The sequence below is a fragment of the Gracilibacillus pellucidus genome, from assembly GCF_033949965.1.
Taxonomy (GTDB): Bacteria; Bacillota; Bacilli; order Bacillales; family Amphibacillaceae; genus Gracilibacillus; species Gracilibacillus pellucidus.
This window is the reverse complement of the sequence record NZ_JAWZSR010000005.1, coordinates 115,343-230,685: the sequence shown is the minus strand read 5'-3', so window position 1 is coordinate 230,685 and position 115,343 is coordinate 115,343. Positions and strand designations below refer to the sequence as shown.

Annotated in this window: 110 protein-coding genes and 1 pseudogene (2 of these 111 running past the window's edge); 84 read left to right on the top strand and 27 right to left on the bottom strand. The window is 36.2% G+C overall.

What is annotated here, in order from left to right; genetic code table 11:
• Nucleotides 1-686: the beginning of an OmpA family protein gene (locus SH601_RS11070; protein WP_319958363.1), read on the bottom strand. 1,210 nt of this gene lie to the left of the window's left edge; 686 of the gene's 1,896 nt are visible here — the first part of the coding sequence; its start codon is at nucleotides 684-686; its stop codon lies off the left edge, out of view.
• Nucleotides 687-1,083: 397 nt separating this feature from the next.
• On the opposite strand from SH601_RS11070, the gene SH601_RS11065 reads away from it, so the two are divergent.
• The 17 genes from SH601_RS11065 (at nucleotide 1,084) to SH601_RS10985 (ending at nucleotide 13,950) form a co-directional block, all read left to right on the top strand.
• Nucleotides 1,084-1,944, top strand: a complete 861-nt coding sequence (locus SH601_RS11065; RefSeq protein ID WP_319958362.1) for a DMT family transporter — start codon at nucleotides 1,084-1,086, stop codon at nucleotides 1,942-1,944.
• A gap of 230 nt (nucleotides 1,945-2,174) precedes the next feature.
• On the top strand, nucleotides 2,175-2,480 hold the full coding sequence (locus tag SH601_RS11060) for a YfzA family protein (RefSeq protein ID WP_319958361.1): 306 nt from the start codon (nucleotides 2,175-2,177) through the stop codon (nucleotides 2,478-2,480).
• 16 nt (nucleotides 2,481-2,496) lie between these two features.
• Entirely contained in the window at nucleotides 2,497-2,868 is a 372-nt protein-coding gene (locus tag SH601_RS11055; RefSeq protein WP_319958360.1) for a GntR family transcriptional regulator, read from the top strand.
• Nucleotides 2,869-2,872: 4 nt separating this feature from the next.
• Complete coding sequence (locus tag SH601_RS11050; RefSeq protein ID WP_319958359.1) at nucleotides 2,873-3,739, top strand: ABC transporter ATP-binding protein; 867 nt, start codon at nucleotides 2,873-2,875, stop codon at nucleotides 3,737-3,739.
• Nucleotides 3,732-4,337 carry an ABC-2 transporter permease gene (locus SH601_RS11045; protein ID WP_319958358.1) on the top strand — a complete coding sequence of 202 codons (606 nt, stop codon included), beginning with the start codon at nucleotides 3,732-3,734 and terminating at the stop codon, nucleotides 4,335-4,337. Before SH601_RS11050 ends, SH601_RS11045 begins: the two co-directional genes overlap by 8 nt.
• A gap of 246 nt (nucleotides 4,338-4,583) precedes the next feature.
• Nucleotides 4,584-5,108: a GNAT family N-acetyltransferase gene (locus SH601_RS11040; protein WP_319958357.1), complete on the top strand. Its 525-nt coding sequence runs from the start codon at nucleotides 4,584-4,586 to the stop codon at nucleotides 5,106-5,108.
• A gap of 438 nt (nucleotides 5,109-5,546) precedes the next feature.
• A complete protein-coding gene (locus SH601_RS11035; protein ID WP_319958356.1) occupies nucleotides 5,547-5,816 on the top strand; it encodes a YfzA family protein in 270 nt (89 codons plus the stop codon).
• Between the two features lie 413 nt (nucleotides 5,817-6,229).
• Entirely contained in the window at nucleotides 6,230-6,817 is a 588-nt protein-coding gene (locus SH601_RS11030) for a tetratricopeptide repeat protein (RefSeq protein WP_319958355.1), read from the top strand.
• Nucleotides 6,818-6,920: 103 nt separating this feature from the next.
• Nucleotides 6,921-7,106 carry a hypothetical protein gene (locus tag SH601_RS11025; protein WP_319958354.1) on the top strand — a complete coding sequence of 62 codons (186 nt, stop codon included), beginning with the start codon at nucleotides 6,921-6,923 and terminating at the stop codon, nucleotides 7,104-7,106.
• A 32-nt stretch (nucleotides 7,107-7,138) separates the two neighbouring features.
• Entirely contained in the window at nucleotides 7,139-7,459 is a 321-nt protein-coding gene (locus SH601_RS11020) for a hypothetical protein (protein WP_319958353.1), read from the top strand.
• Nucleotides 7,405-7,809: a LytTR family DNA-binding domain-containing protein gene (locus SH601_RS11015; protein WP_319958352.1), complete on the top strand. Its 405-nt coding sequence runs from the start codon at nucleotides 7,405-7,407 to the stop codon at nucleotides 7,807-7,809. Before SH601_RS11020 ends, SH601_RS11015 begins: the two co-directional genes overlap by 55 nt.
• A 111-nt stretch (nucleotides 7,810-7,920) precedes the next feature.
• The gene (locus SH601_RS11010) at nucleotides 7,921-8,769 is read left to right on the top strand and encodes an ABC transporter ATP-binding protein (protein ID WP_319958351.1); all 849 of its coding nucleotides are present in this window, start codon (nucleotides 7,921-7,923) and stop codon (nucleotides 8,767-8,769) included.
• Nucleotides 8,766-9,473 (top strand): ABC transporter permease, encoded by a 708-nt coding sequence (locus SH601_RS11005; RefSeq protein ID WP_319958350.1) that lies wholly within the window; start codon nucleotides 8,766-8,768, stop codon nucleotides 9,471-9,473. Before SH601_RS11010 ends, SH601_RS11005 begins: the two co-directional genes overlap by 4 nt.
• Before the next feature lie 200 nt (nucleotides 9,474-9,673).
• Nucleotides 9,674-10,666: a ZinT family metal-binding protein gene (locus SH601_RS11000; protein ID WP_319958349.1), complete on the top strand. Its 993-nt coding sequence runs from the start codon at nucleotides 9,674-9,676 to the stop codon at nucleotides 10,664-10,666.
• Between the two features lie 137 nt (nucleotides 10,667-10,803).
• Nucleotides 10,804-12,387, top strand: a complete 1,584-nt coding sequence (locus SH601_RS10995; RefSeq protein ID WP_319958348.1) for a metal ABC transporter solute-binding protein, Zn/Mn family — start codon at nucleotides 10,804-10,806, stop codon at nucleotides 12,385-12,387.
• Nucleotides 12,388-12,454: 67 nt separating this feature from the next.
• The gene (locus SH601_RS10990; RefSeq protein ID WP_319958347.1) at nucleotides 12,455-13,171 is read left to right on the top strand and encodes a metal ABC transporter ATP-binding protein; all 717 of its coding nucleotides are present in this window, start codon (nucleotides 12,455-12,457) and stop codon (nucleotides 13,169-13,171) included.
• A complete protein-coding gene (locus tag SH601_RS10985; protein WP_319958346.1) occupies nucleotides 13,108-13,950 on the top strand; it encodes a metal ABC transporter permease in 843 nt (280 codons plus the stop codon). The genes SH601_RS10990 and SH601_RS10985 overlap by 64 nt, the downstream gene beginning before the upstream one ends.
• A 73-nt stretch (nucleotides 13,951-14,023) precedes the next feature.
• Here the strand turns inward: SH601_RS10985 and SH601_RS10980 are convergent, their stop codons facing one another.
• A complete protein-coding gene (locus SH601_RS10980; RefSeq protein ID WP_319958345.1) occupies nucleotides 14,024-14,911 on the bottom strand; it encodes a LysR family transcriptional regulator in 888 nt (295 codons plus the stop codon).
• A 176-nt stretch (nucleotides 14,912-15,087) separates the two neighbouring features.
• On the opposite strand from SH601_RS10980, the gene SH601_RS10975 reads away from it, so the two are divergent.
• The 5 genes from SH601_RS10975 to SH601_RS10955 all read left to right on the top strand — a co-directional run bounded on the left by SH601_RS10975 (nucleotide 15,088) and on the right by SH601_RS10955 (nucleotide 20,135).
• Nucleotides 15,088-16,167 (top strand): ABC transporter substrate-binding protein, encoded by a 1,080-nt coding sequence (locus SH601_RS10975; RefSeq protein WP_319958344.1) that lies wholly within the window; start codon nucleotides 15,088-15,090, stop codon nucleotides 16,165-16,167.
• Nucleotides 16,168-16,192: 25 nt separating this feature from the next.
• On the top strand, nucleotides 16,193-17,914 hold the full coding sequence (locus tag SH601_RS10970; protein ID WP_319958343.1) for an ABC transporter permease: 1,722 nt from the start codon (nucleotides 16,193-16,195) through the stop codon (nucleotides 17,912-17,914).
• A complete protein-coding gene (locus tag SH601_RS10965) occupies nucleotides 17,907-19,016 on the top strand; it encodes an ABC transporter ATP-binding protein (RefSeq protein WP_319958342.1) in 1,110 nt (369 codons plus the stop codon). The genes SH601_RS10970 and SH601_RS10965 overlap by 8 nt, the downstream gene beginning before the upstream one ends.
• Nucleotides 19,009-19,635, top strand: coding sequence for a metallophosphoesterase family protein (locus SH601_RS10960; protein WP_319958341.1), 627 nt, complete (start codon nucleotides 19,009-19,011; stop codon nucleotides 19,633-19,635). Before SH601_RS10965 ends, SH601_RS10960 begins: the two co-directional genes overlap by 8 nt.
• 128 nt (nucleotides 19,636-19,763) lie before the next feature.
• Entirely contained in the window at nucleotides 19,764-20,135 is a 372-nt protein-coding gene (locus SH601_RS10955) for an iron chaperone (RefSeq protein WP_319958340.1), read from the top strand.
• 27 nt (nucleotides 20,136-20,162) lie between these two features.
• Here the strand turns inward: SH601_RS10955 and SH601_RS10950 are convergent, their stop codons facing one another.
• The 8 genes from SH601_RS10950 to SH601_RS10915 form a co-directional block, all read right to left on the bottom strand.
• On the bottom strand, nucleotides 20,163-20,909 hold the full coding sequence (locus SH601_RS10950; protein ID WP_319958339.1) for a glycerophosphodiester phosphodiesterase: 747 nt from the start codon (nucleotides 20,907-20,909) through the stop codon (nucleotides 20,163-20,165).
• A gap of 71 nt (nucleotides 20,910-20,980) precedes the next feature.
• Nucleotides 20,981-22,375, bottom strand: coding sequence for an ABC transporter substrate-binding protein (locus SH601_RS10945; protein WP_319958338.1), 1,395 nt, complete (start codon nucleotides 22,373-22,375; stop codon nucleotides 20,981-20,983).
• Between the two features lie 22 nt (nucleotides 22,376-22,397).
• Entirely contained in the window at nucleotides 22,398-23,216 is an 819-nt protein-coding gene (locus SH601_RS10940; protein WP_319958337.1) for a carbohydrate ABC transporter permease, read from the bottom strand.
• On the bottom strand, nucleotides 23,213-24,151 hold the full coding sequence (locus SH601_RS10935; RefSeq protein WP_319958336.1) for a carbohydrate ABC transporter permease: 939 nt from the start codon (nucleotides 24,149-24,151) through the stop codon (nucleotides 23,213-23,215). The genes SH601_RS10940 and SH601_RS10935 overlap by 4 nt, the downstream gene beginning before the upstream one ends.
• Nucleotides 24,148-25,263, bottom strand: a complete 1,116-nt coding sequence (locus SH601_RS10930; RefSeq protein ID WP_319958335.1) for an ABC transporter ATP-binding protein — start codon at nucleotides 25,261-25,263, stop codon at nucleotides 24,148-24,150. The genes SH601_RS10935 and SH601_RS10930 overlap by 4 nt, the downstream gene beginning before the upstream one ends.
• 145 nt (nucleotides 25,264-25,408) lie before the next feature.
• Nucleotides 25,409-25,570, bottom strand: a complete 162-nt coding sequence (locus SH601_RS10925; protein ID WP_483401982.1) for an LrgB family protein — start codon at nucleotides 25,568-25,570, stop codon at nucleotides 25,409-25,411.
• Nucleotides 25,528-25,632: a hypothetical protein gene (locus SH601_RS10920; RefSeq protein ID WP_319958334.1), complete on the bottom strand. Its 105-nt coding sequence runs from the start codon at nucleotides 25,630-25,632 to the stop codon at nucleotides 25,528-25,530. Before SH601_RS10920 ends, SH601_RS10925 begins: the two co-directional genes overlap by 43 nt.
• 308 nt (nucleotides 25,633-25,940) lie before the next feature.
• Nucleotides 25,941-26,759: a TrmB family transcriptional regulator gene (locus SH601_RS10915; protein WP_319958377.1), complete on the bottom strand. Its 819-nt coding sequence runs from the start codon at nucleotides 26,757-26,759 to the stop codon at nucleotides 25,941-25,943.
• Between the two features lie 516 nt (nucleotides 26,760-27,275).
• Between SH601_RS10915 and SH601_RS10910 the strand changes: the two genes are divergently transcribed.
• The gene (locus SH601_RS10910; RefSeq protein WP_319958333.1) at nucleotides 27,276-28,322 is read left to right on the top strand and encodes a Glu/Leu/Phe/Val dehydrogenase dimerization domain-containing protein; all 1,047 of its coding nucleotides are present in this window, start codon (nucleotides 27,276-27,278) and stop codon (nucleotides 28,320-28,322) included.
• A 158-nt stretch (nucleotides 28,323-28,480) separates the two neighbouring features.
• Nucleotides 28,481-29,771 (top strand): annotated as a pseudogene (locus SH601_RS10905) (DUF1565 domain-containing protein); the annotation flags it as partial.
• A 68-nt stretch (nucleotides 29,772-29,839) separates the two neighbouring features.
• Here the strand turns inward: SH601_RS10905 and SH601_RS10900 are convergent.
• Together SH601_RS10900 and SH601_RS10895 are read right to left on the bottom strand one after the other, a co-directional pair.
• Nucleotides 29,840-30,400, bottom strand: a complete 561-nt coding sequence (locus SH601_RS10900; RefSeq protein WP_319958332.1) for a TetR/AcrR family transcriptional regulator — start codon at nucleotides 30,398-30,400, stop codon at nucleotides 29,840-29,842.
• Nucleotides 30,400-31,575, bottom strand: a complete 1,176-nt coding sequence (locus tag SH601_RS10895) for an MFS transporter (RefSeq protein ID WP_319958331.1) — start codon at nucleotides 31,573-31,575, stop codon at nucleotides 30,400-30,402. The genes SH601_RS10900 and SH601_RS10895 overlap by 1 nt, the downstream gene beginning before the upstream one ends.
• A gap of 197 nt (nucleotides 31,576-31,772) precedes the next feature.
• On the opposite strand from SH601_RS10895, the gene SH601_RS10890 reads away from it, so the two are divergent.
• The 9 genes from SH601_RS10890 to SH601_RS10850 all read left to right on the top strand — a co-directional run bounded on the left by SH601_RS10890 (nucleotide 31,773) and on the right by SH601_RS10850 (nucleotide 40,452).
• On the top strand, nucleotides 31,773-32,249 hold the full coding sequence (locus tag SH601_RS10890; protein WP_319958330.1) for a GNAT family N-acetyltransferase: 477 nt from the start codon (nucleotides 31,773-31,775) through the stop codon (nucleotides 32,247-32,249).
• A 258-nt stretch (nucleotides 32,250-32,507) separates the two neighbouring features.
• Nucleotides 32,508-33,176 (top strand): response regulator transcription factor, encoded by a 669-nt coding sequence (locus tag SH601_RS10885; RefSeq protein WP_319958329.1) that lies wholly within the window; start codon nucleotides 32,508-32,510, stop codon nucleotides 33,174-33,176.
• Nucleotides 33,173-34,534, top strand: a complete 1,362-nt coding sequence (locus SH601_RS10880) for a sensor histidine kinase (protein WP_319958328.1) — start codon at nucleotides 33,173-33,175, stop codon at nucleotides 34,532-34,534. The genes SH601_RS10885 and SH601_RS10880 overlap by 4 nt, the downstream gene beginning before the upstream one ends.
• Nucleotides 34,535-34,668: 134 nt before the next feature.
• Nucleotides 34,669-35,580: an ABC transporter ATP-binding protein gene (locus tag SH601_RS10875; RefSeq protein WP_319958327.1), complete on the top strand. Its 912-nt coding sequence runs from the start codon at nucleotides 34,669-34,671 to the stop codon at nucleotides 35,578-35,580.
• Complete coding sequence (locus SH601_RS10870) at nucleotides 35,577-36,287, top strand: ABC transporter permease (RefSeq protein ID WP_319958326.1); 711 nt, start codon at nucleotides 35,577-35,579, stop codon at nucleotides 36,285-36,287. The genes SH601_RS10875 and SH601_RS10870 overlap by 4 nt, the downstream gene beginning before the upstream one ends.
• Nucleotides 36,288-37,019 carry an ABC transporter permease gene (locus SH601_RS10865; protein ID WP_319958325.1) on the top strand — a complete coding sequence of 244 codons (732 nt, stop codon included), beginning with the start codon at nucleotides 36,288-36,290 and terminating at the stop codon, nucleotides 37,017-37,019.
• 26 nt (nucleotides 37,020-37,045) lie between these two features.
• On the top strand, nucleotides 37,046-38,305 hold the full coding sequence (locus SH601_RS10860) for an erythromycin esterase family protein (RefSeq protein WP_319958324.1): 1,260 nt from the start codon (nucleotides 37,046-37,048) through the stop codon (nucleotides 38,303-38,305).
• 88 nt (nucleotides 38,306-38,393) lie between these two features.
• A complete protein-coding gene (locus SH601_RS10855) occupies nucleotides 38,394-38,912 on the top strand; it encodes a GNAT family N-acetyltransferase (protein WP_319958323.1) in 519 nt (172 codons plus the stop codon).
• A 256-nt stretch (nucleotides 38,913-39,168) separates the two neighbouring features.
• On the top strand, nucleotides 39,169-40,452 hold the full coding sequence (locus SH601_RS10850) for an MFS transporter (protein ID WP_319958322.1): 1,284 nt from the start codon (nucleotides 39,169-39,171) through the stop codon (nucleotides 40,450-40,452).
• 193 nt (nucleotides 40,453-40,645) lie between these two features.
• Here the strand turns inward: SH601_RS10850 and SH601_RS10845 are convergent, their stop codons facing one another.
• Together SH601_RS10845 and bla are read right to left on the bottom strand one after the other, a co-directional pair.
• The gene (locus tag SH601_RS10845; RefSeq protein ID WP_319958321.1) at nucleotides 40,646-41,377 is read right to left on the bottom strand and encodes a GTP pyrophosphokinase; all 732 of its coding nucleotides are present in this window, start codon (nucleotides 41,375-41,377) and stop codon (nucleotides 40,646-40,648) included.
• A gap of 465 nt (nucleotides 41,378-41,842) precedes the next feature.
• Nucleotides 41,843-42,766 carry a class A beta-lactamase gene (gene bla, locus SH601_RS10840; RefSeq protein ID WP_413775110.1) on the bottom strand — a complete coding sequence of 308 codons (924 nt, stop codon included), beginning with the start codon at nucleotides 42,764-42,766 and terminating at the stop codon, nucleotides 41,843-41,845.
• A gap of 266 nt (nucleotides 42,767-43,032) precedes the next feature.
• Between bla and SH601_RS10835 the strand changes: the two genes are divergently transcribed.
• The 19 genes from SH601_RS10835 to SH601_RS10745 all read left to right on the top strand — a co-directional run bounded on the left by SH601_RS10835 (nucleotide 43,033) and on the right by SH601_RS10745 (nucleotide 63,091).
• On the top strand, nucleotides 43,033-43,245 hold the full coding sequence (locus SH601_RS10835) for a M56 family metallopeptidase (protein WP_319958320.1): 213 nt from the start codon (nucleotides 43,033-43,035) through the stop codon (nucleotides 43,243-43,245).
• Nucleotides 43,242-44,810 carry a BlaR1 family beta-lactam sensor/signal transducer gene (locus SH601_RS10830; protein ID WP_319958319.1) on the top strand — a complete coding sequence of 523 codons (1,569 nt, stop codon included), beginning with the start codon at nucleotides 43,242-43,244 and terminating at the stop codon, nucleotides 44,808-44,810. Before SH601_RS10835 ends, SH601_RS10830 begins: the two co-directional genes overlap by 4 nt.
• A gap of 3 nt (nucleotides 44,811-44,813) precedes the next feature.
• The gene (gene blaI / locus SH601_RS10825) at nucleotides 44,814-45,194 is read left to right on the top strand and encodes a penicillinase repressor BlaI (protein WP_319958318.1); all 381 of its coding nucleotides are present in this window, start codon (nucleotides 44,814-44,816) and stop codon (nucleotides 45,192-45,194) included.
• A 390-nt stretch (nucleotides 45,195-45,584) separates the two neighbouring features.
• Nucleotides 45,585-46,670, top strand: coding sequence for an N-acetylmuramoyl-L-alanine amidase family protein (locus SH601_RS10820; RefSeq protein ID WP_319958317.1), 1,086 nt, complete (start codon nucleotides 45,585-45,587; stop codon nucleotides 46,668-46,670).
• Between the two features lie 212 nt (nucleotides 46,671-46,882).
• On the top strand, nucleotides 46,883-47,692 hold the full coding sequence (locus SH601_RS10815; RefSeq protein WP_319958316.1) for an ABC transporter ATP-binding protein: 810 nt from the start codon (nucleotides 46,883-46,885) through the stop codon (nucleotides 47,690-47,692).
• 68 nt (nucleotides 47,693-47,760) lie between these two features.
• Complete coding sequence (locus tag SH601_RS10810) at nucleotides 47,761-48,738, top strand: FecCD family ABC transporter permease (protein ID WP_413775116.1); 978 nt, start codon at nucleotides 47,761-47,763, stop codon at nucleotides 48,736-48,738.
• On the top strand, nucleotides 48,735-49,772 hold the full coding sequence (locus SH601_RS10805) for a FecCD family ABC transporter permease (RefSeq protein WP_319958315.1): 1,038 nt from the start codon (nucleotides 48,735-48,737) through the stop codon (nucleotides 49,770-49,772). Before SH601_RS10810 ends, SH601_RS10805 begins: the two co-directional genes overlap by 4 nt.
• A 15-nt stretch (nucleotides 49,773-49,787) precedes the next feature.
• On the top strand, nucleotides 49,788-50,816 hold the full coding sequence (locus SH601_RS10800; RefSeq protein ID WP_319958314.1) for an NAD(P)/FAD-dependent oxidoreductase: 1,029 nt from the start codon (nucleotides 49,788-49,790) through the stop codon (nucleotides 50,814-50,816).
• A gap of 28 nt (nucleotides 50,817-50,844) precedes the next feature.
• On the top strand, nucleotides 50,845-51,780 hold the full coding sequence (locus tag SH601_RS10795) for an iron-hydroxamate ABC transporter substrate-binding protein (RefSeq protein ID WP_319958313.1): 936 nt from the start codon (nucleotides 50,845-50,847) through the stop codon (nucleotides 51,778-51,780).
• Nucleotides 51,781-51,924: 144 nt separating this feature from the next.
• A complete protein-coding gene (gene licT / locus SH601_RS10790) occupies nucleotides 51,925-52,776 on the top strand; it encodes a BglG family transcription antiterminator LicT (RefSeq protein WP_319958312.1) in 852 nt (283 codons plus the stop codon).
• Nucleotides 52,777-53,053: 277 nt separating this feature from the next.
• Nucleotides 53,054-54,952, top strand: a complete 1,899-nt coding sequence (locus SH601_RS10785; RefSeq protein ID WP_319958311.1) for a beta-glucoside-specific PTS transporter subunit IIABC — start codon at nucleotides 53,054-53,056, stop codon at nucleotides 54,950-54,952.
• Nucleotides 54,953-55,234: 282 nt separating this feature from the next.
• Entirely contained in the window at nucleotides 55,235-56,668 is a 1,434-nt protein-coding gene (locus SH601_RS10780) for a 6-phospho-beta-glucosidase (protein ID WP_319958310.1), read from the top strand.
• Nucleotides 56,669-57,562: 894 nt separating this feature from the next.
• Complete coding sequence (gene rpsN / locus SH601_RS10775) at nucleotides 57,563-57,832, top strand: 30S ribosomal protein S14 (protein ID WP_319958309.1); 270 nt, start codon at nucleotides 57,563-57,565, stop codon at nucleotides 57,830-57,832.
• 120 nt (nucleotides 57,833-57,952) lie between these two features.
• A complete protein-coding gene (locus tag SH601_RS10770; protein WP_319958308.1) occupies nucleotides 57,953-58,918 on the top strand; it encodes a CobW family GTP-binding protein in 966 nt (321 codons plus the stop codon).
• A gap of 136 nt (nucleotides 58,919-59,054) precedes the next feature.
• The gene (locus SH601_RS10765) at nucleotides 59,055-60,245 is read left to right on the top strand and encodes a GTP-binding protein (RefSeq protein WP_319958307.1); all 1,191 of its coding nucleotides are present in this window, start codon (nucleotides 59,055-59,057) and stop codon (nucleotides 60,243-60,245) included.
• Between the two features lie 16 nt (nucleotides 60,246-60,261).
• Nucleotides 60,262-60,699 carry a dCTP deaminase gene (dcd, locus tag SH601_RS10760; RefSeq protein WP_319958306.1) on the top strand — a complete coding sequence of 146 codons (438 nt, stop codon included), beginning with the start codon at nucleotides 60,262-60,264 and terminating at the stop codon, nucleotides 60,697-60,699.
• A gap of 107 nt (nucleotides 60,700-60,806) precedes the next feature.
• Nucleotides 60,807-61,982: a GTP-binding protein gene (locus SH601_RS10755; protein ID WP_319958305.1), complete on the top strand. Its 1,176-nt coding sequence runs from the start codon at nucleotides 60,807-60,809 to the stop codon at nucleotides 61,980-61,982.
• A 57-nt stretch (nucleotides 61,983-62,039) separates the two neighbouring features.
• Nucleotides 62,040-62,354: a CHY zinc finger protein gene (locus tag SH601_RS10750; protein WP_319958304.1), complete on the top strand. Its 315-nt coding sequence runs from the start codon at nucleotides 62,040-62,042 to the stop codon at nucleotides 62,352-62,354.
• 98 nt (nucleotides 62,355-62,452) lie between these two features.
• Complete coding sequence (locus SH601_RS10745; RefSeq protein ID WP_319958303.1) at nucleotides 62,453-63,091, top strand: pyridoxamine 5'-phosphate oxidase family protein; 639 nt, start codon at nucleotides 62,453-62,455, stop codon at nucleotides 63,089-63,091.
• A 15-nt stretch (nucleotides 63,092-63,106) separates the two neighbouring features.
• Here SH601_RS10745 and SH601_RS10740 read toward each other — a convergent pair whose 3' ends face one another.
• The gene (locus SH601_RS10740; protein WP_319958302.1) at nucleotides 63,107-63,727 is read right to left on the bottom strand and encodes an NUDIX hydrolase; all 621 of its coding nucleotides are present in this window, start codon (nucleotides 63,725-63,727) and stop codon (nucleotides 63,107-63,109) included.
• Between the two features lie 121 nt (nucleotides 63,728-63,848).
• Between SH601_RS10740 and SH601_RS10735 the strand changes: the two genes are divergently transcribed.
• Together SH601_RS10735 and SH601_RS10730 are read left to right on the top strand one after the other, a co-directional pair.
• Nucleotides 63,849-64,475, top strand: a complete 627-nt coding sequence (locus tag SH601_RS10735) for a transglutaminase-like domain-containing protein (RefSeq protein ID WP_319958301.1) — start codon at nucleotides 63,849-63,851, stop codon at nucleotides 64,473-64,475.
• Nucleotides 64,476-64,870: 395 nt separating this feature from the next.
• Nucleotides 64,871-66,034: a C40 family peptidase gene (locus SH601_RS10730; RefSeq protein WP_319958300.1), complete on the top strand. Its 1,164-nt coding sequence runs from the start codon at nucleotides 64,871-64,873 to the stop codon at nucleotides 66,032-66,034.
• A 50-nt stretch (nucleotides 66,035-66,084) separates the two neighbouring features.
• On the opposite strand, the gene SH601_RS10725 is transcribed toward SH601_RS10730, so the two are convergent.
• A complete protein-coding gene (locus SH601_RS10725) occupies nucleotides 66,085-66,645 on the bottom strand; it encodes a maltose acetyltransferase domain-containing protein (protein WP_319958299.1) in 561 nt (186 codons plus the stop codon).
• A 388-nt stretch (nucleotides 66,646-67,033) separates the two neighbouring features.
• Here SH601_RS10725 and SH601_RS10720 point away from each other — a divergent pair, with 388 nt between their 5' ends.
• The 4 genes from SH601_RS10720 to SH601_RS10705 are packed head-to-tail and all read left to right on the top strand — an operon-like array spanning nucleotide 67,034 to nucleotide 69,645.
• Nucleotides 67,034-67,492, top strand: a complete 459-nt coding sequence (locus SH601_RS10720; RefSeq protein WP_319958298.1) for a hypothetical protein — start codon at nucleotides 67,034-67,036, stop codon at nucleotides 67,490-67,492.
• Nucleotides 67,493-67,521: 29 nt separating this feature from the next.
• Nucleotides 67,522-68,109: an LOG family protein gene (locus SH601_RS10715; RefSeq protein ID WP_319958297.1), complete on the top strand. Its 588-nt coding sequence runs from the start codon at nucleotides 67,522-67,524 to the stop codon at nucleotides 68,107-68,109.
• A 28-nt stretch (nucleotides 68,110-68,137) separates the two neighbouring features.
• On the top strand, nucleotides 68,138-68,998 hold the full coding sequence (locus SH601_RS10710) for a glycerophosphodiester phosphodiesterase family protein (protein ID WP_319958296.1): 861 nt from the start codon (nucleotides 68,138-68,140) through the stop codon (nucleotides 68,996-68,998).
• 32 nt (nucleotides 68,999-69,030) lie between these two features.
• On the top strand, nucleotides 69,031-69,645 hold the full coding sequence (locus SH601_RS10705) for a hypothetical protein (RefSeq protein ID WP_319958295.1): 615 nt from the start codon (nucleotides 69,031-69,033) through the stop codon (nucleotides 69,643-69,645).
• Between the two features lie 119 nt (nucleotides 69,646-69,764).
• On the opposite strand, the gene SH601_RS10700 is transcribed toward SH601_RS10705, so the two are convergent.
• From SH601_RS10700 to SH601_RS10685, 4 genes are all read right to left on the bottom strand, one after another.
• Nucleotides 69,765-70,838, bottom strand: coding sequence for a GerAB/ArcD/ProY family transporter (locus tag SH601_RS10700; RefSeq protein ID WP_319958294.1), 1,074 nt, complete (start codon nucleotides 70,836-70,838; stop codon nucleotides 69,765-69,767).
• 12 nt (nucleotides 70,839-70,850) lie between these two features.
• Nucleotides 70,851-71,039, bottom strand: coding sequence for a hypothetical protein (locus SH601_RS10695; protein WP_319958293.1), 189 nt, complete (start codon nucleotides 71,037-71,039; stop codon nucleotides 70,851-70,853).
• Between the two features lie 63 nt (nucleotides 71,040-71,102).
• Nucleotides 71,103-72,305, bottom strand: a complete 1,203-nt coding sequence (locus SH601_RS10690) for a Ger(x)C family spore germination protein (RefSeq protein WP_319958292.1) — start codon at nucleotides 72,303-72,305, stop codon at nucleotides 71,103-71,105.
• A 5-nt stretch (nucleotides 72,306-72,310) separates the two neighbouring features.
• Nucleotides 72,311-73,873 carry a spore germination protein gene (locus SH601_RS10685; protein ID WP_319958291.1) on the bottom strand — a complete coding sequence of 521 codons (1,563 nt, stop codon included), beginning with the start codon at nucleotides 73,871-73,873 and terminating at the stop codon, nucleotides 72,311-72,313.
• A gap of 424 nt (nucleotides 73,874-74,297) precedes the next feature.
• Between SH601_RS10685 and chrA the strand changes: the two genes are divergently transcribed.
• From chrA to SH601_RS10630, 11 genes are all read left to right on the top strand, one after another.
• Entirely contained in the window at nucleotides 74,298-75,470 is a 1,173-nt protein-coding gene (gene chrA, locus SH601_RS10680) for a chromate efflux transporter (RefSeq protein ID WP_319958290.1), read from the top strand.
• Between the two features lie 298 nt (nucleotides 75,471-75,768).
• Nucleotides 75,769-78,261 carry a transglycosylase domain-containing protein gene (locus tag SH601_RS10675; RefSeq protein ID WP_319958289.1) on the top strand — a complete coding sequence of 831 codons (2,493 nt, stop codon included), beginning with the start codon at nucleotides 75,769-75,771 and terminating at the stop codon, nucleotides 78,259-78,261.
• Between the two features lie 360 nt (nucleotides 78,262-78,621).
• Nucleotides 78,622-79,146 (top strand): NfeD family protein, encoded by a 525-nt coding sequence (locus SH601_RS10670; RefSeq protein WP_483401981.1) that lies wholly within the window; start codon nucleotides 78,622-78,624, stop codon nucleotides 79,144-79,146.
• Between the two features lie 159 nt (nucleotides 79,147-79,305).
• The gene (locus SH601_RS10665) at nucleotides 79,306-80,748 is read left to right on the top strand and encodes a flotillin lipid rafts scaffold protein FloT (RefSeq protein ID WP_319958374.1); all 1,443 of its coding nucleotides are present in this window, start codon (nucleotides 79,306-79,308) and stop codon (nucleotides 80,746-80,748) included.
• Nucleotides 80,749-81,058: 310 nt separating this feature from the next.
• A complete protein-coding gene (wecB, locus tag SH601_RS10660) occupies nucleotides 81,059-82,153 on the top strand; it encodes a non-hydrolyzing UDP-N-acetylglucosamine 2-epimerase (RefSeq protein ID WP_319958287.1) in 1,095 nt (364 codons plus the stop codon).
• A 168-nt stretch (nucleotides 82,154-82,321) separates the two neighbouring features.
• Nucleotides 82,322-83,410, top strand: coding sequence for a lipoprotein YdaJ (locus SH601_RS10655; RefSeq protein WP_319958286.1), 1,089 nt, complete (start codon nucleotides 82,322-82,324; stop codon nucleotides 83,408-83,410).
• Nucleotides 83,394-84,260 (top strand): GGDEF domain-containing protein, encoded by an 867-nt coding sequence (locus SH601_RS10650; protein WP_319958285.1) that lies wholly within the window; start codon nucleotides 83,394-83,396, stop codon nucleotides 84,258-84,260. The genes SH601_RS10655 and SH601_RS10650 overlap by 17 nt, the downstream gene beginning before the upstream one ends.
• Nucleotides 84,250-85,971: a DUF2334 domain-containing protein gene (locus SH601_RS10645; protein WP_319958284.1), complete on the top strand. Its 1,722-nt coding sequence runs from the start codon at nucleotides 84,250-84,252 to the stop codon at nucleotides 85,969-85,971. The genes SH601_RS10650 and SH601_RS10645 overlap by 11 nt, the downstream gene beginning before the upstream one ends.
• Entirely contained in the window at nucleotides 85,971-87,221 is a 1,251-nt protein-coding gene (locus SH601_RS10640) for a glycosyltransferase family 2 protein (protein ID WP_319958283.1), read from the top strand. The genes SH601_RS10645 and SH601_RS10640 overlap by 1 nt, the downstream gene beginning before the upstream one ends.
• Before the next feature lie 20 nt (nucleotides 87,222-87,241).
• Nucleotides 87,242-89,353, top strand: coding sequence for a cellulose biosynthesis cyclic di-GMP-binding regulatory protein BcsB (locus tag SH601_RS10635; RefSeq protein WP_319958282.1), 2,112 nt, complete (start codon nucleotides 87,242-87,244; stop codon nucleotides 89,351-89,353).
• Between the two features lie 96 nt (nucleotides 89,354-89,449).
• Complete coding sequence (locus tag SH601_RS10630; protein ID WP_319958281.1) at nucleotides 89,450-89,593, top strand: hypothetical protein; 144 nt, start codon at nucleotides 89,450-89,452, stop codon at nucleotides 89,591-89,593.
• Here the strand turns inward: SH601_RS10630 and SH601_RS10625 are convergent.
• Nucleotides 89,590-90,540, bottom strand: coding sequence for a sodium:calcium antiporter (locus tag SH601_RS10625; protein ID WP_319958280.1), 951 nt, complete (start codon nucleotides 90,538-90,540; stop codon nucleotides 89,590-89,592). The genes SH601_RS10630 and SH601_RS10625 overlap by 4 nt on opposite strands.
• Nucleotides 90,541-90,668: 128 nt before the next feature.
• Between SH601_RS10625 and SH601_RS10620 the strand changes: the two genes are divergently transcribed.
• On the top strand, nucleotides 90,669-91,145 hold the full coding sequence (locus SH601_RS10620; RefSeq protein WP_319958279.1) for a metal-dependent hydrolase: 477 nt from the start codon (nucleotides 90,669-90,671) through the stop codon (nucleotides 91,143-91,145).
• 138 nt (nucleotides 91,146-91,283) lie between these two features.
• Here the strand turns inward: SH601_RS10620 and SH601_RS10615 are convergent, their stop codons facing one another.
• Nucleotides 91,284-91,997: a MurR/RpiR family transcriptional regulator gene (locus tag SH601_RS10615; RefSeq protein ID WP_319958278.1), complete on the bottom strand. Its 714-nt coding sequence runs from the start codon at nucleotides 91,995-91,997 to the stop codon at nucleotides 91,284-91,286.
• Between the two features lie 194 nt (nucleotides 91,998-92,191).
• Between SH601_RS10615 and SH601_RS10610 the strand changes: the two genes are divergently transcribed.
• The 5 genes from SH601_RS10610 (at nucleotide 92,192) to SH601_RS10590 (ending at nucleotide 99,281) form a co-directional block, all read left to right on the top strand.
• Nucleotides 92,192-93,634 carry a glycoside hydrolase family 1 protein gene (locus SH601_RS10610; protein ID WP_319958277.1) on the top strand — a complete coding sequence of 481 codons (1,443 nt, stop codon included), beginning with the start codon at nucleotides 92,192-92,194 and terminating at the stop codon, nucleotides 93,632-93,634.
• Nucleotides 93,635-93,787: 153 nt separating this feature from the next.
• Nucleotides 93,788-94,759, top strand: a complete 972-nt coding sequence (locus tag SH601_RS10605; protein ID WP_319958276.1) for a sugar-binding protein — start codon at nucleotides 93,788-93,790, stop codon at nucleotides 94,757-94,759.
• Nucleotides 94,752-96,170, top strand: coding sequence for a sensor histidine kinase (locus SH601_RS10600; protein ID WP_319958275.1), 1,419 nt, complete (start codon nucleotides 94,752-94,754; stop codon nucleotides 96,168-96,170). The genes SH601_RS10605 and SH601_RS10600 overlap by 8 nt, the downstream gene beginning before the upstream one ends.
• Nucleotides 96,167-97,693, top strand: a complete 1,527-nt coding sequence (locus SH601_RS10595; RefSeq protein WP_319958274.1) for a response regulator transcription factor — start codon at nucleotides 96,167-96,169, stop codon at nucleotides 97,691-97,693. Before SH601_RS10600 ends, SH601_RS10595 begins: the two co-directional genes overlap by 4 nt.
• A gap of 184 nt (nucleotides 97,694-97,877) precedes the next feature.
• Nucleotides 97,878-99,281 carry a sugar porter family MFS transporter gene (locus tag SH601_RS10590; protein ID WP_319958273.1) on the top strand — a complete coding sequence of 468 codons (1,404 nt, stop codon included), beginning with the start codon at nucleotides 97,878-97,880 and terminating at the stop codon, nucleotides 99,279-99,281.
• An 815-nt stretch (nucleotides 99,282-100,096) separates the two neighbouring features.
• Here SH601_RS10590 and SH601_RS10585 read toward each other — a convergent pair.
• From SH601_RS10585 to SH601_RS10575, 3 genes are all read right to left on the bottom strand, one after another.
• Nucleotides 100,097-101,059, bottom strand: a complete 963-nt coding sequence (locus SH601_RS10585; RefSeq protein ID WP_319958272.1) for a CAP domain-containing protein — start codon at nucleotides 101,057-101,059, stop codon at nucleotides 100,097-100,099.
• Nucleotides 101,060-101,456: 397 nt separating this feature from the next.
• Nucleotides 101,457-101,597, bottom strand: coding sequence for a hypothetical protein (locus tag SH601_RS10580; protein WP_319958271.1), 141 nt, complete (start codon nucleotides 101,595-101,597; stop codon nucleotides 101,457-101,459).
• Nucleotides 101,598-101,714: 117 nt separating this feature from the next.
• A complete protein-coding gene (locus SH601_RS10575; protein ID WP_319958270.1) occupies nucleotides 101,715-102,887 on the bottom strand; it encodes a TraB/GumN family protein in 1,173 nt (390 codons plus the stop codon).
• A 303-nt stretch (nucleotides 102,888-103,190) separates the two neighbouring features.
• Here SH601_RS10575 and SH601_RS10570 point away from each other — a divergent pair, with 303 nt between their 5' ends.
• The 8 genes from SH601_RS10570 (at nucleotide 103,191) to mmsB (ending at nucleotide 112,110) form a co-directional block, all read left to right on the top strand.
• Nucleotides 103,191-104,651 carry a nicotinate phosphoribosyltransferase gene (locus SH601_RS10570; protein ID WP_319958269.1) on the top strand — a complete coding sequence of 487 codons (1,461 nt, stop codon included), beginning with the start codon at nucleotides 103,191-103,193 and terminating at the stop codon, nucleotides 104,649-104,651.
• A gap of 14 nt (nucleotides 104,652-104,665) precedes the next feature.
• Complete coding sequence (nadE, locus tag SH601_RS10565; protein ID WP_319958268.1) at nucleotides 104,666-105,496, top strand: ammonia-dependent NAD(+) synthetase; 831 nt, start codon at nucleotides 104,666-104,668, stop codon at nucleotides 105,494-105,496.
• 256 nt (nucleotides 105,497-105,752) lie between these two features.
• Entirely contained in the window at nucleotides 105,753-106,736 is a 984-nt protein-coding gene (locus SH601_RS10560) for a ring-cleaving dioxygenase (protein WP_319958267.1), read from the top strand.
• A gap of 121 nt (nucleotides 106,737-106,857) precedes the next feature.
• Complete coding sequence (locus tag SH601_RS10555) at nucleotides 106,858-107,703, top strand: SPFH domain-containing protein (protein WP_319958266.1); 846 nt, start codon at nucleotides 106,858-106,860, stop codon at nucleotides 107,701-107,703.
• A 12-nt stretch (nucleotides 107,704-107,715) separates the two neighbouring features.
• Nucleotides 107,716-107,895 (top strand): type II toxin-antitoxin system antitoxin, encoded by a 180-nt coding sequence (locus SH601_RS10550; RefSeq protein WP_319958265.1) that lies wholly within the window; start codon nucleotides 107,716-107,718, stop codon nucleotides 107,893-107,895.
• A 335-nt stretch (nucleotides 107,896-108,230) separates the two neighbouring features.
• A complete protein-coding gene (chvE, locus tag SH601_RS10545) occupies nucleotides 108,231-109,325 on the top strand; it encodes a multiple monosaccharide ABC transporter substrate-binding protein (RefSeq protein ID WP_319958264.1) in 1,095 nt (364 codons plus the stop codon).
• A gap of 86 nt (nucleotides 109,326-109,411) precedes the next feature.
• Nucleotides 109,412-110,950 carry a multiple monosaccharide ABC transporter ATP-binding protein gene (gene mmsA, locus SH601_RS10540; RefSeq protein WP_319958263.1) on the top strand — a complete coding sequence of 513 codons (1,539 nt, stop codon included), beginning with the start codon at nucleotides 109,412-109,414 and terminating at the stop codon, nucleotides 110,948-110,950.
• Between the two features lie 2 nt (nucleotides 110,951-110,952).
• Complete coding sequence (mmsB, locus tag SH601_RS10535; protein WP_319958262.1) at nucleotides 110,953-112,110, top strand: multiple monosaccharide ABC transporter permease; 1,158 nt, start codon at nucleotides 110,953-110,955, stop codon at nucleotides 112,108-112,110.
• A 22-nt stretch (nucleotides 112,111-112,132) separates the two neighbouring features.
• Here the strand turns inward: mmsB and SH601_RS10530 are convergent, their stop codons facing one another.
• Nucleotides 112,133-113,710, bottom strand: coding sequence for a Vga family ABC-F type ribosomal protection protein (locus SH601_RS10530; protein WP_319958261.1), 1,578 nt, complete (start codon nucleotides 113,708-113,710; stop codon nucleotides 112,133-112,135).
• 670 nt (nucleotides 113,711-114,380) lie between these two features.
• Nucleotides 114,381-115,001, bottom strand: coding sequence for a helix-turn-helix transcriptional regulator (locus SH601_RS10525; protein WP_319958260.1), 621 nt, complete (start codon nucleotides 114,999-115,001; stop codon nucleotides 114,381-114,383).
• A 153-nt stretch (nucleotides 115,002-115,154) separates the two neighbouring features.
• On the opposite strand from SH601_RS10525, the gene SH601_RS10520 reads away from it, so the two are divergent.
• On the top strand, nucleotides 115,155-115,343 hold the 5' portion of the coding sequence (locus SH601_RS10520) for a superoxide dismutase (protein WP_319958259.1). 432 nt of this gene lie beyond the right edge of the window; 189 of the gene's 621 nt are visible here — the first part of the coding sequence; its start codon is at nucleotides 115,155-115,157; its stop codon lies off the right edge, out of view.

The window sequence follows — 115,343 nt, the reverse complement described above, 5'->3', positions numbered from 1 at the left end:
ACATCTTCCCGGTCAACAACCGGCACATCTTCAGCGAGTCCTAGGCTTTGAAGCAAAACATGCACACTGTCTGATTCTGTTTTTTGAAATATCGCAAAGTAACGAACGGGTTCATGATCCGGTCCCATCCTCATACGATTATTCAGACTTCCTTCCCTTAAAAACGTTTCCAAAGGTTTGCGGGATTGACCGTCACCCCAGTCCTTGTCATAGGAGAGAACTCCCATATGGGAAACAGTCATCTGTTCGGCATCGATTAGACGTATATCGAAGCCAGAACTCGGATCCTCCGACACAAATCCATTGTTAAAAATATTCTTTCTGAACTGCACCTCAATGTCACTCGTCGTATCTAAGACCATTGGTAGGATCGCATACTCTCCATCTTGGATAATGGGACCGACTTCTGCCTGCACATCATAAGCTTCTCCTTCATCAAAATGCCAAAGTGTCTCTTCAATGATGACAGGGGCAATCTCGACCGATTCTGCATCATTGGTCTCATTACTATCTGAGATATCTTCGGGATTGTCGGTTTCTGCCTGCCTACTTTCTTCTGCTTCGTTAGTTTCCACAGCTTCTTCTTGATGCTTTGTTTCGTCCAATTTCTCCGCATTTTCATTGGTCTCTTCATCACACGCCGCCAACCCAAAAATCCCAATAAGTACTATGAGAAGTCTCTTCATGAAATGTCTCCCTTATGTGAGGTTGTTTATACATGTTAAATGATACTATTTATATACAAAATAGAGAAAGGTATTTCTTCCATTAGAAATTTTTCTCGTTCCAGAACATTTATAGGTGGTAATTTTGAAGGGGCACGGTTGGACTGCACTTAGTATTATGTATTGGTGTACAAAAGGATACTGCTTCCGGTTAGATGATGTCTAACTGTTTAAGAGGTGAAATATATTTTTATCAGTCTATTAATACGAAAATCATATTACTGTTGATAGTAGTAGGATCACAGGCCGAGGTTATATGTTGGCGGAAAGAAAAACGCAAGCAGATAAACATACGTATTCTTTTATTTTTGATACACTTTGCTTAGGCCAATAAACAATTTAGAAAAGAGGACTAGCATTGAATAAAGTGTTATTTACATTATTAATTATTATCACAACGAGTTTAATGGGCTCCTCGTTTGCGATTGGTAAAATCGGTTTACAATACGTTTCTCCATTATTGTTAGTTGGGATCCGTTTTACGTTAGCTGGTATAGTAATGGGAATAATGGTTCGCGTATTCAAACGGACTCATCCCAGTACTTTTCAGGAGTGGGGTCAAATTATGCTGATTGGTTTATTCCAAACAGCTGGAGTAATGGGATTAATCTTTATAAGCATGAGAACGATAACGGCAGGTGAATCATCTATTTTAACTTTCACGAATCCACTACTTGTCGTTATTTTTGGATCATTGTTTTTAGGGATGAGATATCGTTGGGGGCAGTGGTTAGGTGTGATAGCTGGTTTTTTAGGTGTATTTATCACACTAGGAGCTACTCTGCATGTTCAGCAAATCGGTACAGTTCTAAGCTTTTTAAGTGCGGTTTCTTGGGCTATTGCAACGTTATTGATGAATAGGTGGGGACAGAAACTGGACGTATGGGTAGTGACTGCCTACCAAATGCTATCAGGCGGCCTGTTATTATTGTTAATGAGTGTCCTGTTTGAAGATATGCACATAGTTATTACGACAAGTTCTGTATTTATTATACTATGGTTAGCAATTATGGCATCGATTGTCCAGTTCGCTGTTTGGTTTTTCTTATTGCAGAAGGAGAACCCGGGTAAAGTTAGTTCATTTTTATTCCTTGCACCATTATTTGGTGTTCTTTTTGGTTGGCTGTTGTTAGACGAACAATTGCATCTTTACACATTAATAGGTGGAGCGATTATACTAGTTGGTATCTATCTTGTGAATAGGCCTCAACGGCTGTGAGTAATATGTGTAAAACAACCATTTATACAACGTAGGATAATGCTAAAATATGTAGCCTAGCAACAGAAAAGCTACTAGTAGTTTGTATTGTAGATAAATAGTTAGAAGCCTCTTCGGATAAAAAGTCCGTAAGAGGCTTTTTTATGGTTGCAAGATTCTTCAAACATGTATATAATGTATATGTAGTGTATATACATTATATATAGAAGCGTGAGAGGAGCGGTATTTGAATGGTGAGAACAGAGAAAGTAGAGAAAGCAAACCTGCCTATGCGTTGGTTGATCATTTTGGGAATATTCGTCGTGGTGCAATTAATATTTATGGTTGTAGATGGTACTTCGTTAGAACCGAATATCAATGACAGTGGTAATTTAGGAGCTCGGATAGCAAGATGGGTGCTGGAATCGAAGCTGTTCACGGAATGGATTACGCCATATTCTTTTCCGTTTTTTAACTTATGTATAACCATTCATGTTATCGCTATACTGATTCAAGTAATAGAGGATATTTTCTCACGTACATTTTCAAAAAAATAAAAGAAGAGGGTTTGGCATGCAAATAATTATTTCGAACAGTTCAAAGGAGCCGATTTATGAACAAATTATTAATCAAATTAAATCGTCTATACTAACAGGTGAATTACAAGAAGGAGCACCATTACCTTCCATGCGTAAACTTGCAAAGGATTTACAAATTAGTGTGATAACGACGAAGCGTGCCTATGAAGAATTGGAGAAAGCAGGTTTTATTTATTCCATTGTCGGTAAAGGTTCGTTTGTCGCAGAGCAAAACTTAGAGATCATAAGAGAGAAGAAGCTTAAAGTCATTGAGGAACAGCTAACCGCAGTGATCACTAACAGCAGAGAAATTGGTTTGTCCTTAGATGAGCTACAAGAATTATTGAAACTTTTATATGAGGAGTGAAATAATGGAACATGTAGTAGAACTTAAAAATGTGACAAAAAATTTTAAAGGTTTTTCTGTTGAAAATATGGATTTGCAAGTAAAGAAAGGCTTTGTTACAGGTTTTATCGGGGCAAATGGTGCTGGAAAATCGACAACGATTAAAATGATAATGAATTTGTTAAAGCCAGATGCTGGAGAGGTGAAGGTATTTGGATTGGACTTTAAGACACATGAAAAAGAGATTAAAGAACGGATCGGTTTTGTATACGACAGTAATGTTTTTTATGAGGGGATGAATCTAAAAGATATTAAGCGTGTTGTTGGACCAGCTTATAAACAATGGGATGATCATCTTTTTTATCAATATGTTGAACAATTCGAGCTACCACTTAATAAATCGCTGAAAAAATTTTCGAAAGGGATGCAAATGAAGGCTTCATTGGCTGTTGCTTTGTCACATCGTGCCGAACTTATTATTATGGATGAGCCAACCGCAGGGTTAGACCCTATTTTTAGGCGAGAATTACTCGATTTATTGCAAGAAATAATGATAGATAGAAATCGTACTATTTTCTTTTCTACGCATATTACGACAGATTTAGAACGAGTTGCTGATTATATCGCCTTTATTAATAAAGGGGAATTATTATTTAACCAATCTATGTTGGATGTAGCAGACAACTATGCCCTTGTGAAGGGGAGCGTGGAGCTGTTGGATCGGGATACAGAAAAATCCTTACTCCATGTTCATCGTGCATCAACAGGGTTTGAAGCTTTAACAGATAATATTCAAGCGGTGAAAAGTATGTTTGGAGATTCTGTTGTTATTGAACGAGCGTCAATGGAGGACATTATGTATTACATGAAGGGAGGCATGCAACATGTTTAATTTGATTAGACGAGATGTTATTTTGCAGAAGTGGCAACTAATTATCTTTATTCCTTGTGTTGCGTTTTTTATTATGATGGGAAGTCATCCAGCTTTAACGTTTCTTGTAGCCGCTATTTTTATTCCGTTCAATGCGTTTTTTTATGATGAAAAGGCAGAGACAAATATACTATTAAATTCTTTACCATATACTCGGAAGACGATTATCGCATCACGGTATATCGGTGCTATTGTTTATATGGGGTTGGGGATAGGAGTAACATGTTTAGCGTTGTTAATCGCGAATACCTCTTACACCTTAACGGACATTGCTATTGCTAGTGGTTTATTCTTTGTTTTTGCTTCATTTACTTTTCCGTTATTTTATATTTTGAAACCTGGCTATATTTCTACTGTTGTAATGCTTAGTTTTTTAGTATTAGCAGGTATTGGACCAAGAACTGTGCTTTATTTGATAGACAAATTACCCGTAATTACGGATTTTATTAACAGTTTGTCCATGTCAGTTATATATACAGGGTCGACTTTGATTGTTATGTTTTTATATGTTATATCTTGGGTGTTTACTACTATTGTTTATCAGCGAAAAGCGTTTTAAGCTATTATGGATTAATATGTGTTTTCTTTCATATAGTTCGAAGTGCTGCTGCTTACTACTGACGATTTTGAAATCAGTGAAGGAAAAAATTCTAACCTTTGATTATGTTGTTATAGATACTTATGAAATAGATTTAATAAAGTATGAAGACCATTTTAATAAGCTTTATGTAGAAGAATTATTGTATTACTTTAATGATATCGATAAATTCATATCTATTCTTTTACATTTAAAGGAGGAGTTTTTTTGGAATTTAACACAGAAAGATTAACAATTAGACCGTTTAAAAGTAGCGACTTAAAAGATGTATTTAACATTTACAATAACGATGATACATGTAAATATCTATTACACGATAGGTGGAACTATGAAAATATGGAGGAAGAATTTAATAAAAAGCTAGAAAATAGTGCGCTCACAAAAGAAACAATGCTAAATTTGGCGGTAGTAAATGATACTAAAGTAATTGGGGATTTATCTATATGGTATACAAATATGAAAGATACTGTCGAAATCGGTTACACTTTTTCCGATGAAGCTTCAGGAAAGGGATATGCAACAGAAGCTGTGAGTCGTTTAGTCAAGAAGTTATTTGAGGAATATAAGGTACATCGTATACAAGCCAACCTCGATGCAAGAAATAAAGCATCTCAAAAGTTATGCGAGCGAATAGGTATGAGAAAGGAAGCGCACTTCATTCAGGATTATTGGAATAAAGATGAGTGGACCGACAGCATTGTATATGGAATGTTATTGTCAGATTTAGATTAACAGAAGGTCTGGGAGCTTTAAAAACGGGTATCAAACACTATAGTTAACATTGAAGGGATTAGTTATTGTTATTCATAAGCATAGTTACAGTATTTCTTATATACAGTTACTATGGATGGATAAACGGAAACGTAGATAAGGTATACCTAAATAAAGTCGAAGAACATGTGCAGCTTTGCTTAAACTATGCACTTGAACATCAAGATGTCGTAAAAGAAATTATAACCTTAATAAGGAGCGGTGAAGTACATAATATATTAACATAGACAAGCACTTATCCTTTTTGAGGAAGCTCTTTGTCCCTTTGCGAGAAGAACGATGTAGATTTTGTCTCGCAGCATATAGGGAAATGTTATATGGAGATGAACCATTTAGAATATGCTGAAAAATATCTGCGACAGGCATTAGCATTACGCGAGCAAAAAGGATGGTATGTAAATGAAAAAATGGTTACTTCATATCGGTTTTTTTTTAATTCTTAATTTATTAATGCTGGTTGTTGATGGTACAGCTCTTGTTAATGATTTTGAGTTTGGTAATTTTGGAAATGAAATTTTACAAACAGAAATCTTTACTGAATGGTTTAATACTTATGATACCCCTTTCTTTAATGTGATACTATTGTTTGGCTTAATTCATATAATATTATTTCCTTTTTATAGTATTCTATTTAAAAAGTCAAGTAGTAATCACTATCATACCAACTGATTAATTTTCGGTTGGTTTTTCTTTAAGTACTCTACTTGAATTTTCGCATTTAGCTCAATATGAACGACGGGTAGCAGGCTTATGAAGCAGTCCAATAGTGGCTACAAGTAGGAAGGAATCTCCGAAAAAATTCCTATCCCTATGATTGCCCCAATGAAGAAACAACCTATACAATTAGGATAGTCAACTGTTTCACCATTCACGGATGAAGCAAAAGTACAAATGATGTGAATGAGGCAACAATGACTTTCTCATTATCATATATTTATCTATGCATTTCGCGAAATGCGAAGAGGGCATTCAAGGGGAACCAGATCCAATTGGAAATTCCTCTAAAATGGAGTTTTATGCCGATCAACTAGATGAAGTATGAAATTGAGTAAGCAACTTTTTAAATAATGGAGGTGATGCGTATGACAAATAGGGAATATACGCACATATTAAATAAAGTAACACCAACCATTTATTTTGATCAAACGAATTATTTACGTGAAACAGCTTCAGATTTAGGTTTGCTTGAAGAGAGTATTAAAGCATTAGAGTATTCTCTTATTAAGGAGGAAAGCGAGGGCGCGTATTATCTATCAGGCGCTCTAGGTAATTTGTATCGAATATATGGAAACGCAGATAAGGTACACCTACATAAAGCCAAAGAATATTTGCAGCTGTGCTTAAACTATGCACTTGAACATCAAGATATCGTAAAAGAAATTATAACTTTAATAAGGATCGGTGAAGTATATAAGTATGACGACCAACATAGACAAGCACTTGTCCTTTTTGAGAAAGCTTTGTCCCTGTGCGAGAAGAACGGTGTAGACCACTATGTAGATTTTGTTTTACAGCATATAGGGAAATGTTATATGGAGATGAACCAATTAGAATATGCTGAAAAATATCTGCGACAGGCATTAGCATTACGCCAGCAAAAAGGAGATAAAGCCTTGATTGCATCTACGTTAGAAGCAATGGAATTGTTAGTACAATTAAAGAAAAGTTAGTATATGAAAACACTCCTTTATGATGAAGAATTTGTAAGGGAGTTTTTTTGTCACCTTTTTTCTAATTAGTCGTCTAAAGGGTATAACGAAAGGAGGTTACTAATTGAATAAGCAGGATAAAACGTTCATTAATGAAAGTGTCCTTCGAGATGCAATGGCCCAGCATGGAACATCATTATTAAAGCTAGTGTATTCCTATGTACAAGATTGGTCTACAGCGGAAGCTATTGTTCTCGATTACTACTATCTCGTTTTTAATCGCTACTTTGCTATAATTATAGTTAATTAAGACAAATATAGATGGGAGAGGGGGAAATCGTTGTGTTCACGATGAATAGAATTGAGTTTCGTCAAGGTAATCACTTATTGTTTCCATTGGTGGATATCGAGATAAATTGCGGAGAAGTAAAAGCGATTCAATCGGCAGTAAATATTAGAGAGATTTTGCTTCAGATGATTACAGGCAAAGAAACAGTGCGAAAAGGATCCATTCAAATAAATCATCATACGATTCATTCTGATAAAGAAAGCTATCTCTCTTCATTAAGTATTTGCTGGTATGATGAGATGAGCAAGGCTTGCATCAGGTGGAAACGAAGAAGGAGACAGAATCTTATGAGACGGATGCTTCGCTTGAAATAGAGCAAACCTTTCAGCTTAATAAAATTTCAGCGAAAGTGGAAGATAAAATAATTTTATTTGATCCACAAGAGATTGATTACATAGAAAGTAAAAATGGTCAGTCTATTTTATTCACTCGTGGTGAAGGGTTTTCGACAGGGCTAACATTGAAGGAATTAGAACTGCAGTTGCAGAGCCAAGGATTTTTCCGTTGTCATCGTTCTTATATTGTTAACTTGCAAAAAATTCGTGAGGTCATTACGTGGACGAGAAATAGTTATAGTCTATCGCTTATAGATAAAAAAAGTTCAGAAGTACCATTATCAAAATCGAAATTAGCTAAGCTAAAGGAATTATTAGGAGTAGAATAAGCTCCATTCATCTAACGATATACTCCATTTACCTGAGATATAATGCGTAACCCTAAATTAATCGCTATTCTAGAATTATAAGCAAAACAAATGCGCTAGGAGGTTTTTGGGGTGGAGAATATAGTAGAAGTAAATGATTTAGCAAAAGCTTTTGGCAATAAACAAGCACTGAATGGTGTTTCGTTTCAAGTGAAAAAAGGTGAAACATTTGGTTTTTTAGGTCCAAGCGGATCGGGGAAAACAACAACCATTAAGATTTTAACAGGACAGGTGAGGCAAACGGCAGGTACAGCGAATGTGTTTGGTATACCAGCAATGAAATTAGCTAAACCAGCATTTAGACAACGTTTCGGTGTGGTAACAGATAATAGTGGTTTATATGAACGTTTGACGATCTATGATAACTTAAAATTATATGCTGATTTATATCATATTGCTCAGAAGCGGATCAACGAAGTGTTAGAAATGGTTAATCTGCAGTCGGAGTATAAAACACAAGTGCAGAAGCTATCAAAAGGTATGACACAACGTGTTTTGTTAGCTAGAGCATTGCTGCATAAGCCGGAAATATTATTTTTAGATGAGCCTACTTCAGCATTAGACCCAGCCAATTCAAAACACATTCATAAAGGTTTAAAGGAGTTAAACCGTCAAGGAACAACGATTTTCCTTACGACACATGATATGGAGGAAGCAGACCATCTTTGTGATCAAGTTGCTTTTTTGCATAAAGGTACTGTTCAATTATTGGATGAGCCAAAAAATTTAAAGAGACAGTATCGAGAAGATATTATTTGTGTAGAATTAAAGAGTGGTCGTGAACTAGAACTGCCATTAGATGCATCAAGTGCAGCGGATATCGAACGATTTATTTCCGAGGAAATAATCGAGCGAATTTCGACAAAAGAACCGACATTAGGTGATATTTTTGTTGAAGTGACAGGGAGGGAGTTAGTATGACATTTTCTATCAAACGATGCATGGCAATTTTTCAAAAAGATTTAAAAAATTTATATCGCAATTTGTATGTACTAACAACAGCTTTTATGCCATTAATACTAGCCTTTGTTTATAGTCGCATGGGAGAAGCCCCTTTAGAACTGCATATGATGATTTTGACTTTGTCACTTTCATTAGTAGGAACATTTTTGCAGTGTGCAATGATAGCAGAAGAAAAAGAGAAGAATACGTTACGAGGATTGATGCTCTCTCCAGCAACTGTACCAGAAATCCTTGCCGGTAAAAGCGCTGTTACGACCCTGATTACACTTATTACTACTTATTTAGGCTTGCTTATGATGGATTTCCCTTTTGCTAATAATGGGTTGTTATTGGTTGGATCATTGATGGCACTTGTGATTTTTATTGCGCTTGGGACATGGATGGGATTGGTGACAAGAACGGTAATGGAAGCCTCTATCTATATTCTTCCTGTCATGTTTATTTTCGGTATGGCGAATATGTTTATTGGTTTTGTCCACCAGTATGCTTTCTTACAAGTTTTAGAATATACACCAGGAGTTCAACTTCAAGAGATAGCTGAACTGACTGGAGTAACTGCAGATTGGGCGCAATTATGGCAACCATTTGCGATAATTAGTGGATGGCTTATCGTAATAGTAGCATTAACGGTAATAACGTTTAATAAACGAATGATGGATTGATGACTATAAGCTGAAAGATGAAGAGGTATCCATAACTTAAGTGAGTTGTGGTTATAGATAATAAAATGGAGAAAAGGTGCCTATTTTCATGAAATAGGCACCTTTTTGTATAATAAAGCTATTGACATTGATACAGGGTGATGCTATCCTTTAAATCGTAATGATTTCGTTTTGTGTATAATTATAGGAGGCGAGTACATATGAAAAAATGGATGATTAATTTAACAAGTTTCCTGTTGCTAAGTTTTCTATTAGTTGCTTGTTCAGGAAATGAAGACGAACAGGTAGATGGAGCAGAAAATCATGCAGATGAGGAGCATGAACATGACCATGATGACGATGGACATAGCGAAGAAGCACCAGAGGGGATTACCATTGAAGGAGTTGCTGACCACTATCATACTGGTGACAAGATTGAGTGGACAGCGGTTTTAGATGAAGATTCAAATTTTGATCACTGGCATTGGTATAGTAGAGAAAGCGCGGATGATGAATGGGAGGCCATTTCTGGGCAAACTACCAATACATTTACTGGTGAAGCAGAAATGAATGGTCTAGAAATTAAAGCGGTATTATATAATGATAGTCATGAGGCTAGTGTGCAATCAGCTCCAACTGTAGTAGTAATTGATGATCATCACGGACATGACGAAGAAAGTCAACAAATTTACAATGGTTATTTCGAAGATGAGCAAGTTGCTGATCGTGACCTATCTGATTTTGAAGGGGATTGGCAGTCTGTTTATCCATATCTTCTTTCTGGAGATTTAGAAGAAGTGTTTGAACATAAAGCAGAAGATGGAGACAAAACTGCAGAGGAATATAAAGAATATTACACAATTGGATACGAAACAGATGTTGATCATATTACCATTGAAGATAATGTTGTCACTTTCTATGAAGATGAAAAAGAGTACGGTGGTGAATATCAATCAGATGGATATGAAATCCTAAACTATGAAGCTGGTAATAGGGGTGTAAGATTTGTCTATGAATTAGTAGATGGATCAGACGAGGCACCAAAATACATCCAATTCAGTGATCATAATATTTTCCCTGTTGAATCACATCACTTCCATTTATATTGGGGCGATGATCGAGTGGAATTGTTAGAAGAGGTTACTAATTGGCCAACTTATTACCCTTCAAGTTTAGATACAGATGGAATAGTACGTGATATGCTAGCACATTAAATGTAGAAAATAATAATAAATGAAAATATTGCTTTTTTCGATTTTTTTACTTTACTAAGTAAACAACTATAGTGTAGAATATTCCATGAGTTTAAATCGTAATCATTACGCCTTGTGTGATGAGAGGAGAAAAATAAATGAAGAAGAATTGGTTAAGTGCCATTTTACTTAGTTTAATAGTAGGTGCTGTCCTTGTTGGTTGTAATCAAAACGAGGATGAAAGCACAGAAGCAGACAGTAGCAATGATAAATTATCTATCATAACATCATTTTATCCGATGTATGAATTTGCTCAACAGGTAGCAGGAGATCGTGCTGATGTATCCTTAATGATCTCTGCTGGTGAAGATGCACACCACTATGAACCAAGTGCACAAGATGTAGCTGGAGTTAATGAAGCAGATGTATTTGTATATAGTAGTGAAGAAATGGAACACTGGGTTGAAAGTTTACTAAATACAGTGGAGAATGACGACCTCGTGGTTGCTCGTACAGCAGATGGAGTAGAAGAACACCATGATCACGATCACAGACATGACCATGATCATGATGGAAATGATGAAGATGGAGACCTAGTAATCCATGGTGTTGCTGATCATTATCACACTGGTGACATAATTGAGTTAACTGCAGAATTAGCAGAAGAAGTTGATTATGATCACTGGCATTGGTATACAAGAGCAAGTGAAGACGACGAATGGGAAACTGTCTCCGGTCAGGGAGGACCTGAATTCGAATATGAAGCCCCAAGTGAAAGCTTTGAAGTTCGCGCAGTACTGTTCGATAATGATCACAATGAATATGCTGTAGCAGAACCAGTAGCAATTACTGTTGATAATCATGGACATGGAGAAGACGAAGAGCATGATCACGACGGACACGGAGAAGCCGGAGATCACAATCATGGCTCAGATAGTGATAATGAACTTGAAATCGTTGGTTTAGCTGATCATTATCATACTGGTGATGTAGTTACTTTAGAAGCGGAACTTCATGAAGATGTAGAGTATGACCAGTGGCATTGGTACACTCGTGCGAATGCAGATGATGAATGGGAAGTTGTGTCTGATCAAACAACAAATCACTTTGAGTATGAAACAACAGGAGAAAGCTTTGATGTAAAAGCGGTGCTATTAGATGATGATCATAATGAATATGCAGAATCAGATGAAGTAACAGTATTTATTAATGATCATGGAGCAAGTGATCCACATATCTGGTTAGATCCAGTATTAGCACAAGATCAAGTAAACGTAATTCGTGATGCACTTATTGAGGCGGACCCAGATGGTCAAGAAACATATGAAGCAAATGCTGAAGCCTTTAATCAAGAGCTGCAAAAATTAGACCAAGCGTATCAAGAAGCGCTTAATGATACTGAAGACCGTGTGTTTGTTGTACAACACCAAGCATTTGGCCATCTTGCCAATCGTTATAACTTAGAACAAGTCGCTGTCGGAGGTCTTTCTACAGAAGTAGAGCCAAGCCCATCACGTATTGCGGAGATTGGGGATCTGGTCGGAGAGTATGATGTTCCGGTTATTTACTTCCAAAAAGGCTCTAATTCAGCAATTGCTGAAACCATTGCGAATGAAACAGGAACAGAAACGGCTGTTTTATATGATTTGGAATCTGTATCTCAAGAATTGGCAGACGAAGGTTTAGACTACCTTGGAGCAATGCGCAAAAATTTGGAAGCATTACAGTTGAGCGTAAAATAATTGATTTTGTGGTATAATGTCGAGTAGCATGTAATTAATAATATAACAATAGAAAGGTCGCATAATTGTGCATTATATTGAAGTTAAAAACTTAGCCTTTCGGTACGAAGATGAACCAGTGTTAGAGAACATCTCCTTTGAAGTAGATGCGGGCGATTTTGTGATGCTTACAGGAGAGAATGGTGCTGCAAAGACGACTCTACTACGTAATATTTTGGGATTGCTCAAACCTTCTAAAGGTAGTGTGCGAATTTCACCGACAAATCGTAATGGAGAGAAGCTAGCAGTCGGTTATGTTTCTCAACAAATTTCAGCCTTTAATGCTGGCTTTCCTAGTACGGTGATGGAGCTTGTGCAATCAGGTCGCTATCAAAGAGGTAAATGGTTTAAAAGATTAGATAAAGAAGATAAAGAGCATGTGCGTCGTTCACTTGAGTCAGTTGGAATGTGGAATATGCGCCATAAAAAAATAGGGGAATTATCTGGTGGACAGAAGCAACGAATTTCCCTTGCGCGCGTATTTGCAACAGACCCTGATTTGTTTGTGCTAGATGAACCAACTACAGGAATGGACGTACATTCTCGTGACGAATTTTATAAGCTGTTGAAGCACAATAGTAGTGAGCATGGTAAAGGTATTTTAATGGTTACCCATGACCATGAAGAAATCCGCAATCACGCTGACAAACATATTGAGCTAGTGAGAAAGGAGGATTCCCCGTGGAGATGTTTTTCCATGGATTCATGCAAAGAGCTTTCGAAGCCTCAATCCTCATTTCACTAATTGCGCCGATATTAGGCTTGTTCTTAATATTGCGTAGACAGTCATTAATGGCAGATACTTTATCACATGTGTCTTTAGCTGGTGTTGCGTTAGGGTTATTAGTAGGAATTAATCCAACATGGACAAATATATTAGTCGTAGTGGTAATTGCTGTTGTACTAGAATATTTGCGTGTCGTGTATCGCACCTATTCGGAGATTTCAATCGCTATTTTAATGTCGGTTGGTATGGCCTTGGCCTTAGTCTTAATGGGATTAAACGAAGGTGGAGCGACATTAAGTATGAATCAGTTCTTATTTGGCTCGATTGTTACGATTAGTAAAGAGCAAGTATGGATGTTATTAGTCCTCACTATCATTATCGGCGGGTTATATTTCATTTTCCGAAAGCCGATGTATATACTGACATTCGATGAAGAAACAGCTTTTACGGCAGGTTTACCGATTAAAACCATGTCTATTTTGTTTAATGTATTAACAGGGATTACAATCGCGGTAATAATGCCGATAGTAGGAGCACTTTTAGTCTCTGCTATTATCGTTTTACCAGCTGCTATCTCGATGCGTTTAAGCAAAAGCTTTAATGGTGTTATTTTAATTGGTATCGTGATTGCTTTAATTGGTATGCTAAGTGGTCTAGTAGCTTCCTATGATTTAGGTACGCCACCAGGAGCCACTATTACCCTAATTTTAATCACGATATTTGCGATTACAACAATCGGCAAAATCCTATTTCGTGTCTTGAACTTAGGGCGATTGTTTAAAAAGAAAAGTGCATGAACTAAGCGAAAAACCCTTGTGACTATAGTTATGAGGGTTTTTAGTTTGTATACAAAATATTAATTTACCTGTCTTAAAGATTGTTTTTTAGCATGTGTAAGAAACTTTCCATAATTGGAGTGATTATTTGTTTTTTATGATAGGTAATGTATATATGCCTATTTAGTTGAAATGCAGGAAGTGCTCGGCTAACAAGCTCTCCTTTTCTTTTTTCCTCCTTAAAACAGCTCTCCGATACAATAGCCATTCCTAGTTCATTTTTGACAGCCTCTTTCATCGTTTCCGTTGATGACAATTCCATCAATTCCTTTAAGCAAATATTATTTTCACTTATCCATTCATCTATTAATTTTCGGGAAATAGACCCTTTTTCATGAAGGATAAAAGGTTGATTGCTAAAGTCTTTGACGGTTAGATTTCGTTTTTTTGTTAATGGATCGTTCGGATGAAGGATTAATTGAAGATCATCCTTCAAGAGTTTTTCTGCAACAATATCTTTATCCATTAAATCGCTATGGGAGACAATCGCCATATCGATTTCAAAATTTTTAATTTTTTCCAGTAGAATGGGTGCTGGTTTTACTTCGACAGAAAGATAAGCATCAGAGTGATTTTGTTTGAAGTCCCTTAAGGTTGGAAGAATCATGTATGTAGCGGGCGTATATGTGGAACCTAACAAAAGACTTCCAGATCGTTTCTCCGAATATTCCCCCATTAAGCGATTTGTTTTATCAACCAACATTAATATTTGCTTTGCCTGTTGATAGAGAATAGTACCTTCATTCGTCAGGGCTAGTGTTTTACTATAATTGGATTTAAATAAAGGAAAAGGATACTGCTGTTCTAGCTTTTTTATATGGAAATGAACGGTGGGCTGCTGGATATTTAAGTGTTCTGCAACCTTACGCAATGTTTTTAATTCCACGATAGAGACAAAAATAGTTAGTTGCTGTATATTCATTGATTTCTCATCCCCTAACATACTAAGTTACTAATTTAATATTAGATTTTATCTAATTTTTATTCAATAAATTTGATGATATTTAATGCTTTCTTTACATTCAGTTAAAAGTATGTTGATAACCGTTTGTTACGATGATCTAGAGATAACAGAGAAAAACTCTAGGAGGGAACAAAATGTACGTGAGAATGATGAAACTATGCATAGTATTTGTTGCAATAAGTAGTGTCTTATTGATAGCGGCATGTGGTAATTCGGAGTCAAAATCAGCGAAAGGAGAGACGAGTGATAAAGTAGAACAAGGTGAAATAGAAGATAACAGTTCTAATGATCCATTAGTTTTGTATGCCAATGATTTAACAGATTATATTGCAGATATGTTTGAAGAAAATACCGGCTACAAGATGGAAGTAGTTCATGGTGGTGGTGGTGAAATTTTGTCTCGTATGGAAGCGGAACAAGGTAATCCACAATGGGATGTAGTATGGACTGGGGCAATGAGTTCTTTTAATGGATTTGCGGAAAGAGGCTTCTTTTATGAAGGATTTGAACCAGAAAACCTGCAATACATGACTGATGAAAGATTGGCACTATTGCCTGAGAATAATGCGTATTTTCCTATGAGCATCCATGCAGCAGCACTTATCGCCTATAATACGGAACTAATAGATAAAGAAAAAGTTCCGAAAAGTTGGGAAGAGTTTTTGAGCTATGAAGGTAATATTGCAATGGCAGACCCTGCAGTTGCAGCACCTGCCTATCCTGTTGTTTCATACATTTTTTATAAAAATGGGTTAGAGGAAACCAAAGATAAATTTCAAAAACTATTTGGGGAAGGTCGTCTAAAAGTATTCCCTAAAAATGGCCCACTTGGACAAGCTCTTGTTAACGGTGATGCAGAGGTTGCAGCATTACAAGAACATAATGCATATGAGCTTAAAAACAGTGGAGAGTCTATAGATTTCATTTGGCCAGAAGATGGAGCAGCAGGTTCTGTCAGAGCAGTTGGGATCAGTAAAGATACAGATAAATTGGAAGCAGCTGAAGCATTTGTAGAATTTATGCTAGATCCTGAAACACAAACAGCACTTGCGGCGATTGATGATAGAGATAGTTTATTTTCTCCTTTTGCCAAGGGAGCTATTCCAGATCCAATTCGTGATCCAGATCCTTACATCGAACTTCCGGATATCGAATGGGCAAGTGAGCATGAAGCAGAGATAAAAGAGTGGTTTGCTGATCAGGCTATTCAATAAGTAGATAAACGGAGTGAAGTACGTTATGTACAAAATGATAAGATCCATCAAATCAATTAATCCTTTAGGAGCAGGTATCACCCTGCTTCTGTTCCTTTTAATTTTACTGCCGTTATTAGCGGTTATCCTACAAATAATATATCCTGGTTTTTTCTTCGGTGAAAGAGTTTATGAGGGGTTTGGCTTACTATTAGAGCTGTTTGAACGACCACTATGGAAAGCGTCTCTTATCAACTCACTAATACTAGCAACAGGTACGGCTTTTCTTGGAACATTTATCGGCGGAACTCTTGCAATAGTGAGAGCGAGCTGGAAGTTTACGTTAGCTAGATTAATAGACATTACTGCGTGGGTGCTGCTTATCATGCCTTCCTTTATTATTGCTCAAGGCTGGGTACTATTTGCCAACAGTAACGGATTGATTAATCAATGGCTTGGAATCTCATGGATATCTGATCTGATCTTTCAACCTGCTGGGCTTATCCTAGTTATGTCCTTAAGTAAATTTTCTTTAGCTTATTTAGCGGTTCAATCTGCTTTAGAATGGAATGTTTTACATTATGTAGAGGCAGCTCGTCTAAATGGGGCAAATGCCTTTGGTGCATTACATACGGTTCGGCTCCCGTTATTATTACCTGCTTTTGTAGCAGGTTGGTCGCTTGTATTCATGGAAACTATTGGTGATTTTGGTTTGCCTGCTGCGCTATCGACAGTATATCGTTTTCCAACTCTACCATACACCATATATTCAGCCATTAATATGTCTCCTACTCGCTTTGATCTAGCAGGGGTACTTTCTTTTTATCTTGTTGTCATTATTATACTAGCATTACTAGTATTGTTTTTGGCTATGAAAAAATCACGTTACGATTTTTTAAACAATCGTGCAATTAAGCTTCAACCAAAAAGAGTAAAGTGGCACCCCTTTCTTTCATTAATAAGCATTGTTTTTGTAGTAATTGTTCTTGGGATTCCAATCGGATCGAGTGTTTTAGTATCTTTTATGTCAACGATGTATGGTGGTTTAGCATGGGATAATTTCACTTTGCAATATTACATAGAAGCATTAACAAATGAAACTTTTTTAGCCAGTTTACAAAATTCATTAAAAATATCTGGTACCGCTGCTTTGTGCAGTGTAATTATTGGTTTCATTGTATCTTTTGTTATCTATTTTACTAGGTTTCACTTAAAAGGGCTTATTAATATGATTTCACTGATATCACTAGCTGTTCCAGGAATTGTACTCAGTGTCGGATATATATTTATTTGGAATCAAAGTTGGTTGGAGAAGATTAACATGAACTTATACGGCACACCATCTATTGTTGTACTTGCAGCAGTTGCTGGAGCTATTCCTTTTGCTGTCAGACTTCAAATTGGAGCATTTTCTAGTATATCGGAATCAGTACTACAAGCAGCAGCGTTACAAGGAGCTAGCCTTAAAGAACAAATGTACACGATTGTATTACCTTTCGTTCGTAGCGCATTAGTTATCTCATTTATCGCAAGCTTCGGAACAGGTGTATTTGACTTGGCTGTCGCTACAATGCTTCATCCGCCAAACTATCATTTACTACCTGTAACAATTAGTGAAGCTTTTGAACAATCAAACTATGGGTTTTCTACATCTACAACGGTAATTAGCGGTTTAATTGTAGTTGCTATCATGCTTATGATTGATAAAACAAGCAGTTTGATATTTTATTTGAAAGACAGAAAAAAGGAGTCGTTTATAAATGAGTAGTATTTTATCAGTAGAACATGTAAGTAAAGCATATGGTAATGTACTTGCTTTAGATAATGTATCTTTTTCCTTGAATGAAGGGGAGGTTGTCAGTATATTAGGCCCATCTGGCTGTGGTAAATCCACATTGCTCCAAGCAATCGCAGGCTTACTTAAACCGACGGATGGGCAAATTATTATCGATAATCAAAAAGTTTCCGATCGCCATACGATGCTATCACCAGATAAAAGACCAGTTAATATGGTTTTTCAAGATTATGCACTTTGGCCACATATGAACGTATATGAAAACATTGCATATGGTTTAAAAAGACGAAAAAACTATACGAAAAAAAGGAAGGAGAAGGTAGAGTATTTATTAAATAAATTGCAATTGAATGGGCTTGCCCAAAGAATGGTTTCCCACCTTTCAGGTGGACAGCAACAAAGAGTTGGTATAGCCAGAGCATTAGCAACGGAACCAAAGATACTATTAATGGATGAACCATTATCAAATTTAGATATAAAACTACGACTGCAAATGAGAAATGAGCTAGCTATCCTTTTAAAAGAACTACATACAACAGTTGTACATGTCACCCATGATCCCATGGAGGCGTTCGCTTTGGCTGATAAACTGTTAGTTATTCGTGCAGGTAAATTAGAGCAATATGGCCCTAAAGAAAATGTATTCAATATGCCAGAAACGGAATGGGTAGCACAATTGCTTGGCTATACTAATCGGTTAGCTATAGAAAAACAACAGTTGGAAATAGATGGGGATCATAGAGGATCAATCCAATGGAAAGGGCAAATCATTCAGGGGAAATATACAAGCAGTGAAAAGGAAGATGCAGGTCAATGGAAGGTTATTGTTCATCCAGATGATGTGAAACTAGTTAATCCAAACGACACATCGGTTGACCGTGAAGGAGTAAATAGTATTCGAGCAAGAGTCAAACATATTGTTTTTCAAGGGCTATCATGGCAAGTAATTTTAGATACTGAGGATAATGAGGATTTCTCATTTGTTGTGGATCAACCTTTACACGTAAGGGATGAAGTATCCATTTGCTTTCCAGTTAATCGTACATTTATATTTAAGGAAGAAAACATTGGCTAGAAAACTGGTGATATCTGATATTCATGGTCATGGCCAACAATTGCTTTCTTTGCTGGATAAAGCAAAGTATTATCCTTCGAGTGATCAGTTAATTCTTTTAGGGGATTATATACATAAGGGCCCTGACTCTAAAAAAACAGTAAAAATTGTACGTCAACTATATGAAAATGGAGCAATTGCTCTAAGAGGTAACCATGAACAACGAGAAATAGATCAATATATGAGTAAGAGTATGTGTGCCTTTTCCAAAAAAGATATTCACTTCTTTCATCAACTGCGACTATATTATGAGGATGAAGAGTATATATATGTTCATGCAGGGATTCGACCAAACATTCCATTGAATAGACAAAAGCCTGAAGATATACTTTCCATTAGAAATGTGTTTGCGAGTCAACGTCTTCATACAAATAAAAAAGTAATATTTGGCCACACACCAACGTTCCGATTAGGAAGTGCCCATGATATTTGGATTTGTAGTGATAAAATAGGTATTGATACAGGTGCAGCACATGGTGGTAAGTTATCTTTAGTAGATTTAACGAATAAATTAGTTTACAGTCATTCGCTATCTCCATTATCGACTATTGATGTGAAGAATTTTTCTTTGGAAGTATAATAATCGTAATCATTTGTCTTGTGCGATGATTCTAGCAGCTCCCCTTAGGAAATTATTATGTTAAAATGAAAATAGATTATTGTATTAACATAAACGTCAAATGATAGATTGGTTTAGGAGGTGTCTACATGGAAGTTTTTGCAGATTTTTTGTCAAAGATCGAAAATTCACAGCATAGGAAACGAATGGAAGAACTATTCGACTGGATTCAGGAGCAATTCCCTACTTTAGAACCGGTCATAAAGTGGAATCAACCAATGTACACGGATCATGGCACATTTATTATCGGTTTCAGTGTAGCGAAACATCATATGTCTGTTGCACCAGAGCAACCAGGAATAACACGTTTTACAGATCAAATAGAAGAGGCGGGTTATGATTATACGAAAGAGTTAATTCGTATTAAATGGAATAGCTCCGTTGACTACGATTTGTTAGAGGAAATAATTGCATTCAATATCATGGATAAGGCAGATTGCTCTACTTTTTGGCGTAAATAACAATCGTGCATAAACCTCTGACTGTTGTCAGAGGTTTTGTTTTTTCAATTTAACAGCTTTTTCGGGATAATCTGTAATAATCGTATTAACACCCATCTTTAATAATTGTAGGATCTCTTCCTCATCATTGACAGTCCACACTCGTGTTTTGGTATATAAGTCTTGGAAAAGTTTGTGTGTATCTTGTAATAGTAAATCTTTTGCAACATGCAAGCTCTCGAAATCAAATGTTTGTATATAATCTTGTGGATTAGATATTGGGCTAAATAATAGTAAGGCGATGTCTGCGTCAGGATCGATTCCTTTCATGCGTATTAAACTAGGTAAATGAAAGGAAGAATATACAATCTTTCGGTTTTCTCCATATTCATTGACAACGGAGAATAGTTTTTCCTCAATACCTGGATATGTATAAATATAGGTTTTTAATTCGATATTTAGCGCTATATCTGTTCCGCTTAGTAATTGTAATACTTCCGCTAAGGTTGGCACACGTTCTTTATCCCATGTTGTATCGTACTTATTAAAATGGGGAAAACGCTTACCAGCGCTATACTGTTTTATTTCTTCCAATGTTAAATCTTTTATTTGTCCATGTCCATCTGTCGTTCTGTCTAATGCTTCATCATGAATAACGATCACTTCGCCATCCTTTGTTAAATGTACATCAAGCTCTAATCCATCTGCACCTTCCTCCAGTGCTGCTTGAAAGCTTCGTAAGGTATTCTCAGGATATTTTCCTTTACTTCCGCGATGTCCAAAAATTTTTGTCACTGCTAGCACATCCTTTCAAATCATAAGAAAAGTAACCAGCGGAGAGAGCCCCGCTGGTAGGTAACTTGTCATTATTCACCACGAGCTGTATTGGCGTTTTCGATTGCTTGGTTAAATTGCTCTACTGCAGTTTGATAGGCATCATCTACATTACCACCATTATAAACCGTTTCTAAAGCTGTTTCCATAATTCGTCGTCCTTCTGGAATCATATCCATAATCGCCCCTTGTGTTGCGTAAGAAGACTCAGTAGACTGTAACTGGTCTACTGTTACTTTGAATTGTGGCAAGTCTTCATATGTTTCTTGCACGATTGGTTCGTCATATGCATCAGGATTAATAGCAAAGTATCCTGTCCCTACATGCCATTCAGCTTGAATTTCTGGTGTTTGAAGATACTTCATGAATTCCCAAGCAGCATCTTTTTCCGCTTGGTCATTATCATCAACCATCCATAAACTAGCTCCACCGATGACTACGCCTTCTCGTTCAACATTTTCTGGGTGTGGCAGGAATGCAACACCTACTTCGAAGTCCGCTTGATCAACTACTCCTCGAGCACTTGCAGAAGACTGTAGGAACATAGCAACATCTTCAGCAAGAAAGCCTGCGACCATATCATCCCCATTTGTGCCATAGTTGGCAAATGTATCATCATTAATCATGTTTTCAACCCATTGGAAAATAGATTTACCTTGTTCATCTGAAAAGCCGATTTCTGTCGGTGTATCACTACGCCCATTATCATTATTCATCAATAGTGCACCTTGGTTAGCTAATAGTTGTTCAAATAACCATCCATATGCTTGTAATGCAAAGCCATTCATATCCGGATTGTTTTCTTTAATTTGTTTACTAGCGGCCTCCACTTCTTCATAAGTTGCTGGCGGGTTTTCCGGATCTAAACCAGCAGCTTCAAAGGCATCCTTGTTATAATACATAACTGGTGTGGAAGAGTTAAATGGCATAGAATAGAATTGATCATCAATTTTGTAATAGTTAATAATATTTTCCTCTAAGTCTGACATATTATATCCATCATTATCTACATAGTTTTGGATTGGTTCAATTTGTCCACTGTTTACCATAGACATTGTTCCAATCTCAAATACTTGTATCATTGTTGGTGCTTCGTCTGTACCTGCGATAGTATGGAATTTTGTCAAGGCTTCATCATATGTACCTTGATATTCCGCATTAACTTGAATTTCATCTTGAGAATGGTTAAAGTTATCCACGATTTCTTCCAATGCTTCTTCTAAAGCACCACCCATTGCATGCCAAAATGTCACTACCTGCTTTTCATCAGAAGCGGCTTCATCATTCGTATTTGCCTCATCGCTTGTAGAGTCAGTCTCTTCTTCGTTATTATTTCCATCTTCATTAGCATCTGCATCATCGGAGCTACAAGCTACAGTCACCATTGCGAATAACATAAATAGTAAGCCAATTAACCATTTTTTCATTGAAAACACTCCTCCAGAATTTTTATTTTAGCGCGCCTTCTGCAAGACCTTTTTGCAATTTCTTCTGACCTAAAAATAGTAGGATTAATGTAGGGAGGACAACAATGATTGCTCCTGCCATAATCACCCCCCATTCATTTAACTGTTCTTGTGTTTGCAACTGACGTAACCCTATTTGTACCGTTCGTGTTGTTTCGGTAGTTGTAGCAAGTAAGGGCCATAAGTACATATTCCAGGACGTTAAAAAACCGTAAACCCCCAAAGTTACTAAACTAGTACGGGCCATTGGTAGAACTACTGTTAAGAAGAATTTGAAATCACCCATCCCTGCTACTTCACTTGCTTCTTTTAATTCTTTTGGAATTTGTTTAAATGCTTGACGTAATAAAAATGTACCAAAAGCTAAAGCGAAAAATGGTAGTGTTAAACCGATATAGGAATTAATCCAACCTAAATCTCGGATCGTTTGAAAGTTAGGAATGATGGATGCTTCAAAAGGTACCATCATCGTCGCAATAAAGATGAAGAACAGTACATCTCGTCCTTTAAATTTAAGGAAGACAAATGCATAAGCAGCTAAACTGGATAAGACTAATTGTCCAATCATAATAACGATGGAGATAATAAAACTATTTAATAGAAATCGAAGTAGCGGAACACGCTCAAATACAGTTACATAATTATCTAGTGTGAAAGAAGGCGGAAGAATTTTTCCGGACATCACATCTTGACCAAGCATAAAACTCATCGAAAAGGCGATAAGTGCCGGGGCAAAGATGACAAAGGCAGATACAATTAATAGTAGGTAAAAGATAACCTTTTGATGTGTAGGTATTGTCATTGATAATGCACCTTCTTTTCACCGAGCTTAAATTGAATGAGTGTTAGAATCAAAATAATAACGAAAAGGACAACAGCTTGGGCACTGGCCACACCATGCTGGTAATTCATAAAGGCGTCTTGGTAAATGGAATAAACGATGACATTGGTTTCATTTTGTGGTCCACCACGAGTGAGCATATCCACTTGTCCAAAGGTTTGAAATGCACTGATAAAGGAAACAGTAATAACAAAAAATAATGTAGGTGATAGCATTGGAATCGTGATTCTTCTTAGTTTATAGAAGTAACTTGCCCCGTCGATATCGGCACTTTCATATAAATAAGAATCAATTGATTGTAGACCACCTAATAAGATTAGAAAGGTAAAGCCCGTGTTCATCCAAATAGTAGATATCGCAACAGAGATTAAAGCCGAGTTAGGGTCTGTTAGCCAACCAATTGCATCAATACCAAATACAGCTAGAATTTGATTTAACCAACCGATCGACGGATGAAATAAAAACATCCAAAAAACAGATGCAGCTGCAACAGAAATTCCCATTGTGGAGGAAAATATGGTTCGAAAAATCCCGATCCCTTTTAATTTTTCATTAGCAAGTATCGCTAGAAATAAACTAACAAGGATAGTACCAGGGACCGTATAGAGCACGAATAAAAAGGTAACCTGAAAGCTTTTCACAAATAATGGAGAGGTGAAAATGTTGATATAATTATTAAGTCCAACATAGACAGTGGTAGCACCACTACTATCAGTCAGAAAAAAACTTAAATAAATGGTTTTAAATAAAGGATAGAAAAGAAAAACACTAAATAAAATGATAGAAGGTAGTAAAAAAAGCAAACCTTTTAACAAAGATTTTGTTCTATGTGCTTTTTTTGCTTTGGCAAATTTTTGTGCATATTGTTCTTCTAATTGCAAGGCAGCTTGATTCATACAATCACTTCCTCTTGCTCTGTTGTTGTGATTGTTGCAGGTTTAATTAGTTCTGTCGTTTTTGTGCTAAAAAAGCTAATGTGGTCAATTGAAATATTGATAGGAACCATATCACCTACGGACACTTTCCATTGTCCTAACCATTTTGCTGTCCAAATCTGGCTACCAACTTCAAAGGTTAGCAATGTTTCATTACCTAACTGTTCAACATTGATGACTTCTAGTGAATGTGCGTTACGATTTTCTTTTCCATTGAGGAGGTGTTCAGCACGAATGCCTACTGTTAAGTCTTGATGTTCTGTCAATCTACTAAGCAAAGAAGAGGAGATTGGTATATGTATAGAATCTTCGATGAGGAGTTGTTGTCCTTGGACTACAGCTTTCCCTAAATTGATCTTTGGCGATCCAATAAAAGAAGCGACAAATAAATTAGCAGGTTGATTATATAGTGTAATAGGATCGCCGACTTGTTGAATCTTACCGTCATTTAGTACCATAATACGATCACCCATTGTCATGGCTTCTACTTGATCGTGTGTAACGTAAATCATAGTAAGACCGAGCTTCTTTTGTAACCGTCTTATCTCTATTCGCATATGTGCACGTAATTTTGCGTCCAGGTTGGATAGAGGTTCATCCATTAAACAAAGCGGTGCATGACTAACGACAGATCTTGCTAAAGCTACACGTTGTCGTTGACCACCAGATAACTGTTTAGGTTTTCTTTTTAACAGTTCAGACAGCCCCATCATTTCAGCTGTCTCTGTTAGACGTTGCTGCTGCTCTTGTTTGCTGACTTTCTTTGCCTGTAAACCAAATAAAATATTTTGCTCAACTGTTAAATGTGGATATAATGCGTAGTTTTGGAAGACCATCGATAGGTTGCGATCCTTTGGCTGTAGATGGTTGACAACTTTATCATTAATTTTTAGAATACCACCACTAATATCCTCCAGACCAGCAATCATACGTAATAACGTACTTTTCCCTGATCCAGATGGTCCTACAAGTACAAAAAACTCCCCTTGCTCAATTTCTAGGTTAATTCCATCTAATACATTGTATTGGTTATCATAGGATTTTGCCAATTCCTGCATTTTCACAAGGTTCACAGTGATTACCTCCTATTTCAGACTACAAACATTAAACCATATTTCGTGAATGAATAAAGGATATTTTACAAAAATCAACATAATTATCACGCTAGCTTAATAAATCTAACATTAGATTAATAACGTCGAAATTTTGGGAAATCGCTTAGTTAAATAATAGAGGGATAAAAGGAGCTATAAAGGAGCCGATGATTGCTGTTAAGACCATAGTTACCGTACCAATTGAACTACTCATTTTACTATGTTCCAATGCTTTAGCACCACCTATTGCTTGTGAGGAAGTTCCAAGTCCGATTCCAATCCCAATGTCACTTTTTCTGGAATGATTTTGCATGTTAATGCGATAAACAGTAAAATAATGCCAATCATACTTCCGGAAATAGGAAGGTGTAAAAGTTCCTGTAGCCATTCACCAATCAATAAAAAAGGAATAATAATCCAATTTTAACAGTGGTTTTGACATATTTCATTAATCCATTTTCACCACCATATGTTTATTTAATAATAGTAATAGTAATTATAATAATAACTACGTAAAAAATCCCGAATAATGACGGTTCGCAAAATGCTGAACCGTTTGTTGGATCGTATAAAGTTGCCTTTAGTAGTTAGTCTAATACTTGCATTTTTCTCCGGTAATAGGTATGTAAGTAAATCTGACAAACAGAAAAAACGACTCATTTATATTTGAGTCGTTTTCCTGTTACGATATGTGTTAAATCAAGGTTGCTTTGCCATAAGCTATTTACTTTTTCAGAACCGAATGATTTCGTTATCTCTCCGTACATAATATCATGTCGCATATATTCCATTGCTACTAAGACAAGGGCGGGGTCTTTTGTTTTGATAGCCCAGGCATCCGAGCCGTTAGGAGAGAAATTAGCGATCATTACTTCGCTATTATCAATTGCTAAAATCGTAAGATGTCCATTCGTTCGTTCCTCTGCAATATCAATTGCCATATAATCATGGTGGAGTGTAACACCCATTTCAATATCTATTTTCCCGAATAACACAGAGAAGACATGGACGCCATCTGCAATCCGTTTATCTACTGTTTCTTTCAACTGTGAAACTTGTGGCTCCCAAGCGGATATCCATAATTCACTCTCAGCAGTATGGAGCATTTCTATCATTTCAGCAATGATACGGTCTTGTGCGTGTATTCGCCAAATGACATCTGCTTCTTGGTCACTATCAAGTGATGTTAAATTTTCCTCTAAATAGTCGAACGAGTCCTCAAATTCCTTTCGCAACCGTTCAATTAAATTTTTAGCAGGGAGAGGCGTATATTTTACCGGTTCAGATGGTGTTGTAAAAACAGCACCCTTAGCCATCAATTTCCCAAGCACTTCATAAATCATCGATCTTGGAACACCTGTCCGCTTGCTGAGCTCATATCCAGTAACAGGTGCGTTCTTTAATAAGCCCACATATGCTTGACACTCGTATTTTGAAAATCCGAATCGTTGTAGTTCGTGATAAAGTTTATCCATAACACCATTCTTTCTTTTTATGATAATATATTTATCACGGTGCATGAGTCCGTAACATCCCCACTTCAAGATTCGAGTTAAAACAAAGAAGCTAAGTGTGCGATAAACGGACGCTAACGCCCTGATAAGTTTCGCTAACAATTAGTGGGAGTCAAAAACTCCCACTGATTGAAGTCTTACTTTATACTAACTATACCAAAAAGTGATTCATTTGCCATAACTAATTCTACCAGTTTTAATAGATAAAATAAGGTAGGTTAGATTATTTGTCAGAAAATAGTCAAAATTTAAACATATTTAGAGTTTTGTTAGATTACCTTACAAGTGGTTAGAAATGGCAGGAAATATTGGTTAATATAGTTTTTGTGTTGCATTTAAGTTGAAAACATATATTTTTTTTGGTTAAATTTTAGTAGTTATATATATAACTGCCAAAAGAATGCAATGTTCTACTTATTTTTTTAACTTAAAAAAGAGATAATAGTAAATAGAACATAATTAAGGAGATGGAATTGCATGATTTTTGATAAATTAGCGCAATATGATTACGAGCAATTAGTTTTTTGCCAAGATGAAGAAACTGGTTTGAAGGCGATTATAGCTATCCATGATACAACATTAGGACCATCATTAGGTGGATTAAGAATATGGCCATATCAATCTGATGAAGAGGCGATTATCGACGTATTGAGATTATCAAGAGGGATGACATATAAATCTGCTATTTCTGATTTAAACCTTGGTGGAGGAAAAGCGGTTATCATTGGTGATCCGAAAGAAATAAAAAGTGAAGAGTTATTCCGAACTTTCGGTAGATTTATTGAAGGCTTGAATGGTCGCTATATTACAGGTGAAGATGTCGGATCTACTGTAGAGGATATGGAGACAATTAGAAAAGAAACAAAATATGCAACAGGTGTATCACCTGAGCTTGGTGGATGTGGTAACCCATCACCATTTACTGCGCATGGTGTATATAAAGGAATTAAATCTGCAGCATTAAAAGCATTTGGTACAGATGATTTAACAGGAAAAACAATCGCTGTACAAGGTGTCGGAAATGTAGCATACAATCTATGTCGTAAGTTGCATGAAGACGGAGCAAATTTAGTTGTTTCCGACATTAATAAAGATAACGTACAAAAAGCGGTAACAGAATTCGGTGCAACAGAAGTAGATGTTGATGCTATTTATGATGTGGATTGTGATATCTTTGCTCCATGTGCAATGGGTGCAAGTATTAATGATGATACAATCGCCCGCTTAAAAGCAAAAGTAGTTGCAGGTGCGGCGAATAATCAATTAAAAGATGCACGACACGGTGAATTACTTCAAGAAAAAGGTATTGTGTATGCTCCGGATTATGTAGTTAATGCAGGTGGTATCATTGCCATTGAAGATGCATTGCACGGGTTTGAACACGAACGCGCAATGGAAAAAATTGATGCTATCTATGATAAGGTACAACAAATTTTCGAATATGCAGAAAAAGAAAATGTTGCAACAAACATTGCGGCTGATAGACTAGCGGAAGAGAGAATTCGTAAAGCTAAGGAAGCTTAATAGCCGCTGGAAGGCAACGTATAAAAAGTAGAAGAATACTAGGATAGGAAATGATATACGAACCTCTTATCTTATATAGTTAACTTTCTTTTCCATTTATACATCTGTTCACTTATAATGAAGTGAGCAGATGTTTTTTTGTTTGGAGGAGGAATATCATGAAAAAAATAGTAGCAATCCTAGTTGTAGTTGCTGCCATTGTTTTTTTTGCGTTCAGTAGTGTAAGTGCCAATAAGGATAAAACGATATATGTATCTGTAAATGGTAATGATCAAAATGAAGGGACGAAATCAGCCCCTTTTCGCACACTAAAAAAAGCAGCTTCTGAAGCGGAAGCAGGAACGACTGTGTTCATTCGAGAAGGGACATATGAGGAACAGCTTGTCGTAAACAATAGTGGAACGGAATTACAGCCGGTCCTATTTCGTCCATACCAAAAGGAAAAAGTGGTCCTTAGTGGGGAGAAGCTAGAGAGCACAGAAGGTGATACAGCCTTAATTATGATAAATGATAAAGACTATATTACAATTAATGGTCTGACGATACAGGATCTAACAACAGATTTAGCCGATGAAACCGTTATGGGGATTTATGTAACTGGTTCAAGCAACCATATAACTTTAGAGAATAACCATGTTCACCACATAGAAACATACGCAGATGATGGAAATGCCCATGGGATCGCCGTTTATGGTACAGATGAAATGAAAGATATTAATATTTTGTCTAATACAGTGGAGGATTTAAAGCTTGGTTCTAGTGAATCTGTGGTACTTAATGGAAATATTGACGGTTTTAAAGTAGAGAACAATTTAGTGCGGAGAAACAATAATATTGGTATTGATCTGATTGGATATGAAGGCGTAGCGAATGATGAAAAAAAGGATTTTGTCCGTAATGGAGTGGTAATAGATAATGAAGTGTACGGAATATCATCTTTTGGAAATCCTGCCTATGGAGACGAATATGCTGCGGGGGGGGATTTATGTGGATGGTGGAAAAGATATAATCATTAAGCAAAATAAAGTAAATGATAGTGACATCGGAATAGAAGCAACTTCAGAGCATGCCAATAAATATGCTGAGAATATTAGTATTATTGATAATGAGGTATCCCGTAATTTTTATACAGGAATTGCAATCGGCGGATATGATGAAAAAAGAGGTGGCACGAGGAACTCTTTAATATCTCAAAATATTCTATACAAAAATGACACGAAAGGGCTAGACGGCGGACAACTGCTATTACAGCATGATGTTAACACCAATGTAATCGAAGAAAATAATATGACGGTAGGACCATCACAAATATTTGTGGCAAACTATTTTACGACAAATAAAGATAATGAATTGAATCGGAATGTATACCATGATGAACAAGGAATAAAGGGGATATGGATTTGGAAAGATATTGAGTATACCTCTTTTCAAGAATTTAAAGCAGCCTCTGGTAGCAAAAAATAGTGACCCTGGTTACTTACGTTGAAGTGTAAGTAACCAGGTTGATATTTTTTCTGTCAGTTTGTTATTCCTCTCCAAAAAATATCGAAAGAAATATTTAAGGCATGTTCATAAGCTTTCATATTCTCATAAACAAGCTGTGTGATTAGGCCGTCTAATAATGTGATAAAGCCTGTTACACAATCAGATAAATTATATTTAATTTCTGCTCTTTCTAGTACGTTACTAATTTCTTGCTTTAGCACATGCATATATGTGTGATATTTTGCTATCGTAATATCAATCAAATCTACGGGTGCTTTATAGGACATTTCTTGTAAGAAGACAGCGTTAGGTTTTGAGTAAAAGCGTAATTGAGTCTCTTTTAAAAATTGATAAAGCGACTCTTTAGCTGTTTTTTCTGTTATTTCATTAAAAAATGTACGAATGAATTGATTTTCTTCCTCCACAGCTGAAGAAAAAGCATCCATTAATAATTCTTTCTTCGATGGATAGTGGTAAGAGAGAGATTGCTTTCTAATCCCTAGTTCTTCCGCTATATGAGCCATTTTCACACCTTCATATCCGTAAGCATTGAAATGCTTTACTGCAACATGCTTAATCTCTTCCTTTTTCATTATGAAGCCACCTTTTTCGTTCTTCTCTTATTGATCATAATTAAAATATACATGATTAAGAATAAAAGATAAACGAAGATGGCTACAACATAGATAAAGCCATAGGACATACTTATTGCTAGTGAACCAAATATTAAGGATCCACTACCGATTCCTAAGTCAAAGAAGTTGAAAAAGGATGCCATTGCATACTCACTTTCCCCTTCTTCAACTAAGTTAATACACCATGTTTGAATGGCAGGGAAGATAGCACCAAATCCGAACCCATAGAAAATTGCGGCAATATAAAACATCCAATCATGTTGTGCGAAATATAAAAAGCCAAATCCGATGATAGATAATATGGCTCCCGGTATTAAGATAATAGTCGGTCCATGTAAATCAAATAATCTCCCTGATATTAAACGAACAAGAAAACTTGCTGCGGCAATCAAGAAGAAGAATAGGCCCACATGATTAAAGCCTTTCTCGACAGCGTAAAGAGACAGAAACGACATGATTCCGGATGCAGCAATTCCTAATAGTAAAACTAAGAGGGAAGGTGCTAGTACTCTCTTATCGAATAATTTTACTTTCATTTTTGCTACATCACTTGATGCATCAACTTTTGGTCGTTTCACCATAACTACTGATAGTATCGCTAACAGGAGTACGGACATGCCACCAATGAACAATTGTTGAAAATCAAACCATTCTAAGATCATAATCCCAATCATCGGACCAACAGAGATTGCAATTGTTTCACCGACTCCAAAATAGCCAATGCCTTCTCCTCGGCGTTCTTTTGGCACGATTTCTGCAGCAATTGTGGCGAAGTAAGTGGAAGCCAGTCCAAATCCTGCCCCATGAATTAAGCGGATGATAAACAATATAGTGACGTCACTGGACACATAATAAGCCCCTGTTGCAAGTGCATTGATTAATATCCCAATAATTAAAAGGTATTTCTTGTCCATTAATTGCAGTAAAATACCTGCAAAAGGACGGATAAGAATTGCAGATACCATAAATAAACCTGTTACAAGCCCAACATCAAAAGAACTTCCTCCTATATCAACAACAAAAAGCGGTAAGGTTGGTAAGAGCATCTCAAATATCATAAACAATAGCGCGTTAGCTACTGTAATAAAAATAAAAGACAACGACCATAAAGGCGTTTTTGTATTAGTATTCATTTTCTTTCACCTCATTAAAATTTAGTCAATGAAAGGTAGTTTATCTGACTTAAGTCAGAATGTCAATGGTTATTTATGTTTTGCAAGAATTTTAACTGACTTTGGTAAGGGGTTTGCTAATCAGTCTACTGTTATGTAAGATAGAAGGATATAATTTGTATGAAAAGGCATTTTTGTAAATAATGAGGGGGATAAGAATGAAAAAAACAACATCTATCAAACTACTCCATTTTTCAACGGAACACATGGATGACTTGAGCTCTTTTACATTACCAAAAGAACAAGCACAATTTACGGCATTGCCAATCAATTATAAAGAAGTAACAGAGGGGCAATATCGAATCGTAATACATAATGAAGCAGTACCTGTCGGTTTTTTCTTATTACACGCGACAGAACGAGTAAAAGAATACTCTGATAATCCTCATGCAATGCTATTAACTGCATTATCTATTAACCAAACACAACAAGGAAAAGGTTATGCAAAGCAAGCAATGTCATTACTAAAAGCGTTTGTGAAAAAGGAATTTCCTAATTGTAGTGAGATTGTTTTAGCGGTGAACCACAAAAATATCGCGGCCGATCGACTTTATAGAAAAGTGGGATTTCAAGATACAGGAAAAAGAAAAACTGGTCGCATTGGTGAGCAGTTGATAATGAGTTTGATGTTGTAAATGCATATGGGGAATCTGGCGATCATTTTCTTCTACTTGAACTATTCCGTTCTAGAGGTGAAGCAAGAAAAAGGATGGAAAACAGAGGAATAATCATTTTAAAGTAAAGACTACGCTGATTAAGAACACGGAGATGAGAGCAACTCCGTGTTCTTTGATCTTAACTTACATAAGAAGATCATTTTTGGAAAGTAACATAACCATTTCTAAAATATGTTAAAATATAACCAGTCATTTTTCGGGAATGGGGGAGACAAAATGTTCCGTATATTATACATAGAGGATGAGTCTGAAATAGGTAGTTGGATTTCCGAAGTATTACAGGAAAACGGATATGATGTTGTATGGCTTACCTCTGGTGATCAATTAGAAAAATATCTATCGTCAGTAGATATAGCGATTTTAGATGTGATGTTACCTGGATTAGATGGTTTTTCAATTGGAAAGCGTATTAAACGGGAAAGAACAGACTTACCTGTTATTATGTTATCGGCTCGCACAGCTGTAGAGGATAAGCTGGAAGGACTTAGCTTTGCTGATGATTATATGACGAAACCATTTCATCCAGAAGAGTTAGTAGCGAGAATAGAAGTTATGCTTAGAAGGTTCCAAAAAAATGAAGAAGTATTACAGATTCAACATCTAGAAATATTTCCAAAAGAGATGCGAATTATGAATAATGATGCAAACAATGAAATTCAGTTAACAGGAAAACAATATCAGTTGTTTCAATATTTTCTTCGACATATTAATCAAATTCTTACAAAAGAACAGCTTTATGAAGGTGTATGGGAAGAGGCATATATAGAAGGTGATAAAACCTTAATGGTACATATTCGTTATTTACGTCAGAAGATTGAAATCAATCCTGCCAAGCCAACTATTATTGAAACAGTTCGAGGTATTGGCTATCGGGTGAGAGCATGAAAAAATTCTTTCGTTCACTATTAGCTAAATATATGCTTATTATCATTTTAGCACTATCTTTCGTACAAATAGCTTTTCTATTCGTTGTGTTATTAGTAGCAGGAGTAGCGATGAATATAGAGAATAGTTATACGTCTGATGAAGAAGATTACGCTCAAATAGAGGAAAACTGGCATAAAGACGCGAATGAACTAGAAACGGAAGCAGATATTTCCCATCATTTTTCTAAATGGCATAACCAATATCCGGATGCTTCAATGTTTTGGGTGGATCAGACTGGTGTACTACGTCAAACTACTGGAGAAATAGCTGATTTACCTGAAGTATGGACACCAACGGATACAGCGAAATTCATAAAGGAAAGGTATGGTGCGAATCCTTTTACTGTCCTTGCCTTCGTAGGTGAAGAAGACGCAAATGGTTTTGTTGTATTTGAAATTAATCGTGATACTTTTCTGCCGCCCATACAAGTAGTTATGAACCAATTCGGTTATTGGTTACTTCTCGGACCGTTTTCTCTTGTCTTGCTTTTTATTTTTATGTCTTTTTTGTTCTTTCGAGGTATCCGTAAACGTCTATTACAATTACAAGAGGCAATGGAAATACGAGATGTGGATGAATTGCCGATTAAAATAGAAGTGAAAAAATTAGATGAAATCGGTCAGTTGGAACAAACATTTAATCAAATGGTACAAGAATTAAGGGTAAGTAAGAAACGAGAGGAAGAAGAAGAACAACTAAGGAGGGAATTAATAGCGAACTTATCACATGATCTCAGGACACCTCTTACGAAAATAAATGCACAGACATTTAAGATAGCGAAGCAGGATATATCTGGAGAGGTAAAACAATCCATTGATGGACTGGAATCATCTGTGTCGGAATTTGACAAGCTAATCGAAAATTTAATGTCCTATACACTATTGATGGCGAGTAAATATAAGTTAGATTTACAAGACGTCGATATTGACCGATTGGTTAGAGAGAATATTGCTACATGGTATCCTGTATTTGAAAAAGAAGCTTTCGAAATAAATGTGGAGTTACAACCGTTACATGATAATATATGGCATCTCGATCCAATGTGGCTAAGACGGATATTGGATAACTTGTTACAAAACGTATTGCGACACGCAAAAGATGGAGCTTATATAGAAGTGAGAACGGAATCAATAGATGGTTATGATCTGATTATTGTCAGAGATAAAGGTAGTGGAATGACAGAAACTTCTAACGATAAAGGTGCAGGTATTGGATTATCAATCGTTGATATGATGGTTAAGGAATTGCAACTAGAGTGGGAGGTCCAATCTGGTAGTGATGGAACGACTATTATAATCAAAAAAAGTATCGAATAGGATAAAACAAAATAATAGTAGCTGTAAGGTGGTCTTTAAAAGGAGATCACCTTATTTAATTTAAACAAAATTTAACCTTCACCTATACCTGTCTTTAACCTTAACTATTTAAGATGGTTAATGAGGTGATCAGAATGGAATATATTGTTCAAACAAATAATCTGACAAAAAAATTCGGAAAAGAACTCGTAGTAAATGGAATTAGCATGCAAATTCCTAAGGGAGAAGTATATGGTTTTCTTGGACCGAATGGTGCTGGTAAATCAACAACCATTCGTATGATGTTAGGACTAATGAAACCTACATCAGGCAATGTCGAAATATTTGGGAAGGACTTAAAGAATGAGCGAATTAATATTCTGAAAAAAGTGGGATCACTAGTAGAAAACCCTTCCTATTATCCGCATCTTACTGCAAATGAAAATCTAGAAGCAATTAGAAAAATAGTAGGAGTTCCAAAAGCTAGATTGGAAGAGGTTTTACGTATTGTCCGTTTGCAAGATGTAGCAAATAAAAAGGTGAAAGGTTTTTCATTAGGGATGAAGCAACGATTAGGTATTGCTACTTCTCTCTTGAATAATCCAGAACTGTTGATATTAGATGAACCAACAAATGGTTTAGACCCTTCTGGAATTATTGAAATCAGAGAGTTAATTAAAAATCTATCAAGAGAATATGGCATGACGATATTAATCTCTAGTCACTTATTAGCGGAAATAGATCAAATTGCGACAACAGTTGGGATTGTGAATAAAGGTAAAATGATTTTTCAGGATTCTATTGAAAAAATGCGTATGCTTGCCCAACAACAAGTTATTTTGAGAGTGAGTCAGCATAAAGAGGCCTGGCGTGTGTTATTAGCAAACGGCATAAAGACAGAATTAGCACAAGGTGCTATTTTTCTAGAAGACGGTTCTGATCACCATGTAGCTGAAGCTGTTCGCTTGCTTGTGCAACAGAATATTTCTATTTACCGTGTTGAAGATGATAGGAAATCATTAGAAGATATCTTCCTACAAATGACGAAGGAGGAGTTTGTTAAATGATGTTGCAATTGTTACAAGCAGATTTGTTGAAAATAAAGCGAAAGGGTATGTGGTTTTTAGCTGTATTAGGACCAGTCGGCGTTGTCGCATTGCAAATGGTTAACTATGGGGTCAGAAAGGATTATTTATTGCAACAAAACAATGATTATTGGGGGAGCTATTTACTCAATACCAGTGCTTTTACGCCACTAGCTATTGTATTGGGGATTGCAATACTGACCTCTTTTATAGCGAGTATTGAAAATGAGACAAATGCATGGAAGCAGTTGATTGCCTTGCCAATATCAAAAATGGCTGTATATTTGTCTAAATTTATTGTGTTATCTTTCATGTTATTTGTTTCGTCCTGTTTACTGATGGTATTTACATTAGCATTTGGTTTGTTATTGAACTTTGATCAAGAGATTCCTTTTCTAATGCTATTACAATATAGTTTCTTTCCTTTTTTAGCTGCATTACCGGTTTTGGCACTGCAATTATGGGTTGCCACAGTCAGTAAAAATCAAGGTATTCCAATTACAACAGGGGTTTTAGGAGTTATTTTAGCTTATTCCGCCTTTTTTTTACCAGATTGGATGATTTGGAAATGGCCAACATTAGTGAATGAATGGGATAACCCTGTTATAAATGTGTGGCTAGGCTTAAGTATAGGCTGTTTACTATATATGATGGGAATGTTTGATTTTACACGAAGGGATGTGAAGTAGATGCTCGCGCTTTTACACTCGGAATGGTTTAAATTGAGTAAATCGAAAATAATATTTCTATTATTTGTTGGTCCGTTGGTTGGCTTGTTTGGTGGGTTAGCAGGAAACTTACTAAATGTAGGAGAGCAAATGAATCAGTGGTACATTCCCTTACTTTCGATGAATTTGACATATGCCATATTATTTTTACCACTAATCACAGGTGTTTTAGCAAGTATCATCTGTCGATACGAGCATCAAGAAGGTGGCTGGAAACAGTTATTAGCTTTACCTGTAACAAGAGGGAAGGTTTTTCTGAGTAAATATATACTGCTAGTTGTTTTAGTTTTATTTATTCAAATTCTCTACTTAGGAGCAATTTATGCTGTTGGGATAATTAAAGGCTATACAGATCCATTTCCATTAACTATTGTTTGGAAAAGTGTTGTAGGTGGATGGATAGCGACAATGCCATTAATAGCTTTACAACTTTGGCTATCGATTTTATTTAAAAGCTTTGCCGCTCCTTTTGCTGTAAATGTTGTTTTTACCTTGCCAGCTTTATTAGTGGTCAATTCGGAGCGATTCGGGCCGTTCTATCCATGGGCACAACCATTTTCCATGATGTATATCGGTGGAAGCACAGATGATGTCTTCTTTGTTCCATATGATCAACTATTGATTGTTGTAGGAGGAAGCTTTCTCGTCTTTTTCCTTTGTGGATATATTTATTTTCAAAGAAAACAAGTTTGATGTGAGTATTATGGGGAGGCTATTGGATGTTTAAAAAGATTTATTTGTTTGCTATTTTTAATTTTATAATAGTAGCATTAGTGGGTTGTGGACAAGGTGAACCGATAGAGAGTGCAGACCAATACGTAGAACAGGTGGATCAATTATTTGTACCAGATGATGTAAAAATAATAGGATTAGGTGAAGCAACACATGGAAATGCAGAATTTCAACATTTGAAGCAAGATGTATTCGAAGCTTTAATACACAATGAAAATGTTCAAGTTTTCGTGTTAGAGGCAGATTTTGGTAGTGGTCAGACAGTAAACCAATTTATCTTACAAGGTAAGGGTACTGCTCATAAGGTAGTAAAAGCACTAAATTATGATATTTATAATACGGAACAAATGGTTGCATTTGTTCAGTGGATGCATGATTATAACGAATCTGCAAGCGATGATCAAAAAATATATTTTTATGGAAATGACATGCAAAGATATGACCAAAGCAAGAAAGGTTTACTAAATTATTATGAAATGGTAGAAGAGGAATTAGCTGCTGAATACGAGGCATTACTTGAGGGTGCTTCTAATGATAGAATGCGTGAATTAACAGATGATGAGCTATCTAATTTAAATGAAATAATAGAAGAAATCATGGCGGATTTACAGAGAAATAGGGAAGAGTATATCCGTTTAACTCAAGAAGAAGAGTATGAACTTGCTTCTCAATACGCTAAAGTGATGCATCAACGGACTACCTTATTCTTGAATGAAGACCGATATACCCATCTTCGTGACCAGTACTTAGCAGAAAATCTAGAGTGGATCGCTGATTACGAACAAGCTCGTGGACATGATAAGGTACTTATGTCTGGCCATAACGGTCATATTGAAAAAACTTCTGCTACGGCGACGGATTCCAAGTCGATGGGTAGCTATCTCAATGAACAATATGGCTCACAATATTACGCGATAGGAACAGATATTATTAATAGTGAATTTCAGTCTAAAAAAGGTAACACTGATGAACGAGAAATATTTACGGTGACGAATCATAATGAGCTAGTGGATGCATTTAGTGAAGTGGAGCAGAATATATTTTTTGTCGATTTTGAACAAGCAAGTCAATCAGGAGCATTACAGACAATATTGTCGAATGAGCAAAAAATGACGAATATCGGTGATCAATTTAGTTCATGGTATAAATTATTAAAGATGTTCTATACCATTAAAATGACTCCAATAAAAGCATATGATGGGATTATTATAGTGAAAGAGGCTACTCCAACAGAAGAAATCTCTTAGTTGTAAGGAAAGGTATCAAATGCATAGCACTATGTGTTATAATTTACCAATAAAAAAAACAAACGTTACGCCATAAGGAGAAAAAGCAATGGATTTAAAGATAGAACAATTGCAATACGATGATGCGGAAAAGCTTCTAGCGTTTGAGTTGGAAAATAGGGATTTCTTTGAAGAGATGGTACCAAGTCGAGGGGATGAATATTATAAGGTGGATATTTTTAATAAGCAGCTTCAAAATCTACTGGATGAGCAAGTAGAAGGATTATCCTATTATCATTTAATAAAAAGTAAAGAAGGTACTATCTTAGGAAGAATCAACTTGGTAGATATTGATCATTCTCAACAATTAGGTCATGTTGGTTATCGAGTAGGAAAAGCTTATACAGGCAGTGGAATTGCTAGTGAAGCATTACGTTTGTTAATAGAATCAATGAGCAAACAAGGGATAAGAAAGTTATTAGCTAAAACGACAACCAATAATATCGCCTCACAAAAAATATTAACAAGAAACGGTTTTGAACAGGTAACGACAGATACAGAGGAATTCGAGATGAATGGTCAAACTGTTAAGTTTATTTATTTTAGGAAAAGTATCGTAACTATCTAATAGACTACGAGAAATGAACAAAATAGCATATAAGATACCATCAAGTGAACAAAATAATTCATTATGTCGATTTTATCCGGTTATTGCTCGCGTATAGACAGATAGTCAAGATGTTTCTTCCGACATAATAGGACAATATTTTTTCATGTGAAACATTTTTTGTAGAAAAATCTTAATTTTCTGTAAATTTTATGGTGATATAATCCTTTCACTAGAATGTTTTAGTAAAATAGTCTAGTAGAGGATGGTGAAAAGGATGAAGAAGTTTACGAAGCAAGAAACAAGCTGGATGTACTATGATTGGGCAAGTAACGCTTTTTCTGTAATCATTACAACTGCTATTTTTCCTATTTACTATAAAGCGCAAGCATCCATGGCAGGAATTGATGGAGCAGATTCAACAGCATATCTTGGTTATACGATTGCTATTTTTACCTTTATATTAGCTATTATTGGACCGATATTGGGAACTATTGCAGATTATGAAGGTTATAAAAAAAGGTTTTTCACCAGTTTTTTACTTTTAGGTCTATTTTCTACATTTGCTCTAGTTTTTGTGCCTGAGGGAGAATGGCTATTGTTACTTGTTTTTTACACATTAGCGTCACTTGGACTGACAGGTGCGAATTTATTTTACGATGCATTTATAGTAGATATAACGGATAATAAGCGGATGAATAAGGTATCAGCAAGAGGGTTTGGTTATGGCTATATTGGTGGGGCAATCCCGTTCGTTATTAGTGTAGCAGTTATTTTACTTGCTCAACAAGAGATTATCTCTATCTCTAGTACTACCGCAAGCAAAATAGCTTTCTTCATTGTCGTTATTTGGTGGGCACTCTTCTCCATTCCACTTCTGAAAAATGTTAAACAAGTGTATGGTGTTAAACGTGACGCAAAGCCGATCCGTGCTAGTTTTCGCAAATTAAAGGAAACAGTCACACATATTCGTGAGTATAAATATTTAACGATTTTTCTAATAGCTTATTTCTTCTACATAGATGGGGTAGGGACGATTATCTCCATGTCCACTGCATATGGAACAGATGTTGGAGTAGATGCGACAGTACTATTGATTGTTTTATTTGTGACACAAGTAGTAGCAGCACCTTTTGCCTTGCTTTATGGACGTCTAGCGGATCGATTCTCCGCTAAACTCATGCTAAATGTAGGAATTATGGTATATATTATTGTTTGTATATACGGTTATTTTCTCGAAACTGCACTCGACTTTTGGATACTCGCTATGCTAGTAGCAACCTCTCAAGGTGGATTACAAGCATTAAGTAGATCATACTTTGCCAAATTAGTACCAAAGCATAAATCAAATGAATTCTTCGGGTTTTATAATATTTTTGGTAAATTTGCGTCTGTAACGGGACCGTTATTAGTAGGGGTAACTTCCCAAATCACCGGAAAATCTAATGCAGGTGTTTTAAGTTTAATTGTTTTATTTGTCATAGGTCTCGTCGTGTTAATCTTTGTACCGTCAGATAAAAAGTTAAAAACGGCTGGCCAACAAAATAGTACTGCTGTATAAAGTGAGGTTTTGATCAGAGAGAGCTTTAGACTTTCGCTGATTGTTAGCGAAGCTTATCAGGAAGTTGGCGTCCGTTTATCCCCACTTAGCTTCTTTGTTAAAACTAGAATCTTGAAGTGAGGATTACTTAAGTTTACAACATTATAAAAATAACATGTCCTTGAGAAGAGAAATCCCTCGAGGACATGTTATGTTATGAGTGTTTTTCATGCTCTGAAAGCAACGCTATAAACTCAGGAGGAAGTGTAATAGATTCTTCTATATGGCTGTTTAGCTGGTCAGCTTCTTTTAGTTCAGATACTTCATTGTGAATTCTCTCCATTTTTTCATCTAATTCATTTGCTGTAAAAGCAGCTTCTTTTAAACCATCTCTTAATTCTTTTGGTATTGCCTTATTGTACTTATAGTAGATTTTGTGTTCTAAACTTGCCCAAAAGTCCATTGCTATTGTCCTGATTTGAATCTCTGCATAAACATTCTCTACTCTATCAGACATGAAAATCGGGATTTTGACGATAAGGTGAAGACTTTTGTACCCATTCGGTTTTGGGTTCTTAATATAATCTTTTGTTTCTATTAACGTAATATCCTGTTGTTTGGTTAGCATATTAGCCACTTTATAAATATCTGTAACAAAAGAACAATTTATTCGAATACCAGCAATATCACGAATGTTCTCTTGTATCATTGGTAGGCTGAGGGGCAATTTTTTCTTTTGGACTTTTTTTAAGATGCTTTCTGGTGATTTAACTCTTGATTTTACATGTTCAATAGGGTTGTAATCATGAATATGTTGAAATTCCTCTTGTAATATACTAATTTTTGTACTTAATTCTTCCACAGCAAATTTATAAGCCATCATAAAGCGCACTAATTCAGTTCGCCAATATTTGATTTTCTCCATTTCAATTTGGGTATGTTCCATGTTGTGAAATCTCCCTTCTGATTCACGAACTTATCGTAAGACTAATCTTGTGATAAGTTTCGTTGCCAATTACTAGGTGTTAATCTCTACTGATTGAAGTTTCTCGTTATCTCCATTTAATCACTAATAATTTACTCCTTCTCTATTTCCATTATTATAAAGTAGCTAGCCTAAGTCAAAGGAAAGATTGAGGAAAAAGTGTGGAAAACCAGTTAGAGTTAGTTTACAACCATTAATAGGCAACGGTTACTAGAAGGTGATTAGTAACATGAATAGATAATAGCAAATCAAATGGTCTGATTTTGTTTTATTTCACAATAAACCTTATTTATTTTTTTTGAGTACAGTCCACATGAGTTATAGTTGGACAGTTCTCTAGTTGCTTTATTGCAGTGTAAACATCCATAATACCCCACTTAAAGCAGGTCGTAAGTGCGTTAAGTGGTAGGGAGTTCAATTGATTCGTTACTTTAAGGCATTAAAGGTTATCTCTGCTGCTTTTGCAATTAATGCATCGTCATACTCAGCATCCTCTTGATCGTAACGAGACATAACGGCAATGATAATTGGCTCTTGGTCTGGTGGCCAAACTACCGCAATATCGTTTCTAGTTCCATAGGTTCCAGCACCACTCTTATCACCAACCACCCAGTCTTTAGGTGATCCAGCACGAATCAATGAATCACCTGTTGCATTCCCTTTTAGCCAGTCTGCAAAAAGTGCACGTTCTTCATTAGAGAGTAAATCGTCAACAGCAAACGCCTTAAGAGTTGTAGCCAGGGCTTTGGGTGTACTCGTGTCACGATTATCCTCTGGGGTGAAGTTATTCAGCTCTGTCTCATATCTGTCGGCATTAGTAACATTATCACCAATGTCTTTTAATGCTATTTCAAATTCTTTAGGACCACCAATTTTTTTATATAGAAGATTTCCAGCTGTATTATCACTGAATCGAACTGCAGCTTCAATTAGCTCTTCTAATGTCATTCCTGATTCTATATGTTCCTCCGTGACAGGTGAGTAAGTAACTAAATCATTTTCATCATATGTGATTACTTCATCAAGTTCCTCAATCGAATGTTGCTGAAGGATGACTGCTGCGGCCAAGGCCTTATAAGTAGAGGCAAAAGCAAAGCGGTCATCTGATTTATATTCGGTAGTCTTACCTGTGTTGGTATCGATTGCATAGACACCAAGTTGAGCACCAAACTCATTTTCTAGTTGAGAGAATTGTTCCAATGTATTAATCGTTTCTTTTGTGATCTTTTCTTCATCCAATTGAGTATTGGTTGAACTGTTGGTATTTGCACAAGCAGTAAGTATGATTATTGACAGCACTGCCAAAATTATTTTTTGCCTGTTTAATATAGTTTTATTTACCTTTTTCAAATGAATAACCTCTTTCTATGTTTATTTTAGTAATGAAAGCTGATTTATTTTTGTTTCTATCCCCCTCTAGACTACAATTGTAGTCTAATATTACATTTGTAGTCTTGCAAAGTCAATCTTTTTTTTCAAGAATGGGACAATAAATTCTATTTTTTGTTATGCCTCGGTAAAAAGTGATAGACTAAAAATCATCATCTGAAAATTAGATATTAGATTGTTTGAATAGATATATAGAATGAGTAATCAAGGAAAGGAGGGGAGATTACGTGTTCTTAACACATTTGTTTATAAGTGTTATCGTTTCGTCTGTAACAATATTGGTTATTTTCGTGCTAAAGCATTTATTTCGAAAGCATATATCAGCTAAATGGCAGTACAATATATGGTTTGTATTATTCATTGCGCTCACACTACCTTTTGTTCCGGCACAATGGATTAATCTTGGAGTTTATTTGATGCTCATTTTGAAGGGGAAATGAATAATGTTTCCTTCGACAACACTAGTAATATAAGTCAGGGAAATCAAAACTGGATGCAGGATTTTGCTGTATCTGTTAATCGATTTGATCAGGACTATATCAATATAATCTTGGCAGGTATTTGGATTGCGGGTATGATCGTGATGATAACCATTGCTTTACGTGCTTGGTTCCAATTAAAAAAAATAAAAGATACAGCTTGGATCCCACCTAATCCAAATGTTATTCGTATCTTGGAAGAGTGTAAGCAGCATTTAAACATATCAAAGCCTATACTTGTTAGGCAATCACCGCTTGTTCGATCACCAATGATATTTGGATTGTTTAAAACGTATATTGTTATACCGATACACATTGATGAATGGCTATCTGAAGATTACCTAACCTATATTTTTATGCATGAACTTCATCATTTTAAGCAGAAAGACATTGTAACGAATTACCTTACCGTTATTTTTCAGATTATTTACTGGTTTAACCCTCTTGTATGGATTGCGTTTAGAGAAATGAGAGTGGATAGAGAAGTCGCATGTGATATAGGGGTATTAAAATGTCTTGATAAGCACAGTTATACAGATTATGGAAATGCGATTATAGATCTAGCAGCACTTTTTTCACGTTCAAAGCGTTTTTCTTTTACGAATCAATTTAATGAATCAAAAAGGCAAATCAAAAAGAGGATGGAAAAAATTATTTCTTTTGCTGATGAATCGAAATGGCTGAAGATAAAAAGTATGATTATTTTTTCTCTCATATGTGTAGTGGTAGCTTGCCAAACTTCCTTCATATCTTTAGCGGATTCAGGTACTAATAGTTATAGTTTTGACAATGACCAAGCATATTACGAGGATTTAAGTGACTATTTTTATGAATATGATGGAAGTTTCGTATTATATGACATTGGAAAAGAACACTACACTATATATAATCAAGCTAATAGCACGCAGAGAGTTTCGCCCAATTCTACTTATAAAATGTATTTGGCATTGATGGCTTTAGAGTCAGGAATAATAACAACGGATCAGTCCACCTTGAAATGGAATAAAAAGCAATACCCTTTTGTCTCTTGGAACAAAGACCATAACTTATCGACTGCTATGAAAGATTCTGTAACATGGTATTTTGAGGAACTAGATCAAAATATGACAAGTGAAACTATACAGGCTTATATAGAAAAAATGAATTATGGAAACAAGAATCTTTCTAATCGTGATGACTATTGGTTGGAATCATCTTTAAAAATCTCACCTGTTGAACAGGTACAATTATTAGTGGCTTTCTATCAAAATCAGTTTGGATTTGAGGAACGGAATATTCAAGCGATTAAGGATTCACTCTTTCTCGATGAATATGGCGGTGCTAAGTTATATGGTAAGACAGGTACGGGTATAGTAAATGGCAAGAGTATGAATGGTTGGTTTACCGGCTATGTGGAAGTGAATGACAATACATTTTTCTTTGCAACAAACATACAAAATGAAGATAATAGTTATGGTAGTGAAGCAGCAAACATTACATTGTCTATACTAACGGATAAAGGAATTATGAATGAAGTAGGGGGATAAAGAATGACGAGTAAAATTCCTAATATATCAGATGCGGAATGGGAAGTGATGCAAGTACTTTGGGAAAGTTCACCACAAACCGCTAGTCAAGTGATATCCTCCATGCAGGAGCAGACGGATTGGAAACCGAAAACAGTGCGAACACTTTTGGATCGTCTTGTTCAAAAGCAAGTTGTCGGTGTTAATAAGGAACATAGAGTTTATACTTTTTTTCCATTATATTCTCGTGAAGAGTGTCAACGTGAAGAGATGCAATCGTTTATGAAGCGAATTTATGGAGGGACATTAAAATCAATGCTAGTGCAATTTATCCAAGAAGATTCTTTATCAGACGAGGATATTAAAGAACTACGCGAAATTTTAAATAAGAATCCTGAAAAATAGAACTAGAAGAAATAAGATGCACTTATTTCTTCTAGTTCTTCTATTTCTAAAGTGTAAAAATAAAGGTAATGAACAAATCTCTCAAGTGAAAATTGGAGATTTGTCGAATAATCGGCATTAACAAATATATATGGGAACGGGATATTCCCTTCTTTCGTATAATTTACGTTATAAGAAGGCTAGTTTGATACAAATAGTGTTACTAGTCCCTTATAACCATCTATGATCAAATGTAATTTCATAGGATATTTAATCCTATTTTTATGAAAAAATATAGGAATTTTTAATCAATTATAGATAAATAGGTTTAACAGATAGTCATTTGTGCTATTCTTCTTTTTAGGAGAAATATTATGAACATCCTACCTAAAGGAGATAAGGAGGACATCAATGAATAATAGGTTAATGTTTAAAGGGCTCTTCTTTTTTGCAATCTTATTTCTTTCATTTGCTTTTTTTCAACCAGTGAAAGCTAGTAATCTAGAGACTTATGAAGTTAGTACTCCTATATTGAATGTTCGCAGTGTCCCTTCAGCTGATGGTGAGGTTTTGGGACAACTAGTAAAAGGGAGCACGCTAATGGTTTTTGATGAGAAGTATGGTTGGGTGCAAACATACTATGCTGGAAAGGAAGTATGGGTGGCGAAGCATCATTTACTCCCAATTGGAGATAGTAGCAGTGCAGTAAGTACGAATGAGAGTAAAAAAACAATTACTATTGCGTCAGACAGTGTTAATATTCGCTCTGGTCCAGGAACTGACTATGCTTTGAGTGGTTCTGCAGTGTCTGGAGATAGTTTTAAAGTAGTGGATGAGTCTGGTGACTGGTATGAAATTAATTTGAATGGTTCTGAAACCGGATGGGTAGCTGCTTGGTTAACGGACCAAGCACCTCAAGGTAATTCATCTCAAGCTACTTCTACCACTACTAGTGAACAGAGTTTAGCAGGATATAATATTGTTATTGATCCAGGCCATGGTGGTAAGGACCCGGGAGCTATTGGATTTAATGGAGTACAAGAGAAAGATGTTATTTTACCAACAGCAGAAAAAGTGGTTAATAGCTTGCGTAATGCAGGAGCGAATGTCATTGTTACAAGATCAGGCGATTACTTTGTCCAGTTAGAAGATCGATCTAGTATTAGTAACAGCTATTATACACATGCTTTTATTAGTCTGCATTATGATTCTTCTATCAACAGTTCTGTTAGTGGTTTGACTGCCTACGTTGCAGATTTTAATGATCGAAATCTAGCAGAATCGGTAAAATCATCTATTTTATCGCATGTAAATTTAAATGATCGCGGTGTTAGACAAGCTAATTATAAAGTATTAGTAAATACAACTGCCCCATCTATATTGCTAGAATTAGGGTATATGACAAACCCTGGAGATTTAGCGATAGCACAATCAGATAGTTACCAAAATAGTGTGGCACAAGGTATTACAGAAGGTTTAATTAATTATTTCAATTAAATAAAAGTGAAGAAATGGTGTGGAGATATCCACACCATTTTTTTGCGTAGAAAAAAAGTAATAAGCGGATGTTAACTACTTGAGAAGATTCGCGTTATATTTAGAATATTTTATATTTTATTCAATATAGGGTTGTATTTCGTAAAAGTATCAAGTATACTCTTTAATTAATATTGATAATCATTATCATTTAAAGAGAGGGAGTAACGATCATGGATGCCTTAGGTGTAGATCGAGTAAGTGTAGGCTATGGAAATGCTCTTATTATTGAAGAGCTAAGTGTAGCTATTCCAAAACATAAAATAACTACGATTATTGGACCGAATGGTTGTGGAAAATCAACGTTATTAAAAACGCTTGTTCGAGTATTACGAGCAAAGGAAGGAGTAGTCTCTCTTGAGGGAAAGGCAATACATACAATGAATACGAAGGAAGTGGCCAAACGAATGGCTGTTTTACCCCAAACAGCACAAGCACCAAGTGGCTTAACAATATTCGAATTAGTATCGTATGGACGATTTCCACATCGTAAAAGAATGGGGAGACTATCAAACGAAGACTATCAATATATTAATTGGGCGCTTGAAGTGACTGGTTTAAGTGATTTAAGAGACAAATCAGCAAATGCTTTATCTGGTGGTCAAAGACAGCGAGTTTGGATAGCAATGGCATTAGCACAAGGAACGGACATACTTGTACTAGATGAACCTACTACTTACTTAGATTTAGCGCATCAATTGGATATCCTGTTGTTGCTACAGCGTTTAAATAAAGAGGAGGGACGGACCATTGTTATGGTTTTACACGATCTCAACCATGCTTCTCGCTTTTCAGATTATATGATTGCTATGAGAGATGGTGCGATTGTAACGAAGGGTGAGCCAAATGAAGTGATGACATGTCATCATTTACAAAAGGTTTTTCAGATTAAGGCGGAATTAACAGCATGTCCATATAGCACAAATCCAGTATGCTTGTCCTACCAATTATGTGAGACAGATGCCGCTTGTAAAGTGAGGTAGTAGTGTTGCGAGTAAACGAAGAAAAGCAATTGCAAGAAGTAAAGGAATCGGCGCGTCCTAAAATAGGAATGGGAATACTAATAGCTGGAACAGCACTCCTTTTTCTTGCATTAGCATTATCTATCTCTTTAGGTGCGGCAGATATAGAGTTAAAAACAGTTTGGGATACGATTTTTCATTTTAATCCAGAGTTAGTCAACCATCAGATAATCTTGGAACTAAGAATACCGCGAGTGATTGGTGCAGCAATAGTAGGGGCATGCTTTGCGGTAGCAGGAGCACTAATGCAAGGAATGACACGAAATCCATTAGCAGATTCAGGATTACTTGGATTAAATGCTGGTGCGGCTTTTATGTTAGCTGTTTGCTTTGCCTTTTTCCCAGGACTCTCCTATACATATGTTATTTTATTCTCCTTTGTCGGGGCAGCTATGGGAGCAGGGATTGTATATGGTATTGGCTCATTATCAGAAAATGGTTTAACACCAATTCGCTTAGTTTTAGCAGGCGCAGCGGTAAGTGCATTGTTAGGTGCGCTTAGTGAAGGGGTTGCACTATATTATGAAATTGGTCAGGACTTAGCCTTTTGGTATGCAGGTGGTGTATCAGGTACCACTTGGGAACAGTTGAAAGTAGTAGCACCGTGGTTATGTATTGCTATTGTTGGAGCGATTGTTCTCTCTCGCTCGATTACCATTCTTAGTTTAGGGGAAGAAGTGGCGATCGGTCTTGGCGAAAACATGGGAAAAGTGAAGTTATTAAGTGCTATTATTATTCTTATTTTGGCGGGGGCAGCGGTTTCTGTCGTAGGGGCAGTCAGTTTTGTTGGATTGATGGTACCGCATCTAGCACGTTGGTTAGTTGGACATGACTATCGTTGGATTATACCAACTTCAGCCGTATTAGGTGCATTACTTGTTGTCTTAGCAGACTTAGTAGCTCGCATGATTAATCCACCATATGAAACACCAATAGGTGCATTAATTGCTCTCTTAGGTGTCCCCTTCTTCTTATATTTAGCTAGAAAAGGAGGGGGACAAATATGACAAAGAAACAGTGGAAAACGAGCAATCAATTAAGAAAAGAACATCAGATAAAATGGAGTTTTCTCTTATTGCTCGTACTCCTTATTGCTTGTATCCTTGTTAGTCTGAACACTGGTCATATTCGTTTAACACCAATAGAAACAGTCATGACACTAATTGGAAAAGGGACAGAGCAACAAGCGTTAATATTATTTGATTTTCGCTTGCCGCGGATAGTCATTGCCATCTTAGTTGGTATGGGACTTGCGATTTCTGGAGCTATATTACAAGGGATTGTTCGTAACCCACTAGCAGAACCTGGCATTATCGGGATTAATGCGGGAGCAGGCCTTGGAGTCATGCTATTTATTTCATTCTTTGCATCTGTATCAGAAGCACCTGTTTACTTGATGCCGGTAGTTGCATTTGTTGGTGCCGGAGCAGCTTCCTTCATCGTTTATGTTCTATCCTACAAAAAGTATGAAGGTCTCTCCCCAATTCGTCTTGTATTAACAGGTGTTGCGGTAGCTGCAGGTATTGATGCTTTAATGATTGTATTAACTTTAAGGTTAGACCCTGATAATTATCAATTTCTAGCCACATGGTTAGCTGGGAGTATTTGGGGGTCTAACTGGACATTTGTCCTTGCTTTATTACCTTGGTTGCTTGTACTTCTCCCTTTTGTTTACACGAAAGCATCTGTACTGAATGTATTAAATCTTGGTGATGAAACGTCAGTTGGTCTTGGAGTGAACATGGAGAAGGAAAGACGAGTACTTTTAGTGTTAGCAGTTGCGATTGCAGCGGTCTGTGTATCTGTAAGTGGTGGTATTGGTTTTGTCGGTTTGATTGCGCCACATTTAACAAGACGTTTAGTTGGTGATAAACATGAACACATTCTTCCAATCTCAGCAATGGTTGGGGCGGTATTACTTGTTCTTGCCGATACAATTGGGAGATGGTTGCAACAATCGGTAGAAATTCCAGCAGGTATCTTCGTTGCTATTATAGGAGCGCCATACTTTCTATATTTATTAGCCAAAACAAAAGATTAAGGAGTTGTTTTTTCGATGAAAGATGTGTATGACGTAACAATTATTGGTGGAGGGCCAGCCGGTTTGTTTGCTGCTTTTTATGCAGGATTACGTGAAATGAAAGTGAAAGTAATCGAAGCCCATTCAGAACTTGGTGGCAAAGTGCGAGTCTATCCGGAAAAAATGATTTGGGATGTTGGCGGTATGCCTCCTGTATCAGGTTTGTCTTTTATCGAGCAAATGATCGAACAAGGTCTGACGTTTAATCCTACTGTAGAGCTCGACCAAACGATAACGAAAATGAATAAGCTTGATACGGATATATTTGAACTAGAAACAGATAAAGATAAGAAGCATTACTCTAGAACCGTTATTATGGCAGTCGGTGGAGGCGTAATTGACCCGATTAAGCTTGATATCGATAACGCTTTTTCATATGAGAAGAGCAACCTGTACTATCACGTGCAATCAATCAAAGATTTTAAGGATAAGCGCGTACTAATATCAGGTGGTAGTTCCTCAGCGGTAGATTGGGCAAATGAGATAGCGCCAATAGCTCAACAAGTATTGTTAGTGTATCGTGGAGATAATTTGAAAACACACGAATCAGATATTTCTAAGTTAAAAGCGAACAATGTTGTCAGTTTGGAAAATACGGAGATAACAGCACTACTAGGTGATAAGGAAATCGAAGAAGTAAGTTTACGCAATAATAAAACCAACTCAATTAAAAACCTACCTGTTGATGCTGTCTTAGTAAATCATGGTTATCATCGTCAGCATCAATTAATGACGGAAAGTGGTCTATCCATTGAGTTAAAAGATGATTATTTTATCAAAGGAAATGTGTTGGGAGAATCGAATATTCAAGGGTTATATGGTGCTGGCGATATTTTGTCCCACGAAGGTAAACTACACCTTATCGCAGGAGCATTTCAGGATGCAGCGAACGCTGTAAATAGCGCCAAACGTCATATAGAGCCTAGTGCAGAACGATTTGCGATGGTATCATCCCACAATAAGCGTTTTACAGAAAAAAACAAGGAATATTTGTATAAAAAATAATAAAAATGTTGAGAAAGGATGAATAAATATGCAAAAGAAACATTACTTTTTTATGTTTATTTTGATACTGACAATGTCGATACTAAGTGCTTGTGGGAGTGATGTGAGTAGTCAATCAGAAGCGTCTGAAGAGGGAGAGAATACACAATCAAGAGAAACCGTTACATATGAATCAGAGACAGGGCCAGTAGAAATACCAGCTGAGCCAAAGCGAATTGTTGCTTTATCCAATGCACCGAATGTACATGCGTTAGATGGAGAGCTTGTTGGTGTGGACAAATGGACTAAAGGGAGCCCACTTTTGGCAGATGAATTAGCAGATGTTCCTGTCGTTTCAGAAAATGAACCAGAAACAGTTATGGCACAAAATCCAGACTTGATTATTGCTGGATCAACGATGGAGAATTTAGATGAATTGCAAAAAATAGCGCCAACCGTCATCTATACTTGGGGGAAACTTGACTATTTGGAGCAACAAGTCGAAATAGGTAAACTATTGAATAAGGAAGAAGAAGCACAAGAATGGGTGCAAGAATTCAAGGAAAGAACGGCAACACTTGGTGAAAAAATCAAAGAAAAATATGGAGAAGACGTTTCAGTTAGTGTCTTTGAAGTAGACGCAAAGAACTTCTATGTATTTGGTGATGCTTGGGCAAGAGGAACAGAGGCTCTCTATCAAGCGATGGATTTAAATATGTCAGAGAAAGTACAAGAGGATGCATTAGAGGATGGTTATCATACGTTGTCATTAGAAGTATTGCCTGAATATGCAGGAGATTTTATTGTGATAAGTAAAAAAGCGTCCGAAGAGAATGAATTTATGCAGAGTGATACATGGAACAGCATTCCAGCTGTTAAAAAGGGTCATGTTATTGAAATCGATCAAGATGCGTCATCATATAGTGATCCAATTACACTTAAATATTTAGTGGACACATTCGAAGAAGGGTTTTTAGGAGAATAAACGTATCATAAAAAACTGCAATTTATTTGTTGCAGTTTTTTGTTTATCTAACATATATCAAAAAACAAGTTAGACAATTAATTTCTTTTGTTATAGGATATTGATTAAGAAAATTAAAATACTTTAGGTAAAAAGGTGTATGTGATGAAAATAAAAAAAGTCCTAAATAATAATGTCGTTGTGACAATGAATGAACAAGGGCAAGAAATGGTAGTGATGGGCAAAGGATTAGCTTTTCAAAAAAAGGTAGGTGAGTCTGTCGATATATCTCGAATTGAAAAGAATTTTGTTTTGCAAGATACAGGAATCAGTGAAAAACTGAATCAATTATTACAAAGTACGTCTGATAAATACTTAGACATTGTATCGGAAATATATGATTATGCGGTCTCTCAATTACCTTATAAGCTGCATGATTATTTGTACGTTGCGTTAACAGATCATATTAGCTTTGCAATTGAGAGAAGTAAAGAAGGTATTCAATTAAAAAATACGCTTTTGTATGAGATACGTAAATATTATAAACAAGAATTTCAAATTGGCTTAAAAGCACTTGATATGATCGAAACACATACGGGGGTTCGGTTAGATGAAGATGAAGCAGCATCGATTGCATTACATTTAATTAACAGTCAATTATCAGGAGAAAATGTAGAGACCGCCGTACAGGTGACAGAGATTGTAAACAATATATTGAATATTGTTAAATATCATTACAAAACAGAATTGGATGAAGATTCGATTAACTATGAACGATTCTTAACACATCTACGTTTCTTCTCCATTCGTTTTATCCGTAATGAACATACAGAAGAAACAATTGATGAATTTTTCTATGAACAAGTGAAGGTGAAGTATGAAACAGCATATGCTTGTACAGAGAAAATCGCAATGTATTTACAAAAGAATTTTGATTGGCAATTAACACATGATGAAAAGGTATATTTGACGGTTCATATCCACCGAGTTACCTATCGTCAACATAAACAAAAATAAAAAGTATATGAAAACGTTTTAAAAAAGTGTTGACATTAGGATAATAATCATGGTAAATTGTAATTGTTAATTAACAAATAAACTTTATAGGCGAAGTAAGGAATGTTACCTATTTTGGGCATAACCTGAATGAATTGGAAGCACATAGTGTTGCTATATCTATGTGCACACCTTCTAATTCATTCAGGTTTTTTATTTACCTAAAACAGCATTCGTTAAAGCGCTTTATGCAAAACAGAAAGCTTTCATCAAAAAACTTACAAGAGGGTGAATGGGCATGAAGTATAGTCAACTAGCAAAAGACATTATTAAAAATGTTGGCGGAAAAGAAAACGTTAACAGTGTTGTTCATTGTATTACACGACTTCGTTTTAAATTAAAAGACGAAAGTAAAGCGAATACAGAAGTATTAGAAAATATGGATGGTGTGGTAACTGTTCGAAAAAGCGGTGGCCAATACCAAGTAGTAATTGGGAATCATGTTCCTGATGTATATAAGGCTGTAGTAGCAGAAGGTGGCTTCCAGTCTGAGAAACAAGTAGATGAAGATGATGGAGAAAAAGGAAATTTGTTTGACCGATTTATCGATATGATTTCTGGAATCTTTACACCGATTCTGGCAGTGCTTGCTGCATCCGGTATGATAAAAGGTTTTAATGCGTTATTTGTAGCGCTTAATTGGTTAGATGAAGAAGGTGGAACATACCAAATATTAAATGCGATTGGTGACGGTTTATTCTACTTCCTACCTATTCTATTAGGTTATACAGCAATGAAGAAATTCGGAGGTACACCATTCCTTGGTATGGTTATTGCGATGGCATTAGTTTATCCTGATTTAGAAGGTATTCCAGGTGCGAGTGAACCGTTATACACATTGTTTGCAGGTACTGTATTTGAATCACCTATCTATATTGAATTTTTCGGAATTCCTGTTATTTTAATGACTTATTCGATGTCTGTTATTCCAATTATCGTATCCGCTTTCTTTGCGGCGAAGTTAGAGAAGTTCTTTACAAAAGTAGTTCCATCTGTAGTGAAGATGTTCTTTGTTCCAATGTTTACGATGCTTATCATCATTCCGTTAACATTTATCATTATTGGCCCTATAGCAACATGGGCGAGTCAGTTGCTTGGAGAAGGAACCATTTGGATTTATGAATTAAGCCCGGTTATTGCAGGTATGTTCCTTGGCGGTTTATGGTTAGTATTTGTTATGTTCGGTTTACACTGGGGCCTTGTTCCGATTGCGATGAACAATATCACGGTATTAGGTCAAGATCCAATTTTAGCTTTGATTTTTGCACACTCATTTGCGCTAGCTGCAGCAATCTTTGCTGTAATGCTTCGTACCAAAGATAAAGGTTTGAAAACATTGAGTTTACCAGCTATTATTTCCGCGTTCTTTGGTGTGACAGAGCCTGGTATGTACGGTGTTGCTTTACCATTAAAACGACCATTTATTTTCACCGTTATTTCATCTGCAGTCGGTGGCGCAATAATGGGTATGTCTAGCACGATTGGTTATGTAATGGGGGGGCTAGGTATATTCCAATTACCGAGTCTTATTCACCCAGATGATGGGATTAGTACAGGCTTTATCGGTGCAGTAATTGCAGCACTTGTATCAATGGTATTAGCGTTTGTTTTAACATATTTCTTTGGTGGCATTAACAAAAAACAAGAATCCAATAGTCCAAATCCAACTAATAATGAAGTAGAAAACCTAGTAATTTCTAGTCCTTTACGTGGTGAAGTAAAACTGCTTGAAGAGATTGAAGATACCGCCTTTGCGTCAGGAGCATTAGGCAAAGGGGTAGCAATTGAACCAATAGAAGGAAAAGTATATGCCCCAGTTTCTGGTACAGTGTCAGTACTTTTCCCAACAAAACATGCAATTGGATTAGAGACAAACGACGGTACAGAAATGCTGATCCATGTTGGTTTAGATACTGTGCAACTAGAAGGAGAACATTTTACAACAGAAGTAAGTCAGGGTGACCGAGTAGAAAAAGGTCAATTGTTATTATCATTTGATATAGAAGCAATTAAAGAAGCAGGCTATCCTGTTACAACACCAGTTGTCGTGACAAACCACGACCAATACGAATTAACAACAACAGATAAACAAGACGTTCAACCTGAAGATGTACTGATTGAAGTAACAAGTAAGTAGTAAAACAAGGAGACGCCGAATAAATCGAGATAACTGTTTGTTCGGACTCCTTTCATTTTAAACGTTAGAAAGATTTCGAAAATAGATTTATCCACAAAAATCAGTGCGAAAAGCGGGAAAAGTGTAGATAAATCTAGATATCAACAAAAATTAGTGTGGAAGGCGAGAAAAATGTAAATAAACCAATTTATCAACAAAAAACAGTGGATAAAGCAGGTAAAGTGTAGATATATTAATCAAAATAAAAAATTAACTTTACTATTTTAATGGGAGGAATCAACGATGGCAAATCAATTTCCAGAAGGATTTTTATGGGGTGGTGCTATTGCAGCAAACCAAACAGAAGGAGCATATTTAGAAGGTGGTAAAGGATTAACGACAGTCGATTTATTACCAACAGGAGAAAAACGTTATCCGATTATGACAGGAAATTTAGAGACATATGAACCACTAGAAGGAGAATTTCACCCTTCGCATCGAGCGATTGATTTTTATCATCGATATAAAGAGGATATCGCGCTGTTTGCGGAGATGGGCTTTAAGGCGCTTCGTTTATCTATTTCGTGGGCACGTATTTTCCCGAATGGTGACGATAGTGAGCCCAATGAAGCAGGGCTACAATTTTATGACGATGTTTTTGATGAATTGAAAAAATATGATATCAAACCAGTTGTCACTTTAGCACATTTTGATGTGCCTGTTCATTTAGTAAAGGAATATGGTAGCTGGAAAAATCGCCAATTAGTCGATTTCTTTGAAAAATATGCGACTACTGTTTTTACTCGTTATAAAGATAAAGTGAAATATTGGTTAACATTTAATGAAATTAACATGTTATTGCACTTACCGTTTGTTGGTGCAGGATTAATTTTCAAAGATGGTGAAGATAAGAAACAAGTGATGTATCAAGCAGCACATCACCAGTTGGTTGCAAGTGCAAAAGCGGTAAAAGCAGGTCATGAGATTATTCCAGATGCACAGATTGGTTGTATGTTAGCGGCAGGTATGACATATTCTTATTCTAGTAATCCAGAAGATGTGTTTGATGCAATGGAAAAAGACCGCGAATCATTCTTCTTCATTGATGTACAAGCACGTGGTGAATATCCAGGTTATGCGAAACGTTTCTTTGAAGAAAATGATTTAACAATTCAGATGGAACCTGGTGATGAAGCGTTACTAAAAGCACATACGGTTGATTATATTGGTTTCAGTTATTACTCTAGTCGCGTAACAAGTACCGATCCGAAAGTGCAAGAGAATAAGACAGGTGGTAATGTGTTTGGATCTATTACAAATCCATATTTGAAAGCATCTGAATGGGGGTGGACAATTGATCCAAAAGGATTCCGTATTACAGCAAATCAGCTATATGATCGTTATCAAAAACCTCTATTTGTAGTAGAAAATGGTCTCGGAGCAATAGATGAACCTAATGAGAATGGTCTTGTAGAAGATGATTATCGAATTGACTATTTACGAGAGCATGTCAAAGAGATGAGAGAAGCGATTAAAGATGGCGTGGAACTAATCGGTTATACAAGCTGGGGACCGATTGATATTGTTAGTGCATCAACAGGTGAAATGAAAAAACGTTATGGTTATATTTACGTTGATAGAGATAATCAAGGAAAAGGAACATTACAAAGAGGTAAGAAAAAAAGCTTCGATTGGTATAAAAAAGTTATTGAATCCAACGGGCACAATATAGACTAATCAAAAGCACCTTCTGCACATGTTGCAGAGGTGCTTTCTTCTATAATTGGAAAATCCATACGCTGTCTAAAAGCGAGAGTCTATCTGTAGATGAGCTTTCTTTCACTCTATTGAGAATGAGCGCTGGTATAAAGCTCCGACAAAACACTACGCTTTCCGCGGGTACAGCTTCAGCTAATTTTCATGAAGAAGACCACTTCATGAAAATGGATCTTCAGCTCGTACTGTTCCCGCAGGAGTCTTCATGTTTTGTCTCCGCTGTGTGATGTGATCTAATGTTTGCGAGTGGAAATACGATGATTCATTTCCAAAAGGAATGCGCTTAGTCAAATGGCATGAAATGTAAGTATTCCTCTCTATTCCAATAGAGAATGTAACCAAAGCGAAGGCAGAATACGGAGACTCCTACAGGAATAGCATGAGCTGAAAATCCACTTTTTCAACCGGTATTGTTGAAAAAGTTAGTTGAAGACAAGCCTGTGGCATAGAAAACACTATGAAAGCGATCTGTGCTTGAATAGATGTTGCACTTGTGCCCCGAGGGTGAAAGCGTAGTATTCTGACGTAGCGATAAGATATCCACTAGCCATCAATCAGAATGAGTGAGCGCATTTCATTGAGTAACTAATATGAGTCACCACTCACTCTCGCTTTTAGACTTCGTAAGTGTTAGCTATTTAAATAATCTTTAAATTGATAAGACACAAAAATTGTTTGGACGAGTACGGAGGTATACGATAGTATAATAGTAAAAACAAAATAAATCGTAACCATTACTATTTACAATTGTGTGTAAATATACTATAATGTCATTCAGAGCGTAATGGTTACGATTTATAAACTAGATGATATGACATAGAGAATGTTAATAATAGAAAAAGGAGAGTGTATAAAATGGCTAAAAAAGCGAAAGTGGCTAAACAGTTAAAACGCCAAAAAATGGTTGAACAATATGCAGAATTAAGAAGAGAGCTTAAAGCAAAAGGTGACTATGAAGCACTTGCTAAGTTACCAAGAGATGCTTCTCCGACACGTTTGAATAGTCGCTGTGGAGTAACAGGTAGACCACGTGGTTATATGAGAAAATTCAATATGTCACGTATTGCTTTCAGAGAATATGCGCATAAAGGTCAAATACCGGGTGTGAAGAAAGCAAGTTGGTAAGAATAGTGTTTAAAGAACAAACATATGAAACAGGGGCATCTAAAGTAGGTTGTCCCTGTATTATTTTGCTTCTCTAAAAAATACGATCAAGCTCTTACATACAAATAGGAGGAAGATACATTGGTAGCAGGAAAAGTAATTCCGGTAACGATTTTAACAGGTTTTTTAGGTGCAGGTAAGACAACTCTACTTAACAACTTATTGAAGGACAGACTAGAAGAGAATATAGCAGTTATCATTAATGAATTTGGTGATACATCAATTGATAGTCAACTTGTTGTAACTACAAAAGAAGAAATAGTAGAAATTAATAGTGGTTGTATTTGCTGTAATGTACGAGGCGATTTAATCGATATATTAAACAATATGATAGAACAAGAAGAAAAAATCGATCGTATTGTAATTGAAACAACAGGAATGGTAAATCCAGCTCCGGTTATCCAAACATTCTTAATGGATGAGCAGATGGCAAAAGTGTTTGAAATTGATAGTGTCATTACGCTAGTAGATGGGAAGCATATTTGGCAGCATCTAAATGAGGAAGAGCCTGCCCAACAAATCGCTTTTGCAGACCTTCTATTACTAAATAAAGTAGATTTGATTACAGACGAGGAAAAACAAACATTGAAAGAACAGTTAGCTAGCATGAATCCACATGCAAAGCGAATATATACGACATATGCTAATGTAGATACAGAAGAATTGATCGGCAAGAAATCCTTTGATGTAACGAGTGTGTTGAAAGTTGCTCCTAATTTACTGACGAATACGCATCATCACCATCATAATAATGACATCGTCTCTTATGTTATCAAAGATAATCGTCCGCTTGATTTAGATAAAGTAAATAAATGGTTTGCTTATTTAGTCCGTATTAAAGGAGAACAATTATACCGCTATAAGGGTGTGCTTAATATTAAGCAGATAGAGAGACCAGTTGTTTTTCAAGGAGTGCATATGCTCTTTGCAGGCACGGAAGGACCTAAGTGGACAAATAATGAAGTGCGTGGTAGTGAGATAGTATTTATCGGGAAGAAGCTGGATTTGGAAGAATTGGAAAAAGGCTTCCGATATTGTCTTGCTTAATTTTTTCGACATAAACCGTAATTGTTTCGATTTATAAGGTGATAGTAGTGAGTAAAGTATATGATGCCATCATTGTAGGTGCAGCTGTTCTTGCTGTTTTAATATATTTTATATAAAAAATGAGGAGGAAGTTTTCATGAAGAAAATACCTGTTACTGTACTTAGTGGTTATTTAGGAGCTGGAAAAACGACGTTACTTAATCATGTATTGAACAACCGTGATGGATTAAAGGTAGCGGTAATTGTGAATGATATGAGTGAGGTTAATATTGATAGTGAACTAGTTCAAAACCAAGGTGGTTTCTCTCGTACAGAAGAAAAATTAGTAGAGATGTCTAATGGTTGTATTTGCTGTACATTACGAGAGGATTTATTAGTCGAAGTGGAGAAGCTTGTACAACAAGGTGATGTCGATTATATTTTAATTGAGTCATCAGGTATCAGTGAACCAATCCCAGTAGCACAAACTTTCTCTTATATTGATGACACTATGGGTATCGATTTAACGAAGCATTGCCGTTTGGATACGATGGTTACTGTTGTAGATGCTAACCGCTTTTGGCATGATTTTGGTTCTGGTGATAGCTTGCTTGAAAGACAACAAGCTGTTGCCGAAGAGGATGAACGAAACATTGCCGATTTATTACTTGACCAAATTGAATTTTGTAACGTACTTCTATTAAACAAAACAGATTTAGTAGAAGAAGAGGACTTGAAGAAATTAGAGCAAGTTATTCGTACATTACAGCCGGAAGCGAAAATTATTCGTACACAGCATAGTGAGACTGACACTAGTGAAATATTGAATACTGGTACATTCGACTTCGAAAAAGCCAGTGAATCGGCAGGCTGGCTGAAGGAGCTTAATGCAGGAGTTGAGAATCATACACCAGAAACAGAAGAGTATGGTATTAGTTCATTTGTTTATAAGTCAAGATTGCCTTTCCATACAGAACGATTAGTGGACTGGTACAACAATTTACCTAAAGAGATTGTAAGGTTAAAAGGTGTAATGTGGTGTGCAACACATAACGACATCGCACTATTATTATCACAAGCAGGTCCTTCCGTAGATGTTGAACCATTAGCGTATTGGGTAGCATCTTTACCAGCAGAACAACGCAAAGAACTATTGCGAAACAATAAGGAAGTACGAGATTTGTGGGATCCTGAATACGGAGATCGTCATACAAAGCTTGTGTTTATAGGAATGGACTTGGATGTTGAGGCGATTACTAGTGAGCTAGACCGTTGTCTATTAACAGAATCAGAGATGGCAGAAGACTGGTCTCAATTTAGAAATCCGTTTAATTGGAGAGTTTCATAAATAGGGGTGAAATGAAGTGATTTTATCAGGACAAACGATTAAGCAACTTATACAGGATGAGCAAATGTCCGTTACCCCCTTTAAAGAGATAAGTAGACAGCCAGCATCGATTGACCTTCGTTTAGGAAAAGATTTCTTATTAATTGATGATGAATCAACGCCTACTCTAACCGTTAATAAAGAAGCTAGCTATCATAATATCCAAGTGCCTGAGGGTGAGGTTATTACGATCCCACCTAAAACCTTTATGTTAGGAACAACTCTAGAAAATGTCCGCTTACCGAATGGTTTGACTGCTTTTGTCGAAGGGAGAAGTTCGATTGGACGTCTTGGTGTATTTATTCAAAATGCAGGTTGGATTGATCCGGGATTTGCTGGCCAGATTACGTTAGAATCATTTAATGCAAATCGAGTTCCGGTTGAATTACAGATGGGCATGCGAGTTTGTCAGTGAGTTATCGCCAAAGTCAATCAGGAAACAGAAGGATATAGCGGAAAATACCTACAACAACAAGGAGTAACAGCAAGTAGGATATACCTAGATAGAGAGGTGGAATAGAAATGAGTAAGAAAATCCCAGTTACCGTATTGAGCGGTTTTTTAGGAGCAGGTAAAACAACGTTACTCAACCATCTACTCAGTGAAGATCATGGATTGAAAATCGCGATTATTGTAAATGATATGAGTGAAGTAAATGTTGATGCCAAACTTGTCAAAGAAGGCGGGTTTGTTAGAGCTGAAGAAAATATGGTTGAGATGACAAATGGTTGTATTTGCTGTACATTACGAGAAGATTTAATGGTGGAAATGGAAAAGCTGGCAGAGCTTGATGTTAATTATGTAGTAATCGAATCAAGTGGTATATCTGAGCCGATTCCAGTAGCACAAAGTTTTATGTATCATGATGAAGAATTAGGAATTGATTTAAGTAAAATATTTGAACTTGATACAATGGTAACTCTTATAAATGGTCAGCAATTATGGGAAGATTATCAATCACAGGATTTATTAATTGATCGTCAAATGCATGTATCAGATGATGATGAACGAGGTATTGTCGACTTGTTAATTGACCAAATTGAATTTGCTAATGTGATTGTAATTAATAAAATCGATCAGTTATCAGATAAAGAAGTGGAAGAACTAACAAATCTACTTTATAAACTAAATCCAGAAACAAAAGTTATTCCAACATCATTCGGAAAGATCGATCCATTAGCAGTGTTGAACACGAAGCAATTCGACTTCGATAAAGCAAGTGAAGGTGCTGGCTGGATTAAAGAGTTAAATGAAGAGCATGTTCCGGAAACAGAAGAGTATGGCATTAATTCATTTGTTTATAGAAGTCGAAAACCTTTCCACCCAGGGCGCTTTCAAGAATGGTTAGAAAATTGGCCGAAAGAAATTATTCGGGCTAAAGGCTTCTTCTGGTTAACTACAAGAAATGATGTAGCAGGATTGTTGTCACAAGCAGGAACGATGTTAACATTAGAAGGCGCTGGAAGCTGGATTGCTAGTTACTCTCCAGAAGAGCAAGCAGAGTTGAAGGAACAAGATCCTGATTTATTTAAAAATTGGGATCCAGAAATTGGTGATCGCGTGACTGAGCTTGTCTTTATCGGAAGTGACATGGACAAACAGGGGATTATTGATTCCTTAAATAAATGTTTGTTAACAGAGGAAGAAGAGCAGATGCCAGCTGATTCATTCGAAGATACATTGCCTGAATTTATCTAATTGCTAGTTCGTATAAAGTATGCTGTAATATAGGCATAGACTAGCGAGGTGTCATAGATGAAAATATATGGATTTCCTGTCGATGAAGCAGGGAGATGTGTTCATTATCATGGTGAAACAGATATTGTTTCGATCAAGTTCAAATGCTGTAACAGGTACTATCCATGCTATAAATGTCATGATGAGAGCACGGAACATGAGCGTCAGTTGTGGCCAAGGGAAGAATTTAATGAAAAAGCAATTCTTTGTGGTGTTTGCCGCCATGAACTAACAATTAATGAATATCTACAGCACAGGAACTGTCCAAAATGTGAAGCAGCTTTTAATCCTAAGTGTGCTAATCATTACGATAGATATTTTGAAATGACGTAAAATGATGGTTGAAAAAACTCTACTGATCGTTAGTAGAGTTTTTTTTGTATGATATAATGAAAAGGAATACATTTCATTATATGAAGTAGGTGAGGAGAATGAAAGCTGATAGTCCGTTTACGAATGTAATAGAAACCGAGGAGCAACTTCGTGAGCTAATTGGTTACCCAAGTGAGCTAGTTGAAAACAAAACGATCTCGATGCTTGATCATCGTTGTAGGGAGTTTATTGAGAAATCTCCATTTTTGATGATTGCTTCCTCTGATGAAGCTGGTTTTTGTGATGTGTCGCCAAGGGGAGATAAACAAAGTTTTGTGGAAGTTATCAGTGAAAAGTATCTTATTATACCAGAACGTCCTGGTAACAAAAGAATGGATACAATGAGAAATATACTATCGAATCCGAGATTAGGCCTAATCTTTTTTATTCCAGGATTAGGTGAGACGTTAAGAGTAAACGGGAAAGCATACTTAATAACAGATCAAGAGCTGCTTAAAAACATGACGGTTAGAGGAAAAGCCCCTCTTATTGGAATTGGGGTAGAAGTAGAAGAATGCTATATTCATTGTGCTAAAGCGTTTAAACGATCTGGGTTATGGAATCCAGATACATGGTTAGATAAACATGCCTTGCCATCTGCAGCAAGGATGATCTTTGAACATGCTAATATTCCAAATACGAGTGTAGCATCTATTCAAGAAGGGTTAGAAGAAAGTTATGCGAAGAGATTGTATTAAACAATAGAGGACTCTCTATTGTGAAGAGTCCTCTATTATTTTCGCACAAACTTTCTGCAAGTATTCAGCGCTATGCGGCACGATATCTGCTAATGAAATATGCTGATCAATAATGGTTGGTTGATCAGAATGAGTATTCCCAAATCCGAGCACATGAATGGATTGTTTCTTGCTGAAGCATAAATCAACAAAATCTTCTAGTTTAACTTTAACTATACCTGCTACTTCTTCTTGTTGTAAAAGGAATTTATCTGTGTCTTTTACATTGTATACATATACGTTAGCCCATTCTTTATCTATTATGTCAGGTGTTTCGATGATATCGTTCATCACTCCTATTGAACGTAATTCATGAAACTTCACATCAATGCCTAATTCCTCTTTGATTTCTCTTATACCATCTTTTGCTGTCTCAGTAGATAATAAGTGACCAGCTGCAGTAATATCAAAAAGGTTAGGGAAATCCTTCTTGTCTTCGCACCGCTTTTGCAAATAAATATAATCCAGACCATTTTCTTTATCAATGAACCAGCATTGAAATGTTTCATGCCAATAGCCTTTAATATGTACATCTTCTCTGCTTGCAACGCCAATCTTGCATCGTTTTTCATTAAAAATGGTGAGTAACTCTTCCATTTGTCTGTTCACCTTTTCTATATATTATTTGTTCGTTAAAAAATTAGTATAACATACTATATAGAATGTTTTGTATTTAAATTCAATAATGTGTATTATTATACAAAAAGGGAGACAGATAATGAAGCTTCAATTAGAGACAAATGATATGGAGAAATATTTACAAGCAACAGAGATAATTGATTATACAAATCCTCTTATTCAAGAAACAGTCTACAAGCTCTTTGAATCAACTTTAACAGAGATAGACAAAGTAAAAAAAGCATTTGAGTTTGTTAGAGATGAAATATCTCACTCATGGGATATTCAAGGAACATTAGTAACTTGCGCGGCGTCTGAAGTTTTAACGCATAAACAAGGAATTTGTTATGCCAAATCTCATCTATTAGCGGCTATTTTAAGAGCGAGTGGTATTCCGACAGGCTTCTGCTATCAACGATTAATGTTATTTGACACACCAGAGCAAGGGTATGTGATACATGCACTGAATGCGGTTTACCTTTCATCGTTACAGAAGTGGATAAGACTTGATGCTAGAGGGAATAAACCAGGAGTTGTAGCAGAGTTTTCTGTTGAAAAAGAAAAACTAGCATTTTCCATTCAAGCAGATAAAGACGAGATAGATTACCCTATTGTTTTCGCACAACCAAATCATAACACGATTAACACATTAAAAACTAATAGAAATGCTATTGAAATGTATACTACTAAATTGCCTGAATTTTTATCACGGTGCAAACATCCGTAAAATCCCCGCCTCAAGGTTCGAGTTAAAACAAAGAGGCTAAGTGGGAGTCAAAAACTCCCACTGATTGAAGTCTCACTTTATCTTAGTGATGTCTATAGTAATGAATGAGCCCAGTGAGTAACTGGGCTTTTTCTCATGTTTTGACTTGTTGTGCTGAAACAATTACTAATATACGGCGAAATATTACAAATTTTCATAAAATCTATGAATTTTTATATCATTTTATCAGGAAAGGATATATAATAGTGTTACATATTGGTCTAAAATATAATGAGAAAAACTAGGTGTTTTTACTTAATTAAAGTTCCTTTTTGTCGATATTATAAGAGAGGGGCTGTCGAATTATATTTCAGGCTAAGGTCGAGAATATTACGGAAAATAGGAGGACATAAGAATTGGCAAATAAAAAGGTAGTTATGTCGGTTACTTTAGGTGCAGCTATTGCGGCATCTATCATTGGTGCAGATGAAGCAGAAGCGGCAACATACAAGGTGAAGAGCGGAGATTCATTATGGAAAATTGCCCGTACGCATGATACAACTGTTCAGTCATTAATCGACATCAATAAGCTTACTTCAGATGTCATTTATCCAAATCAAGTATTAAACACAACTGCTAAGTCTTCAACTAGTAAATCATCTAGTTCTAATAGTAGCAGTAACAAGAACTCTAGTTCAAAATCGAGTTCAAAGTCGAGTTCAAAGTCTAGTTCTAATTCAGGGTCAAGTGTTAGTAAGTATACAGTAAAATCGGGAGATACACTTAGTGGTATCGCATCGAAACATAATATTTCTCTTAACGATTTAATGAAATGGAATAATCTTGATACTACATTAATCTTCCCTGGAAACGTATTTGTTGTATCGAAACCAAATAGCTCAAGCAGCAGTAACTCAGGCTCAAAGTCTAATTCATCTAGTAGTTCCAGCTCGTCATCTAGTAATAAGTCAAGTAGCTCATCTTCAAGTGTATATACAGTAAAATCAGGTGATACGCTATCCCATATCGCTAAAAATAATGGTGTGACAGTAGCAAACTTGAAGAAATGGAATGGACTGAGCTCGGATTTAATCCACATTGGACAAAAGTTACAATTAGGCCAAGTAAAAGGCGTTAGTACTTCAAAAGGAAGTAATAATTCTAGCTCTAATTCTAACGCAAACTCCAGTAATTCATCTTCTGCTGATGTGGAATATGATGTGGATAAATTAATTAGTACAGCTAAAAGCTTAACTGGTATTAAATATGTATGGGGTGGCTCTACAACTAGTGGATTTGATTGTAGTGGATACATATACTATGTGTATAAACAAGCTGGTATGGATATTAAGCGTCTTTCAAGTGATGGATACTATGATCGTTCTTATTATGTAAATAATCCACAGGTAGGAGATTTAGTATTTTTTGAAGGAACATATCGCTCTGGTATTTCTCATTTAGGAATCTATATTGGGGATAATCAATTTATTCATGCAGGAACTTCCACAGGTGTTACTATTACAAGTTTAGATAACCCGTATTGGAAGAAACACTTCTCTAGCTTTAAACGATTCTATTAATCTTGTACGTAAACAAGAGGCAATCACGTGTGTGACAGCCTCTTGTTTTTTTAATAGTCAATTTTTTTAATGATTTTTGCTGGGTTACCACCGATAACGACATTATCTGGCACATCTTTTGTCACGACAGAGCCTGAACCGACGACAACGTTATGACCAATTGTTACTCCTGGATTAACGATTGCTCCTCCACCTATCCACACATTATCCCCAATAGTGATCGGCTTTCCATATTCTTGACCAGAGTTACGTTCATCTGGGAGAAGTGGATGTGTTGCGGTAAATAGTTTAACGCTAGGGCCGAACATGCAGTTATCCCCAATCCGCACTTCACAAACATCTAAAATAGTACAGTCAAAGTTAGCGAAAAAACGCTTGCCTACATGTATGTTATAACCGTAATCAAAACGAATAGTGGGCTCCATAAAAGCTGTATGGCCACCTGAACCTAGTAATTCTCCTAATATTTGTTTGCGTTCGTGGATATCTTCTTCTGTTGTAGCATTATAAGCTCTTACCAATTTTCGAGCGTGTCTTCTCTCTTTTACTAAGTCAAGATCTCCTGATAGATACATTTCCCCCGCGATCATTTTTTCTTTTTCCGTTTTCATCTGCGAATTTTCCTCTCGTTTGTATATATTGTGTTTTTTATCACGGTGCAAACGTCCGTAAAACCCCCACTTCAAGGTTCGAGTGAAAACGAGGAAGCGAAGATGGGGGATAAACGGACGTTAACTCCCACTGATTGAAGTCCCACTTTATAAGCTTTCTTTATTATACCCATTCTATAATGTACTCGTCTATTTAGTTATACAATTTTTTTCATATAATGATTAATATGGTAAGATGATAATGCGTGGAAGTAATCGTAAAAAAAGGGGTATATTTGTCAGAAAAATGAAACTTTATTTAGATATAAATCGTCTATTTTAATATAGGAACCTAACATAACGATAAGGAAAGGTAAATATATTAATTATTGGGAGGAGCATTTCGGCTTTGAGGAGAGTAGCTTTTATTCTGATTCTTGTAAGTCTATTGTGTGGTTGTGGTACGATAAAGACAAATGTGCAGATTGAAGATAAAGATTTTGCTGATTTGTTATTCGTCCAAAAGGTAGAGAATAATTTTACATCAGACAAGTTAGCGATGCCAATAAGCAATCAGACAGAGATTAGGCAAGTATTGTCAATGGTAGACGGGCTTGATGCGAAAAAAATAGATAATGATGAACTTATTAACATATTAGAAAAACAAGATAATTATTATATGTTTGCTTTTTTTGAAAGTGAAGAATCAAATCCAACAACACGAGAATATCGATTTCAAGTTTTAGAAGATGGCACTATTTTGTTTGATGTGAATAAAATTGGTACGTCTGATTTTCCGCTTGTCACAACGGATACACATAATGACTTATTAGAAGAAATGAAGGAAATGCTGGAAATTAATTTCTGAATAATTTGTTAATGGAGGGATTAATCGATATGAAAAGAATAGCTGTATACTGTGGTTCTAGTTCAGGCAGAAATCCTGTGTATATGAAGGAAGCAAGAAAGCTCGGAAAATTGTTGGCGGATAGTGGCATTTCTCTTGTGTATGGTGGATCAAAAGTTGGATGTATGGGTGCTGTTGCAGACGGTGTATTGGAGAATGGCGGAAATGTAATTGGTGTTTTACCAAAAAAACTAAGCGATGTCGAGATTGCTCATGAGAAACTTACCGAATTACATATAGTAGAGGACATGCATGAGCGGAAGGCAATGATGTCGGATTATGCAGATGGCTTTATTGCACTTCCTGGTGGTACAGGAACATTAGAGGAATGGTTTGAGGTCTTTACTTGGGCGCAAATAGGTTATCATAAGAAGCCCTGTGCACTTTTGAATATTAATCAATATTATGATCCAATCATGACGCTTTTTGATCACATGATTGAACAAGGGTTTGTGAAGGACGATTACAAGAAGTTAATCTTAATAGAAAATAACGCAGAGCAGTTAGTTGAACGGATGAAGGTATATGAAGGGGAATATATACATAAGTGGGAGAAGAAAGCAGTAGAGAAAAGGTAATGCTATTGTGATAGTGAAGGTTATCCGTTTGAAAAAAACTTGGCGATGGGGATTGTGTGTACTTTTAGTTATTTGTCTTGTGATTGGGGCTAGTGTGATTCTTGAGAGAGAAAAGCAAGTATCATTTGTTTCGTTGTTACCATCTGATAAGGTGTTAAATATTGCTCATAGGGGGGCATCTGGTCATGCTCCTGAGCATACGTTAATTGCATATGATTTGGCAGAGAAAATGAATGCAGATTACTTAGAGATTGATCTACACATGACTGCAGATCATCAATTAGTAGCCATTCATGATGAAGATGTGGGGCGGACAACGAACGGAGTAGGTTTTGTAAGCGATTTAACTTTAGCGGAATTGAAAGAATTAGATGCGGGAACTTGGTTTAATCAAGCTTATCCAGAACTAGCTAATCCCGATTTTATAGGTGTAACAATACCTACTTTAGCGGAAATATTTGAATTATTCGGTTTAGACAGTGATTATTATATTGAATTAAAAGATCCAGATGACGAAATGATAGATGCTTTTCTTACTGTTTTAAATAAATATGATTTGTTGGAAGCTGATAAGGTGATCATTCAATCCTTTAGCCAAAAAGCATTAACAAACATTCATGCTCAGTATGATGAGATACCATTAATTCAACTGTTATCAAAAAGTAAAACAAAGTCAGCAAATTATAAAAAAATCCGACAATACGCTGCAGGGGTTGGATTACCATTTCAAACATTAGATAAAGCCTTCATCGAAAAAATCCAGGGTAATGGTTTACATGTTCATGCGTTTACGGTGAATGAAACGGAAGATATGGAACGATTAATTGACTGGGGGATTGACGGAATCTTTACTAACTATCCTGATCGATTAGCGGATGTTTTGTGGTAATACACATTGATAGTCAAAAGAGGAGAATGGACATGGGATTAAAGCTAGCTGTATTGCATGCACATCATAGTAACATTGCTTACACAGAAATGGCGCTTGAGGACCGTGAGATTGAACAAATTCATCACGTTGATCCGGGATTAATCCATGCAATCAAGACTAAATCAAAGGACGAGGTGCATCAGAGAGTATTAGCACAGTTAGAATGGCTAACGAATACCAATCCAGCGTCGATTCTTATCACATGCACGAATTATAGCTTATATATCAAAGAACATGAGATAAGCGGTATTCCTATTTTAAAATTGGATGAATTATTTTTTGATACACTTCTTCCTTATTCAGAAATGACATTATATTTCACCAATTCAGAGACGGTTGAGGGAACGATGAATCGGCTGCAGGATTTTCATAGCGGGGCAAATTATCATGTAAAGCTTATAGATGATGCCTTTCATCATTTAATGAACAATAAGAAAGAACGATATACGAAAGCGATTATAGACTATATCGGATATCATCCGGCGAATGGACAGGCAGTATTTCCACAACTGTCCATGTATCAAGCTGCAACGTACTTAAATAAGGGTGGACAGAGTATTGTAACACCGGTCCATGCGCTAAAAAAATTATCATTATCACACTAAAAAGGAGAATCAAATCGATTTTATTAGCAATAGGCAAGAAGACTCCCACCTCAAGGAATGAGAAATGAGCAGGTGGAAGATGAATCGTCTTCTACGATTTTCCCAGCAAAAGAGTAGACTTAACTTTTCCACTTGCATGCAAATAAAAGAAGCGGAATAATGAATCCAACTATTATAGAAATAACAGTATAAGGACCGTTGATAAAAGGGAATGCGGCAATGGTGTTTGGTATGATCTGGATAGAAGCTAAAAACGCTAAGAAAGTGAATGGAATTGTCCATGTTTTGTAGGTTTTTAACGGGATGAGATACTGGATCCCGCTGATAAGAACATAAAAAGACACACAAAGCTTAGAAAAAATTGTAAAAAACCAAATAAAGGCGACAATGATTTCTACACGTTCAAAGAAGTTAAATATATTAATTCGTTGGCCTAAGGCATAGATTGGATATATATAATTACTAGTACCTTGCACACCGAGAACGGCAATAGAGGCAATGGTAATAATGATTAAAATAAAACCGCTAGCTATTCCACCGATCATAATCCCTTTACGTGCTCCGATGTTTTGGTTTACTGTATGTGCAATAGCGAGAAGAATCACTAATTCTAAATAGGTGATGGATATAATCGGTATAATGCCTGCAATTGTACTTGCACGGTTAAGTTGGAAGATAGGCAGAATGTTGGTTAGTTCTGCATCCTTGATTACGAGTAAAGTAAGAAGAATGGCGCAAATCATCGCAAAAGGAAAGAAAAGTTCTGATGTGCGTCCGATTACTTCAATCCCATATCTGACCGCGACTAATACCGTTAATATGATCAGAAAGGAAACTACTTCAAAAGGTGTCCCCATTAAAATCTGTATAGAAATAAAATCACTAATAGACCATAAATTAGCCGACACATTGATAAAGGTATAAAAGCAAAATAGGCTAATAACTATTTTGCCAATCCATTTACCTAATGACTTTTCGATCAGAGTGAAAAAGTTGGAGCCTTCTAGCCTTTGAATAATACGTCTATATAAACATAGAATGAGAGCTCCGATTAAGGTCGCTAGTATTAACGTAATCCAACCATTCTCTTTTCCAAAATTAGTTGCGATACTAGGGATAAAGATAATCGAAGCACCAAGTGTGTTCATCATTACTAATACAGTAAACTGCTTTGTATCTAGTTTTTCAATCAATATGCTGCCTCCCTATTCTTCTTGAAAGCCTTGTAACCATTGTTCTAAAGGGTTTGAAACTGGTTTTGTCGCTAATTCAAGCAGATCAGCAAGGTATGGAAAAGGAAAATCTAATGATTGTAATGATAGGAGTGTGACAGCGATAAGCATAAACATGGTGAAAATGAGCTTATCTTTTGTCGCTTTTGCTTTCCCAATCATTTTAAACTCAAAATAAAAGAGTAATGTGCTTATAATCAAAAAAATAAGAAGTTGTAGCATAGGTTATTCCTCTGTTTGATTTTTCTTTTTGATCGTATCGTAAATGGGTTTATTAATCATACCTGATTGCTTCATTTCTACTTTTGACTGTACATTTACCTGTAAATTAGGGAATATTGTACTCCAGTTTTCTTTTACTTTTTCCCATTCTTTTGGTTTTGCTCGTTTGATCATATTGCCAAATCCGAAAATATCACTCCCGAATTCTTGTGCTTTCATAATGCTTGCCTTAAGTATTTGATTTGTTCGCTCTTCTGCTTTTTGTTGAATGAGTTGCAATTCGTGTGGATCATTAAGGTCAATGGCACATTCTACTTCACCGATATTGGCTTGGACATCCACTTTGATATTAATAACAGGATCTCCGTTTTGATAATCGCCTTGAGCGGTTGTTTTTGAATCTGTTATTTCAAGTGATAATCTTCCCTCATCGTTACATTCTACCCAGCTTAGTGTATTTGATACATTATCTGTTATGTAATTAAATCCCTTGCTTTCTTGTTCATTCATCCATCCTTGGAGTTTATCGCCTTTAAATACACCAATGCCATCTAAATAAATTTGTGCTGTTGGTACAGTTTGTTGTGTATTAGTCTTCTTTTGTCCTGCTTCTGGATCCCCTGTAACATGAATCCCTGTTAATATAGCTTCTTTCCCTTCGGAAGTAACAGACTCGATTAACTCATCTAATTTTACTTCCTTTGTTGGAGCCCAAAAATCTTCTGATGATTCAATACTAGATGTTATTTTCGTAGCGGGTGTTTCTTCTAATGGAGTGAGTACACTGATTAACTCTCGACCAGTTATTTTTTGAGCAATGGTAATGGTAAAATCAGTCCGCAATTCATGGTCTCGAATCAAATAATCTAATGTCCTACCAATACCCTCTTTTGCTAACTCTTCACCGAAAACAATCAGTTGTAAATGACTTAAATGAACTCTTCTAGGTAAGGCTTGGGTTAATCTTCGGTTTGCCTCAAATACTGTATTGCCTGAGGCAGAGTAAGTAGAAATGGTCGATTTGTCTGATCTTTGATCACCAGCAATTTCATTTGGGTTCAATACTTGTAATGTCATCGTAAATCCATCATCTGCAGTATCGATTGCCATCGCCGTTGCAAGGGTGATATCAGATAATTCTTGTGCACTCCAGCAACCAGTTAATAGAAGCGCGATAAATAAAAACATAATTAGAAGTTTTCGCATGTCGTTCATCCTTTATTCGGTGGTTGAGGTTGTTTTGTTTTTTCCCTGATAATGTTACGTTGGTTGATAAGACGTAACCGAGTTGACTTTTTCCAAATCGGTACACGGATTACTGTATCCTGCTGATCAACGGTAATAAAAGGTGCTAATGGTGATAAATAAGGAATACCGAATGAGCGTAGACTTGTTAAATGTAAACCTAATAATAATAAACCTAGAAATATACCGAACAATCCGAGTGTTGCGGCTAATAACATAAAGCCAAATCGTAGAATTCGTACACTAATCGCTAAATTATAATTGGGAATAATAAAGCTTGATATAGCTGTAAGTGAAACGACAATAACCATCGTGGCTGATACAATCCCCGCATCTACTGCTGCTTGCCCTAAGACAAGTGCTCCAACAATCGAGATGGCAGAACCAATCGGATTAGGTAATCGTATTCCGGCCTCTCGTAACAATTCAAAGGTAATTTCCATAATTAATGCTTCGACAATAGCTGGAAAAGGAATCCCCTCTCTTTGTGCTGCCAAGCTGACTAATAAAGTAGTAGGAATCATTTCTTGATGAAAAGTGGTTAAGGCGATATAAGTAGAAGGTGTTAACAATGCTAGAAAAAAAGCAATAAACCGCAATAGTCTAATTAAGCTTGATATATCACTTCGTTGATAATAATCTTCTGTTGATTTAAAGAAATCAGTAAACAACGCAGGCACAAGTAAAACAAAAGGAGTGCCATCAACAATAATAGCGACTCTACCTTCCAATAGACCAACACTGATTGCATCAGGTCTTTCACTGTTTAGCATAGTTGGGAAAGGTGTATAGGTTTCATCTTGAATTAATTCCTCAATATAACCACTTTCTAAAATGGCATCAATATCAATTTGTGCCAATCTTGCTTTTACTTCCTCGACAATATCTGGATTGACGATGCCTTGTACATAGGCGATGATCACTTCTGTATTTGTTTTTGTACCATATGTAAAAGACTCAAACCAAAGATTTGGATCTTTTATTCTTTTGCGGATGAGTGCAGTGTTAGCGTGGATTGATTCTGTAAAAGAGTCTTTAGGCCCCCGGACGACTTGTTGAGTTGTTGGAGCTTCTACATTTCGTTCCTTCGCACCTTTAGAACCAACTGCGAGAGCCTTTGTCGCTCCATCGATAAACAAGATAGCATCCCCTGTTAACAAATGATCCAGTAACAATTTAAAATCAGGAATTTCTGTCAACTCGGCCGTAGTAATTGTTTGTTCGACAAAGTCATATAAGGAAGAATTATTGGGAACTTGCTGCTTTTTCGTTATTTCCATCAAGGGGTTTAATAAGTAATGCTGGATTGTTTCTTTGTCAGTTAATCCATCTATAAAAATAATCATTGCATTCGTAAGTTCTTTGCCAAGCTGAAGATTACGAAAAATAATATCTGAACTATTCCCTAAAATATTTAATAGATGCTCCTTATTTGTTTTAAGATCGGCAAATATTGATTGTTGATAAGTAATGGATATATTTTCAGTAAATACTTGTTTATTCGTCTTTTTCATTCGGCGATTCTTCATAACTAGTTAACCCCTATTTTCTCCGTCTTATTTGTGAGGTTAGTATGAGCAAAAAAAGAATATTTATACGAAATGAACGGTTATATAGGGAATAATTTGTGGATAGCTGAATGTTGTAAAGTTATCCACACAACAGAGGTTGTGGATATGTTAATAACAAATGATGTTGTTTAGATAAAAGGAAAATAATGTGGATAAATGTGTGTATAAGTTAGTCTTATTGTGCGTAAATATAATAGCTGTTATTTTTCATCACGATTGTTGTAGTTATCTGTTGGCTTTCATGATCTAAGCAAAGAGAAAAACAAGAATATGTATGTAAATAAATGATGACAATCTTCCTTTACATCTATATTTTACGGTGGTTCTATTGCTATACTAAATCTATGAAAAAACGAAAGTATCTGCTGAAGGAAGGTGCGAAATGAATTATTTTAAACAGCTATTAGAGATTTTTCTTGTATCAACGAGACTAGGTTTTACGTCATTTGGCGGGCCTATTGCTCACTTAGGTTATTTTCATGAAGAATACGTTCAGAGGCGCAAATGGATAGAGGAGAAGAGTTATGCAGAACTTGTAGCTTTATGTCAGTTTTTGCCGGGGCCTGCTAGTAGTCAGGTGGGCATAGGGATTGGTGTAATGAGAGGAGGAGTGGTAGGTGGAATTGTATCCTTTCTAGGTTTTACGCTACCATCTGTTATTGCGCTGATCATTTTTGCTTTATTACTTAATAATTTTGGTTTTGAGGAAGCAGGTTGGATTAGTGGACTGAAGATTGTAGCGGTAGTTGTTGTCGCTCATGCTGTGATGGGAATGGCGAAAAAATTAACGCCAGACTTGCAGCGAAAAATGATTGCATTATTCGCCTTAATCGTCACATTACTATGGCAGACTGCGTATACCCAAATTGGTGTTATTATTGTAGCTGGAGTAGTAGGATATGTGTTATATCGAAATCAAACGAGTGATGAACGCGCTTCTGGTGGACCGTTTCCTATTTCTAAACGATTAGGTTCTATTTGTTTGACGTTATTTTTGGGACTTTTAATTATTTTTCCGATTTTACGTCAAGTCACATCAATAGAATGGATAGCTTTATTTGATAGTTTTTATCGATCAGGTTCGTTAGTATTTGGTGGAGGACATGTCGTTTTACCTTTATTAGAACAGGAATTTGTTCCGAGTGGCTGGTTGAATGAACAAGACTTTTTAGCGGGGTATGGTGCAGCGCAAGCAGTACCGGGACCATTGTTCACCTTCGCGGCATATATTGGTACCGTTATTAATGGTTGGCAAGGTGGTCTATTTGCGACCTTCGCTATCTTCTTACCAGCATTTTTATTGATTTTAGGTACGCTGCCTTTTTGGAATGCTTTGAGAAGTAACCAAAAAATCAAAGGTGCGTTAATTGGAGTGAATGCTTCTGTTGTAGGTATTTTGTTATCAGCGCTATATCATCCAATTTGGACAAGTTCAATCCTTGCTCCAATTGATTTTGCCTTAGCTGCGATTTTATTTAGTATGCTTGTTTTTTGGAAGTTACCATCTTGGGTTATTGTGGTAGCTGGAGCAGTTGGTGGATTTATCATTTTGTAAACGGACGTTAAATTCTTAGTAAGTATCATTTTGTCATAATTAAATCAATTGTACTAATGCGATAGAATTATCTTTTTGGGACCTTCTATCATATGCAAAAAAACTTGCTTATAATTGCATGAATAATAGAGCCAGGACAAGGGTACATAGTGTATAATAGTAGGTGTAAGCACGTCAGAATAAAAGCTTAATAGATGAAGGGAAAAGCGATAACGGTGCTATGTAATACTTTAGTGGACAGTTAGATTGGGGACTACCAGAATGGACAACTAAAGAAGCGTGTTAATAGGAGGTTCCAATGAAAAAGCTATCAAAGAGTATCAGAATTTCGTCATTAGTACTGAATAAATTGGTGATTATGTTCTGTGTGATTCTCATCATATCAATGCTATTTGCAGGAGGTACTGCAGCAGGTTATTTTGCTGCGTTGGTAAAAGATGAGCCATTAACAACAGAAAAAGAATTACGTGATGCGATATATAATTATGAAGAAACAAGTTCGATCTATTTTAACGATAACGTATATTTAGGTACAGTTCCGACAGAGTTAGAGAGACATGAAGTTTCCTTGGACGATGTATCGGAATATGTAACACAAGCACTTATTTCTACAGAAGATGAGTATTTTTATGAGCATGATGGTGTCGTTCCCAAAGCTATTCTACGAGCGGGAGTACAGGAAGTAGCTAATACTAGTATACAGACAGGTGGTAGTACATTAACGCAACAATTGATCAAACAACAAATCTTAACAAATGAAGTATCGTTTGATCGAAAAGCGACAGAGATTATGCTAGCGCTACGTTTAGAGCACTTTATGAGTAAAGAAGAAATATTAGAAGCCTATTTAAATGTGACGCCTTTTGGTCGAAATGCAAATGGACGTCAAATTAGTGGAGTGCAGGCTGCAGCTCAAGGTATTTTCGGTGTGGATGCAAGTGATTTAAACATTCCTCAAGCAGCATTTATTGCAGGATTAGCTCAAAGTCCGTTCGGTTACACCCCTTTTACAAGCGAAGGAAATGTAAAAAAGAATTTGGACGCAGGTATCAACAGAATGAAAACAGTTATTACGAATATGCGTGATGAAGAATATATTACAGAAGAAGAATATGAAGATGCGATGGATTATGATATACGAGAACATTTAACCTCGTCTTCTCCATCATCATTGCAGGAATATCAATATTTAACGACCGATATTTTAAGGCGAGCACAGGATATTATAACCGATCAATTGCTTGAAGAGGATGGTATTGTATTAAGTGATATAGAAGATAAAGAAGAACGATCCGAAGTGAAAGATTCGTATAGGGAAAAAGCAAGGCTAGAAATAAGGAAGAATGGCTATAAAATTCATACGACGATTGATAAAAAATTGTATGATGCAATGCAAGAAGCTGTAAACGATCCTTCTTTGTTTGGTAGTAACCGAACCATTACTAAAAAAGGCGAGACCATTACTTTACAGGAAGAGACTGCGGCGGTATTACTGGATAATGCTTCAGGAGCAATTCTAGCTTATATTCCTGGTCGTGATGAAGGGAAATCGGCGAACCAATTTAATTTAGCTACTGTTGGGGATCGTCCTAACGGTTCGACAATGAAGCCATTACTTGCTTATGCACCAGCAATGGAATTAGGTATTATTCAACCTTCGACAATTATGCCGGACACGGAAGAATATTATCGAGTAAACAATCAAAAAATATCCAATTTTGACAATGGTTACAAAGGAAGAATGACTGTTCGTCAAGCATTAGCACAGTCAAGGAACGTGCCGGCTGTTCGTGCATTTAAAGAGGTGCCAGCAGATACTGCACGGGAAGTGTTTAATAAATATGGTTTCAGTTACCATGAACCTGGTTTACCGGAATCAACACCACTAGGGCAAATTGATGTAACGGTGGAACAAAATGTCAATGCATATGCGACATTTGCTAATGGTGGAGATCATGTAGAGTCTTATTTAATTGAGAGTATTGAAGCAAAGGACGGGGAAGAGATCTATAAACACGAGAAAAAATCAGTAAATATATTCTCCCCTCAAACAGCCTATTTAACGATTGATATGATGCGTGACGTATTACGTTCAGGTGGAACAGCATCATCAATCCCAGGACAATTGAAGTTTCAAGCAGATTGGGCTGGTAAAACTGGTACATCACAAGAAGCGAAAGATTATTGGTTTGTTGCAACTAATCCTAATGTGACGCTAGGTGCTTGGTTAGGATATACGGAACCTTCAGTATTAGATTCAGGTTATAGTCCACGTTTACAACGGTTGTGGGCGCGGATTGCTAACACTGCTTATGACATTAATCCTGAATTGATGAGTCCATCGAATAGTTTTCAAGAACCAGATGGCATTTCGCATATTGATTCAGAAATCTATAATTCTAAGTTTACTGGTTTAAGAGGAACAGATAAATTTGAAAAGATGTATCCGACGAAAGAATATGTAGAAAAGAAAAAAGAAGAAGAGAAGAAAAAAGAAGAAGAGAAGAAGCAAAAAGAAGAGAAGAAGAAAGAAGAGAAGGAAAAGAAAGAGGAAGAGAAGAGGAAAAAAGAAAAGGAAGCTAAGAAAAAGGAAGAAGAGCAGAAGAAGAAAGAGGAACAGAAACAAAAAGAGGAAGAGGAAGCACGTAAGAAGGAAGAAGAGAAAAAGAAAAAAGAAGAGGCTAAAAAGAAAGAGGAAGAAGCCAAAAAAGAAGAAGAGCGTAAAAAGCAAGAGGAAGCCAAGAAAAAAGAGGCAGAACAAAAAGAAAAACAAGAGAAGAATGAAGACTAACGGTTAGATGAGTGTACTATTAATTAGCAGGCTATTTCGCACATAAGCGATTTAGTCTGCTTTTTCTTATAATAAAAGCCATCATGATGCGAGAGCTCGTAATAACCCAATGATTAAAGTCTCTCTTTATCCGTTCTATGTGTTACTGTTTCATTTCGTCAGAATGACAGTCATGGAGGAAGCAACTTACTACTGCTTAAAAGGGGGGAATAAAAAGAGAATAAATGTACGATAGCGACAACAAGTTATATATGGTAAAATAAGCAAGATAAATACATAAATGAAAATTGTTCAAATTAGAAACCTTTTCGTTTGTTGGTTCGTATATATTAATAAGCGAAGGCAACAGGGGGTGTACATATTGGAGTAGTAGATATTTATTGGTGGTTATTATGGGGCAGTTTGGCAATTGCTATCATTTCCTTATTGCTAGGCAATGTGTTGGATGGAATTTTTGATACGTTATTTGATAGTTTAGGAGATTTTTTAAATCCATTACTCGTATTTGGAACATTGTCTGTTATTGGAGGAGCAGGTGTATTAATCACTAAGTATTCTTCTTTAAACGAATGGTATGTGCTACTGATTAGTGTGTTAATTGGTATTGGCGCATATGTACTTATTTATTATTTTCTTGTTATTCCTATGTCTAATGCTGAATCTTCTACCTCTATTTCTATGCATGATTTGGAAGGTAAGGTCGGTGAAGTTATTACCACTATTCCTGCTAATGGGATGGGAGAGGTATATATCCCTATATCTAGTGGCAGTCGCAACGAAACCGCGGTAAGTTTTGATGAAAAAGAAATAAAGCAAGGAGAGCGAATTGTCGTTGTGAAGGTAGATAACCAAGCTGTATATGTTTCAGAATTAGAAGATTTATAATGTTTGGGGATAACAAATGACTATAATCACTTTACTAGTGCTTATTTTAGCAACGGTTATGTTGTTAATAGGCGTATGGAAAAAGAATTCATGAGTATTATCTGTCGCTTTAGGTAAAGTGAAAATATTGCTTATTTGGAGGTTAACATCACAATGGATATGGATATTTTAGTTGTAATTGGTGTAATAGTTGCGGTCATTTTAGCGTTTGCTATCTTGTTTGCTGCACGTTATAAAACAGTCGGCGCAGATGATGCAATGATCGTAACAGGTAGTTTTTTAGGAAATAAAAATGTGCATAGAACAGACGATGGCGGAGGCATTAAGATTGTTCGTGGTGGCGGTGCTTTCATCATTCCAGTTTTTCAACAATATGAAAACATCAGCCTACGTTCTCACAGTCTAGACATTTCAACGCCAAATGTCTACACAGAGAATGGTGTACCGGTTATGGCAGACGGTACAGCAATTATTAAAGTACAAAGTACAACAGAAGGAATCGCGACAGCTGGGGAGCAATTCTTAGGTAAAGATGATTCAGAATTGCGTAAAGAAGCACAAGAAGTATTAGAAGGTCATTTAAGGGCTATTTTAGGTACAATGACTGTTGAAGAGATTTATAGAAATCGTGAACGTTTCGCACAAGAAGTACAAACACAGGCAGCGGTTGATTTAAAGAAAATGGGTCTGCAAATTGTCTCATTTACGATTAAAGATGTACAAGACGAGAATGGTTATTTAGCAGCATTAGGTAAGCCGCGTATTGCAGAGGTTAAGCGAGATGCTCAAATTGCAGAGGCAAATGCGATGAGAGATGCTCGTATTCAAAAAGCACAAGCAGAGCGTGAAAGTCAAAGCGCTGAATTATTAAGTGAAACACAAATTGCGGAAGCAGAGAAAGAGAAAGAATTGAAAGTAGCATCTTATAAACGTGACCAAGATACGGCGAAGGCCGAAGCGGATATGGCTTATAAGTTACAAGGTGCCAAATCAGAACAACAAGTTAAGCAGGAAGAAATGCAAGTTCAGCTTGTTGAGAAGAACAAGCAAATTGAAATTGATGAAAAAGAAGTACTACGTAAACAACGTCAATATGAAGCGGAAATTTCCAAAAAAGCGGAAGCAGAGCGTTATGCGGCTGAGCAAAAAGCAGAAGCTGATAAAGTTACGCGTGTGAAGCAAGCAGAGGCAGAAGCGTCTCAAATTCGTTTAGATGGTGAAGCAGAAGCAGATGCAATCCGTCAGAAAGGTCTTGCAGAGGCAGAAGCGAAAGAAAAACTAGCAGAAGCAATGGAGAAATATGGAGAAGCAGCTATCCTTGAAATGATTATCAAAATGCTTCCTGATTTCGCTGGTAAAATTGCTGAACCAGTTCGTTCTATTGATAAAGTTACAGTGGTCGACAATGGTAACGGTGAAGGTGATGGCGCAACTCGAATGAGCGGTTATGTGACGAAGTTAATGAGCCAGTTACCAGAAACATTAAAAGATGTATCAGGTGTGGATTTAAAAGGAATGCTTGATAAAGTAGCATCTAAAAATGAATCGAAAATTAATGAAAGTCTAGCAGCTCTTAAGACAGACGATACGGATAAAGAGTAATAGAAAGTGAGGCTTCAATCGATGGGAGTGCTAGATTCCCATCGATTGTTAGCGTCCGTAATACCTTGTGATAAATATTTTTATAAGATCCTGTTAGTTATAAAGATTTTGTATAGCTATAATGAATATAGTTAGTCATATTCGAACACAAACTTGAAAGATATTTCAGCGTAGTTTTTTTATATGAAGCATTAGAATGTTGATTCTAATGCTTTTTTTGTCTGAAATAGGGAAGTGTATATATAAGATGTTTGTCGAATAAACAAGAAAGTTAGTTTTTTGATGTTGGTGAGAATGGGAGTGGAAAAGAATGAAAAAGATAATGGTTGTATTTGGTACAAGGCCTGAAGCGATAAAGATGTGTCCGTTAATAAAAGAATTACAGACACGTTCGTCATTAGAAACAATTGTATGTGTGACTGGTCAGCATAAGGAAATGTTACAACAAGTGTTGGATATATTTGAAGTCGAACCTGATTATAATTTATCCATTATGCAGAAAAAGCAAAGCTTGTTTGATGTGACAATGAATATACTGGATAAGATGAAGTCTGTGTTAAAAGAAGTGCAACCCGATGTTGTTTTAGTTCATGGTGATACCTCGACGACATTTGTCACTTCATTAGCTTGTTTTTATCTACAGATTCCTGTAGGACATATAGAAGCGGGTCTTAGAACAAATAATATTTATGCTCCTTTTCCAGAGGAGTTTAATCGCCAAGCAGTAGGTATTGTTGCTACATATCACTTCGCTCCTACAGAGATAGCAAAACAAAATTTGATGAGAGAAGGTAAAAAAGACCATTCTATATATGTAACGGGTAATACAGCAATAGATGCATTAAAAACAACTGTTCAGCCGAATTATCAGCATGCAGATCTTGAATGGGCGGAGGGAAGTCGACTTATTTTGCTAACAGCTCATCGCCGTGAGAATTTAGGTGAACCGATGTATCACATGTTTAAAGCTATTAAACGCATTGTTGATGAATATCCAGATTTAAAAGTAATCTACCCCATTCATTTAAACCCGATAGTACGAGAGACAGCTAATGAGATTTTTGGGGATAGTGGACGAATAAGGCTTGTGGACCCATTAGAGGTAGTTGATTTTCATAATTTCCTATCCAGATCATACCTCATACTTACTGATAGTGGTGGTATTCAAGAGGAAGCACCTAGTTTAGGAAAGCCAGTGTTGGTAATGCGTGATACAACGGAGCGACCTGAAGGAGTAGAAGCAGGTACATTAAAATTGGTTGGAACAGATGAAGAAGTTATTTATCATCATTTTAAACAATTACTAGATAGCAAAGAAGCTTATGAAAAGATGAGTCAGGCAAGTAATCCTTATGGAGATGGTAATGCCAGTAAGCGAATTGTTGATGTATTAGAAGTAATGTAATACTAATTAATAAGTGATTTGGTACAAGTATAATAATAGCCCCTTTCAAGTATTTACTATTTAGGGTAATATATTAGTATAAAAGTCTTAATTTATTGTGTGATTCATCATATAATTCCTTTTACATAGGTCTGGAGTTAATAGTCGGTTCTTAATGAGGTGGGAAGTTTGAAAGGTAGCAAAATCACATTTATAGTAGTAATTTTGGTGGTATTGATAGTCATAGGATTGTTTTTATTAAGAGAAGTAGAAGATGAGCAACCGATGAAGGAAGCATTAGCTGTGGAATCATTTATTAAGAGTCAGTTATATAAAGCAGATGGATTGATTAAAACAGATTTATTAGATGAATCAACCATTTATTTATCGGAGTCAATAGGCTTATGGATGGAATACTTAATTGATAAAAATGATAGTACTGAATTTGCGAAGCAATTCCAAACCTTATCGAATCATTTTTTATCTGAACAATCATTAATTCCTTGGAGAATAGAAAATGAAACGCAAGCGGAGGCTAATGCAGTTATTGATGATTTGCGGATTATGAAGGCATTACTAGTTGCAGGAGAAAAGTGGAATGATAAAAAATACACACAGCTAGCTGCAGACGTTGGAAAATCCATAGCACAGTTCAATATAGTGGATGATTATTTTATTGACCATGTTAACCTCCAAAACAATATGCCTGGTGATTTCCTTACACTAAGTTATTTAGATGCGGATGCAATCACGATGCTTTATGAGCACGGATGGATTTCAGAGGAACAATATGAACGAAATCGTGACCTCTTGATCAATGCGCCCATATCGTCTAATGGTTTTTTTCCTAAAACGTATTATCCTACAGACAATCATTATGAATTCGATGACGAAGTTAATTTGATTGATCAATATTATGTTGGATATCACCGTGCAAAATGGGGCGGTGATGTCAGTGAATTAGTACAGTTTACAAAAGACGCTTTACGTGAGCATGATGATATTTTATATGGAAGGTTTTCTAATACGACAGGGGAACCCGTAGTAACGTATGAAGGTGCGTCTGTTTACGGCTTAGCGATTTTAATGTGTATGGAAGGACAAGAAATAGAACTAGCGAACCAACTGTATTCGTTGATGAAAGAGCATCAAGTGTTAGAAGAATCGAGTCCATATAATGGAGGTTACATGGATCTTAATACGCTAAAAACACATTCCTTCGATAACTTAATTCCGCTAATTGCAGAAAGAAGGGGTATGGATGAAAACATTTTTTAATAAAGAAAAGACGATACTATTTCTTGTCTTTTTGCATTTTTTTGTTAGTTTCGTGATGTTTTATTTTCTATTACAATCTGATGATTTAGGAGTAGTTTTAATATTTTTGTATAGTTTGATCGTCACTATTGCCCTTTTCCGTGGAGTTATCGAAGGGTTAATTACTAGTCTTATTATTCTTTTCACAGTAGGAACAGCTCTGCTAGTAATTATGTTTCGGTACGAGGAATTTGATAGGCTTTATCAAACGGTCATCACCCCTGAATACTTAGTGATATTTGGTGGTGGGTTAATTATAGGTAGTCTCCTATCAGGATTTATCCACCGATATCATACAGAAATGATTCGCGAAAATAGTCGGCTAAAAGGAGAGATAGATAATTTTGTGTCGATTGATCCTGATACATCCTTTGATAACGCTGGGCGAATGGAAATAGAGATCAAAAGAGAGATGACACGGATTAATCGTCACGGCGGGTTGTTTACCTTAATGTTTTTAGAGCTAGATTATTATGAAGAGTTTGTAAAAGCATATGGACATCAGGAGTTGAACCATTTGTTAGAGGTTGTTGGTGAAAAAGTAGAGCAATCATTGCGTTATTCGGACCGTAAGTTTCGATATAGTGATAATAAATTCGCCTTTCTGCTGATTGAAACGAGCAAAACAAATGTGGAGATAGTAGCAGATAAATTAGGGGAGCAATTAGCTGAACATCAACTATTGAATGGAAAGAAGGTTACATTATTCTTCCATATTAGTTTTGATGAATACAATGAATCCAAAAAAGATATCCACTATACTGATTTAATTGGTGATCTTCAGAAGGAGACGGTTTTTTATGATTTATAAAAAAAACTATTTCATTCTGATGCTATTTGTTTTGTTTTTTGCTAATGCTGGAAATCTGTCGGCAACAATTGATACACATTCATTAGATCAACGAGATGTAACATTGATTTATCATGAACCTGATGAGTTAGCTCAGGCAAATGTTTATTTTCTTGATAGTACGCTAAGTGGATTGTTTCAGCATGTCCAAGTAATGGAATTAGATAAATTGGACAAAAGTGATATAGCTAAAGCAGATATTGTGATGATTTATTTACCTAAGGCAATTGATGAAGAAAAATTAAGCATTTTTGAAGATGTTTCTGGGATGGTAGTTGGTATTGGAGCAGGGGCTACAACATTACCTGCTTTTACAGGTTGGCAGTTTAACAAGGATATCATCATTGATCAGTTAGATGAGACATATTTAACATATCCGGAATCGGTAGTGGTAGTGGAAGATCCGGAACCAGAACAAGTAGAAGTGGTAGCGGAAGGCAGACGGTTTGACAAGACATATCAAGTGATAGTGAAGAATGAAGAGCAAGGTTTTATTGGACTGGATAGTTTACTTGCAGATGGCGAGGAGGTAATTAGTCGGATTATATTTGATTTGTTGGATATAGAAAAGCCTTCTACCCATCCTGCCTATATACGTTTGGAGGATATATCGCCAGTATCTGATCCAAAATTAGTACAAGAAGCTGGTAATTATTTATTGGATAGAGGAATTCCTGTCTATTTAGCTACCATTCCTGTATTTGTTGATTCAAATAGTGGTGTGCAAGTCACTTTGGAAGAGAGACCAGAGCTTTTAAAAGTGTTGCAGGAATTAGTGGATAAAGGGGCTTATATTATTTCTCATGGATATACCCATTCATATCGATATAGTGAGACAGGTGAAGGATTTGAATTTTGGGATACGGAATTAAATCAACCTATTACAACTGTTGATCAACATGAACATCCAGTAAAGTTAAAATCGGTAGATGAATTTTCCAATCTACAAGCATATGAGACATATATTGCTCAGTTTAAAGAAATTGAGCAAGAGTATGTTGAAATGAAATTGGAAAACTCAGTTCATTATTTAACGAAAATAGGTCTAGCCCCTATCGCTTTTGAAGCGCCACATTATACGATGAGCTCAAATGGTTATAGGGTCACATCCAACTATTTTTCAGCAATATTTGGACAAATCCAGGCCTCGGATGTGAATTGGGAACTGATGGTTGCTCCTATGTTCATAAGTCGTCCTTCCGTTCTTCATGGAATGACGTTATACCCTGAGACAATTGGCTATGTCAATGATACAGCATATACGGATCCGATTACAGTAATGGAACAAAGAATAGAGGAAGTATTAGAAGTCCCTGGATCAGTGTTGGGAGGATTTTATCATCCTTACTTAGGGATAGAATATTTGGAAGAAATGGTTAGATTATTAGAGCAGGTTCCGAATTTGGAGTGGATTGATTTATCTCAATCTGACAATCATGTAAAAACTGATTTAGTAGAGGTCACTACTTCAGGTGGTGATATTGAGGTGCAGCAGCTTGCACCATTCCCAAAAGAAAAAAAGAACTGGCTAAATAAGATAGAAGAAGCACCGTTTGAATTTGCTTTATGGGTGATAGTAGTTGTCACAGCCTTATTTATAGGTTTATTTACTATTCACCTGTCTACATTAAGATTAAGGTATCGCAAACGTTTGTTTAGGGAGAGGGCATAATGGCAGATATTTTATTTCATATTTCACTAACGGTTATATGGATCATGTTGCTTTACCATATGTTTTTAGCGCAAGGTGGTTATCGGCATTTCAAGCGATTTGAAAAAGTAATTCCAGATTGGCAACACAAGATGGAGAACATGGATTTGCCAACTGTAAATGTCTTTATCCCTGCTCATAATGAAGATGTCGTTATTAAGCAAACTTTAACCGCAATGTCACGGTTGGAATATCCAAAAGATAAACTAAAGGTTATTTTAATATGTGATAATTGCTCTGATCAAACGAAGGAGATTGGTGATCAGTTTGCAGCTGATTTTCCTTTTATGAAGGTGATTGAAACAGAGGATGAATATAAAGGAAAAGGGAAGTCGAGCGCACTTAATTATGCATTAAAGGAAACAAATGGTGAATTTATTGTTGTTTATGATGCAGATAATACACCACAACGAAAGGCTCTATGGTACCTTGTAATGGGACTTGTTAATGATCCAAGGGCAGCAGCGATGGTTGGTAAATTCCGAGTGATCAATGCTAAAAATACTTGGTTAACGAAATTTATCAATATCGAAACAATATGTTTTCAATGGATGGCACAAGCTGGTCGTTTCCACTGGTTCAAGATTGCAACGATTCCAGGAACTAATTTTGCAATTAGAAGAAGTATTATGGAAAAACTAGGTGGCTGGGATACGAAAGCATTAGCGGAGGACACAGAATTGACGATTAGAGTATACAACTTAGGCTATCATATTCGCTTTTTCCCAGCGGCGATAACCTGGGAGCAAGAGCCTGAAACCTTGAAAGTGTGGTGGAAGCAGCGGACACGCTGGGCGCGAGGTAATCAATATGTTGTACTTAAATTTATCGGGCGAATTTTTAGTATGAAGCAAAAGAAGATAGCATTCGATATTATGTATTTCTTTTTTACTTATTTTCTCTTTTTCTTTGGTGTTATTTTATCTAATGTATTATTTGTCGTAAATCTTATCTTTGATATTCAATTGTCGATTGGAAATGTTGCTTTCGTACTTTGGATTATGGCATTTTTACTATTTGTAACAGAGATTATGATCACGTTAAGTATCGAGAAGAATCAGTTAACATTAAAAAATATGTTGTATATTATTTTTATGTATTTCACGTATTCACAGATGTGGATTGTTTTAGTTATTTATGCGTTAACACTTGAGGTGAAACGAATGATTAAAAAAGAGGATCAAGTATGGTATAAGACAGAGCGATTTTAAATGAATGGGAGGGAATAACGATGAAAAAAATGCTTGTATTATTCATATATGTTGTAGTAGGATACGGCTTGTTTATTAATCTGGCTACAAGTGTACAAGCGAAAGAACCAGTAGAATTAGAGGGTATGTCCATTAAAGTTAATTCAAATACAAGTGCACAGCAAGCTTTAACTACAGAAGCAATAGAGTTAATTGGCCCGGCTGCTGAGACAAATTTCTACTACGAAATTTTTTCTGAGCTGGAAGATGATGAGCATTATGTGAGTTTTTCTATTACGAACTCAGAATTATTAATGGAACCATCAGCATTAACAGTCATGATAGATGGTGAGCCAGTACAATCTATTTCATTAGCGGGAGAAACAGAACAAGAGGTGAAGATTCCTTTAGAAGGAAGTGCGCTAGAACCTGGTATCCATACTATTACAGTGAGTTTTTCAGGAACGATTATAGAAGGAGTATGTGTTTCACAGTATTCAACAGGTAACTGGTTAACGATTCAGCCGAACTCCTTTTTGAATTTAGATGGTGAAGTAAACCTTAGTAGTGCGACAACACTAAATGATTATCCGAGATTATATGTTGGATCAGAGTCTAATAAGGTCCAAGTCATTATGCCAAAAGAAGCTTCCATGATGACGCAACAAAGTGCTTATACGATAGCAAGTTACTTAGCTGATCAATCAACTCCCGCTTCTGTTTCTGTTGTGAGTGAAGATAGTGTAGAGAGTTTAACGGGGAACATTGTGCTTTTAGGTGGCACAGATGAATTTGAAAGTGAGTGGATTAAGCGAGCGTTACAAGATGAATTGTCTACAGTAAATGAGGATGCGTTATATGTTACGCAAATTACCTTAACAGATAAGAAACATATGGTAAATGCCTTAGTTGCTTTAGCTGATGATCCTGAAACGCTTGTAACCAATATTCGACTTTTGACAAATAATGAGACAGTAGAGCAATTATCTAGTGAAGATGTGCAGTTAAAAGATGCAGAGCAGCTATTAGCAGCGAAAACGCTTGATAGGCATACCATTGAATTAACGGATTTAGGTTTAACGGATGTATTATTAGACCAAGCAAATACGAAAACATCGACTTACTATTATGATTTACCTGTTGATAAGTATAATATAAGCGATTTAACGGTTGATCTTACTTTCAAGTGGTCTGAGGAGACAATACCTACAAGTGATAAAGATGAATTATTAGATGTGCTGAGACAAACAAAATTAAAGGTGATCATCAATGATGTACCTCATGGCATAGTGCTTGATGAATTAGCAGAAGATGATAACGGACTTATAACCGCACAAATACCTGTTGATCCGAAAATTGTTCAGAAAAATCAAATGCTGACATTTCAATTAGATACAAGTGGCTTACAGACAGATGGTATGTGTATATCAACTGAAAAATGGTTATACATTTTTGATGATAGTAAATTGGTGTTGAATGTAACGGATAATCAAGCCGATTCTCCTACATTTATTGATCGTTTTCCGTTCCCTTTTACAAACAAAGGGGAGGATTTGGTAATTGTCGTTCCAAAAGAAGCACCAACAGAAGATTTGCAACAATTGTTTAGCAGTTTATCTATTAATAATCAATTACCTAATATCCGATTAGTATTGACAGATGATGTGAGTGAAGAAGAATTAGCATCAGGTAATGTAATATTTGTAGGGGCTTTAAAGGAACATCCGATATTACGACATAACCGTGATAAGCTGAACGTGTTATATGAGGAAGACGCCCCGTCATTAGCATCATATGGATTTTTGCAATCTGAAGTAGAACAATATGCTTTCGTCCAAGAAAATATATGGAATGGTGATTACCATTTAGCCGTGTTTGATGGTAATCAAAATACAAACCATTATCTTTCAGAAGAATTTCTATCTTATTTACGGACTACAGATAATCAAGCAAACATAGCTGTGCAGACAGAGAGTGAACAGTTCTTTACGTATGAGACACAGAGCGACAATGAACAAATAGAAGGTGATAATGAGGGGCCAAATACTGAAACGATTTCGAAGATCGGTTTCGTCATAGCGTTCATTATTTTAGTTATTGTTATCGTGGGGTTAATTTACTACTTTATGAGAAAAAGAAAGTCCGTGGAATAGAGCGGAAGTATTGCTATATCAAAATAGAGTATCCAACAATATTTAAAGAATAAAGAAGAAAAGTGGCATGAGACTTTTTTGAAGTTTCATGCCACTATGGAACAAAGTCCTCCATCTGGATATTCGCTAGAAATGCAGTATGAAATGCCTTCGTTTGTTGTAACATTAACAATCTTTCCAGAAGGTTATCATGTTGAGAATGGAACACCTTATATAAAAGTTGGTAAAGCGACAGGTTAAAACATCATATAGGTTGCAATAAAATAGAGAATAATCGTAAGAGAAGCAGGCAGCATATAGATTATTCTATTTTTTATTGAAGGTCGCTGCAATGCATAAATTGTTAGGAAAATCATCATTAGGCCAAGCATTGCAGTCATTGCATTCGAAATACTTGTCATACTTAAAATCGGTCCTTTTTGATAAAAGATATCTGTAATAACAAGCAGCTGCAAATTAAAAAGGTTACTGCCTAAAATAGAACCAATCGCTAGAGAATACCTGGCCATTTGGAAAGCAGCTAATACCGTTACTAATTCAGGTAAAGAAGTAGAAGCAGCAATTAAAAAGCTACCAACAAAACTAGCATTCATTCCAGTTTGTTCAGCGATCGCATCACCTGTAATCGTTAATGTACTGCCAGCTATAAAAACAACAGCCGCAGCAAGGACAAATCGTGTGATTCCTTGTCCCAATGTATAGTTAGAGTTAACCTCGATTTCCTCTTCCTCGTTATCTAATTTTCTAACGACAAATAAATATAGAATGATTAACATATACATCTCGATTCCTATATTGAAATAGCTAGGAGAGTTGTCCAAAAATATAGCAAAAACTAATAGAACAGTCATCACAAAACCGGTATTTGCTACGGGTAAATGGGCACGCTCCTGGATTTTGTTAAAGACGCGTTTTCGAGAATAGATTAAATCAAATGACATTAAAATAAGTACATTAAATACATTACTGCCTAGCATATTTCCGACAGCGATATCTGGATTATCAATGTATACCGCTGTTAGGCTAGTAGTTAACTCTGGAAGACTTGTTGCGCCACCAATGAGAAATGTTCCAACCATTGCACCACTCATAGATGATTTTTGATTAATAACGTCCCCGTATTTATTTAGTTGAATAGCAGCAACAATCACAATAATAGCTGCAGTGAAAAAAAGAATAAATGTCATGATACCCTCCAATTTTATTCTATATAGTATTTTTAAAGAGAACATATATTCTTGATGATGAAGTTACAATGTGCTATGATAAAGACTTTCATTTCAACTTTTTGTATATCATCAAAGGAGACATACATATGACAGGAAGAACACATATTATGGGTGGGCTTGCAGCTACCACTGTAGCAGCCACATTGACAGATTTAGATCCTGTCTGGTTAATTTTTGCAGGTGCTATCGGAGGACTTGTACCAGACATATGTCATAGCGGCAGTAAAATTGGCCGAAGATTCCCGATTCTCTCCAAGCTGATTAATAGTATATTTGGTCATCGAACTTTTACACATAGTTTATTGTTCTTATTATTAGTTCGATTTTTATTATCGCTAGTTACAAATAATACTTCCTTTATTACTGGTATCATGCTTGGGATGGCTAGCCACTTCCTATTAGATTCTATGACGAAGCAAGGAATAAAATTACTTTATCCAGTTAATATAACGGTTAGATTTCCGCTTACCACGAGAACAGGTGGTGCAGTAGAAAATATAGTATTATTAGCTTTAACGATAGTGACACTTTACTTTGGAAAAGATATTGTGATGAATGGATAGATGGTGAGATATATCGATGCCCTCCTTAAGTTAAGGATGATGGACGCCCGAAAAAGACAAAAAGGAAAGAATAGGGTCACTCATACGGACAGATGGCTCTTCTCCTTTAATAAAAGGGCATCATCGCGTAAACATCTCTTATTTTATCTTTCTAGCGATTGTTTCAAGAATATATAATACTGGTAACTGGGTAGTGACATTAGAGTCTTGATACCACTCTTCGGTTACATAGTAAGCAAGTGTAATATCAGAGATTTTTGCTATAGTAGATAGTTTATTATTGGTAATGCTAATAATCTTGCTGCCGTCTTGTTTCAGTTGATTAATTTGTGTGACAGTAAAAGGGTTTTCCCCTGATACAGATAAGATGATGGCGACGTTGTTATCTCGAAACATTGTATTTATAGGGTAGTGCGGATCCTTAATGTAAACGGAAAACTTGCCCATACTGGAAAAGTAGCGAGCCCCATATTCGGCAAGAATACCAGAGCTACCAATCCCAGTGAAAATAACACTGTCTGCATTACTGATTAAATGTGCAGCATCCTCCATATTATCTTCTAAATCACCTGTTAACGTCCGCTCGAAAAATTCTGTGATAGACTGCTGCGGACTCTTGATCACCGTTTGTTTATTTTCTGCTAAGTCCATTTTTAATTTCACTTTGAATTCAGAAAAGCCGTCACAGTTAATTTTTCGACAAAAGCGTAAAATGGTTGCAGTTGATACATGTGTTTCATCTGCTAACTCACGAATTCTCATATAAGCGACTTTCTCTTTATTTTTTGTTATGTAATTATATAACGCTAACTCTAGCTCATTAAAGGAAGCAATTATTTCATGAGTAAACATTAGGTGGGATCCCTTCTCTAACATAATTAATTGATAGCTCTATTTTAACATAACCGATTATTTGTTACACAGTGTGACATTGATGAAACATGTCACCAAAGCTGTTATATACGACAAAAAGGTATAGGTTTATTTACCATGAAGCTGATTCAAACTATAATGAAAGTAGATAGAAGTAATGAGGAGGTAACATGATGACGACAAAATCATATCAATTCCCAGAAACTTTCCTTTGGGGTGGAGCGACGGCTGCTAACCAAATTGAAGGTGGCTATTACGAAGGAAACAAAGGTTTAAATATTGCAGACGTTTTACCAGGTGGGAAAGGGCGCCTAAATATCTTAAGAGAACCTGGTTTTAACTTTGAAGTAGACACAGATAAATATACGTATCCAAATCATGAGGCAATTGATTTTTACCATCGTTACAAAGAAGATATTGCTTTATTCGCAGAAATGGGCTTTAAAGTATTTCGTATGTCGATTGCATGGACTCGAATTTTCCCTAATGGAAATGAAGAGGAGCCTAATGAAGAAGGATTAGCCTTCTATGACCGAGTGTTTGATGAGTTGCACAAGCATAATATCGAGCCAGTTGTAACGATTTCTCATTATGAAATGCCTGTTAACTTAGTGAAAAACTATGGTGGCTGGAGAAGTCGCGAAGTAGTAACATTCTTTGAACGTTATGTGAAAGCAATCTTTGAACGCTATAAAAACAAAGTGAAATATTGGATGACGTTTAATGAAATTAATAGTGGATTAGTTATGCCTATTATGGGATTAGGATTCTCTATTCAAGAAGAAGCAGATAAATATACACCAACATTCCAAGCTTTTCACCATCAATTTGTTGCGAGTAGTTTGGCAGTAAAAGCATGTCATGAAATGATTCCTGATGCGCAAATTGGTTGTATGATTTTATATGCACCAGTTTATGCGTTTGATTCTAATCCTGAAAATGTGATGCATGCGCTTGATGAAGAGCGTTTATTCAATTATTACTGTGCAGATGTACAAGTTCGTGGTGAATATTCTCCATTTATGACTCGTTTCTTCAAACAACATAATATTGAACTAGATATTAAAGATGGAGATTTAGAATTACTGAAAGAACATACAGTAGATTATATTGGCTTCAGTTACTATATGTCTCGTACAGAGAAAGTAGTTAAAACAGAGGGAGAACAAGCAGATGGTAACATTATGTCTGGTATTAAGAATCCGTTCTTGAAAGCAAGTGAGTGGGGATGGGAAATTGACCCAACTGGTTTAAGAATTGCATTGAATCAATTATATGACCGTTACCAAGTACCTCTTTTCGTCGTGGAGAATGGACTAGGAGCGAAAGATGTAGTGGAAGAAGACGGCTCTATTAATGATGATTACCGAATCGAATATTTACGCGATCACATCGCAGCAATGGGTGAAGCGGTAGAAGATGGTGTAGACTTAATGGGTTACACTGCATGGGGATGTATTGACTTAGTAAGTGCATCAACAGGTGAAATGTCGAAACGTTATGGCTTCATTTATGTGGACAAAGATGATGAAGGAAACGGCACATTAGAACGAAGCAAAAAGAAATCTTTCTATTGGTATCAAAACGTTATTGGAACGAATGGAAAAGAGTTATAAGGTTGAAAAAGGAAGGGGATCACTCCCTTTCCTTTTTGTTTTGGGGTGATGAAGGGCAATGAATTTCTGTATATTTCAACAGTATATCCTTTTTTAAGAATAGGACGTGTGCTATGATAATTCGTATCATCAGTGATGCAAAGGAGCATGACCATGAACAGAAGCAAATTGATCAATAGTGTACTGGTTGCTGGTTTTTTATTAGCGATAAGTTTTTCTGTCTATTACTATATACAAGCTAGTGACTATCAAAAGAAGATAGATGATGCTACCTCACAAGCAGATCTCCCTACTTATCATTTCGTTTTAATCGGAGAAGAGATGGATCATGATTATTGGCGATTAGTTGGTGAAGGGGCAAAAGCTATGGAAGAAAAAGAGGATGTGTTTGTCGAATATGAAGGTCCTAAGCGTTCTAATCCTGATGAACAATTGAAGCTACTTGATATGGCAGTAAAATCAAAAGTGGATGGAATAATTGTACAAGCCTTAAATGAAGATTTTTTACCGGTGATTGATCAAGCGGTGGAAGAGGGGATACCAGTTATTACAATTGATACGGATGCACCTGAAAGTAAGCGTTCTACCTATATAGGAACAGATAATTATGAAGCTGGTAGACTTGCTGGCGAAACATTATTAGCAGATACAGATGGAACCGCTACAGTTGGTATTATTACTGGTAGTTTTGAAAACGCTCATCATCAATTACGTGTTGAGGGGTTTAAGGATGCTATTAAAGAAGCAAGTGACATAAAGATTGTAGCGGTAGAGGAGTCTAATATTACGCGAGTTAATGCGGAGGAAAAGGCTTATCAGATGCTAAATAATCATCCTGATATAACGGCATTGTATGGAACGAGTGCATTAGATGGGATTGGAATGGTTGCGGCTAGTGAAACGCTAGGTAGAGCAGATTCTCTCTACATCATTGCCTTTGATACATTGTCACCTAATATAGATCTTTTAGAACAAGGAAAAATGGACGCACTAATAAGTCAAAAGCCATATGAAATGGGTCATCGTAGTGTAGAGTTAATGCTTAATTTAATGGCTGGTAAAGAAGTGGAATCTGTCTATCATACTAGTCGATCTGTCGTTAGAAAAGGTGATGTCCATGATTAGAATAAGAACGAAATTACTTATTTATTTTGTTGCTATTTTATTGTTAATGATTCTTTTATTTTTTCTGCGTGAACATAACGCACTACGAATTGTCGAGTTACAAGAAGAACGATCAGATTATTACTTTCTGCTAAATGAAATCACCAATAGTACAGATCAAGCTTATCAATCTTTGCAAATTTTTGTGCATGAGCCAACAGATGAAAATTTGCACTACTATGAAGAAGAAAAGCAACGGTTTACAGAATTGCAACAACAGTTTGTAACAACCGCTACTGATAATATCGATAAGAAAAATTATCTTCACTTGCTATCAAGCTTTTTAGAATTGACTGACCAAACAGTCGAAGGTGTTTTGCTCGATGATATTGAGCGGTATTCATACTACTTGAATGAAGCAAATACAAGTGCTACATATGTTCATGAAAGAACATTAGAATTAATGAACTCAGAACTCACGGTTTATCAGCATGTTATGGAACTGGAAGACCAACGCTTTCAATATATAAAAAATATGGGGACTGCCTTTTTTATTTCCGCCGTAATTCTTTGTGTTTTATTTGCGTTATGGTTTTCAAATGGTATTACGAAAGGGATTGAACGATTGACAGAAGCGGCTAAACAAATTTCTGTAGGTAACTATACGGTAGAAGATGTTGAAGTCCCGCAGAATGATGAGTTAAAAATTTTAACGAAAACGTTTAATCAGATGAGAGTAAATATTGTCGAGGCAATTAGAGAGATGAAAGATAAAGCTCGAATGGCTCAATTATTAAAAGAGATGGAGTTAAAAAGCTTACAAAATCAAATTAATCCACATTTTTTATTTAATACGTTAAATGTTATTTCTAAAACAGCTTATATTGAAGAAGCAGAACGGACAAATGCACTTATTACATCTGTATCGGCATTGCTTCGCTATAATATTAGTAGTCTTGACCGAGAAACATCTTTAAAAGATGAAGTAGAGGTTGTCAGAGAATATTTCTTTATCCAACAAGCAAGGTTTGGTGATCGGATAGCGTTTCAACAAGATATTGACGAAGGCTGCTTGGAAACATTAATTCCGTCGCTTACCTTACAGCCAATTGTAGAAAATGCTTTTATCCACGGAATTGAAGAAATGACTGATGGGGCAGAGATTAGCCTGAAGATTTATCCACAAGGGGAAAAAGTATGGATTGAGATAGCAGATAATGGCAAAGGAATGGAGCAGGTAGTCATATCGCGTATTTTATCTGCTGAGGAAAGTAAGGATAAGAATAGAAAAGGTCATTCAACAGGAATTGGTATGCGAAATGTTATCGACCGTTTGAAATTATTTGACGAACAAAGTGATGTAACGATTGAATCAACGTTAGGGATAGGAACGAAAGTAACAATAGGGTTACGAAAGGAGCTGAAAAAATGATAAAGGTAATGTTAGTAGACGATGAAGCAATCGAACGAGAAGGTATTGCAGCCATTCTCAAACGAAACAGAAAAGAGGCAGAAATTGTAGCAGAAGCAAAGAATGGCAAGGAAGCAGTTGAGCAAGCTATCCATCATCAACCAGATATTATTTTTATGGATATTAAAATGCCAGAATTCGATGGTTTAGTAGCAATTGAAAAGATACTAGACACATTGCCAGATACAAAATGTATAATGGTTTCTGCTTTTGATACGTTTCAATATGCAAAAAGAGCCATGCATTTTGGAATCAAAGAATATTTGTTAAAACCTAGTAAAGTATCAGAGGTATTAGAAGCTTATGACCGAATGGTATCGGAATTGTCAGAGAAACAAGCTTTACATAAGCGGTTAGACCAAGCGAGCTCAATAGTGGAGATAGAATTTATTTCAACATTAATGATGGACTATATACATGAAGTAAGTGCGGAGGATTGGGTGAAATGGATCGATATAGAGAAAACAAAAGGATTTGCAGCAGTCTTTTTCTTTCAATCTTCATCTGTTAAGCCGAATAGATTGGAAAAAACAGAGTGGTATCGTAGCTTGAAGCGGGCGTTATCCACGTTATCCTATCAGGTATTAGTCGGCCCGTTAACAGGTTATCATGTCCCAGTGTTAGTAAAAAATGAAAGGGAACAAATGGAGCAATTTGCTAGAGATTCAATTCGAGTATTACAACAAGCTTTACATGATTCACAAGTATATGTGGGGGTAGGGAGATTATTTGAGGATGTACAGGATTTTTCCCGTTCATATGAAGAAGCATTGTATGCATTAGAACAAGTACAGGTCCATAAGGGTGCGAAATATCAAGTCTTTCATCAATCATCTTTAGAGATGAACAAAGAACATTCACCATTAGAAGAAGAAAAAGCATTACTTGAGGCGATTAAACAAGGGGATATTCAGCAAGGGATCTATCTATTTGATAAGTATATGCAGTCTGTACAAAAGCATGCTAATTATCAAGTGGAGGTAATGAAAAAATACCTTGAGAACTTTTTTATTGTGTTATCAAGAGTGATAAAAGATATAGGTTTGGAGCAGGAGAGGACGATAAGTTTTGGCCACCTAGAAACAGCTACCCAAATGAAAGAAACAGCCAGGGCACATTTGCAAAATATGATGCAGCAAATAGATAATTGGCGTTCAGTTGGTGTCCGTGGCTTATTGATTAGAGCGAGGCAATTCATTGAGTCTCATTATCATCGTCCGATTACATTGGAAGAAGTTGCGGATGAGGTAGGATTAAGCTCTTACTATTTAAGTAAGTTGTTTAAAGAGCATTTTCAGGTCACGTTTGTAGAGTATGTAACACAGACAAGGTTGAATAAAGCAAAGGAATTATTAGTCGATGAACAATTATCACTGAAGGAAATTGCTCTAACAATAGGTTATAAAGATCCTAACTATTTTAGCCGCGTATTTAAGAAAGAAACAATGTTAAGTCCGAGTGAATATCGCAAGAAATATACGTAAATAACAAAATAATCTAGCAAATAACAAAAAAGTGAAGATGATGACGCTATCATGAAAGTGCATACATGATAAATTGTATATATCGAAAAGAAAATATGAACTCTTTGACTAGATATGTAAGCGGAACAAAGAGTTATTCAGCAAAAGGAAAACGATATCAATTTATCATGTTGGGGGTATTATCATGAAGAAGAAGCACTCGTTATGGTATGTTATTTTAATAGCGGCAGCAGCAGGTATGGCTGGTCTTTTATATGGTTTTGATACCGCAGTTATTTCTGGTGCAATTGGATATTTACAAGAGTTGTATGACTTAAGTCCAGCAATGGAAGGTTGGGTTATTTCGTGCGTTATGATTGGTGGTGTAACAGGGGTTGCGTTATCTGGATTTTTAAGTGATCGATGGGGACGTAAGAAACTATTGATGTTGTCAGCTGTCTTTTTCATCATTTCTGCATTAGGTTCAGCCTTTGCAATCGATGTTACGACATTAGTATTAGCTCGTGTGTTAGGTGGTTTAGGAATCGGGTTCGCATCCGCATTATCTGTTACGTATATTAGTGAATGTGCACCGCCAGCCATTCGTGGTCGCTTAGGTTCCATGTATCAACTATTTACTATTTTTGGTATTTGCGCAACTTTTTATATCAATTATTTTGTTGCAAATAGTGGGACATATGAATGGGGTCTAGAGCTGGGTTGGCGTTGGATGCTAGGTTATGGAACAATTCCAGGAATTATTTTCTTATTCCTACTGTTCTTTATTCCTGAGAGTCCAAGATATCTAATTCAAAAAGGTCATGACAAAGAAGCTTTCCAAATTTTAAAACGAATTAATGGTGAAGAAGTAGCAAGAAAAGAAGCGAAAGAAATTAAGGCTTCTATCAAAGTAGAGAAAAGTGGTTCAGTCAAAGAGTTAGTTAAGCCAGGCTTGAGAATGGCAATGGGTGTCGGTATTTTCCTTGCCTTATTTAACCAGGTTATTGGTATGAATGCTGTAACGTACTATGGACCAGATATTTTCCGTAGTGTAGGATTTGAGAACAATACAGAGTTTCTAGCAACAAGTATTATCGGTAGTGTACAAGTTGTCTTTACGATTTTAGCCATCTTTTTAATCGATAAATTAGGTAGGAAGAAACTAATGGCAATTGGGTCTAGTTTAATGGCCATCTTTATGTTGCTGATTGGAAGCGTGTTCTACTTAGAACCAGCTAATGCAGGTGTATTATTAATTATTATGATTGCTGGTTTCACTGCTTCTTTCTGTATTTCAATGGGGCCGATTCCTTGGATTATGATTCCGGAAATCTTCCCGAACCATTTACGAGCAAAGGCGGTTGGTATTGCAACGATCTTCTTATGGGGGGCAAACTGGGCGATCGGACAATTCACACCAGTATTAATTAACAACATGGGTAGCTCGTTCACCTTCTGGATGTTCGCTGTTATCAATGTCATCTGCTTCATCTTTGTTATGACAATTGTTCCAGAGACGAAGAACAAAACATTAGAAGAAATCGGTCAATTGTGGAAAACAAAAGAGCAAGTAAAGGAAGAGAAAAAAGTTCAAGAGGAAATGGCGTAAAAGCAGACTTTAATAAAGTGAGAGATTATGGACTCATGCGCTGGGATAAATTCGTATCGTGAGAATGATAAAAGCTGACTAAAGGTAGGTTTCTTTAGTCAGCTTTTTGTTTTCCACTGAAAAGAACTCATTGAAGAATATACACTTATTTACGCAGTTTAAAAGCGAGAGCCTCACGTGGAGGTGGGTTTTCTTCCATTCTATTGGTGATGAGTGCTGGCATAAGCTTCGACAAAACACTATGCTTTCTGCGGGTACGGCTTCAGCTAATTTTTATGAAGAAGTTCACTTCATAAAAATGGATCTTCAGCTCGTACTGTCCCGCAAGAGTCTCCGTGTTTTGTCTCCGCTATGTGATGCGATCTAATGTTTGTGAGTGGAAATATGTTAAAACTATTTCCAAAGTAGGATGTTGTTATTTATATGATGAGCGGATATATCATCCCTTGGTACATATGAATTCCGTACTCTAAGAACATAGAACCTTCGTTGCCTTCTCTCAAACATCGGAAGTGTAAAGCTAGCGAAGGCAGAATACGGAGACTCCTACAGGAATAGCACAAGCCGAAAATCCACTTTGCCAAGTGTTCTTCTTGGCAAAGTTAGTTGAGGCTGTGCCTGTGGAAAGCGGAGTATTCTGACGTAGCGATAAGTTATCCACTATTCATCAAGTAGAATGAGTGAGCGCATTTTATGGAATATTCAACTTGGAGCAACACTTATTCTCGCTTTTAAACTGCGAACAAAAAAAGGACTGCCTACACAATCAGGTAGCTAATTGTGTGACAGTCGCTTTTTATACAAGATAATTAAGCTTATTTTCCAATAAATTGTTGTGTCCAAATGTTTCCTTGTTCTACATATCCAACGCCGATATGTGTAAAGTTTTCATTTAGAATGTTAGCACGGTGGCCTTCACTGTTCATCCATGCATCAACAACTTGAGCAGGTGTACGCTGACCTTTTGCAATGTTTTCACCAGCAGTGCGGTAGTTAATACCTGATTGTTGAATCATATCGAATGGAGAGCCATATGTTGGACTATTATGGCTGAAGTATCCTCTTGATGCCATGTCTTCAGATTTTGTTCTGGCAACTTTGCTTAATTCTTTATCGATTTGTAAGTCTGATAAGCCGTGTTTTTGACGTTCTTCGTTTGTAAGCTCTACAACTTGTTGTTCAAATTCACTAATTGTAGTAGGTTGGTCTACTTCTTCTGTTTGCTCTGTTTCGTTTGCTTGTTCTGTAGTGTCTTCCTCTGTACTTTCTTCTTGCGCAGGTTCTTCAGGTTGAACGTCTTCTTTTTCTTCTTCTTGCTCTTGTTCAGCTGGTTCTTCTGCTACAGGTGTTTCTTCCACTTCTGTCTCTTTATCTGGTGTTTGTTCAGGTTGCTCTACGACTTCCTCTTCATTATTGTTGTTATCGTTCTTGTTCTTCTCTTCTGTTTGCTCTTGGTTTGTTTCCTGAGGTTGCTGTTCTTTTTCTGTTTCTTGTTTTTCGTTTGCTGGTGCTTCCTCAGTTGGTGTTTCTTGCTTTTCAGGTTGTGTTGTTTCTATTTCATCCTGAACAGGTTGCTTGTCTACATTTATCTGTAGATTTTTTAGGCAGTTAGTAATAAACGTTTCTATTGAATGATCAGAGATCTTCTCTCCTGTTACATAATGAAAAGTGTGATGTTGTACATGATTCTTGGCATGTAAAGTAGTATTAGGCGCAAAGCCTGTTGATATGAAAAACGCTCCAGTTAATAGAAGCGAAATAGATAATTTCTTCATCATAAGATGACTCACTCCTTGTGTGTTTTTTGATTACGTGATTATCATAGCATGAGTTTTTTGTAATAATAGAGGGATATTTTTACATCCTTATCATTATTATATCAAATCTTTTATTATCACTATATCGAAAAGCAGGGTAGAAGAAAATAATAGTAATAGAAGAAAATAATAAACAAAATGGGCTATTGACAGTTTTGGAATCCGGGATCATTGTAACAACTTATTACGGTATTGTTGCGTATGTAACAGATTTCGAAAAGCTTGAAAAAATATAGTAACAAGGGAGTTAAAAGGAGTTTGTGCAGTTAAAATAGATTTACATATGATACATAAATCTTGTATAATAGAAATAGAATATGGAGTGAGTGTGAGGATTAACCCCCACACTCTGTGGCATTTACTCGGATCGTCGCTTGGCAGAGCGGCGATCCTTTTTCTTGTGCTTCTTAAAATTGACGATTGCTGTTGTTAAGTTGACAAAAGCAATAAGCATATTAACAGCTAATCCAATAAAGGTGAGCACCACGTCTACATCCATATCTATCACCCCCTTTCGTTACTGAGAGGGTTGTCTAAATTATATCACATAACCGAACTTGTGTTCTAATTATAAGCTAAAAAAGAAGGACTTTTCATGAAGAAAAGTCCTTTTTACCTATAGATTACTAATAAACACACGCACAATATCTGTACCAGCAATAATAGTTCCTAATGTACTACCTAGGTTAGCGAACACTACGATAAGGAGTATCCTTGTTACTTTATTGTGCCAAAAACCTTTTACACTGTGTACATCATCTGCTAATGATTCAAAATCTGATACATGAGGCTTCTTAACAAGTGCTTGGACAAATCCTGCAAACCATCCTGCAGCGATTAAAGGGTTCAGTGATGTAATCGGTGCTGCTACTAAGGCCGTTATTACCGCCAATGGATGTCCTAGAGCTAAAGCTACGCCTAATGCAGAGAAACCACCATTCCAAATTAACCAGCTCATTACTTGTTGCCACCCTGCAACTGGGTTAGACCAGAAAGTAAAGGCAATTAATGCGATAATGATAAGTGGTATCGACCAGCCAATAATCTTTGGTGCTTTTGATTTTGGTGGTAATTTCGTCAATTTTTTCAAATCTTGTTCCTTGTGAATTTCCTTTGTAATACCAGGCACATGTGCTGCACCTAATACGGCGACAACCTTTTCACCCGGAGCCTTCTTGATTTTTTGAGCTAAATATTGATCACGTTCATCAATTAGTGGTTTCTTCAAGCGTGGAAATGCTTCTGAGAATTCATTTAAAACACTGTCGATGGAATCTTGTGTTTTCATCTTTTCTAATTCCTCTTCCGAGATAGATTCTCTGGAAAAGACACTGCCAAGTACTTGTGTTAACAACATCATTTTTCCTTTAAAGCCGATATTGCGCCAAATTCGTGAAAAAGTAATTTGGATATTTCGATCTGCTAAAACTAATTCTGCACCCATTTCATTAGCAGATTCAATCCCTTGAATCATTTCTTGACCAGGTTTTATGCCGAATTGGTCCGCCATTCTTTTTTGGAAAGAGGAAATGGCAAGGTTCATTAGTAATAATGTAGCCTTTTTTTCTTTGATAACTTGGAATATATCCATGTCACTCCAATTGCTCCCATTAACGATAGATTCATATCGTTGTTTATCTAATTCTACACAAATAGAATCAGGCTGTTCTTCTGCAATTATTTGCTTTACTTGCTCAGCACTTTGTTTAGATACGTGAGCAGTTCCAATCAATATGTATTCTTTCCCATCTAGTTCGATTCGCGTAATGTTTTCATTAAGTTCCGACATGATCGATTCCTACCTTTTATGAAATAACTACTATATGATTATTTCTAGTATATCTGATTGTAAGGAAAAAACATACTCACACGGTAGATAATTTATAAAAGCAACAAGAAACACCCCTTTTTTATGAAATTTTCTGATATTTACTTGCTATTTTGTTATAATAAACAAAGTGAAAAGCTTTCTTCTTTTACAAGAGAGGATATAATGATTAAACTATAGTAAATAGTAAGTATAGCAGTTTAAATAGTGAAAGTTTGAACATACTTTATAGGTAAAAGTAACGAATTTTGGAGGAGAACAACGATGACATATGAAGATGACAGCCTGATGCTGCATACAGACTTATATCAAGTCAATATGGCGGAAACATACTGGCGTGATGGAAAGGCGAATCAGAAGGCTATTTTTGAATTGTATTTTAGAAAATTACCTTTTGATAATGGTTATGCTGTGTTTGCCGGTTTAGATCGTGTGTTAGATTTTCTAGATAACTTTGGATTTACGGAGAGTGATTTAACCTATTTAAAAGAGATAGGTGGTTACGAGGAGGACTTTCTGGATTATTTACGTAATATGAAATTCTCTGGTTCTATCCGTTCTGTGAAGGAAGGCGAAATTGTTTTTGCTAATGAACCGTTAATGCGAATTGAGGCACCGCTTGCAGAAGCACAATTAATTGAGACGCCACTATTAAACATTGTGAATTATCAAACATTAATAGCGACAAAGGCTGCTCGTATTAAACATGTAATTGGTGATAGTACGGTAATGGAATTTGGAACGAGACGTGCTCATGAGATGGATGCAGCAATTTGGGGGACTCGTGCAGCATATATTGGTGGTTTTTCTGCCACTAGTAATGTGCGTGCAGGGAAGCTTTTTGGTATACCAATCGCCGGAACACATGCACATTCTATGGTACAAGCATATCGTGATGACTATACAGCCTTTAAAAAGTATGCGAGCACACATAAAGATTGTGTCTTTCTTGTTGATACGTATGACACATTACGTTCAGGTGTGCCTAATGCAATTCGAGTTGCTAAGGAATTTGGGGATAAAATCAATTTTCAGGGTATTCGTTTAGATAGTGGAGATATGGCTTATTTATCGAAGAAAGCACGAAAAATGTTGGATGATGCAGGCTTTCCAGATGCAAAAATCATTGCTTCTAATGATTTAGATGAATATACGATATTGAATCTACAAGCTCAAGGTGCACAAATTGATATCTATGGTATAGGGACAAAATTAATTACAGCATATGATCAGGCTGCATTAGGTGGGGTTTATAAGCTTGTGTCGATCGAGGAGAATGGTAAAATGGTCGATACAATAAAAATTTCAGCTAACCCGGAAAAAGTGACAACGCCAGGAACCAAAAGACTTTATCGCATTATTAATAATGAAAATGGTCGATCTGAGGGAGACTATATTGCGCTGGAAAATGAAGATCCGCAGTCACAAGAACGTTTGAAGATGTTCCATCCAGTTCATACCTATATTAGCAAGTTTGTTACAGACTTCACGGCTGTAGATTTACATGAGGATGTTGTCGTAGATGGAGAGATTACTTATAAGAGCCCTTCGCTTGAAGACATTCAACGTTACATGACAAGGAATATGGATTTACTCTGGGATGAGTATAAACGAACAATGAAGCCAGAAGAATATCCAGTTGATTTAAGTGAAAAATGTTGGGATAACAAAATGACGTTAATTCATGATATAAAAGCGAAAATAAAAGAAAAACTGAATCAGTGAAGGGAGATAGAGCAATGCATACATTACAAAAGGAAATTATCGAAACGTTAAAAGTAAAACCATCGATTGATCCACAAGAGGAATTTCGTCGTAGTGTTGATTTTGTAAAAGCATATTTGACGAAGTATTCCTTTTTAAAAAGTGCTGTATTAGGAATTTCTGGTGGCCAAGACTCTACATTAGCAGGGTATATCTGTCAAACGGCAATCAATGAATTAAATGAAGAACATGGTGAAGGTACATATGAATTTATTGCTGTTCGCTTACCGTACGGGGACCAAGCAGATGAGGAAGATTGTAAGGCAGCAATTGAATTTACTAAACCGAATAAAGTAGTTCGCGTTAATATTAAGGATGCCGTTGATGCTAGTGAAAAAGCTGTAAAAGAAGCAATCGGGGACATTAGTGATTTCGTAAAAGGAAATACAAAAGCGCGTGAACGTATGAAAGTACAATATGACATTGCTGCTGCATGTAGTGGTGTTGTAGTTGGAACAGACCATGCTGCAGAAGCGGTAACAGGCTTTTACACAAAATTTGGTGACGGAGCAGCAGATATTATTCCATTATATCGCTTGAATAAGCGCCAAGGAAAATCCATTTTGAAAATGCTAGGTTGCCCAGAACATTTATATGAAAAAGCACCAACAGCAGACTTAGAAAGTGACCGTCCACAATTGCCAGACGAAGAAGCACTTGGTGTAACGTATGACGCAATTGATGACTATCTAGAAGGAAAACAAATCGCAGAAAAAGATGCACAAACAATCGAAAAATGGTTCGAAAAAACACGCCATAAACGCGAAGAACCAATTACCGTATTCGATGAATGGTGGAAAAAGTGATGACACACGTCATCACTTTTTTATCATGGTTTAAGCCTAGGCTGAATGAACGCCCGAAGAAGTGAGGAAGGGGAAACTTTCGTTCACTCATCAATATAGTGAACAACGAACAACTTTTCTATAAACATTAATAGGCTAAAAATGAATACAGGTATCTGGTGGATGCTATAAGTATAATAAATTGATTTTCTTAACTAAATTTGTTATATTTATCTCGAATTCGAAATAATTATCCTTAAACTTAGGAGATGATCAGATGAACGGATTAAAAGGAATCCATCACGTAACAGCTATTACAAGTAGTGCAGAGGAAAATTATAAGTTTTTCACGTATGTATTAGGGATGAGATTAGTAAAGAAAACAGTTAACCAAGATGATATTCAAACATATCATTTATTTTTTGCAGATGACAAAGGTAGTGCCGGAACAGATATGACTTTCTTTGATTTTCCTGGAATTCCGAAAGGTTCACATGGTACAAATGAAATTTACCGTACAGCTTTCCGCGTTCCATCAGATGCTGCTTTAGATTATTGGGTAAAACGATTTGATAAATATGATGTGAAGCATGATGGTATTAAAGAGCAATTTGGCAAAAAAGTTCTTTCTTTCGTTGACTTTGATGACCAGCAATATCAATTAATTTCAGATGAATATAATGAAGGAGTAGTTTCTGGAACGCCTTGGCAAGATGGTCCTATTCCGTTAGAATATGCGATTACAGGTTTAGGTCCAATTTTTGTTCGTATTCAGGACTTTAAATATTTCAAGCAAGTAATGGAAAAAGTATTGTTATTTACCGAAATCGATAAAGAAGGTTCGTATCACTTATTTGAAGTTGGTGAAGGTGGCAACGGGGCACAAGTAATTGTGGAAGAAAACTTAGTGTTACCAATGGCACGACAAGGATATGGTACTGTGCATCACGCAGCTTTCCGTATAGATGATGTGGAAACATTACATCAGTGGGATGAACATTATCGCCGATTTGGCTTCCAAACATCTGGATATGTGGATCGTTTCTTCTTCCAGTCATTATATACACAAGTAGCACCACAAATTCTATTCGAATTAGCGACAGATGGTCCCGGATTTATGGGGGATGAACCATATGAAACATTAGGTGAAAAATTATCACTACCTCCATTCTTAGAAAACAAGCGAGAAGAGATTGAAGGAATGGTTCGTCATATTGATACAGTAAGAAGTACACAGAAGTTAGACAAAGAATATCTATAATACTAATTCGAGAGTCCGTAAATAAGGGCTCTCTTTTTGTATGGATAAATAATTATTAATTTACAAATAAATACATAAGTGATATCATAATAATATGAAAACGATACAAAGGAGTGGTTATATGCAAGAACGTCAAGCTTGGAGTATGAATGGAGTACTAGGTATTGGATTGATTGTTCTGTTACTAGTAGGTGGTGTGTTTAGTTTTTTTCAATCATTGTTTCTGCTAGGAATTCCATTGTTTATTATTGCGGTAGTTTTGGCTAGTGGGGTGACCATTGTACAGCCGAATCAGTCTATTGTTGTTATTTTCTTAGGAAAGTATATGGGAACTGTCCGTCGTGAAGGAATTCTCATTACTGTGCCGTTTTCGGTACGAAGAACGATTTCTTTAAGGGTTCGTAATTTTAATAGTAATCGATTGAAAGTGAACGATGTAAATGGTAATCCGATTGAAATTGCAGCAGTAGTCGTATTTAAAGTAGTTGATGCAGCGAAAGCTGTTTTTGACGTGGACAAATATGAACAGTTTGTATCGATACAAAGTGAAACAGCTATTCGTGCCGTTGCAACTACGTATCCTTATGATTCATTTACAGGTGAAGAGTTAACATTACGTGGAAATGCTGATGAAGTATCTAATGAGTTAACTGCAGAGCTTCAAGAACGTTTGAAAGTAGCAGGAGTGGAAGTAATCGAAGCGCGTTTGACTCATCTTGCCTATTCAACGGAGATTGCACAGGCTATGCTACAACGCCAACAAGCAAGTGCGATTATTTCTGCACGTGAGCAAATTGTCCATGGTGCTGTTGGTATGGCGCAAGATGCAATTGCTCGTTTAGAAGAAGGTAATACCGTGGAGTTGGATGATGAACGGAGAGTGGCGATGATTAATAATTTAATGGTGGCGATTGTTTCTGATCATGGGGCACAACCTGTGATCAATACTGGGTCACTTTATCAATAAGTTGGTTGTATAATGGCGAAAAAAAAGAATTTTCCGTTGCGCATTGACCCAGAACTCTACGATATATTGCAACGATGGGCACAAGATGAATTCCGCAGTGTTAATAGTCACGTAGAATTTTTGCTTAGAGAATCTGCTAAACGATCTGGAAGACTACCGAAAAGTCAGGATAAGAAAATCGGAGAAGATTAGTGCGTAGTTGATAGAATTAATAAAGAATGAAGATAAAAAGGTGTGGAGGAACTGTCCTTATTCCATTTCACATTTACCTTGTCTTCATTCTTTTTTTGTTATAAGGGAGTGTGGTGACGACCAGAAAATTAAATTTCCCATTGTAAACAAACACTAACCTCAACTGATTGACATCGCGATTCTTAAGAACAGACTAAAGTTTCCTGTGTAATGAGTCATGCTTAAATCAGATGAAACATATGTTTAATAGCGAAAGGTTACAACGTGATAAGTTTTCGTTAATAGAATGTTGTCATTTTGTAGCTACTTAATATAATTTGAAAGGGGTTGCATTCGTGAAAAAGATAGGTTTTGCAGCTGTTTTGTTAAGTCTTATGTTATTTCTGGTAGCTTGTGGGGATGATAATGCTTCTAATGATAGTTCGGATGATGTGGTAACAGATGGTGGTTTGATTGGTGTAGCAATGCCGACAAAGTCTTCCCAGCGTTGGGTAGATGATGGGGAAAATATGGTTGAACAGTTAGAAGCATTAGGATATGAAGTAGATTTACAATATGCTGAAGATGACGTTGATACACAAATTGAACAAATTGAAAACATGATTGTAAAAGGAGCAGATGCACTAGTTATTGCATCTATTGATGGCACAGCACTAACAGATGTATTACAGCAAGCAAATGATCAAGACATTGAGGTAGTAGCTTATGATCGCTTAATTATGGAATCTCCCCATGTTTCTTATTATGCGACATTTGATAATTTCCAAGTCGGAGTCTTACAAGCATCCTATTTGGAAGAAGTGCTAGATCTAGAAAATGAACCGGGGCCATTTAATATCGAGTTGTTTGGAGGTTCTCCGGATGATAATAACGCATACTTTTTCTGGGATGGTGCTTTAAGTGTGTTGCAACCATACTTAGATGAGGGCAAATTAGTTATTCAAAGTGGTCAAACAGAATTTGAACAAGCAGCTACAATGCGCTGGGATGGTAACACAGCTAAATCTCGAATGGAAAATATTTTGAGTAGTGCTTATGCAGGGGATGAAAAAGTGGATGCAGTATTATCACCATACGACGGTATTAGTCGTGGAGTTATTCAAGCGTTGAAAGGAATTGGATATGGTTCAGATGAGCTTCCGTTACCTGTGATTAGTGGTCAAGATGCAGAGCTTGCTTCGATTAAATCTATTATTGATGGTGAACAGACACAAACGGTTTTCAAAGATACACGTGATTTAGCTGCAGTTGCAGTAGAAATGACGGAATCCATATTAAAAGGAGAAGAAGCAGAAGTTAATGATACAGAAACATATGATAATAACGAAAAAGTAGTGCCTACCTATCTAGTAGAGCCGATTTCCGTAGATATTAACAATTATCAAGAAGTGATCTTCGATAGTGGTTATTATTCAGAAGATGAATTGTAACGAGTAGGCTGGAGCAACATGATGAATGTAGTGGTGATCATGATCATCGCTACATTCGTTGTATCTTTATGGAAGGTGGTGAGGATGTGTCCGGTTATATTTTAGAAATGAATCAAATTACGAAAGCCTTTCCTGGTGTAAAAGCGTTAGATCAAGTGGACTTGCAAGTTAAGCAAGGTGAAATACATGCATTAGTAGGAGAGAATGGTGCAGGTAAATCGACATTGATGAAAGTCCTAAGTGGTGTTTACCCTTATGGAAGTTATGATGGGGAAATTTTATTTGAAGGGGAAACGTGTCAGTTCAAGGATATTAAGCAAAGTGAACGTGTAGGTATTGTGATTATTCATCAGGAGTTAGCGTTAAGTCCTTATCTGTCAATCGCGGAAAATATTTTTCTAGGTAATGAACGAGAATCACAACATATTATGAAATGGCAAGAAACTTTTTCAGAAGCAAAAAGGTTACTAGAGCGAGTTGGGTTAAAAGATTCTCCTGAAACAGCGGTGATGGATATCGGTGTCGGGAAGCAACAATTAGTGGAGATTGCCAAAGCATTATCGAAAAATGTAAAACTATTAATCTTGGATGAGCCAACCGCGGCACTGAATGAAACAGATAGCGAGAATTTATTAAAGCTGTTATTAGAGCTTAAACAACAAGGCATGTCTTCGATACTAATTTCACATAAATTAAATGAAGTATCATTGGTAGCAGATTCTATTACGATACTTAGAGACGGTAAAACAATTGAAACGCTAGATGCCACAGTGGAGCAAGTATCAGAAGCACGGATTATTAAAGGGATGGTAGGACGTGAATTAACCAATAGATTTCCAGAAAGATATCCACAAATCGGTGAGACGCTTTTCGAAGTGAAGAACTGGAGTGTATATCATCCGCAACAACAAGAACGGAAAATAATAGATAACGTTCATTTTTATGTGAAAAAGGGTGAAATTATCGGTATTGCTGGATTGATGGGGGCAGGGCGGACAGAATTGACGATGAGTATTTTTGGCAAATCCTATGGCAGCAAAATTAGTGGAGAGCTATATAAGAATGGAGAGCTAATTGAAGCTAATACAGTAGCACAGGCGATTGAACATGGCATTGCGTATGTATCAGAGGACCGCAAGACATACGGTTTAAATTTGATCGATGATATTAAACGGAATATTACGTTAGCTAATTTAAAGAGAATATCCCGATTAAACAATATAGTGATTGAAGAAGGAAAGGAAGTACAAGAGTCACAACAATTAAGCGAGCAATTAAATATCAAAACACCTTCGCTTGAACAACTAGCGGGTAATTTAAGTGGTGGAAACCAGCAAAAAGTTGTTCTAAGTAAGTGGATTTTTACGGAACCAGATATTTTAATATTGGACGAACCAACAAGAGGTATTGATGTTGGTGCTAAATTTGAAATTTATACACAAATTAATCAGCTCGCACAGCAAGGGTTAGCTGTAATAGTCATTTCTTCAGAATTGCCTGAAGTATTAGGATTAGCAGACAGAATATATGTGATGAATGAAGGAAGAATGACCGGTGAATTACGGAGAGAAGAGGCGAACCAGGAGGAAGTTATGCGTTATATGACTGGAGCGGGAGGGGAATAAACGTGCAAACGATCGTTCATTTATTCAAAAACAATGTAAGAGAATATGGAATGATTATCGCATTAGTATTAATTACCGGTTTGTTTTGGGTTTTAACGGATGGAGTAAATTTTACTCCCTTAAATTTAACGAACTTAATTTTACAGAATGGCTTTATTCTTGTACTCGCAATTGGGATGGTACTTGTTATTATTACAGGTAATATTGATTTGTCTGTTGGCTCAATTGTCGCCTTTATTGGTGCGGTAGCTGGCGTTCTTATTATTAATATGAATGTACCAGTATGGTTGACGATTATTCTTGCACTTCTCGCAGGAGCTTTCATTGGTGTATGGCAAGGATTTTGGATTTCTTATATTGGGATACCATCTTTTATTGTAACATTGGCAGGTATGCTTATTTTTAGAGGGCTCACATTATGGTTGCTAGGAGGCCAATCGTTAGCGCCATTTCCTGATTCCTTTCAACAAATTAGTAATGGATTTTTACCAGATATCGGTGGAGGGAGCATTCATATTGTTACACTTCTCCTATCGGCTTTGTTATCGCTCTTATTAGTTTACTTGGAATTCAGGGCTCGCAAGGCACAATTACAATATCATTTAGAAGTGCTGCCTATTTGGGTAACCCTAGCTAAACTAACGGTCTTATTATTAGTGATTAACTGGTTTGCTTACCAGCTTGCATTGAACAAAGGAATTCCTATCGTATTAGTGATTGTTTTATTATTAATTGCATTGTATACGTTTGTTATGAAAAATACGGTGATCGGTCGCCATATTTATGCAACGGGAGGAAATAAAAAAGCAGCGGATTTATCTGGTATTAAAACGAAACAAGTAGTATTTTGGGTGTTTGTAAATAACGGTGTACTCGCGGCATTAGCTGGGTTAATGTTTGCAGCGCGGTTAAATTCTGCGACGCCTGCTGCAGGTAATATGTTGGAGCTTGATGCGATAGCAGCTGTGTTTATTGGTGGTGCTTCTATGGCTGGTGGGGTTGGGACTGTAATAGGAGCGATTGTTGGTGGCCTTGTGATGGGGGTTATGAACAATGGTATGTCCTTAATTGGTATAGGTATTGACTGGCAACAGTTTATTAAAGGGCTAGTATTGTTATTTGCAGTAGGATTTGATGTGTACAACAAGAAGAAAAGTTAAGCAGAAATAAAAGCACTGATCATTAATGATCAGTGCTTTTCAATAATTGATTTTTTTCTTTGAGTAATTGTTGAAATTCTGCCTCGAGTTCTTTGGAAGGTTCGATACTTAATCTACTCAGTACATCGGTTATTTTGGTTTCAAGTATTAGCAATTGTTTATCAAGATTATCTTTGGTGATCGTGTTATTGCGCTGATGAAAAGATTGATAGTTCCCCTCAAAATAATGGAGTTGTTGTTCTTCGATCGAAATAATCTTATTAGCAAGTTTTTCGATAAACCTACGATCATGCGAAACTAAGAGGACGGTACCTTCATAATTGATAAGTAATTTCTCTAACGCCTCCATTGCTTCTGTATCTAAGAAATTAGTTGGTTCATCTAAGATTAGTGTATTGCTATGACTAAGGAGTAGTTTAGCGAGTGTAGCTTTGACACGCTCACCACCACTTAAAACCGTTACTTTTTTATCGACGTCATCACGAGAAAAATGAAGTCTTGCAAGTACTGTTCGAATCAACGTATCCTGATGAAGCGATCCTTCTCGTACATTTTCTAATATAGATAGATGTGGATCAAGGATGGATAAGTCTTGCTTAAAGTAAGCAATTTTACAAGCAGCAGAAATTTGTATACCTTTTTCACTGTTGATTATTTTACGAATGAGTGTAGTTTTTCCGCTTCCGTTTGCGCCGATAATAGCAAGTTTGTCGCCGCTCTTAATAGAAAAACTGGCCTTTTTCCATAAACGTCGCCTACCAATATAAGCCTCTATATTCTCCGCTCGAATAAGTGTTTTACCTGTTAGTTGTTCTTGGTGAGGCAAATCCATTTGTATCGGTGTTTCTTCATAAGGTTTCTCTACTTTGTCTAATTTCTCTAGTCTTGTTTCGATTGATTTGGCTGTTTGCTGCAACTTTTTTTGTTTTTTTGCAAAATACGGTTTTGCTCCTGTTATTCTCGCTTCTGATTTACTCGTGTTTTTTGGTTTTTTTGTAGCTCGTTCTGCTTTTTTAGATTTTAATGTTAAAGCATGCTCTAATTGGTGTTTTTTTGCTTGGTAGTTTTCGTATTTTTGTTGCTGTTCCCGTGCCGCCTGTTCTTTTTGTTCTTTAAAAGCTTGATAATTTCCTTTGTACTCATGCAGTTTCCATTGCTCTATTTCCCATATTTTTGTACAGGTTGTGTCTAAAAAAGCTCTGTCATGTGAGACGATAATATAGGCACCTTGCCAATGCTTCAGCGTATTTTCTACCCATTCAATATGGTTCGTATCTAGATGTGTGGTAGGTTCGTCGGCTAAAAGCAAGCTGCTTCTTTTCGCGAATGCTTGTTGAATATAATCTTGTGTCACTTCACCACCACTTTTATCCCCATCTGGTTCTTTTAGCTGAGGAAGGAGAGCTACTGTACCAAAACGTGTAAGGCTGCCTTTTTCAGGTGCTAACTTTCCAGCTAATACGTGTAATAAGGTTGTTTTCCCACATCCGTTCTTTCCAACTAGGCCAATCCGTTCCCCTTCATATATGGTTAGTTCATCTATCTCTACTAAAATTCGTGCTTTGGCAGAGATAACTAACTCGTTAGCTTGTAATAACATAACAATCGCTCCATTCGTATTTGGAGACGCAAAAAGGTCCCCTTATTCCAATCAGAATAGGAGACAGTAACCGAAAGAAAGGCAGAACCGTATAAGGATTAATCCTTATACATATACCGGTCAATGAGTATGCATCCTATTCTGAATATTCCTTATAAAGACATACGTATCCCATGAATCTGAGATAAGATCTTTATAAAAATATTGATGAGAGAATAGGATTATTATTTCATTGGCCTACAGTTCACCCTTTCGCTTTTATTTAATTAAAGTGTACAGAGGTAGAAGGAATAAGTCAACCTCATAACTTATACCGCATTCTTTTTTCGTAATAGATAAATAAAAATAACAGTCCATATTAAAAGCCAAATCAGTGGAGTGTCGATAATGACAACAAGAGTAAGACTTAAGAAAATAAACAGGAGTTCTTTTTTTCTTTTTATTTCTTTCGTCGAAATAATAAATGCAATGACAAAGATACTGATTAAACTAACAATAGCGATGAACAGAAAGCTTCCTATGCTTCATTACTCTTTGTGGAAAATATTTCCCTTATTTATTTTACTAAAGCGAATAGAAGTTGTAACGTTCATAGCATCATCATAAATTATCGGTGACAAAATGGAGTAATTAATAAAAGAATATCATCATTCATATTGGGAATTTTCCCTTATGAAAACTCCACCATAAACCGACAATGATTATTCCCTTCTGTTTTGCATTGTACTCTTTTGACGTTTTCTGTGCCTAGCACTTTTCTAAACATACTTGTTTCGCACTGACAGGCGATATGAAATTCCTTCGCTACTGCATAAATAGGACAATTATATTCAAGAATTTCGAATTGGTTTTCGTCATGCTGATGTAGCTCTGCCATATATCCTTTTTCGTTTTGGATATGGACAATATCGCGTAGCTTATCTTGGTTCGATGTTCCGCTAACACGTTCTGAATATTGATCAATCAATCGCTCTTCACGGTTTTCAAACAGTTGTCTAATCGATTCTCTTCCATGTATTTCTTCGATATCTTTTAAGAATTCGACACTAATTGATTCATAATTGTTCGGAAAGAGCCGTTTTCCTTTTGCTGTTAAAAAGAATTGTTGAATGGGGCGTCCGATCTCTTGTTTTACATCTTGACTGGATATTAGGCCATCCTTTTCTAATGTAGATAAGTGTTTGCGAATAGCCATATGCGTAATATTTAAGTGCTTGATCAGTTCATTAACAGATAAAGCGGATTCCTTTTTTAATAACTCAAGAATTTTATCTTTTGTCGTTTGTACCATTAGATCACTCCTATACGAGCTTCTATCTACTAAACTCTGAAAAAAATGGAAATATTGAAGCATAGGTATTGAATATTTGTTAATTATAGTATAACATATAATTATACTTTTTATACTAAAAGGTATAATAAATCATTTTTGGAGGTTTTACATATGGCAAACTTTACTTTACCTGAATTAGGCTATGCATTTGATGCACTAGAGCCACACATTGATCAAAAAACGATGGAAATCCACCATGGCAAACACCATCAAACATATGTTACAAAGCTAAACGCAGCGTTAGAAGGACAAGCTGAATTAGCAGACAAAAGTCTAGAAGATCTTCTAACTGATTTAGAC

Bases quoted from the DNA above. Each gene is read 5' to 3' on its own strand.
- SH601_RS11055 (WP_319958360.1), top strand. From the start codon at position 2,497: ATGCAAATAATTATTTCGAACAGTTCAAAGGAGCCGATTTATGAACAA.
- SH601_RS10600 (WP_319958275.1), top strand. From the start codon at position 94,752: ATGATTAGAATAAGAACGAAATTACTTATTTATTTTGTTGCTATTTTA.
- SH601_RS10725 (WP_319958299.1), bottom strand. From the start codon at position 66,645: ATGAAAACGGAAAAAGAAAAAATGATCGCGGGGGAAATGTATCTATCA.
- SH601_RS10900 (WP_319958332.1), bottom strand. From the start codon at position 30,400: ATGAAAAAGGAAGAGATTAAGCATGTTGCAGTAAAGCATTTCAATGCT.
- SH601_RS11005 (WP_319958350.1), top strand. From the start codon at position 8,766: ATGACATTTTCTATCAAACGATGCATGGCAATTTTTCAAAAAGATTTA.
- SH601_RS10525 (WP_319958260.1), bottom strand. From the start codon at position 115,001: ATGGTACAAACGACAAAAGATAAAATTCTTGAGTTATTAAAAAAGGAA.
- rpsN (WP_319958309.1), top strand. From the start codon at position 57,563: ATGGCTAAAAAAGCGAAAGTGGCTAAACAGTTAAAACGCCAAAAAATG.
- SH601_RS10615 (WP_319958278.1), bottom strand. From the start codon at position 91,997: ATGTTTACTCATGAAATAATTGCTTCCTTTAATGAGCTAGAGTTAGCG.
- SH601_RS10645 (WP_319958284.1), top strand. From the start codon at position 84,250: ATGATTTATAAAAAAAACTATTTCATTCTGATGCTATTTGTTTTGTTT.
- SH601_RS10935 (WP_319958336.1), bottom strand. From the start codon at position 24,151: ATGAATCAAGCTGCCTTGCAATTAGAAGAACAATATGCACAAAAATTT.
- blaI (WP_319958318.1), top strand. From the start codon at position 44,814: ATGACGAGTAAAATTCCTAATATATCAGATGCGGAATGGGAAGTGATG.
- SH601_RS10780 (WP_319958310.1), top strand. From the start codon at position 55,235: ATGGCAAATCAATTTCCAGAAGGATTTTTATGGGGTGGTGCTATTGCA.
- SH601_RS11000 (WP_319958349.1), top strand. From the start codon at position 9,674: ATGAAAAAATGGATGATTAATTTAACAAGTTTCCTGTTGCTAAGTTTT.
- SH601_RS10875 (WP_319958327.1), top strand. From the start codon at position 34,669: ATGGAATATATTGTTCAAACAAATAATCTGACAAAAAAATTCGGAAAA.
- SH601_RS10895 (WP_319958331.1), bottom strand. From the start codon at position 31,575: ATGAATACTAATACAAAAACGCCTTTATGGTCGTTGTCTTTTATTTTT.
- SH601_RS10975 (WP_319958344.1), top strand. From the start codon at position 15,088: ATGTACGTGAGAATGATGAAACTATGCATAGTATTTGTTGCAATAAGT.
- SH601_RS10845 (WP_319958321.1), bottom strand. From the start codon at position 41,377: ATGGAACATACCCAAATTGAAATGGAGAAAATCAAATATTGGCGAACT.
- wecB (WP_319958287.1), top strand. From the start codon at position 81,059: ATGAAAAAGATAATGGTTGTATTTGGTACAAGGCCTGAAGCGATAAAG.
- SH601_RS10625 (WP_319958280.1), bottom strand. From the start codon at position 90,540: ATGACATTTATTCTTTTTTTCACTGCAGCTATTATTGTGATTGTTGCT.
- SH601_RS10970 (WP_319958343.1), top strand. From the start codon at position 16,193: ATGTACAAAATGATAAGATCCATCAAATCAATTAATCCTTTAGGAGCA.
- SH601_RS10635 (WP_319958282.1), top strand. From the start codon at position 87,242: ATGAAAAAAATGCTTGTATTATTCATATATGTTGTAGTAGGATACGGC.
- SH601_RS10880 (WP_319958328.1), top strand. From the start codon at position 33,173: ATGAAAAAATTCTTTCGTTCACTATTAGCTAAATATATGCTTATTATC.
- SH601_RS10745 (WP_319958303.1), top strand. From the start codon at position 62,453: ATGAAAGCTGATAGTCCGTTTACGAATGTAATAGAAACCGAGGAGCAA.
- SH601_RS10620 (WP_319958279.1), top strand. From the start codon at position 90,669: ATGACAGGAAGAACACATATTATGGGTGGGCTTGCAGCTACCACTGTA.
- SH601_RS10530 (WP_319958261.1), bottom strand. From the start codon at position 113,710: ATGTTATTACAAGCTAACGAGTTAGTTATCTCTGCCAAAGCACGAATT.
- SH601_RS10995 (WP_319958348.1), top strand. From the start codon at position 10,804: ATGAAGAAGAATTGGTTAAGTGCCATTTTACTTAGTTTAATAGTAGGT.
- SH601_RS10865 (WP_319958325.1), top strand. From the start codon at position 36,288: ATGCTCGCGCTTTTACACTCGGAATGGTTTAAATTGAGTAAATCGAAA.
- SH601_RS10785 (WP_319958311.1), top strand. From the start codon at position 53,054: ATGAAGTATAGTCAACTAGCAAAAGACATTATTAAAAATGTTGGCGGA.
- SH601_RS10750 (WP_319958304.1), top strand. From the start codon at position 62,040: ATGAAAATATATGGATTTCCTGTCGATGAAGCAGGGAGATGTGTTCAT.
- SH601_RS10850 (WP_319958322.1), top strand. From the start codon at position 39,169: ATGAAGAAGTTTACGAAGCAAGAAACAAGCTGGATGTACTATGATTGG.
- SH601_RS10945 (WP_319958338.1), bottom strand. From the start codon at position 22,375: ATGAAAAAATGGTTAATTGGCTTACTATTTATGTTATTCGCAATGGTG.
- SH601_RS10980 (WP_319958345.1), bottom strand. From the start codon at position 14,911: ATGAATATACAGCAACTAACTATTTTTGTCTCTATCGTGGAATTAAAA.
- SH601_RS10755 (WP_319958305.1), top strand. From the start codon at position 60,807: ATGAGTAAGAAAATCCCAGTTACCGTATTGAGCGGTTTTTTAGGAGCA.
- SH601_RS10740 (WP_319958302.1), bottom strand. From the start codon at position 63,727: ATGGAAGAGTTACTCACCATTTTTAATGAAAAACGATGCAAGATTGGC.
- SH601_RS10940 (WP_319958337.1), bottom strand. From the start codon at position 23,216: ATGACAATACCTACACATCAAAAGGTTATCTTTTACCTACTATTAATT.
- SH601_RS10715 (WP_319958297.1), top strand. From the start codon at position 67,522: ATGAAAAGAATAGCTGTATACTGTGGTTCTAGTTCAGGCAGAAATCCT.
- SH601_RS10685 (WP_319958291.1), bottom strand. From the start codon at position 73,873: ATGAAGAATCGCCGAATGAAAAAGACGAATAAACAAGTATTTACTGAA.
- SH601_RS10640 (WP_319958283.1), top strand. From the start codon at position 85,971: ATGGCAGATATTTTATTTCATATTTCACTAACGGTTATATGGATCATG.
- SH601_RS10920 (WP_319958334.1), bottom strand. From the start codon at position 25,632: ATGATTGGCATTATTTTACTGTTTATCGCATTAACATGCAAAATCATT.
- SH601_RS10910 (WP_319958333.1), top strand. From the start codon at position 27,276: ATGATTTTTGATAAATTAGCGCAATATGATTACGAGCAATTAGTTTTT.
- SH601_RS10705 (WP_319958295.1), top strand. From the start codon at position 69,031: ATGGGATTAAAGCTAGCTGTATTGCATGCACATCATAGTAACATTGCT.
- SH601_RS10965 (WP_319958342.1), top strand. From the start codon at position 17,907: ATGAGTAGTATTTTATCAGTAGAACATGTAAGTAAAGCATATGGTAAT.
- SH601_RS10550 (WP_319958265.1), top strand. From the start codon at position 107,716: ATGGCGAAAAAAAAGAATTTTCCGTTGCGCATTGACCCAGAACTCTAC.
- SH601_RS10575 (WP_319958270.1), bottom strand. From the start codon at position 102,887: ATGTCGGAACTTAATGAAAACATTACGCGAATCGAACTAGATGGGAAA.
- SH601_RS10915 (WP_319958377.1), bottom strand. From the start codon at position 26,759: ATGGATAAACTTTATCACGAACTACAACGATTCGGATTTTCAAAATAC.
- SH601_RS10630 (WP_319958281.1), top strand. From the start codon at position 89,450: ATGGAACAAAGTCCTCCATCTGGATATTCGCTAGAAATGCAGTATGAA.
- SH601_RS10590 (WP_319958273.1), top strand. From the start codon at position 97,878: ATGAAGAAGAAGCACTCGTTATGGTATGTTATTTTAATAGCGGCAGCA.
- SH601_RS10890 (WP_319958330.1), top strand. From the start codon at position 31,773: ATGAAAAAAACAACATCTATCAAACTACTCCATTTTTCAACGGAACAC.
- SH601_RS10580 (WP_319958271.1), bottom strand. From the start codon at position 101,597: ATGGATGTAGACGTGGTGCTCACCTTTATTGGATTAGCTGTTAATATG.
- SH601_RS10675 (WP_319958289.1), top strand. From the start codon at position 75,769: ATGAAAAAGCTATCAAAGAGTATCAGAATTTCGTCATTAGTACTGAAT.
- SH601_RS10955 (WP_319958340.1), top strand. From the start codon at position 19,764: ATGGAAGTTTTTGCAGATTTTTTGTCAAAGATCGAAAATTCACAGCAT.
- SH601_RS10610 (WP_319958277.1), top strand. From the start codon at position 92,192: ATGACGACAAAATCATATCAATTCCCAGAAACTTTCCTTTGGGGTGGA.
- SH601_RS10795 (WP_319958313.1), top strand. From the start codon at position 50,845: ATGCAAAAGAAACATTACTTTTTTATGTTTATTTTGATACTGACAATG.
- SH601_RS10570 (WP_319958269.1), top strand. From the start codon at position 103,191: ATGACATATGAAGATGACAGCCTGATGCTGCATACAGACTTATATCAA.
- SH601_RS10860 (WP_319958324.1), top strand. From the start codon at position 37,046: ATGTTTAAAAAGATTTATTTGTTTGCTATTTTTAATTTTATAATAGTA.
- SH601_RS11035 (WP_319958356.1), top strand. From the start codon at position 5,547: ATGAAAAAATGGTTACTTCATATCGGTTTTTTTTTAATTCTTAATTTA.
- SH601_RS10735 (WP_319958301.1), top strand. From the start codon at position 63,849: ATGAAGCTTCAATTAGAGACAAATGATATGGAGAAATATTTACAAGCA.
- SH601_RS11030 (WP_319958355.1), top strand. From the start codon at position 6,230: ATGACAAATAGGGAATATACGCACATATTAAATAAAGTAACACCAACC.
- SH601_RS11060 (WP_319958361.1), top strand. From the start codon at position 2,175: ATGGTGAGAACAGAGAAAGTAGAGAAAGCAAACCTGCCTATGCGTTGG.
- SH601_RS10650 (WP_319958285.1), top strand. From the start codon at position 83,394: ATGAAAACATTTTTTAATAAAGAAAAGACGATACTATTTCTTGTCTTT.
- SH601_RS11050 (WP_319958359.1), top strand. From the start codon at position 2,873: ATGGAACATGTAGTAGAACTTAAAAATGTGACAAAAAATTTTAAAGGT.
- SH601_RS10870 (WP_319958326.1), top strand. From the start codon at position 35,577: ATGATGTTGCAATTGTTACAAGCAGATTTGTTGAAAATAAAGCGAAAG.
- SH601_RS10830 (WP_319958319.1), top strand. From the start codon at position 43,242: ATGAATAATGTTTCCTTCGACAACACTAGTAATATAAGTCAGGGAAAT.
- licT (WP_319958312.1), top strand. From the start codon at position 51,925: ATGAAAATAAAAAAAGTCCTAAATAATAATGTCGTTGTGACAATGAAT.
- SH601_RS10560 (WP_319958267.1), top strand. From the start codon at position 105,753: ATGAACGGATTAAAAGGAATCCATCACGTAACAGCTATTACAAGTAGT.
- SH601_RS11045 (WP_319958358.1), top strand. From the start codon at position 3,732: ATGTTTAATTTGATTAGACGAGATGTTATTTTGCAGAAGTGGCAACTA.
- SH601_RS10605 (WP_319958276.1), top strand. From the start codon at position 93,788: ATGAACAGAAGCAAATTGATCAATAGTGTACTGGTTGCTGGTTTTTTA.
- SH601_RS10815 (WP_319958316.1), top strand. From the start codon at position 46,883: ATGGATGCCTTAGGTGTAGATCGAGTAAGTGTAGGCTATGGAAATGCT.
- chrA (WP_319958290.1), top strand. From the start codon at position 74,298: ATGAATTATTTTAAACAGCTATTAGAGATTTTTCTTGTATCAACGAGA.
- SH601_RS10855 (WP_319958323.1), top strand. From the start codon at position 38,394: ATGGATTTAAAGATAGAACAATTGCAATACGATGATGCGGAAAAGCTT.
- SH601_RS10555 (WP_319958266.1), top strand. From the start codon at position 106,858: ATGCAAGAACGTCAAGCTTGGAGTATGAATGGAGTACTAGGTATTGGA.
- SH601_RS10820 (WP_319958317.1), top strand. From the start codon at position 45,585: ATGAATAATAGGTTAATGTTTAAAGGGCTCTTCTTTTTTGCAATCTTA.
- SH601_RS10585 (WP_319958272.1), bottom strand. From the start codon at position 101,059: ATGATGAAGAAATTATCTATTTCGCTTCTATTAACTGGAGCGTTTTTC.
- SH601_RS10885 (WP_319958329.1), top strand. From the start codon at position 32,508: ATGTTCCGTATATTATACATAGAGGATGAGTCTGAAATAGGTAGTTGG.
- SH601_RS10695 (WP_319958293.1), bottom strand. From the start codon at position 71,039: ATGATTGGGAAAGCAAAAGCGACAAAAGATAAGCTCATTTTCACCATG.
- SH601_RS10765 (WP_319958307.1), top strand. From the start codon at position 59,055: ATGAAGAAAATACCTGTTACTGTACTTAGTGGTTATTTAGGAGCTGGA.
- SH601_RS10595 (WP_319958274.1), top strand. From the start codon at position 96,167: ATGATAAAGGTAATGTTAGTAGACGATGAAGCAATCGAACGAGAAGGT.
- SH601_RS10810 (WP_413775116.1), top strand. From the start codon at position 47,761: ATGGGAATACTAATAGCTGGAACAGCACTCCTTTTTCTTGCATTAGCA.
- SH601_RS10805 (WP_319958315.1), top strand. From the start codon at position 48,735: ATGACAAAGAAACAGTGGAAAACGAGCAATCAATTAAGAAAAGAACAT.
- nadE (WP_319958268.1), top strand. From the start codon at position 104,666: ATGCATACATTACAAAAGGAAATTATCGAAACGTTAAAAGTAAAACCA.
- SH601_RS10690 (WP_319958292.1), bottom strand. From the start codon at position 72,305: ATGCGAAAACTTCTAATTATGTTTTTATTTATCGCGCTTCTATTAACT.
- SH601_RS10665 (WP_319958374.1), top strand. From the start codon at position 79,306: ATGGATATTTTAGTTGTAATTGGTGTAATAGTTGCGGTCATTTTAGCG.
- SH601_RS10800 (WP_319958314.1), top strand. From the start codon at position 49,788: ATGAAAGATGTGTATGACGTAACAATTATTGGTGGAGGGCCAGCCGGT.